This window comes from Xanthomonas sp. fls2-241-TYG-148 (genome assembly GCF_030208815.1).
GTDB lineage: Bacteria > Pseudomonadota > Gammaproteobacteria > Xanthomonadales > Xanthomonadaceae > Xanthomonas > Xanthomonas campestris.
Map to the genome: position 1 here is coordinate 795,453 of NZ_JARVTE010000001.1, position 115,343 is coordinate 910,795.

93 protein-coding genes, 1 tRNA gene, 3 other RNA genes, 1 pseudogene and 1 riboswitch (2 of these 99 cut by a window edge) are annotated in these 115,343 nt (G+C 65.5%); of the genes and pseudogenes, 45 read left to right on the plus strand and 53 right to left on the minus strand.

The features are described 5' to 3' along the window. The 12 genes from radA to murJ form a co-directional block, all read right to left on the minus strand. Positions 1 to 748, minus strand: partial view of a DNA repair protein RadA gene (gene radA / locus QRM60_RS03595; RefSeq protein WP_043922114.1) — the 5' portion only. Its footprint begins 644 nt before the window's first position; 748 of the gene's 1,392 nt are visible here — the first part of the coding sequence; the start codon lies at positions 746 to 748; the stop codon falls past the left edge of the window. Positions 749 to 1,349: 601 nt separating this feature from the next. Beyond that, a complete protein-coding gene (locus tag QRM60_RS03600; RefSeq protein WP_285445622.1) occupies positions 1,350 to 3,230 on the minus strand; it encodes a tetratricopeptide repeat protein in 1,881 nt (626 codons plus the stop codon). A gap of 156 nt (positions 3,231 to 3,386) precedes the next feature. Further along, positions 3,387 to 3,722, minus strand: a complete 336-nt coding sequence (cyoD, locus tag QRM60_RS03605) for a cytochrome o ubiquinol oxidase subunit IV (RefSeq protein WP_011036359.1) — start codon at positions 3,720 to 3,722, stop codon at positions 3,387 to 3,389. Then, on the minus strand, positions 3,722 to 4,357 hold the full coding sequence (gene cyoC / locus QRM60_RS03610; RefSeq protein WP_172666290.1) for a cytochrome o ubiquinol oxidase subunit III: 636 nt from the start codon (positions 4,355 to 4,357) through the stop codon (positions 3,722 to 3,724). Before cyoC ends, cyoD begins: the two co-directional genes overlap by 1 nt. Then, positions 4,354 to 6,354 (minus strand): cytochrome o ubiquinol oxidase subunit I, encoded by a 2,001-nt coding sequence (cyoB, locus tag QRM60_RS03615; RefSeq protein ID WP_042596792.1) that lies wholly within the window; start codon positions 6,352 to 6,354, stop codon positions 4,354 to 4,356. The genes cyoC and cyoB overlap by 4 nt, the downstream gene beginning before the upstream one ends. Beyond that, complete coding sequence (gene cyoA, locus QRM60_RS03620) at positions 6,354 to 7,289, minus strand: ubiquinol oxidase subunit II (RefSeq protein WP_103702634.1); 936 nt, start codon at positions 7,287 to 7,289, stop codon at positions 6,354 to 6,356. Before cyoA ends, cyoB begins: the two co-directional genes overlap by 1 nt. Before the next feature lie 354 nt (positions 7,290 to 7,643). After that, a tRNA-Thr gene (locus QRM60_RS03625) sits at positions 7,644 to 7,719 on the minus strand. A gap of 184 nt (positions 7,720 to 7,903) precedes the next feature. Continuing rightward, positions 7,904 to 8,854: a 4-hydroxy-3-methylbut-2-enyl diphosphate reductase gene (ispH, locus tag QRM60_RS03630; protein ID WP_103702636.1), complete on the minus strand. Its 951-nt coding sequence runs from the start codon at positions 8,852 to 8,854 to the stop codon at positions 7,904 to 7,906. A gap of 135 nt (positions 8,855 to 8,989) precedes the next feature. Further along, positions 8,990 to 9,493 (minus strand): signal peptidase II, encoded by a 504-nt coding sequence (lspA, locus tag QRM60_RS03635; protein WP_011036354.1) that lies wholly within the window; start codon positions 9,491 to 9,493, stop codon positions 8,990 to 8,992. Positions 9,494 to 9,759: 266 nt separating this feature from the next. Then, on the minus strand, positions 9,760 to 12,591 hold the full coding sequence (ileS, locus tag QRM60_RS03640; protein ID WP_285445623.1) for an isoleucine--tRNA ligase: 2,832 nt from the start codon (positions 12,589 to 12,591) through the stop codon (positions 9,760 to 9,762). Positions 12,592 to 12,597: 6 nt separating this feature from the next. Next, on the minus strand, positions 12,598 to 13,686 hold the full coding sequence (locus tag QRM60_RS03645; RefSeq protein WP_115555603.1) for a bifunctional riboflavin kinase/FAD synthetase: 1,089 nt from the start codon (positions 13,684 to 13,686) through the stop codon (positions 12,598 to 12,600). Between the two features lie 237 nt (positions 13,687 to 13,923). Next, positions 13,924 to 15,516 (minus strand): murein biosynthesis integral membrane protein MurJ, encoded by a 1,593-nt coding sequence (gene murJ, locus QRM60_RS03650; RefSeq protein ID WP_285445718.1) that lies wholly within the window; start codon positions 15,514 to 15,516, stop codon positions 13,924 to 13,926. 116 nt (positions 15,517 to 15,632) lie between these two features. Between murJ and rpsT the strand changes: the two genes are divergently transcribed. After that, the gene (gene rpsT, locus QRM60_RS03655; protein ID WP_002807888.1) at positions 15,633 to 15,902 is read left to right on the plus strand and encodes a 30S ribosomal protein S20; all 270 of its coding nucleotides are present in this window, start codon (positions 15,633 to 15,635) and stop codon (positions 15,900 to 15,902) included. 91 nt (positions 15,903 to 15,993) lie between these two features. On the opposite strand, the gene obgE is transcribed toward rpsT, so the two are convergent. The 3 genes from obgE to rplU form a co-directional block, all read right to left on the minus strand. Further along, positions 15,994 to 17,046, minus strand: coding sequence for a GTPase ObgE (gene obgE, locus QRM60_RS03660; protein ID WP_011036350.1), 1,053 nt, complete (start codon positions 17,044 to 17,046; stop codon positions 15,994 to 15,996). A gap of 250 nt (positions 17,047 to 17,296) precedes the next feature. After that, on the minus strand, positions 17,297 to 17,557 hold the full coding sequence (rpmA, locus tag QRM60_RS03665; protein ID WP_011036349.1) for a 50S ribosomal protein L27: 261 nt from the start codon (positions 17,555 to 17,557) through the stop codon (positions 17,297 to 17,299). A 12-nt stretch (positions 17,558 to 17,569) separates the two neighbouring features. Then, complete coding sequence (gene rplU, locus QRM60_RS03670) at positions 17,570 to 17,890, minus strand: 50S ribosomal protein L21 (RefSeq protein ID WP_005989959.1); 321 nt, start codon at positions 17,888 to 17,890, stop codon at positions 17,570 to 17,572. A gap of 292 nt (positions 17,891 to 18,182) precedes the next feature. Between rplU and uvrA the strand changes: the two genes are divergently transcribed. The 6 genes from uvrA to QRM60_RS03700 all read left to right on the plus strand — a co-directional run bounded on the left by uvrA (position 18,183) and on the right by QRM60_RS03700 (position 25,720). Then, the gene (gene uvrA / locus QRM60_RS03675) at positions 18,183 to 21,149 is read left to right on the plus strand and encodes an excinuclease ABC subunit UvrA (RefSeq protein WP_285445624.1); all 2,967 of its coding nucleotides are present in this window, start codon (positions 18,183 to 18,185) and stop codon (positions 21,147 to 21,149) included. After that, entirely contained in the window at positions 21,149 to 21,553 is a 405-nt protein-coding gene (locus QRM60_RS03680; protein WP_011036347.1) for a thioesterase family protein, read from the plus strand. Before uvrA ends, QRM60_RS03680 begins: the two co-directional genes overlap by 1 nt. Before the next feature lie 233 nt (positions 21,554 to 21,786). Beyond that, positions 21,787 to 22,557 carry an enoyl-CoA hydratase/isomerase family protein gene (locus QRM60_RS03685; protein WP_075286033.1) on the plus strand — a complete coding sequence of 257 codons (771 nt, stop codon included), beginning with the start codon at positions 21,787 to 21,789 and terminating at the stop codon, positions 22,555 to 22,557. A 54-nt stretch (positions 22,558 to 22,611) separates the two neighbouring features. After that, complete coding sequence (gene tesB / locus QRM60_RS03690) at positions 22,612 to 23,517, plus strand: acyl-CoA thioesterase II (RefSeq protein ID WP_011036345.1); 906 nt, start codon at positions 22,612 to 22,614, stop codon at positions 23,515 to 23,517. A gap of 263 nt (positions 23,518 to 23,780) precedes the next feature. After that, positions 23,781 to 24,287, plus strand: a complete 507-nt coding sequence (locus QRM60_RS03695; protein ID WP_103702678.1) for a DUF2007 domain-containing protein — start codon at positions 23,781 to 23,783, stop codon at positions 24,285 to 24,287. 230 nt (positions 24,288 to 24,517) lie between these two features. After that, the gene (locus QRM60_RS03700; RefSeq protein WP_285445625.1) at positions 24,518 to 25,720 is read left to right on the plus strand and encodes a sigma-70 family RNA polymerase sigma factor; all 1,203 of its coding nucleotides are present in this window, start codon (positions 24,518 to 24,520) and stop codon (positions 25,718 to 25,720) included. Between the two features lie 200 nt (positions 25,721 to 25,920). Here the strand turns inward: QRM60_RS03700 and QRM60_RS03705 are convergent, their stop codons facing one another. Continuing rightward, positions 25,921 to 26,517 carry an EF-hand domain-containing protein gene (locus QRM60_RS03705; protein ID WP_285445626.1) on the minus strand — a complete coding sequence of 199 codons (597 nt, stop codon included), beginning with the start codon at positions 26,515 to 26,517 and terminating at the stop codon, positions 25,921 to 25,923. A gap of 39 nt (positions 26,518 to 26,556) precedes the next feature. On the opposite strand from QRM60_RS03705, the gene QRM60_RS03710 reads away from it, so the two are divergent. Together QRM60_RS03710 and QRM60_RS03715 are read left to right on the plus strand one after the other, a co-directional pair. After that, complete coding sequence (locus tag QRM60_RS03710; RefSeq protein WP_274496637.1) at positions 26,557 to 27,474, plus strand: arginyltransferase; 918 nt, start codon at positions 26,557 to 26,559, stop codon at positions 27,472 to 27,474. A 47-nt stretch (positions 27,475 to 27,521) separates the two neighbouring features. Next, positions 27,522 to 28,745, plus strand: coding sequence for an endonuclease/exonuclease/phosphatase family protein (locus QRM60_RS03715; RefSeq protein ID WP_285445627.1), 1,224 nt, complete (start codon positions 27,522 to 27,524; stop codon positions 28,743 to 28,745). Between the two features lie 300 nt (positions 28,746 to 29,045). Here the strand turns inward: QRM60_RS03715 and purT are convergent, their stop codons facing one another. Further along, entirely contained in the window at positions 29,046 to 30,248 is a 1,203-nt protein-coding gene (gene purT, locus QRM60_RS03720) for a formate-dependent phosphoribosylglycinamide formyltransferase (protein ID WP_237351414.1), read from the minus strand. Between the two features lie 128 nt (positions 30,249 to 30,376). Between purT and QRM60_RS03725 the strand changes: the two genes are divergently transcribed. The 5 genes from QRM60_RS03725 to QRM60_RS03745 all read left to right on the plus strand — a co-directional run bounded on the left by QRM60_RS03725 (position 30,377) and on the right by QRM60_RS03745 (position 32,848). Next, a complete protein-coding gene (locus QRM60_RS03725) occupies positions 30,377 to 31,246 on the plus strand; it encodes an SPFH domain-containing protein (protein WP_285445719.1) in 870 nt (289 codons plus the stop codon). Between the two features lie 9 nt (positions 31,247 to 31,255). Further along, positions 31,256 to 31,540, plus strand: a complete 285-nt coding sequence (locus QRM60_RS03730) for a hypothetical protein (RefSeq protein ID WP_116903137.1) — start codon at positions 31,256 to 31,258, stop codon at positions 31,538 to 31,540. Continuing rightward, positions 31,537 to 31,716, plus strand: a complete 180-nt coding sequence (locus QRM60_RS03735; protein WP_285445628.1) for an Arc family DNA binding domain-containing protein — start codon at positions 31,537 to 31,539, stop codon at positions 31,714 to 31,716. The genes QRM60_RS03730 and QRM60_RS03735 overlap by 4 nt, the downstream gene beginning before the upstream one ends. Further along, on the plus strand, positions 31,713 to 31,916 hold the full coding sequence (locus QRM60_RS03740; protein ID WP_285445629.1) for a hypothetical protein: 204 nt from the start codon (positions 31,713 to 31,715) through the stop codon (positions 31,914 to 31,916). The genes QRM60_RS03735 and QRM60_RS03740 overlap by 4 nt, the downstream gene beginning before the upstream one ends. 134 nt (positions 31,917 to 32,050) lie before the next feature. After that, positions 32,051 to 32,848, plus strand: a complete 798-nt coding sequence (locus QRM60_RS03745) for a M15 family metallopeptidase (RefSeq protein ID WP_285445630.1) — start codon at positions 32,051 to 32,053, stop codon at positions 32,846 to 32,848. A 34-nt stretch (positions 32,849 to 32,882) separates the two neighbouring features. On the opposite strand, the gene QRM60_RS03750 is transcribed toward QRM60_RS03745, so the two are convergent. From QRM60_RS03750 to QRM60_RS03775, 6 genes and pseudogenes are all read right to left on the minus strand, one after another. Further along, complete coding sequence (locus QRM60_RS03750; RefSeq protein WP_285445631.1) at positions 32,883 to 33,557, minus strand: DNA-3-methyladenine glycosylase; 675 nt, start codon at positions 33,555 to 33,557, stop codon at positions 32,883 to 32,885. Between the two features lies 1 nt (position 33,558). Continuing rightward, positions 33,559 to 33,930 carry a DUF423 domain-containing protein gene (locus QRM60_RS03755; RefSeq protein WP_029629014.1) on the minus strand — a complete coding sequence of 124 codons (372 nt, stop codon included), beginning with the start codon at positions 33,928 to 33,930 and terminating at the stop codon, positions 33,559 to 33,561. Positions 33,931 to 34,026: 96 nt separating this feature from the next. After that, complete coding sequence (locus QRM60_RS03760; protein ID WP_285445632.1) at positions 34,027 to 35,214, minus strand: SRPBCC family protein; 1,188 nt, start codon at positions 35,212 to 35,214, stop codon at positions 34,027 to 34,029. A 366-nt stretch (positions 35,215 to 35,580) separates the two neighbouring features. Beyond that, positions 35,581 to 35,649, minus strand: a pseudogene (locus QRM60_RS03765) (DNA-binding response regulator); the annotation flags it as partial. A gap of 93 nt (positions 35,650 to 35,742) precedes the next feature. After that, entirely contained in the window at positions 35,743 to 36,384 is a 642-nt protein-coding gene (locus tag QRM60_RS03770; protein WP_011036328.1) for a response regulator transcription factor, read from the minus strand. Beyond that, a complete protein-coding gene (locus tag QRM60_RS03775; RefSeq protein WP_040941645.1) occupies positions 36,384 to 37,577 on the minus strand; it encodes a sensor histidine kinase in 1,194 nt (397 codons plus the stop codon). The genes QRM60_RS03770 and QRM60_RS03775 overlap by 1 nt, the downstream gene beginning before the upstream one ends. Before the next feature lie 153 nt (positions 37,578 to 37,730). Between QRM60_RS03775 and QRM60_RS03780 the strand changes: the two genes are divergently transcribed. From QRM60_RS03780 to QRM60_RS03800, 5 genes are all read left to right on the plus strand, one after another. Beyond that, entirely contained in the window at positions 37,731 to 38,327 is a 597-nt protein-coding gene (locus QRM60_RS03780; protein ID WP_011036326.1) for a GNAT family N-acetyltransferase, read from the plus strand. Between the two features lie 3 nt (positions 38,328 to 38,330). Then, positions 38,331 to 39,080 carry a septum site-determining protein MinC gene (minC, locus tag QRM60_RS03785; RefSeq protein WP_012438972.1) on the plus strand — a complete coding sequence of 250 codons (750 nt, stop codon included), beginning with the start codon at positions 38,331 to 38,333 and terminating at the stop codon, positions 39,078 to 39,080. Positions 39,081 to 39,116: 36 nt separating this feature from the next. Next, on the plus strand, positions 39,117 to 39,926 hold the full coding sequence (minD, locus tag QRM60_RS03790) for a septum site-determining protein MinD (protein ID WP_011036324.1): 810 nt from the start codon (positions 39,117 to 39,119) through the stop codon (positions 39,924 to 39,926). 2 nt (positions 39,927 to 39,928) lie between these two features. Beyond that, positions 39,929 to 40,186, plus strand: coding sequence for a cell division topological specificity factor MinE (minE, locus tag QRM60_RS03795; protein WP_011036323.1), 258 nt, complete (start codon positions 39,929 to 39,931; stop codon positions 40,184 to 40,186). Between the two features lie 87 nt (positions 40,187 to 40,273). Continuing rightward, positions 40,274 to 40,774: a hypothetical protein gene (locus tag QRM60_RS03800; RefSeq protein ID WP_161962687.1), complete on the plus strand. Its 501-nt coding sequence runs from the start codon at positions 40,274 to 40,276 to the stop codon at positions 40,772 to 40,774. A gap of 33 nt (positions 40,775 to 40,807) precedes the next feature. Here the strand turns inward: QRM60_RS03800 and QRM60_RS03805 are convergent, their stop codons facing one another. Both QRM60_RS03805 and QRM60_RS03810 read right to left on the minus strand, forming a co-directional pair. After that, positions 40,808 to 42,091: a HAMP domain-containing sensor histidine kinase gene (locus QRM60_RS03805; protein WP_012438974.1), complete on the minus strand. Its 1,284-nt coding sequence runs from the start codon at positions 42,089 to 42,091 to the stop codon at positions 40,808 to 40,810. Next, the gene (locus QRM60_RS03810) at positions 42,084 to 42,803 is read right to left on the minus strand and encodes a response regulator transcription factor (protein ID WP_011036320.1); all 720 of its coding nucleotides are present in this window, start codon (positions 42,801 to 42,803) and stop codon (positions 42,084 to 42,086) included. Before QRM60_RS03810 ends, QRM60_RS03805 begins: the two co-directional genes overlap by 8 nt. 218 nt (positions 42,804 to 43,021) lie before the next feature. On the opposite strand from QRM60_RS03810, the gene QRM60_RS03815 reads away from it, so the two are divergent. The 5 genes from QRM60_RS03815 to QRM60_RS03835 all read left to right on the plus strand — a co-directional run bounded on the left by QRM60_RS03815 (position 43,022) and on the right by QRM60_RS03835 (position 51,468). After that, positions 43,022 to 44,755, plus strand: a complete 1,734-nt coding sequence (locus QRM60_RS03815; protein WP_161962600.1) for a glycosyltransferase family 39 protein — start codon at positions 43,022 to 43,024, stop codon at positions 44,753 to 44,755. Positions 44,756 to 44,853: 98 nt separating this feature from the next. Next, positions 44,854 to 45,618, plus strand: coding sequence for a phosphatase PAP2 family protein (locus tag QRM60_RS03820; RefSeq protein ID WP_285445633.1), 765 nt, complete (start codon positions 44,854 to 44,856; stop codon positions 45,616 to 45,618). Further along, a complete protein-coding gene (locus tag QRM60_RS03825) occupies positions 45,615 to 47,270 on the plus strand; it encodes a phosphoethanolamine--lipid A transferase (RefSeq protein ID WP_285445634.1) in 1,656 nt (551 codons plus the stop codon). The genes QRM60_RS03820 and QRM60_RS03825 overlap by 4 nt, the downstream gene beginning before the upstream one ends. Positions 47,271 to 47,388: 118 nt before the next feature. Beyond that, complete coding sequence (locus tag QRM60_RS03830) at positions 47,389 to 49,407, plus strand: M2 family metallopeptidase (protein ID WP_285445635.1); 2,019 nt, start codon at positions 47,389 to 47,391, stop codon at positions 49,405 to 49,407. Between the two features lie 129 nt (positions 49,408 to 49,536). Then, positions 49,537 to 51,468 (plus strand): XVIPCD domain-containing protein, encoded by a 1,932-nt coding sequence (locus QRM60_RS03835; RefSeq protein WP_161962599.1) that lies wholly within the window; start codon positions 49,537 to 49,539, stop codon positions 51,466 to 51,468. 939 nt (positions 51,469 to 52,407) lie between these two features. On the opposite strand, the gene QRM60_RS03840 is transcribed toward QRM60_RS03835, so the two are convergent. Next, a complete protein-coding gene (locus QRM60_RS03840) occupies positions 52,408 to 52,809 on the minus strand; it encodes a hypothetical protein (protein WP_011269939.1) in 402 nt (133 codons plus the stop codon). Between the two features lie 16 nt (positions 52,810 to 52,825). Next, positions 52,826 to 54,079, minus strand: coding sequence for a multidrug effflux MFS transporter (locus tag QRM60_RS03845; RefSeq protein ID WP_014506999.1), 1,254 nt, complete (start codon positions 54,077 to 54,079; stop codon positions 52,826 to 52,828). A 272-nt stretch (positions 54,080 to 54,351) separates the two neighbouring features. Continuing rightward, positions 54,352 to 54,466: riboswitch (glycine riboswitch) on the plus strand. A 90-nt stretch (positions 54,467 to 54,556) separates the two neighbouring features. Here QRM60_RS03845 and gcvP point away from each other — a divergent pair. The 4 genes from gcvP (at position 54,557) to QRM60_RS03865 (ending at position 62,814) form a co-directional block, all read left to right on the plus strand. Beyond that, positions 54,557 to 57,430 (plus strand): aminomethyl-transferring glycine dehydrogenase, encoded by a 2,874-nt coding sequence (gene gcvP, locus QRM60_RS03850; RefSeq protein ID WP_285445636.1) that lies wholly within the window; start codon positions 54,557 to 54,559, stop codon positions 57,428 to 57,430. A gap of 514 nt (positions 57,431 to 57,944) precedes the next feature. Beyond that, positions 57,945 to 59,618 (plus strand): carboxylesterase/lipase family protein, encoded by a 1,674-nt coding sequence (locus QRM60_RS03855; RefSeq protein WP_285445637.1) that lies wholly within the window; start codon positions 57,945 to 57,947, stop codon positions 59,616 to 59,618. Between the two features lie 16 nt (positions 59,619 to 59,634). Then, on the plus strand, positions 59,635 to 60,489 hold the full coding sequence (locus QRM60_RS03860; RefSeq protein ID WP_115555586.1) for an aldo/keto reductase: 855 nt from the start codon (positions 59,635 to 59,637) through the stop codon (positions 60,487 to 60,489). A gap of 219 nt (positions 60,490 to 60,708) precedes the next feature. Continuing rightward, positions 60,709 to 62,814 carry a catalase gene (locus tag QRM60_RS03865; protein ID WP_014506993.1) on the plus strand — a complete coding sequence of 702 codons (2,106 nt, stop codon included), beginning with the start codon at positions 60,709 to 60,711 and terminating at the stop codon, positions 62,812 to 62,814. Between the two features lie 533 nt (positions 62,815 to 63,347). Here QRM60_RS03865 and QRM60_RS03870 read toward each other — a convergent pair. The 3 genes from QRM60_RS03870 to QRM60_RS03880 all read right to left on the minus strand — a co-directional run bounded on the left by QRM60_RS03870 (position 63,348) and on the right by QRM60_RS03880 (position 64,922). Continuing rightward, positions 63,348 to 63,421, minus strand: a non-coding RNA gene (locus tag QRM60_RS03870) — sX9 sRNA. Between the two features lie 149 nt (positions 63,422 to 63,570). Beyond that, complete coding sequence (locus QRM60_RS03875) at positions 63,571 to 64,296, minus strand: AraC family transcriptional regulator (protein ID WP_042595103.1); 726 nt, start codon at positions 64,294 to 64,296, stop codon at positions 63,571 to 63,573. A 116-nt stretch (positions 64,297 to 64,412) separates the two neighbouring features. Beyond that, positions 64,413 to 64,922 carry a hypothetical protein gene (locus tag QRM60_RS03880; RefSeq protein WP_285445638.1) on the minus strand — a complete coding sequence of 170 codons (510 nt, stop codon included), beginning with the start codon at positions 64,920 to 64,922 and terminating at the stop codon, positions 64,413 to 64,415. A gap of 254 nt (positions 64,923 to 65,176) precedes the next feature. On the opposite strand from QRM60_RS03880, the gene QRM60_RS03885 reads away from it, so the two are divergent. After that, the gene (locus tag QRM60_RS03885; protein ID WP_285445639.1) at positions 65,177 to 65,581 is read left to right on the plus strand and encodes a hypothetical protein; all 405 of its coding nucleotides are present in this window, start codon (positions 65,177 to 65,179) and stop codon (positions 65,579 to 65,581) included. Between the two features lie 61 nt (positions 65,582 to 65,642). On the opposite strand, the gene QRM60_RS03890 is transcribed toward QRM60_RS03885, so the two are convergent. From QRM60_RS03890 to QRM60_RS03945, 12 genes are all read right to left on the minus strand, one after another. Continuing rightward, positions 65,643 to 67,760 (minus strand): S9 family peptidase, encoded by a 2,118-nt coding sequence (locus QRM60_RS03890; protein ID WP_285445640.1) that lies wholly within the window; start codon positions 67,758 to 67,760, stop codon positions 65,643 to 65,645. A 472-nt stretch (positions 67,761 to 68,232) separates the two neighbouring features. After that, positions 68,233 to 69,078, minus strand: a complete 846-nt coding sequence (locus QRM60_RS03895) for a transporter (RefSeq protein WP_285445641.1) — start codon at positions 69,076 to 69,078, stop codon at positions 68,233 to 68,235. 534 nt (positions 69,079 to 69,612) lie between these two features. Then, entirely contained in the window at positions 69,613 to 71,583 is a 1,971-nt protein-coding gene (locus QRM60_RS03900) for an oligopeptide transporter, OPT family (protein ID WP_115572659.1), read from the minus strand. Between the two features lie 398 nt (positions 71,584 to 71,981). Next, entirely contained in the window at positions 71,982 to 72,800 is an 819-nt protein-coding gene (locus QRM60_RS03905) for an HDOD domain-containing protein (RefSeq protein WP_285445642.1), read from the minus strand. 230 nt (positions 72,801 to 73,030) lie between these two features. Continuing rightward, positions 73,031 to 76,279 (minus strand): error-prone DNA polymerase, encoded by a 3,249-nt coding sequence (locus QRM60_RS03910; RefSeq protein ID WP_285445643.1) that lies wholly within the window; start codon positions 76,277 to 76,279, stop codon positions 73,031 to 73,033. A gap of 298 nt (positions 76,280 to 76,577) precedes the next feature. After that, complete coding sequence (locus tag QRM60_RS03915) at positions 76,578 to 77,996, minus strand: DNA polymerase Y family protein (protein WP_016944862.1); 1,419 nt, start codon at positions 77,994 to 77,996, stop codon at positions 76,578 to 76,580. Between the two features lie 9 nt (positions 77,997 to 78,005). Continuing rightward, positions 78,006 to 78,656: a translesion DNA synthesis-associated protein ImuA gene (gene imuA, locus QRM60_RS03920; protein WP_014506979.1), complete on the minus strand. Its 651-nt coding sequence runs from the start codon at positions 78,654 to 78,656 to the stop codon at positions 78,006 to 78,008. Position 78,657: 1 nt separating this feature from the next. After that, positions 78,658 to 79,263: a transcriptional repressor LexA gene (gene lexA, locus QRM60_RS03925; protein ID WP_040941660.1), complete on the minus strand. Its 606-nt coding sequence runs from the start codon at positions 79,261 to 79,263 to the stop codon at positions 78,658 to 78,660. Between the two features lie 278 nt (positions 79,264 to 79,541). After that, on the minus strand, positions 79,542 to 80,171 hold the full coding sequence (locus QRM60_RS03930) for a DNA-binding protein (RefSeq protein WP_285445644.1): 630 nt from the start codon (positions 80,169 to 80,171) through the stop codon (positions 79,542 to 79,544). Between the two features lie 167 nt (positions 80,172 to 80,338). Then, positions 80,339 to 80,680, minus strand: a complete 342-nt coding sequence (locus QRM60_RS03935; RefSeq protein ID WP_115529990.1) for a cupin domain-containing protein — start codon at positions 80,678 to 80,680, stop codon at positions 80,339 to 80,341. A gap of 69 nt (positions 80,681 to 80,749) precedes the next feature. Further along, positions 80,750 to 81,340 (minus strand): GIY-YIG nuclease family protein, encoded by a 591-nt coding sequence (locus QRM60_RS03940; RefSeq protein WP_285445645.1) that lies wholly within the window; start codon positions 81,338 to 81,340, stop codon positions 80,750 to 80,752. After that, positions 81,337 to 82,668, minus strand: coding sequence for a DUF763 domain-containing protein (locus QRM60_RS03945; RefSeq protein WP_115555575.1), 1,332 nt, complete (start codon positions 82,666 to 82,668; stop codon positions 81,337 to 81,339). Before QRM60_RS03945 ends, QRM60_RS03940 begins: the two co-directional genes overlap by 4 nt. A gap of 61 nt (positions 82,669 to 82,729) precedes the next feature. Between QRM60_RS03945 and QRM60_RS03950 the strand changes: the two genes are divergently transcribed. From QRM60_RS03950 to QRM60_RS03965, 4 genes are read left to right on the plus strand one after another with little or no spacing between them, the layout of a single operon-like run. Then, a complete protein-coding gene (locus QRM60_RS03950) occupies positions 82,730 to 82,951 on the plus strand; it encodes a hypothetical protein (protein WP_153065420.1) in 222 nt (73 codons plus the stop codon). Next, on the plus strand, positions 82,948 to 83,526 hold the full coding sequence (locus QRM60_RS03955; protein ID WP_050911653.1) for a 2Fe-2S iron-sulfur cluster-binding protein: 579 nt from the start codon (positions 82,948 to 82,950) through the stop codon (positions 83,524 to 83,526). Before QRM60_RS03950 ends, QRM60_RS03955 begins: the two co-directional genes overlap by 4 nt. Then, positions 83,499 to 84,587, plus strand: coding sequence for a xanthine dehydrogenase family protein subunit M (locus tag QRM60_RS03960; protein ID WP_164497969.1), 1,089 nt, complete (start codon positions 83,499 to 83,501; stop codon positions 84,585 to 84,587). Before QRM60_RS03955 ends, QRM60_RS03960 begins: the two co-directional genes overlap by 28 nt. After that, positions 84,584 to 86,866, plus strand: a complete 2,283-nt coding sequence (locus QRM60_RS03965) for a xanthine dehydrogenase family protein molybdopterin-binding subunit (RefSeq protein WP_285445646.1) — start codon at positions 84,584 to 84,586, stop codon at positions 86,864 to 86,866. The genes QRM60_RS03960 and QRM60_RS03965 overlap by 4 nt, the downstream gene beginning before the upstream one ends. A gap of 461 nt (positions 86,867 to 87,327) precedes the next feature. Here the strand turns inward: QRM60_RS03965 and QRM60_RS03970 are convergent, their stop codons facing one another. Beyond that, entirely contained in the window at positions 87,328 to 89,421 is a 2,094-nt protein-coding gene (locus QRM60_RS03970) for a M13 family metallopeptidase (RefSeq protein WP_285445647.1), read from the minus strand. A 344-nt stretch (positions 89,422 to 89,765) separates the two neighbouring features. Between QRM60_RS03970 and QRM60_RS03975 the strand changes: the two genes are divergently transcribed. From QRM60_RS03975 to QRM60_RS03985, 3 genes are all read left to right on the plus strand, one after another. Then, a non-coding RNA gene (locus QRM60_RS03975) (sX9 sRNA) lies at positions 89,766 to 89,840 on the plus strand. Between the two features lie 734 nt (positions 89,841 to 90,574). Then, a complete protein-coding gene (locus QRM60_RS03980) occupies positions 90,575 to 91,453 on the plus strand; it encodes an SDR family oxidoreductase (protein WP_285445720.1) in 879 nt (292 codons plus the stop codon). 111 nt (positions 91,454 to 91,564) lie between these two features. Continuing rightward, positions 91,565 to 91,639: non-coding RNA, sX9 sRNA (locus tag QRM60_RS03985), on the plus strand. A 275-nt stretch (positions 91,640 to 91,914) separates the two neighbouring features. On the opposite strand, the gene QRM60_RS03990 is transcribed toward QRM60_RS03985, so the two are convergent. After that, the gene (locus tag QRM60_RS03990; RefSeq protein ID WP_116903114.1) at positions 91,915 to 92,412 is read right to left on the minus strand and encodes a YetF domain-containing protein; all 498 of its coding nucleotides are present in this window, start codon (positions 92,410 to 92,412) and stop codon (positions 91,915 to 91,917) included. Between the two features lie 136 nt (positions 92,413 to 92,548). Then, the gene (locus QRM60_RS03995) at positions 92,549 to 93,190 is read right to left on the minus strand and encodes a TetR/AcrR family transcriptional regulator (RefSeq protein WP_285445648.1); all 642 of its coding nucleotides are present in this window, start codon (positions 93,188 to 93,190) and stop codon (positions 92,549 to 92,551) included. 84 nt (positions 93,191 to 93,274) lie between these two features. Between QRM60_RS03995 and QRM60_RS04000 the strand changes: the two genes are divergently transcribed. The 3 genes from QRM60_RS04000 (at position 93,275) to QRM60_RS04010 (ending at position 98,484) form a co-directional block, all read left to right on the plus strand. Beyond that, positions 93,275 to 94,348, plus strand: a complete 1,074-nt coding sequence (locus tag QRM60_RS04000) for an NAD(P)-dependent alcohol dehydrogenase (protein WP_285445649.1) — start codon at positions 93,275 to 93,277, stop codon at positions 94,346 to 94,348. 92 nt (positions 94,349 to 94,440) lie between these two features. Continuing rightward, entirely contained in the window at positions 94,441 to 95,892 is a 1,452-nt protein-coding gene (locus QRM60_RS04005) for a hypothetical protein (RefSeq protein ID WP_285445650.1), read from the plus strand. 306 nt (positions 95,893 to 96,198) lie between these two features. Next, positions 96,199 to 98,484 carry a glycoside hydrolase family 3 N-terminal domain-containing protein gene (locus tag QRM60_RS04010; protein WP_285445651.1) on the plus strand — a complete coding sequence of 762 codons (2,286 nt, stop codon included), beginning with the start codon at positions 96,199 to 96,201 and terminating at the stop codon, positions 98,482 to 98,484. A 136-nt stretch (positions 98,485 to 98,620) separates the two neighbouring features. Here the strand turns inward: QRM60_RS04010 and QRM60_RS04015 are convergent, their stop codons facing one another. Together QRM60_RS04015 and QRM60_RS04020 are read right to left on the minus strand one after the other, a co-directional pair. After that, positions 98,621 to 101,170, minus strand: coding sequence for an excinuclease ABC subunit UvrA (locus QRM60_RS04015; protein WP_285445652.1), 2,550 nt, complete (start codon positions 101,168 to 101,170; stop codon positions 98,621 to 98,623). A gap of 103 nt (positions 101,171 to 101,273) precedes the next feature. After that, positions 101,274 to 101,912 carry an HD domain-containing protein gene (locus QRM60_RS04020; RefSeq protein ID WP_050911904.1) on the minus strand — a complete coding sequence of 213 codons (639 nt, stop codon included), beginning with the start codon at positions 101,910 to 101,912 and terminating at the stop codon, positions 101,274 to 101,276. A 141-nt stretch (positions 101,913 to 102,053) separates the two neighbouring features. Here QRM60_RS04020 and QRM60_RS04025 point away from each other — a divergent pair, with 141 nt between their 5' ends. Beyond that, positions 102,054 to 102,800, plus strand: coding sequence for an EAL domain-containing protein (locus tag QRM60_RS04025; RefSeq protein WP_076039390.1), 747 nt, complete (start codon positions 102,054 to 102,056; stop codon positions 102,798 to 102,800). Positions 102,801 to 103,055: 255 nt separating this feature from the next. Here the strand turns inward: QRM60_RS04025 and QRM60_RS04030 are convergent, their stop codons facing one another. From QRM60_RS04030 to QRM60_RS04040, 3 genes are all read right to left on the minus strand, one after another. After that, on the minus strand, positions 103,056 to 103,358 hold the full coding sequence (locus QRM60_RS04030) for a UBP-type zinc finger domain-containing protein (RefSeq protein ID WP_076056201.1): 303 nt from the start codon (positions 103,356 to 103,358) through the stop codon (positions 103,056 to 103,058). Further along, positions 103,355 to 105,064, minus strand: coding sequence for an FAD-dependent oxidoreductase (locus tag QRM60_RS04035; RefSeq protein ID WP_285445653.1), 1,710 nt, complete (start codon positions 105,062 to 105,064; stop codon positions 103,355 to 103,357). Before QRM60_RS04035 ends, QRM60_RS04030 begins: the two co-directional genes overlap by 4 nt. Positions 105,065 to 105,236: 172 nt before the next feature. Further along, complete coding sequence (locus QRM60_RS04040; protein ID WP_115555565.1) at positions 105,237 to 105,872, minus strand: alpha-ketoglutarate-dependent dioxygenase AlkB; 636 nt, start codon at positions 105,870 to 105,872, stop codon at positions 105,237 to 105,239. A gap of 174 nt (positions 105,873 to 106,046) precedes the next feature. Here QRM60_RS04040 and QRM60_RS04045 point away from each other — a divergent pair, with 174 nt between their 5' ends. Both QRM60_RS04045 and QRM60_RS04050 read left to right on the plus strand, forming a co-directional pair. After that, the gene (locus QRM60_RS04045) at positions 106,047 to 107,030 is read left to right on the plus strand and encodes an SDR family oxidoreductase (protein WP_285445654.1); all 984 of its coding nucleotides are present in this window, start codon (positions 106,047 to 106,049) and stop codon (positions 107,028 to 107,030) included. Between the two features lie 143 nt (positions 107,031 to 107,173). Beyond that, positions 107,174 to 109,522 carry a GH92 family glycosyl hydrolase gene (locus QRM60_RS04050; RefSeq protein WP_285445655.1) on the plus strand — a complete coding sequence of 783 codons (2,349 nt, stop codon included), beginning with the start codon at positions 107,174 to 107,176 and terminating at the stop codon, positions 109,520 to 109,522. Positions 109,523 to 109,531: 9 nt separating this feature from the next. Here QRM60_RS04050 and QRM60_RS04055 read toward each other — a convergent pair whose 3' ends face one another. Beyond that, complete coding sequence (locus QRM60_RS04055; protein ID WP_285445656.1) at positions 109,532 to 110,254, minus strand: DUF429 domain-containing protein; 723 nt, start codon at positions 110,252 to 110,254, stop codon at positions 109,532 to 109,534. 177 nt (positions 110,255 to 110,431) lie between these two features. On the opposite strand from QRM60_RS04055, the gene QRM60_RS04060 reads away from it, so the two are divergent. Beyond that, complete coding sequence (locus tag QRM60_RS04060) at positions 110,432 to 111,334, plus strand: SDR family oxidoreductase (protein WP_285445657.1); 903 nt, start codon at positions 110,432 to 110,434, stop codon at positions 111,332 to 111,334. Further along, positions 111,331 to 113,136 (plus strand): glycoside hydrolase family 15 protein, encoded by a 1,806-nt coding sequence (locus QRM60_RS04065; RefSeq protein ID WP_285445658.1) that lies wholly within the window; start codon positions 111,331 to 111,333, stop codon positions 113,134 to 113,136. Before QRM60_RS04060 ends, QRM60_RS04065 begins: the two co-directional genes overlap by 4 nt. Positions 113,137 to 113,196: 60 nt before the next feature. On the opposite strand, the gene QRM60_RS04070 is transcribed toward QRM60_RS04065, so the two are convergent. Then, on the minus strand, positions 113,197 to 114,654 hold the full coding sequence (locus QRM60_RS04070; protein WP_343237644.1) for a glycoside hydrolase family 30 protein: 1,458 nt from the start codon (positions 114,652 to 114,654) through the stop codon (positions 113,197 to 113,199). Between the two features lie 11 nt (positions 114,655 to 114,665). On the opposite strand from QRM60_RS04070, the gene QRM60_RS04075 reads away from it, so the two are divergent. Continuing rightward, on the plus strand, positions 114,666 to 114,866 hold the full coding sequence (locus QRM60_RS04075) for a hypothetical protein (RefSeq protein ID WP_285445660.1): 201 nt from the start codon (positions 114,666 to 114,668) through the stop codon (positions 114,864 to 114,866). A gap of 288 nt (positions 114,867 to 115,154) precedes the next feature. Here QRM60_RS04075 and QRM60_RS04080 read toward each other — a convergent pair whose 3' ends face one another. After that, a protein-coding gene (locus tag QRM60_RS04080) for an NAD(P)H-hydrate dehydratase (protein WP_285445661.1) crosses the window boundary here: on the minus strand, positions 115,155 to 115,343 show its 3' end. The gene runs 681 nt beyond the window's last position; the window shows 189 of its 870 coding nt (coding positions 682-870); its start codon lies off the right edge, out of view; its stop codon occupies positions 115,155 to 115,157.

Genomic DNA, 115,343 nt, shown 5'->3' on the forward strand with positions numbered 1-115,343 from the left:
TTTCGCCCTCGAAATACAGCACCGCATCCACCATGTGCTCGAGCACGCGGGGGCCGGCGATGCCGCCCTCCTTGGTGACATGCCCGACCAGGAACACCGCCGTGCCGGTTTCCTTGGCATAACGCACGAGCCGCGCGGCGCTCTCGCGCACCTGGCTGACCGAGCCGGGCGCGGCGGTCAACGACTCGGTCCACAGTGTCTGCACCGAATCGGCCACGATCAATTTGGGCCGCGCCACGCTGGCGTGCTGCAGGATGTTCTCGATCCCGGTTTCGGCCAGCGCATTCAACCCTTCCAGCGGCAGGTCCAGACGCACCGCGCGACCGGCCACCTGGGCCAGCGACTCTTCGCCGGTGACGTACAACACCGGCAGCGTGCTGGCCATGCTGGCCAGTGCCTGCAGCAACAACGTCGACTTGCCGATACCCGGGTCGCCGCCGATCAGCACCACCGCACCCTCGACCAGACCGCCGCCAAGCACACGATCGAACTCGCCGATGCCGGTGGACACCCGCGCCTGCTCGGACTGCTGCACATCCTTGAGCGCGGTGATCTTGGGCGCTTCGGTCTTGCCCGCCCAGCCGCTGCGTCGCGACGCCGCTGGCGAGGCCTTGCCGCCGGGCGTGGCGCTTTCCAGCACGATCTCGCTGAGCGTGTTCCACACCCCGCACTCGGTGCACTGCCCCTGCCACTTGGTGTACTCGGCGCCGCATTCGCCGCAGACATAGGCCGTCTTCGCCTTCGCCATCATCTTCTTGCCGTTGCTTTTGAAGCCGAAGCATAGCTGCCGCGGGTCTCACCGTGCGCGACCTGGGCCGGAGACTGGCGTCAGCCAATCGCGGTGTGATGTGTCAGCGGTTGCGGGTCCAGACGGTGCGGCATCGACCGTTGATGCACGCCATTCGATTACTCAGTCCCAATGCCGAGCGCACTGCGCGTCGCGGATTCGGGATTCGGGATTCGGGATTCGGGATTCGGGATTCGAGAATGCTGCTCGCAGCTCGCGACCAGAACTACCCGCCTGCGGCATGCATGGAATCGCTCTGGCGTCGATGCAGGAAACCCACGCAGATGGTTCCGGCATCCAGACATAAACCGGGAGGACGCCGTCACTCTGCGTAGCGACATGCGGCGGCATGCATGGCGCGAACAAAGGCCCTGACAGCAGAAAAGACGCATCTAAACCACTACGACTTCTGCAAGCAGCCCGCCCAGTGAGCAGAAAGGTGAGCGAGCGACGCCCACTCACCAGACTGCTTCAGCCGAACAAGCACCGCTCATCCATCGACGATCATCCAGCTCAACACCGGCATCCTGCACGCATGCAGGATGCCGGCGCAGCGCTACATTCAACGCGCCTTGTACAGCTCGCTCAAACGGTCCGGTTTGCCGGCAATCCGCTCAAGATGCGGATACAGCAGCCCGCCGTGGTAATCGATGCGTACTGTGTCGTAGCGGTCAAGCCGCTTGACCAGCAGCTCGATCGGCGCGGTGGTTCCCTTGGCGTCCTTGATCGCGTCCTTGATCACGTCACTACTGAAAGCGCGGCCGTTGACCGCCACGATCGTATTGCCCGTGATCAGGCCCGCATTGAAGGCCGGGCCGTCCCAGAGCACATCGCTGATATCGCCCGAGGCTTTCAACGACATGCCAAGCGAATAGGTCAGGCTGGCGTCCTTGTCGTCGCTCTCGTCGGTCTTGGTGGCCAGGTTCGGCTCGTCGTTGTAGACCAGCTTCCAGCCATTGGCTTCGATGCCGCCGATCAACGAACCATGCCCATCCATGCGACTGCGCAGGAAGCTCGCCCAGTCGAAGGCAGCCACGCCGTTGAGGGTGCTGACGATGTCATCAAACGTGTACGGATTGACGTCCCAATCGCCGTTCTTCATGCCGAAGAACGCCTTGCCGAAGTCATCGATGGAGCGCTTGTTGTTGGTCAACGCGCGCAGTTTGCTATCCACTTCCAGCCACATCATCTGGCCGCCGGAGTAATAGTCTTCCGACATTTGATAGTTGCGGTACGCCTTGGGGCGGCGCATCGACATGGTCGGGTCGTTGGTGGTGTCCTGCACTGTGCGCCACGCCATACCGGGGCGGCCACGCTCGTATTGTGCGGCTACGCCGGCCAGCATCTCGCGCGCCTGTTCCTGCGTCCACAGGCCGGAGCGCGCCGACATCACTTCGCCCCAGAACTGGGTCTGGCCTTCATACAGCCACAGCAGGCTGTCGCCCATCGGCACATTGAAATTCGGCGTCGCCAGATCCGCGCCGCGGCGGTATTTGCCGTTCCAGGAATGATTGAACTCATGCGCCAGCAAGTCGCGCCCGGTCCAGCTCTTGTCCCACTCGGTGAAGTAGTTCGGTGCACCGCTGTTCTCGCTGGAACGGTGATGCTCCAGGCCGATGCCGCCCAGCTTCTTGGTCAGCGCCAGCAAAAATTCGTAGTGGTCGAAATGCCGCGCGCCATACAGCTTGTCCATTTGCTGCACCAACGCGGCGTGCGCCTTGATCTGCTCGGGCTTGGCGTTCAGCGATTTGGCTTCGTCGGCAAAGACGTTGAGATACACCGGCTGCTTGCCGGCGCTCAATTCGACCCGCTTGTAGTACTTGCCGGCAAACATCGGCGAGTCGACCAGGTCATCGAAGTCGATCGGCTTGAAGGTCACCGTATCGCCCACCCGGCGTTCGGTTTCCATGGCCGTGGCATAGCTCCAGCCCGCCGGCAAGGTCACGCTGGCCTGCGCCTTGATGTTGCGCGCGAAGTAGCCCGCCGGATACAGCGCCGTGGTATTCCACTGCAGGTTGAGCATTTCCGGGGTCATCATCACCCGGCCCTGGCTGCTGGCCTGCGGCGAGAGGAACTTGAATTCGGCCACCAGCTCGCTGGCGCCTTGCGGCACGTCCACCTTGAAGGCGTAGACATCGAACTGGTCGCGCGTCCAGGGCACCACCTTGCCATCGACCTTGATCACCAGGCCGGCCAGTTTGTCGATCGGGCCGGTAGGCGAATGGTTGCCCGGGATCCACTGCGGATAAAGCAGGGTCATCGGGCCCGGCTTGGCCGGCATGGTGGTCTTGACCTTGAAGATGCGGTGCTGCAGATCGGTGGCATCGACGTCGATCTTCAAGGTGCCTTCGAACGGCACATCCTGCGGCGCGGCGGTCTGTGCGGCGGCAGGCAGGGACAGCGCCGCGAGCAGCGACAAGGACAAGACAGTGGGGACGTTCATCGCGATTCCGTTGGGACCTGGATCAGGCAGCCTTCGATGCTAAGCGCACGCCAGCGCTTCCCCCGTATGCCATTGGTCATGCTGCGATGGATTGCCGGGCAAAAAAAAAGCCGCCGGAGCTCCGGCGGCTTTCAGTGATCCGGCGTGGCTGCCGTCTCAATGCATCATGTTGACGTTCATGTTGTGCAGCACCCACAGCGAACCCACGATCACGATGCCGATGATCAGCAGCGAGAACAGGCCCACTTGCACGTTGGAACGCTGCTCCGGCGTACGGTCCATGTGCAGGAAGTACACCATGTGCACCAGCATCTGCACGGCAGCCATGACCGAGATCACGATGACGGTGACGCCCTTGGAGAACGCCCCACTCATCACCATCGCAAACGGGATGACGGTGAGGATCACGGCCATGACGAAGCCGATCAGGTAGGACTTCAGGCCGCCGGCATGCGCGTCGGCAGCGTTTTCGGTGTGGTGGTGATTGGCCATTACAGCGCTCCCAGCAGATAGACAACGGTGAACACACCGATCCAGATGATGTCCAGGAAGTGCCAGAACAGGCTCAGGCAGGCCAGACGCGTGCTGTTGCGCGCGGTCAGGCCGTTCTTGGAGATCTGGATCACCAGCACCGCCATCCACAACAGCCCGGACGCCACGTGCAGGCCGTGGGTGCCCACCAGGAAGAAGAAGGCCGACAGGAACGCACTACGCCCCGGGCCCGCACCTTCATGGATCAGGTGGTTGAACTCCCAGATTTCCATGCACAGGAAGCCGATACCCAGCAGCGCGGTGACCGCCAGCCAGCCGTACAGGCCGGCCATCTTGCGCTTGTGCGCGGAGATCATGGCGAAGCCGAAGCTCAAGCTACTGAACAACAGCAGGAAGGTTTCCACCAGCACGAACTTCAGGTCGAACAGCTCCTTCGCCGTCGGTCCGTCCACCGTGGCGCCGGACAGCACCGCGTAGGTGGCGAACAGGCCGGCGAACAGCAGGCAGTCGCTCATCAGGTAGACCCAGAACCCGAAGACGGTGTTGCCACCGCCGTCGTGATGCTCGTGGTCGTGATCGTGGCCGCCCGCGTGGGCGCCGTGGTGGTCAAGCGTGGTCGTGGAGGACATGGTCAGATCGCCTTCGCGGCCTGAGCCGCATGTTGCTGTTCGAGCTTGGCAAAGCGCGCGTCTTCGATGCGCTTCACTTCCTCGGCCGGCACCCAGTAATCGATGTCGTCATCGAAGGACCGGGCGATGAAGCTGCCGATCATGCCCGCCAGGCCCACGATCGCCAGCCACCAGATGTGCCAGGTCAGACCAAAGCCCAGCAGCACGCTGAAGGCGGCGATGTAGACGCCTGCACCGGTGTTGCGCGGCATGTGGATGGGCTCGTACGAGGACGGACGCACCCAGCCCTTGCCATTCTGCTTGTCGCCCCAGAACTGGTCGCGATCATCGATGTGCGGCAGCACGGCGAAGTTGTAGAACGGCGGCGGCGAGGAGGTCGCCCATTCCAGCGTACGGCCATCCCACGGATCACCGGTGTGGTCCATGTTGTCCTTGCGCTTCCAGACGCTGTAAGCGATCTGCACCAGGTTCAAGAAGATACCCAGGCCGATGATCGCTGCACCTGCGGCGGCCACGTACAGCCACGGCGCCCACTCGGGGTGGTTGTAGGTGTTCATGCGACGCGTCATGCCCATGAAGCCAAGCACGTACAGCGGCATGAAGGCCACGAAGAAGCCGATGATCCAGCACCAGAACGAGGCCTTGCCCAGCTTTTCGTTGAGCTTGAAGCCGAACGCCTTCGGGAACCAGTAGGTCAGACCTGCCAGGTAACCGAACACCACACCGCCGATGATCACGTTATGGAAGTGGGCGATCAGGAACAGGCTGTTGTGCAGCACGAAGTCCACGGCCGGGATAGCCAGCATCACGCCGGTCATGCCACCGATGGAGAAGGTGATGATGAAGCCGATCGTCCACAGCACCGGCGAGGTCATGTGCACACGACCGCGGAACATGGTGAACAGCCAGTTGAAGATCTTCACGCCGGTCGGGATCGAGATGATCATCGTCGTGATGCCGAAGAAGGCATTGACGTTTGCACCCGAGCCCATGGTGAAGAAGTGGTGCAACCACACCACGAACGACAGCACGCCGATACACGCAGTGGCATAGACCATCGAGGTGTAACCGAACAGGCGCTTGCGGCTGTAGGTGGCAATCAACTCGGAGAAGATGCCGAACGCCGGCAGGATCAGGATGTAGACCTCCGGATGACCCCAGATCCAGATCAGGTTGACGTACATCATGGCGTTGCCGCCACCGTCGTTAGTAAAGAAGTGCGTGCCCAGGTAACGGTCGGCACCCAGCAGCGCCAGCGCCACGGTCAGGATCGGGAACGCAGCGATGATCAGGATGTTGGTGATCAGCGCGGTCCAGGTGAAGATCGGCATGCGCATCAGGGTCATGCCCGGAGCGCGCATGCGCATGATCGTCACGAAGAAGTTCACGCCGGTCAGCAACGTGCCTAACCCGGAGACCTGCAACGCCCAGATGTAGTAGTCCACGCCAACGCCTGGACTGTATTCCAGCCCCGACAACGGCGGATACGCCAGCCAACCGGTCTGCGCAAACTCACCAACACCCAGCGAGATGTTGATCAGCGCCGCACCGGCCACGAACAGCCAGAAGCTCAGCGAGTTCAGGAACGGAAACGCCACGTCGCGTGCGCCGATCTGCAGCGGCACGATCAGGTTCAACAGGCCGGTCATGAACGGCATGGCCATGAAGAAGATCATGATCACGCCGTGCGCGGTAAAGATCTGGTCGTAGTGGTGCGGCGGCAGCACGCCTTCGCCACCGCCACCGGCCAGCGCCTGCTGGGTGCGCATCATGGCCGCGTCGGCAAAGCCGCGCAGCAACATGACCAGCGCCACGATGATGTACATCACACCGATGCGCTTGTGATCCACCGAGGTGAACCACTCATTCCACAAGTAGCCCCACAGCTTGTACTTGGTGATGGCACCTGCGATGAGCAGGCCAAGCAGGCCGGCGCCACCGAGGGCGATCATGATGATCGGCTCGTGGTACGGAACCGCCTCGATCGTAAGTTTGCCTAGCATCACTTGTCTCCAGAAGTGCACATGGCAACAGGCTCTGCAGCCGATGCCTGATGGTCGCCATGGCCTTTACTGTGGCCCGGACCATTCATGTATTTGTCGACCAGCGAGCGGAACATGCCGTCCTGCACCGACGAGTAGTAGGTGACCGGATACTGTTCCTTGTCGTTGCGGTTGGCGGCCAGCACCTGGTACTCGGCGGCGTCCAGCGCCTTCGGCGAGGCCTTGACCTTGGCTACCCACGCATCGAAGCCGGCCTGATCGGTGGCGTGCACGGTGAAGCTCATCTTCGAGAAGCCGTGACCGCTGTAGTTGGTGGACAGGCCGAAGTACTCACCCGGTTCGTTGGCCACCAGGTGCAGCTTGGTTTCCATGCCCGCCATCGCGTAGATCATGGTGCCCAGGTGCGGGATGAAGAACGAGTTCATCACCGTATCGGAGGTGATCTTGAAGTTCAGCGGCGTATGCACCGGCACGGCGATTTCGTTGACCGTGGCGATGTTCTGGTCGGGCATGATGAACATCCACTTCCAGTCCAGCGACACCGCCTCGATGTTGAGAGGCTTGACGTCCGAATCCAGCGGCCGGTACGGGTCCAGCGCATGCGAAGAGCGCCAGGTCAGCACCGCCAGCACCAGGATGATCACGCACGGGATCGACCAGACCACCACCTCGATCGCGGTGGAGTGCGACCAATCCGGCTCGTAGCGCGCCTTGGTGTTGGACGCGCGGTATTTCCACGCGAACGCAATCGCCATGACGATCACCGGGATCACCACGATCAGCATCAGCACCACCGAGGTGATCAGCAGTTGCTTCTCGTCGTGGCCGATCTGGCCTTTCGGATTGAGGATGGCCGAGTTGCAGCCTGCCAACAGCAGGAACGGCAACATCAGACCTGGACGAAGTACACGCCCGAGATGTTTCAACGGAATCATCGGTCGATCCAAGTGCGAAGGAACGCCAGCCTCGTTCGTCGGATCCGCCAGCGGCGTTTTGAACAGCCCGCTCCCGGTGGAGATGGCGGCCCAGATCGAAGACACGGGTTAGCTCCCTAATTTTAGTCTTTGCTGCACCTGCACGAAACCCATTGGCAATGATCCATCGCAATGAATGCGCGCAGATGTGTGCGACATGTTGTCGCAGCGCGTCAAAGTGCAGGGAATACGGCCAGTTGCGGCCGTCGTGCAGTGGGCAGAGAACCTACGCGATGCCCTTAAAATTCCAGCGTCGACGCGCACAGCGCCCAAACGCAACTGGGCCGACCAAAGGTCGACCCAGTGATGAAGCGATGGTGCCGGAAATAGGAATCGAACCTACGACCTACGCATTACGAATGCGCCGCTCTACCAACTGAGCTATTCCGGCTAGCCGTGAATTGTAGGAGCGGAGCGCCGCTGCGGTCAATCGCCTTGGGTATCGCGGCTGTGCCACGCACCTGCGTCTCAGCCGCTACGATCGTTGCGCCCTCCTCCGCAGCGCTCGGCTTTACCCGAGCCGGTGAGGCAACTGCGCGGATGTTCCGCCGATGACCTGGCGCGCGCCTCCCGCCTCAGCTGACCAGCCGCAGCCGCAGCTCCTTGGGCAGGGCGAACACCATCGACTCCGGCTCGCCCGCCAGTTCGGACACGCCATTGGCACCGAGCTCGCGCAGCCGCGCCAGCACGCCGTCGACCAGCACCTGCGGCGCCGAGGCGCCAGCCGTCAGGCCGATATGCTGCTTGCCGACGATCCAGGCCGGGTCGATCTCGCTGGCGTTGTCGATCAGGTAGGACTCCACCCCATCGCGGCGCGCCAGCTCGCTGAGCCGGTTGGAGTTGGAGCTGTTGGGCGAACCGACCACGAGCACCAAATCGCACTGCCGCGCCAGGTCGCGCACCGCGTCCTGGCGGTTCTGCGTGGCGTAGCAGATGTCGTCATGCTTTGGCCCCTGCATGGCCGGATAGCGCGCGCGCAAGGCCTCGATGATGCCCATGGTGTCGTCCACCGACAGCGTGGTCTGGGTCGTGTAGGCCAGGTTCTCCGGCTGGCGCACCTGCAAGGTGGCGACCTGCTCGATATCTTCCACCAGGTAGATCTGCCCGGGGCCGCGCTCGCGGCTCCACTGACCCATGGTGCCCTCCACTTCCGGATGCCCGGCATGGCCGATCAGCACCACGTCGCGGCCGGCACGGCAGTGGCGGGCGACTTCGAAATGCACCTTGGTCACCAGCGGGCAGGTTGCGTCGAACACCTTCAGCCCGCGCCGTTCGGCCTCCACGCGCACGGCCTGGGAGACGCCGTGGGCGCTGAAGATCACCGTGGCGTCGTCCGGCACTTCGTCCAGTTCCTCGACGAAGATGGCGCCGCGCTGCTTGAGGTCGTCGACCACGAAGCGGTTGTGCACCACCTCGTGGCGCACGTAGATCGGCGCACCCAGCGTCTCGATCGCACGCTTGACGATCTCGATCGCGCGGTCGACACCGGCGCAGAAGCCGCGGGGATTGGCGAGCAGGACGTCCATAAGCTTTTTCTCTCGACAGCCCGGCCGCGATGGCCGGACGTTTTCAACAGGGAGCGCGGCCGCCGACAACGCGGCGCCAGGCGCTTTGCTGCGGCGTGCCCGTCAAGGCAGCGTCGCAGCGGGCATGGATCGGGATTATCCCGCTTTTCGACTGCGCTTGCCGTCGAACAAACCGAACAGTGCGATGCCGATCGCGCCACCCACGATCGCCGAGTCGGCGATATTGAACGACGGCCAGGTGTGCTCGCCGACATACCACTGGATGAAATCGACCACGTGGCCGTGCATCAGGCGGTCGATCACATTGCCGATCGCCCCGCCGATGACCAGCGCGTACGGCACTGCGCTGCGCCAGTCGCCGCGCGCGGTGCGCGACAGCCAGAACGCCAGCAGGCCACTGATGCCGACCGCCAGCGCGGTGAAGAACCACAGCTGCCAGCCACCGGCATCACTCAGGAAGCTGAAGGCTGCCCCGGTGTTGTAGGTGCGGTACCAGTTCCAGAACCCGTCGATGACCGGCACCGGGGTGTATTCGGGCAGGCTGGACAGCACCCAGGCCTTGCTCCACTGATCCAGGCCGATCACGACAGCCGAAAGCAGTAACCAGATCAGGGCGGACGGGTTGGGTCGTTGACTCATGTCGAAATATCGCAAGTAGGGGGCCTCCCCCGTGGCGGAGAAGAGGCCTGGATGGCGGGAACAACACAGGATGGCACGCACGGGACAACCAACCGACCTGCCCCATGCCGGACTGCACGCCGGGCTTCAGCTGCAGGGCCCGCCGCAGGGCAAACTGAGGAACGGTGGCTGCCCACCAGAACCGCGTGGACCGTACAGCTGGCCGGCGCCGCAACCCTGCAGCGGACGCGGCGGCGCGCTCAGCACGCCGCCACGCCATAGCCGCATCAGAACCAGCGACGCTCCTCGCCCGGGCCTTCGATGTTGCTGACGCAGCGGCTGCACAACTCCGGGTGCCGCGGGTCGCTGCCCACGCTGGCCTGGTGGTGCCAGCAGCGTACGCACTTGGCCTTGGTGGTGGGCTGCGCACTGACGAAGATGTCGTCGGTGCTGGCCGCGGTCACGGTGACGTCGCCACTGATGAACAGGAAACGCAGCTCATCGCTCAACGGCTGCCAGCGCGCGGCGGTCTGCGCGTCGGCGGCCACGGTGATTTCCGCTTCCAGCGCCGCGCCGATCGCGCCATTGGCGCGCATCGGCTCCAGCACCTTGGCCACCTGCTCACGCAGCGCCAGCAACTTGTCCACGTCGGCGCTGGTCAGTGCAGCGTCGGCCGGCATCGGCGCCAGCCCCTCGTACCAGGTGGCGAACAGCACGTTGCCGGAGTGCTCTCCCGGCAGGTGCGCCCACAGTTCTTCGGCAGTGAAGCTCAGCACCGGCGCAACCCAGCGCACGAACGCCTCGGCCACGTGATACATCGCGCTCTGCGCCGAGCGGCGACCGCGCGCATCTTCGGCCATCGTGTACAGGCGGTCCTTGGTGACGTCCAGGTACAGCGAGCCCAGGTCCACGCTGCAGAAATTCAGCAGCGCCTGCACGATTTCGGCGAAGTCGTAGCGCGCGTAGGCGGCGGTGATCTTCTCCTGCAGCTCGTGCGCGCGATGCACGATCCAGCGGTCCAGCAGCACCATGTCGTCCAGCGCCACCAGATGCTGCAACGGGTCGAACCCATGCAGATTGCCGAGCAGGAAACGCGCGGTATTGCGCAGGCGACGGTAGGCATCGGCATTGCGCTTGAGGATCTCCTGCGACAGCGACATCTCGTTGCTGTAATCGGCCGAGGCGATCCACAGGCGCAGGATGTCCGCGCCCAGGGTCTTCATGATGTCCTGCGGCTCGATGCCGTTGCCCAGCGACTTGGACATCTTGCGGCCGTGCTCGTCCACGGTGAAGCCGTGGGTCAGGCACTGCTTGTACGGCGCCGCCTTGTCCATCGCCACGCCGGTCAGCAGCGAGGACTGGAACCAGCCGCGGTGCTGATCGGAGCCTTCCAGATACAGGTCGGCCGGCTTGGGCAGGCCGCGGTCCACCAGCACCGCCTCATGGGTCACGCCGGAGTCGAACCACACATCCAGGATGTCGGTGATCTTGTCGTAGTCGCCGGCTTCATCGCCCAACAGCTCGGCTGCGTCCAGCGTGTACCAGACATCCACGCCGCCCTGCTCCACCCGCTCGGCCACCTGCCGCATCAGCTCGGTGCTACGCGGATGCGGCTCGCCGGTTTCGCGGTGCACGAACAACGCGATCGGCACGCCCCAGGTGCGCTGGCGCGAGATGGTCCAGTCCGGACGCCCGTCGATCATGCCGGCGATCCGCGCCTGGCCCCACGATGGATACCAATGCACGGTTTCGATGGCCTTGAGCGCATCGGCGCGCAGGTTGGCCTGCTCCATCGAGATGAACCACTGCGGCGTGGCGCGGAAGGCAATCGGCGTCTTGTGGCGCCAGCAATGCGGATAGCTGTGCTCCATCTTGCTGGCAGCTAGCAATGCGCCGGTGTCGCGCAACGCATCGATGATGACGTCGTTGGCTTTCCAGATATGCAGCCCGGCCAGCACGGTGTCGCCCAGCGGCGGGGTGGACGGCAGATACACGCCGCGCCCGTCGATCGGGTTGATCTGCGCGGCGCTGTAGCGCTCCAGCAGACCGTACTTTTTGGAGACCTGGTAGTCCTCCTGGCCATGGCCCGGCGCGGTATGCACCGCACCGGTACCGTCGTCGTCGGAGACGTGATCGCCCAGGATCAGCGGGATGTCGCGTTCGGCATAGAACGGGTGCGCCAGCAGCAGCTGGTCCAGCGCCGCGCCCTTGGCGTGACCATGTACCACCACCGCCTCGACGCCATAGCGCGCCAGCGCCTTGCCGGCCAACGCCTCGGCGATCACCAGCCAGCGCGGCTGGCCGTGGTCGGCCGGGCCTTCCACCAACACGTAGTCCAGGGCCGCACCCAGGCTCACCGCCAGCGAGGCCGGCAGCGTCCAGGGCGTGGTGGTCCAGATCGGCACCGCCACCTGCGTACCCGCAGGCAGCGTGACGCCGAATGCCGCAGCGATCGCGGCCGGATCACGCGCCGGGTAGGCGATGTCCACCGTCGGCGAGAGCTTGTCGGCGTATTCGATTTCCGCCTCGGCCAAGGCCGAGCCGCAGTCGAAGCACCAGTGCACCGGTTTGACGCCGCGCGTGAGGTGGCCGTTGTCGATGACCTTGGCCAGCGCGCGGATTTCATTGGCTTCGAAGCGGAAGTCCAGCGTCTTGTATGGGTTGTCCCAGTCGCCGATCACGCCCAGGCGCTTGAAATCGCGCCGCTGCAGGTCGATCTGCTCGGTCGCGTACTCGCGGCACTTCTGGCGGAACTGCGCGGCGTCCAGCTTCACGCCGACCTTGCCGAACTTCTTCTCGATCGCGATTTCGATCGGCAGCCCATGGCAGTCCCAGCCCGGGATGTAAGGCGCATCGAAGCCAGCCAGGTACTTGGACTTGACGATGATGTCCTTGAGGATCTTGTTGACCGCGTGACCCAGATGGATCTGCCCGTTCGCATACGGCGGGCCGTCGTGCAGCACGAACAGCGGGCGCCCGGCGGCATTGGCACGCACTTGTGCGTACAGCCCCTCGCGCTCCCAGCGCTCCAGCATCGCCGGCTCGCGCTTGGGCAGGTCGCCGCGCATCGGAAAGTCCGTGGCGGGCAGATGGAGTGTGGCTTTGTAGTCTTGGGTCACGGGAATCTACCGTTGCGCTGCATTATGTGAACCGTCCGCACGGGCGTGCGCAGGGCTTTGCGAGGGGCTCGCAGGTGAGGTCTCTGCAGACGTGGGTGTGGCTGTCTGCGTCGAAGGTGCATCGGCGTGCTGTGGCTCGGCCTGCTGCGGCAAAGAATGCGTGCGCGCATGCGCGGCAAGCACGGCACGCGCCTGCTCGGCATCGCGATGCATCTGCACGGTCAATGCCTCCAGCCCATCAAACTTTTCTTCATCGCGCAGTTTGGCGACGAATTCGACCGCGATGTGGCGCCCGTACAAGTCGCCCTGAAAATCGAACAGGTGCGCTTCCAGCAGCGGCTCGATCCCCGCAACCGTGGGCCGCGTACCGAAGCTGGAGACCGACGGCCATGGCTGCGCGGCCACGCCATGCACCCAGGTGGCGTAGATGCCGGACAGCGCGGGGGTGCGGGAAAACCGCAGATTGGCGGTGGGATACCCCAACGTGCGGCCAAGCTGCTTGCCGCGGACCACACGTCCACCGATTGCGTACGGGCGGCCGAGCAGTTCGCCGGCATGGGCAAATTCCCCAGCCACCAGCAATTCCCGGATGCGCGTTGCCGAGATGCGCTCACCGCGCAGATGCACCGGCGCAATCTCGCCGGCAGCAAAGCCGTGCTGCTCGCCCAGGGCACGCAACAGCGCAATGTCGCCGCCACGTCGATGGCCGAAGCGGAACTCCGGGCCAATCCACACTTCGCGTGCGCACAGGCGCCCCACCAATGCCAGGCGGACGAAGTCCTGCGCGCTCATCGCCGACAGCCGGCCGTCGAAACGGATCATGCCGACGCTATCGGCACCGAAGCCGTACAAGCCTTCGATCTTGGCGCGGGCCAGGGTCAGGCGCGGCGGCGGCGTGTCGTTGGCGAAGAACTCGCGCGGCAACGGCTCGAAGCTCACCGCCACCGCCGGCACGCCCAGCGCACGCGCACGTTCGACCGCATGGCGCACCAGCGCCTGATGGCCCAGGTGCAGGCCATCGAAGGCACCGATGCAGACCACGCTTCCGTGCGGGAACAGCGTCCCGCCCTCGACGTCTCTAAACAGCCTGCTCATTCCTCGTTCCAAAGCGACGCCAGCCTGCGGGCCAGCCCTCGATCATGCATAACCGTCAAGTATAGCCGCGCGCAACAAATCGCATGGCCCCGGCGGCTGAGATGGGGACGTCCGTCCGGGTTGCCAATCGACCGGCAGCCGGCGCACGCGCCGCGTGTGCCGGGTCGCCCCGGCCGCGTGAGGAATGGCACCCATCTCCGACACGCAAGCCTCCAGCGTCCAAGCCCCTTCGCAGCGTCACTGCTCGCGCAGATGCCGCGGCCGCAGGCCCAGTGCCAACTGCGCCACCACATAGGTGAGCCCGCCACTGCCCACCAGCACCGCCAGCCAGCCGATGCGCTGCCACTTGTCCATCTCGGTGAACGACGGCAACCACCACAGCAGGCCCAACAGCACCACCACCATCGCTGCACAGGCCACCAGCAGGCGCGCCGCATAGCCTGCCCAGCCCGGCCGGCGCTGATAGACACCGGACTTGCCCAGCCAGAACCACAACAGGCCCAGGTTGAGATAACTGGACAGCGCACTGGCAATGCCCAGCGCCAGATGCAGGCCGGGCTGCTTGCCGAGCGCCTGCATCACGCCTTGCGCCTTCAATTCCGGCGGCACCATCACCTGGTAGAGCACCGCCAGGAACGCGAAGTTGAACACCATGTTGGCGATCAGCGCCGCCACGCCCGCGCGCACCGGGGTGCGGGTGTCCTGCCGCGCATAGAACGCTGGCAGCACAACTTTCAGCATCGCGTAGGCCGGCAGGCCAAAACTCAGCCCGTACACCGACAGCGCAGTCATGCGGGTGTCGAACGCGGTGAACTGGCGGTACTGGAACAAGGTGGCCACCAGTGGCTCGGCCAGCAGCAGCAGGCCCAGCATCGCCGGCATCGCGATCAGCAAGGTGGTACGGAAACCCCAATCCAGCGCCCCGGAGAACGCGGTGCGGTCGGTCTTGACATGATGCCGCGCCAACGCCGGCAGGATCACCGTGCCCAGGGCCACACCGAACACGCCCAGCGGCAACTCCAGGAAGCGGTCCGCCAGCGACAGCCACGACTGCGACCCGTCGCTCAGGCGCGCGGCAATCACCGTGTCCAGCATCAGGTTGATCTGCGCCACCGATGAGCCGAACAGCGTCGGGATCATCAAGGTCAGTACCTTGCGCACGTCCGGATGCCCCCAGCCCCAGCGCGGCAGCGTGAGCAGGTCGATGCCCTTCAACGCCGGCAGCTGGAACAGCAGCTGCAACGCACCAGCCACCAGCACTGCCCAGCCCAGCGCCAAAATCGGCACATCCAGGCGCGGCGCCAACCACAGCGCGCCGGCGATCATGCATAGATTGAGGATCACCGGGGTCAGCGCAGGGATCGCAAACCGCTGGAAGCTATTCAGCGCACCACCGGCCAGGGCCGTCAGCGAAACGAACAGCAGGAACGGAAAGGTCAGCCGCAGCAAATCCACCAGCAGGCCGTACTTGTCCGGATCGGTGGCCGCACCATCGGAGAACACCGAAGCGAGCTGCGGGGTGAAGATCAGCCCCAGCGCCGTCACCAGCAGCAACATGCCGCCCAAGGTGCCGGAGACCCGCGCCATCAATTCGCGCAGATCGGCGTGCGGCCGGGTCTCCTTGACTTCGGTGAACACCGGCACGAAGGCGGTGGCGAACGAGCCTTCGGCGAACAGGCGCCGCAGGAAGTTCGGAATCCGGAACGCCACCCAGAACGCGTCGGTCACCGCGTTGGCGCCGAAGGTGGTGGAGATCGCCTGATCGCGGATCAGGCCCAGTACCCGCGACACCATGGTCATACTGCTAAACGAGAGCAGGCCCCTCATCATGCGGGGTGTGCTCATGGGCAATCCCTCTTGACAACTGACTTGACGTACATATCTGGGTCCATCATACTTTCGCGCTTGCTTTTTCCACCATACCGATTTTTCAGGAACCCACCACCGTGGCCAATATCAAGTCCGCCAAGAAGCGCGCCAAGCAGACCGTTGTGCGCAACGAGCGCAACACGGGCCAGCGTTCGATGCTGCGCACCGCCGTCAAGAAGGTGATCAAGGCCCTTGACGCCAACGATGCTGCAGGCGCCGAAGCTGCTTTCGCCGTTGCTCAGCCCATCCTCGACCGTTTCAGCGCCCGTGGCCTGATTCACAAGAACAAGGCTGCGCGTCACAAGAGCCGCTTGACCGCTCGCATCAAGGCCATCAAGGCCGCGTAAGCGATCAGCAGGTTCGCCATCGAGAGCCCGGCTTTCGATGGCACAAGAAAACCCGGCCTTGGCCGGGTTTTTTGTGGGCGCCTGTCTGCGCTCAACCTGCATTGCGCGCCTCGAGCTCGTCCTCGCGCTGACGATCGAAGAAGGCCATCACGTCCTTCATGATCGGGAAGGTGCCATCACGGCCCAGTGCCGACACCAGGTACCACGGCGCCGTCCAGCCCAGCTCGGCCACGATGGCCTCGGCAGCGGCCTGCGCCTCCTCCGGGAACATCAGGTCGGCCTTGTTGAGTACCAGCCACCGCGGCTTTTCCAGCAGCGCCGGATCATGCCGTTCGAGTTCGCGCTCGATGGTGCGCACCTGATCGACCGGCGACACGCCATCTACGCCGCCGTCCATCGGCGAAATGTCCACCAGATGCAGCAACAGGCGGGTACGCTGCAGATGGCGCAGGAACTGCGTGCCCAGGCCGGCGCCATCGGCGGCGCCCTCGATCAGGCCCGGCACGTCGGCGATCACGAAGCTGCGATACGCCTCGACGCTGACCACGCCCAGATTCGGGTACAGCGTGGTGAACGGGTAATCGGCCACCTTCGGCGTCGCCGCCGAAACCGCGCGAATCAACGTGCTCTTGCCGGCATTGGGAAAGCCCAGCAGGCCGACGTCGGCCAGCAGCTTGAGCTCCAGCTTGAGCAGGCGCTCCTCGCCCTCCTCGCCGGTGGTGGACTGACGCGGCGCGCGGTTCACCGAGCTCTTGAAATGCATGTTGCCCAGGCCGCCCTTGCCGCCCTTGGCCACCAGCAGACGATCGCCGTGTTGGGTCATGTCGCCGATGATTTCATCGGTCTGCACGTTCATCACCACCGTGCCGACCGGCACCACGATGACGCGGTCTTCGCCACCCTTGCCATAGGCCTGCCGGCCCATGCCGTTCTCGCCGCGCTGCGCCTTGAACGCGCGCTCATGGCGGAAATCGACCAGCGTGTTGACGTTTTCGTCGGCCACGATCCAGACGCTGCCGCCGTTGCCGCCGTCACCGCCATCCGGCCCGCCAAGCGGGATGAACTTCTCGCGGCGAAAGCCGACACAGCCATTGCCGCCATTACCGGCGGTGACCAGGATTTCTGCTTCGTCGACTAACTTCATGAGCTTGCAACCGGGAATGGGGAATAGGAAATGGGGAATCGGCCAGCAAAAGCGGCGGATTCCTGCCGGCGAAAACACCCGCCAGCACGGCTGTAGAAAAACGCGATGGGACGCAGAACCGGCTTTTCCGATTCCCGACTCCCTACTCCCGATTCCCAGCCGTCAAACGAAAAACCCCGCCGAAGCGGGGCTCTCCGTCTCGCCCGCCAGGCAATACTGCCGTGCGGGCTGGTCTGCATGGAGCGGGCGATTACGCCTCGGCAACCACGCTGACGGTGCGACGCTTCTTCGGGCCCTTGGTGGTGAATTCCACCTTGCCGTTGACCAGCGCGAACAGCGTGTGGTCACGACCCAGGCCGACGCCGGCGCCCGGATGGAACTGGGTGCCACGCTGACGCACGATGATGTTGCCGGCATCGATGGCCTGGCCACCGAAGATCTTGACGCCGAGGTACTTCGGGTTGGAATCGCGACCGTTGCGCGAGGAACCTACGCCCTTTTTATGTGCCATGACTGGTTCTCCTTACTTCTTGTCGCCACCGGCGATGCCGGTGATCTCGATTTCGGTGTAGTACTGACGGTGTCCCTGACGCTTCATGTGGTGCTTGCGGCGGCGGAACTTGATGATGCGCACCTTGTCGGCGCGGCCATGGGCCACAACCTTGGCGGTGACCGAAGCGCCCTTCAGCGCGTCGCCCAGCTTGATGCCATCGCTATCACCCAACATCAGGATGGTGTCGAACTTGATCTCGTTGCCGGCTTCGACTTCGAGTTTTTCCACGCGGAGCGTTTCGCCCTGCGCGACGCGGTATTGCTTACCGCCCGTTACCAGAACTGCGTACATGACCAGGTTTTCCTCTGTAGTTATTATGGTCGCCTGACTTGCCCATGGGGCAGACAGGAGCGGGATTGTACTGCCCTAGCCGGTTTCGGGTCAACCCGCAAGCAGGTCTGCCGCCGCAGGCCAAAATCACCCCCGTGAAACGGATCATCCGGCCGCCACAGGCGCTCGGTCACACTGGCATTTGGGGCAATTGCCCTCACCTAGGTCGGCGGGTAGGCTGATCGACTGCCACTCATTCCTGCTGAGCACGCTCGCACCACTGCCGGTTCGCCGGCCCGACATCGGATCCCCCATGGCGATGGATTTCATCCGCATCCGCGGCGCGCGGACGCACAACCTCAAGAACATCGACCTCGACCTGCCTCGCGACAAATTGATCGTGATCACCGGCCTGTCCGGCTCGGGCAAGTCGTCGTTGGCGTTCGACACCATCTATGCAGAAGGCCAGCGCCGCTACGTCGAGTCGCTGTCGGCGTATGCGCGCCAGTTCCTCAGCGTGATGGAAAAGCCGGACCTGGACCATATCGAAGGGCTGTCGCCGGCCATCTCGATCGAGCAGAAGTCCACCTCGCACAACCCGCGCTCCACGGTCGGCACGATCACCGAGATCTACGACTACCTGCGCTTGCTGTACGCACGCGTGGGCCAGCCGCGCTGCCCGGACCACGGCTTCCCGTTGGAGGCGCAGACCGTCAGCCAGATGGTCGACCACATGCTCACGCTGGACCCGGAGCAGCGCTACATGCTGCTGGCACCGGTGATCCGCGACCGCAAGGGCGAGCACGCGCAGGTGTTCGAACAACTGCGTGCGCAGGGCTTCGTGCGTGTGCGCGTGGATGGCGAGTTGTACGAGATCGACGCGGTGCCGCCGCTGGCGCTGCGCCAGAAGCACACCATCGAAGCGGTGATCGACCGCTTCCGCCCGCGTGAAGACATCAAGCAGCGGCTGGCGGAAAGCTTCGAAACCGCGCTCAAGCTCGGCGAAGGCATGGTCGCAGTGCAGTCGCTGGACGATGCCACTGCTGCGCCGCATCTGTTTTCGTCCAAGTACAGCTGCCCGGTCTGCGATTACTCACTGCCGGAGCTGGAACCGCGCCTGTTCTCGTTCAACGCGCCGGTCGGCGCCTGCCCGAGCTGCGATGGCCTGGGCGTGGCCGAATTCTTCGACCCGGACCGCGTGGTGGTGCATCCGGAGCTATCGTTGTCGGCCGGCGCGGTGCGTGGCTGGGATCGGCGCAATGCCTATTATTTCCAGCTGATTGCCTCGCTGGCCAAGCACTACAAGTTCGACGTGGATGCGCTGTGGAACACGTTGCCGGCCAAGGTGCGCCAGGCGGTCCTGTTCGGCAGCGGCGATGAGGTGATCAGCTTCACCTACTTCACCGATGCGGGCGGGCGCACCACGCGCAAGCATCGCTTCGAAGGCATCCTGCCGAACCTGGAACGCCGCTACCGCGAGACCGAATCGCCGGCCGTGCGCGAAGAGTTGACCAAGTACGTCAGCCAGCAGCCCTGCCCTGCCTGCAACGGCACACGTCTGAACCGTGCCGCGCGTAATGTGTTCGTGGCCGACCGCCCGCTGCCGGAACTGGTGGTGCTGCCGGTCAACGAAGCGCTGAACTTTTTCCGCGGATTGTCGCTGCCGGGTTGGCGCGGCGAGATTGCCAGCAAGATCGTCAAGGAAATCGGCGAGCGACTCGGCTTCCTGGTCGACGTGGGCCTGGATTACCTCACCCTGGAACGCAAGGCTGACACGTTGTCCGGTGGCGAAGCACAGCGCATCCGTCTGGCCAGCCAGATCGGTGCCGGCCTGGTCGGCGTGATGTACGTGCTCGACGAACCCTCGATCGGCCTGCATCAGCGCGACAACGAGCGCCTGCTCGGCACGCTGACGCGACTGCGCGACCTGGGTAACACGGTGATCGTGGTCGAACATGATGAAGACGCCATTCGCCTGGCCGATCACGTGCTGGACATCGGCCCTGGCGCGGGCGTGCACGGCGGTGAAATCTGCGCGCAGGGCACGCTGCAAGACATCCTGGAGTCGCCACGTTCGCTGACCGGCCAATACCTGTCGGGTAAGCGCCGCATCGAGATTCCCAAGCAGCGCCACAAGCCCAACCCGAAGATGATGCTGCATCTGCGTGGGGCCACCGGCAACAACCTGAAAAATGTGGACCTGGAGATTCCGGCCGGCCTGCTGACCTGCATCACCGGCGTGTCCGGTTCGGGCAAGTCGACGTTGATCAACGATACCTTGTTCACGCTGGCGGCCAACGAGATCAACGGTGCATCGCACACGGTGGCACCGCATCGCGAAGTCGAAAATCTGGACCTGTTCGACAAGGTGGTGGACATCGACCAGTCGCCGATCGGGCGCACACCGCGTTCCAACCCGGCGACCTACACCGGCATGTTCACTCCGCTGCGCGAGCTGTTCGCGCAGGTGCCGGAATCGCGTGCACGTGGGTATTCGCCGGGCCGCTTCAGCTTCAATGTGCGCGGCGGCCGCTGCGAGGCCTGCCAGGGCGACGGCATGATCAAGGTGGAGATGCACTTCCTGCCCGACGTGTACGTGCCGTGCGATGTCTGCCATGGCAAACGCTATAACCGCGAGACACTGGAGATCCGTTACAAGGGCTTCAACATCAGCGACGTGTTGCAGATGACGGTGGAAGACGCGCTGCGGCTGTTCGAGCCGGTGCCGTCGATCGCGCGCAAGCTGGAAACCTTGGTGGACGTGGGCCTGAGCTACATCAAGCTGGGCCAGAGCGCGACCACGTTGTCCGGCGGTGAAGCACAGCGCGTGAAGCTGTCCAAGGAGCTGTCGCGGCGTGATACCGGGCGCACCTTGTACATCCTGGACGAGCCGACCACCGGCCTGCATTTCCACGATATCGAAGCGCTGCTCGGCGTGCTGCACAAGCTGCGCGACGAAGGCAACACGGTGGTGGTGATCGAACACAATCTGGACGTGATCAAGACCGCCGACTGGATCGTGGATCTTGGGCCGGAAGGCGGCCACCGCGGCGGCACCATCCTGGTCTCCGGCACGCCGGAAGATGTGGCCGCACATAAAGCCTCCTACACCGGGCAGTTCCTGGCCAAGATGCTGCCGTCGGTGAAGGCACGCGAAACCCGCCCGGCCGCGATGGCCAACAAGCCTGATGCGCGGCCACCGCGCAAGGTCAAGCCGGAGAAGGTGGCCAAGGCTGCCAAGACCGCCACCAAGAAGACTGCAAAGAAGAAGGCAAGCTGATGAGCGAACACAAGATCCTGGCACGCGTTCCGATCAGCGTGCGCTGGCGCGACATGGACAGCATGGGCCACGTCAACAACGCCAAATACATTTCCTACCTGGAAGAAGCGCGCGTGCGCTGGATGCTGGGCGTGGAAGGCGTGGCGATGACCGATCGCATCGCACCGGTGGTCGCGGCCACCAACGTCAACTACAAGCGGCCGTTGGTTTGGCCCAATGACATCCTGGTGGAATTGTTCGTCGAACGCCTGGGCAGCAGCAGCGTGACCATCGGGCATCGCATCCTCGACCAGAAAGACGAGGGCGTGCTGTATTCGGACGGGAACGTGGTGGTGGTGTGGATCGACACCCAGACCGGCAAGAGCGCGTCGTTGCCGGATGCGGTGCGTGCCGCGAGCAGCTGATCGCGCGCAACATAGACGCGGGTGAATGACGCACGGCGGCTTCTTTATGAAGCCGCCGTTTTTAGTTGCGCGTTTCTCGCCCCCGGTGAAACAGCTGGCGCCCACGTGCGCTGATGCTGCACTGCGCCTGCGCGCGCGCACCAGCGGCAGCACTGCATCCAGCAGCGCGCTTGCATGCACGCACCGCGTGCAGCGACGGCCGTCTATCATGAGCCGACTTTCAGGAGCCCCACATGAGCATCCAGATCCTTGACCACGGCCGTCTTCGCGAAATCCGTCTGGCGCGCCCGCCGGTCAATGCGCTGGATACCGCGCTATGCCAGGCACTGACTGCCGCCGTGCAGCAGGTGGGAAGCGAGGTCGACGGCGTGGTGTTGTCGGGCAGCGAACGTATTTTTTCCGGTGGCATGGACGTGCCGCACCTGCTCTCGCATGGCACCAACCGCGGCGCGCTGCTGGAGAGCTGGACAGCGTTTTTCGATGCGGCTAACGCGCTGGCCCACTGCCCGGTGCCAGTGGTCGCGGCAATCGGCGGGCACGCGCCGGCCGGCGGTTGCGTGCTGGCGTTGTGCTGCGATTACCGGGTGATGGCGCGCAGCGCCGATACCGCGCGGCCTTACGTGATTGGTCTGAATGAAGTGCAGGTCGGCCTGGCGGCGCCGGAAGGCATCCAGCGCCTGTTGCGCCGCGTGGTCGGTGCGCACCGCGCCGAACGCCTGCTGATCGCCGGGCAGCTGGTGCCGGCCGAAGAGGCAGTCAAGATCGGGCTGGTCGACGAGCTGGTGGATGGCGAGCTGGTCACCGCGCGCGCCGTGGCCTGGCTGCAGGACCTGCAGCAGTTGCCGCGCCAACCGATGCTGGCCACCCGCGCGGTGGCGCGTGCCGACCTGCGCGCGGCGCTGGCGCCAGAGTTGATCCAGCTGGAGCGCTTCATCGACGGCTGGTATGCGCCGGACGCGCAGGCCGCACTGCATGGGCTGGTGGCGCGCCTGCAAAAGGCATAGCACGCACAGGCGGGCCGCTATAATTGCGCTCCGTCGCACGCTCAGGCCAGCCTCTTGTCCGCCAACGCCGAACCCGTGGTCTCCGAACTGATCAGCCTGCTCTCGCTGGAGCGGCTGGAAGACAACCTGTTCCGTGGCCAGAGCCGCGACATCGGTACCAAATACGTGTTCGGCGGCCAGGTGCTGGGCCAGGCCCTGTCCGCGGCCCAGGCCACGGTGGAGAACGGCCGCCAGGCGCACTCGCTGCACGCCTATTTTTTGCGCGCCGGCGATATCGACCACCCCATCGTCTATGACGTGGACCGCACCCGCGATGGCGGCAGTTTTTCGGTGCGGCGCGTTACCGCGATTCAGCACGGCAAGGTGATCTTCTTCTGCGCGGCCTCGTTCCAGGAACGCGAAGACGGCGCCGAGCATCAGTCGGCCATGCCGGTGGTGCCGCCGCCGGAGGACATCGAACCCACCGCGCCGCTGGCACCGGAGGTGCTGGCGCGGCTGCCGGCGAAGGTGCAGCGCTGGCTCTCGCGCGGCGGCCCGTTCGAGTTCCGCCACGTGTTCCCGCGCGACGAGCTCAAGCCGCCCAAACGGCCGCCCTTCCAGCAGATGTGGCTGCGCCTGAGCGACCCGGTGGGCGATGACGTCGGCCTGCACCAGGCACTGCTGGCGTACGCATCGGATTTCCAGCTGCTTGGCACCTCGACGTTTCCGCACGGCATCAGCTATTACACGCCCAACGTGCAGATGGCTTCGCTCGATCACGCGCTGTGGTTCCATCGCCCGTTCCGCACTGACGACTGGCTGCTGTACTCGCTGGATAGCCCCACCGCGCAGGGCTCGCGCGGCCTGGCGCGCGGGCAGTTCTTCACCCGCGACGGCGTGCTGGTGGCCAGCACCACCCAGGAAGGGTTGATCCGGGTAGTGCGTGACGGCAGTGCCACCGCCGTGCCGGCCAAGGACTGACACGTGCGCTCGCGGCAACCGGCCATGACCACTGCCCGGGCGAGACATCCGCGCTACGCAGCGCGCGGCGCAGTGATCTTGCACGGCAGGCCGGTCAGTGCCGCATTCGGCGCCACGGCCACCGTGGCTGGTGGCTGCATGCTGCTGCGGATTCGCCTATCCGCAGACGTGGCACGCAATGCACCGCCGGCCCCTTTTCTTTCTCCCGTTCGAAGCAATTGCGCGCCCAGCGCAGTGGCGACAGACATCGATGGCACGCCCTAATGCGCAAGATTTTCAGCAGTCAACGGATCGAAACCGCCGAGGGCGTGGCCAACCTGCTGCGCAATGCCGGAATCGAGATCCGTATCAGTAATGGCCGTTCGTACCAGAGCAAGCGCAGCGGCCAGTTCAGCTATCTCGAACAAGGCAATGCGCAGGCGCATCCAACCGTGTGGATCGTGCACGCCAACGACCAACCACGTGCGCGCGAACTGTTGCGCGATGCGCGCCTGCTAGACACCACGCGCCGTGACATGCCCAACGTGGAATACACCTTTCGCGAGGGCGAGACCGGCTCAAGCACCAGCGCGCGCAGCTGGGCTTGGCGGATCCGGTTGGTGCTGTTGCTGGTGATCGGCGCCGTGGCCATGGTGGTGGTGATGCGTCACCGCGCCGCGCCCGAGGCACCGGCGGCCACGCCGGCAGCGCAACCGGCACCAGCAAAAATACCGCAAGCGCCCGCCGCGGAAGAAGACCAGACACGGGTCCGCATCCAGCCGGCCAGCTGATTGGCGCGTGGCCAATCGGCCGCGCAGGTGCCAATGCGCTTCGCCCGGCATCGTGGTGAGCGTTGGTCATCGCATGACGTGGCAACGATGCCGCGATCGATCTGGCGACCATAGCTAAGTAATGCAACGGCTCTAGGGAACCAGTCCAGCACGCTTACGCGCTGACGCAGCGAGCGGTCACATTCGCCAGGCAACTGCTTCATGCTGGTACCTGGACACGGATTCCGACGATGCACGCCGACACTCTGGACGCGATGCTCCACCACGAACTGCCGCACGCTGCGGCGGGTTGCCAGCAGGCATACGGCCGTATCGTCACTGCCTGCCAGAACACGGTCACCGCCATCGCCCTGGCGATCACGCGCGATGTGGCGGCCAGCGAAGACATCGCGCAGGAAGCATTCCTGCGTGCGTGGCAGCGGCTGGCGCAGTTGCATCAACCGGCCAGCTTCCTGCCCTGGCTGCGACAAATTACCCGCAACCTGGCGCGCGACTGGCTACGCAGCCACCGGCATCGCCCACTGAGCGGTGAGGCGGCGGATCTGGCCATTGCAATGGCCGCCGACCCTTCGCCCTCGCCGGCCGAACAGGCCCTACAAGTGGAAGAAGAGCGCGCCGCGCTGGAGATCATGTCCGCGCTACCGAACGACAGCCGCGAGATCCTGCTGCTGTACTACCGCGAGGGCCAGCGCTCGCAGCAGGTGGCCAGCCTGCTCGGGCTCAGCGATGCGGCGGTGCGCAAGCGCCTGTCGCGCGCCCGTGCCACCGTGCGTAACGAACTGCTGCAGCGCTTTGGCACCTTCGCACGCGGCAGTGCGCCGGGTGTAGCCTTCGCCACCACGGTGACCGCTGCCACGATGCTCGCCGCGCCCGGAACGGCAAGCGCGGCGATTGCGCTGGGCGGGATTGGCAGTCTCGGCGGCGTCGGCAAACTGGGTGCCAGCGGCCTGAGCGGATCGGCGTTGACCAGTGGCAGTGCCGCCGGTGCGCTGAGCGTCCTGCTCGGCATGCCGATGGCAATCGCCTTGCTCGCAATCACGGTCGTGACGCTGACAACCTACATGTCTGGCGCGTATCTGTTGCGCTTTGCGACCACCGCGCGGGAAGCCGCTGCGATTCGTGGTTTCACTCGCCTGAGCACCCTGACCGCTGCACTGACCTGTGGAGCACCCTTGTTGCTGCGGGTGTTCGGTGCGCCCACGTGGCTGGCGCTCTGCGTGCTGGCAGTTGGCATGTCGGTGGTCTGTTACCACACCTTGGGCACCCTGCCGCGCATCATGCAGCCGATGCTGGAGCGCGACGCGCGTCGACGCGGCACCACCCGCCCGCCGTTACTGTACTGCTGCATGTTCAGCCGCAGCGCAATTGCAGTCAGCCTGGCTGCGGTCATCGTGCCCATCGCCTACCGCTATGGCGTGCTGGGACTGGTGTGATGCGGGCATGGCTACGTTGTCGCTGAGAATGCGCGCTGCAAAAAAAACGGCCTCCTGCAGTTGCAGAAGGCCGTCGGTCGATCGGCGCCTTGTTACGGTGTTGCTGAGTTGCGACTACGTGTGTTGTCCGTGTTGCCAGTCATCGCCACACGCCCTGGCTGAGCCCCTCTCGCCAGGGCATGCGTGGACTTCCCTATCGATCAGTTACCGGCCGCCGGCTTGGCCGGCATCGGGCGCTTGCCATGCTCGCCACGCTCGCCGTGTTCACCACCCCGCGGGCCATGTTCGCCGCGCAACTTGGAGGCCGCATCGAACTCGGCCTTGCTCAACTTGCCGTCCTTGTCGGTATCGGCCTTGGCGAACCAGGCATCACGGTGCTGCTGCATGCGCAGCTCCCGATCGGCGCGGTCGACAAACCCGTCCTTGTTGATGTCCATCTGGTCGAAGCGCGCCGCGAACTTGGGGTCGGCCTTGGCTTCGTCACGGCTGATGCGTCCGTCCTTGTTGGCATCGAGCTTGGCCCACATTTCGTCGCGGCCATCACGGCCCGGTCCGCGACGGTGTGGACGTTCGTCGCGCGACAGCTTGCCGTCCTTGTTGGTGTCCAGGCTGTCGAACTTGGCGGCCAGGCGTGGGTCGGCGGCCGCTTCGCTGCGGTCGATCACGCCATCGCCGTTGGTGTCGAGCTTGGCCGGGCGCGGTGCGTCGCCTGCGGCAGGCGGGGTGGCAGCGAAGGCGCTGGCGGTGGACAGCGCGGCCAGTACGGCCAGGGCGAGAAACGGTTTGCGGGACGTCATGAGAAACTCCTTGGATGTGAAAACCACACGCGGCACTGCATGGGCCGCATCGCGTGGGTGGTGCGTCCGGACGCGCCGTGCGCTGCCACCAACATCCACATCAACGGGCGATTGCCGCCGCCGTTGACGCGCCAACCGGGCGCATTCATCCAGCGGACAGTCGCCGCCGTTGCGACGCACAGGCGCTATCCTGCGCGCATGGCCATCCATGCCGACACCCACGACGACCTGCGCCTGTTCCAGACCGGCGAGCATGCCTGCGGGTATTGGTCCGATCGCCAGGCGCGCGACCTGGTGCTGGACCCGCACGATCCACGCCTGGGCGCGCTCTATCCGCAGGCGCTGGCGTGGGGATTTCGTCGTTCTGGCGATCTGGTGTACCGCCCGCATTGCGAACGCTGCCGCGCCTGCGTGCCGGTGCGCATTGCCGTGGATGCGTTTCACCCCGACCGCAGCCAGCGCCGCTGCCTGGCGCGCAACCAGGATCTGGTGGTGCGTGTGGTCGCCGCCGAACGCACCGAAGAGCAGCTGGCGCTGTATCGCCAGTATCTGCAGCACCGGCATCCGGGCGGCGGCATGGACACGCACGGCGCTGCCGAGTTCGATCAGTTCCTGATCGGTGGCTGGTCGCACGGGCGCTTTCTGGAAATCCGCGAACCGGCCGTCGACCATGTGCCCGGCCGGCTGCTGGCGGTGGCGGTGACCGATGTCACCGAGCACGCCTTGTCGGCGGTGTACACGTTCTACGCACCAGATGCGGCTGCACGCAGCCTCGGCACCTTTGCCATCCTCGAACAGATCCAGTGGGCCAGACGCGAACGCCGCGCGCACCTGTATCTGGGCTACTGGATCGAAGGCCACGCCAAGATGAATTACAAGCGCCGCTTCAACGCGCTGGAAGCCTACGACGGCCGTCATTGGCGCGGCCTGCCCGCGGCCCAGGGCTCGGCCCGATAGCGCCACGCGACATCGGTCTGTCGCATGCTGCATGCGAGAATAGCGCCATGATCAGACCTGTCTTATTGCTTGCACTGGCCGCGCTTTGCACCGCCTGTGCCCACCGTGCCGCCCCGACCGGGCAGAGCGCTGCATCCACCACGGCCGCCCCCTTGCGCATCGCCACCTACAACACCTCGCTGTACTCCGATGAGGCCGGCGGGCTGGTACGTGAACTGCAGGGCGACAGTGCGCATGCGCGCAAGATCGCCGCCGTGCTGCAGCGCGTGCGCCCGGACCTGGTGCTGCTCAACGAGTTCGATTTCGACCCTGCGCATCGTGCGGCCGATCTATTCCAGCAACGCTATCTGCAAGTGGCCCAGCCCGGCGGTGGCGACGCATTGTCGTATCCATATCGCTACCTGGCACCGGTCAATACCGGCGTGCCCAGCGGCCTGGACCTGGACAACAACGGCAGCGTTGGCGGCGATGGCCGCAGCCGTGGCAACGATGCCTGGGGCTACGGGCTGCACCCTGGCCAGTACGGCATGCTGGTGCTGTCGCGCTATCCGATCGATGCACAGGGGGTGCGCAGTTTCCAGTTGCTGAAGTGGAGCGCGCTGCCGGGTGCACTGCGCCCGGTCGATCCGGCCCCCCGGCGCCCGTTCTACAACGATGCGATCTGGGCCCAGCTGCGGCTGTCGTCGAAATCGCATTGGGACGTGCCGGTGCGCACGCCGCTGGGTGTGGTGCACGCATTGGTCTCGCACCCCACGCCGCCGGTATTCGACGGCGCGGAAAAGCGTAATGCCGCGCGCAACCACGACGAGCTGCAGCTGTGGCGCGCTTATCTGGACAACGCCGCCGACACCACGCGTTGGCTGTGCGACGACCAGGGCCGCTGTGGCGGCCTGGAACGCGACGCGCACTTCGTGATCCTGGGCGATCTCAACAACGACCCCATCGATGGCGCCGGCCGGCATGAAGCGATCCGTGCGCTGATCAATCACCCGCGCGTGCTGCAGTACCCCGCACCCGTCAGCGCCGGTGGCCCGGGAAAAACCGCCGAATACGCCGCACAAGACATTGCGCATACCGGCGACCCGCACCAGGTCACCGGCGACTTCGGACCGCAGGCGGGCACGATGCGGCTGGACTACGTACTGCCATCGCATCAGTTCACCCTGGCCGGCAGTGGCATCTTCTGGCCCGCCAGCAGCTCGCCGGATGCCGCAATCGCCGATGGCAGCGATCACCATGCGGTGTGGGTGGATGTGGCTGGGAAGCCGTGATTGGGGAGTCGGGATTGGGGATTTGCAACTGATCGCGATACCCAGGCCTGCGACGCGCTTGATGGCTGTCCTGCGCTCACGTATCCCTTTGCGTGAGCGCTTTCTACAACAGAGATCGCTGATGCAGGAGTAGCGCGTGTGCATGTGCGCTTTGCTCGCGGCATGTGCTTAAAACACGTTGGAGATCGGGAGTTGCAGCGTGCACTCACACGCGACGGTCATCCCGCTCGCATCAGCTGCGCTGCACGAGGACAGGGCGCAGCGGCATGACCGCAGGCGCCCTGCCCGTGACTCACAGCATCATGCGTCCAGCCGGATGACCAGCGCGGCGGCAGCCACGCGCGCTTTCTCGCGTGCTGCATCGATGCTGTCGGCGCGCGCCAGCGTCACGCCAACCCGGCGATGACCATCCACGCGTGGCTTGCCGAACAAGCGCAGCGCGGTGTCCGGGTCGCGCAAGGCCTCGGCCACGTTGTCGAACACCGGCACGCCGTTGCCATGCGCCAGTAGCGCGCACGATGCGGAGGGACCGCTCTGACGGATCACGCCACCGTTCTCCGCCCCGACCGGCAGACCCAGAATCGCGCGCGCGTGCAGCGCGAACTCGCTCAGTTCCTGCGACACCAGCGTCACCAGGCCGGTGTCGTGCGGGCGCGGCGAGACTTCGCTGAACCACACCTCGTCGCCCTTGACGAACAGCTCCACGCCAAACAACCCCCAGCCGCCCAACTCATCGGTGATCGCCTGTGCAATCTCCTGCGAGCGGCGCAGCGCCGCGGCCGACATCGGCTGCGGCTGCCAGCTTTCGCGGTAGTCGCCATCTTTCTGCCAATGGCCGATCGGGTCGCAAAACGAGGTGCCGCCGGCATGGCGCACGGTCAGCAGGGTGATCTCGTAATCGAAATCGATGAAGCCTTCGACGATGCAGCGGCCGGCGCCGGCGCGTCCGCCCGTTTGCGCGTAGTCCCAGGCTGCGTCGATGTCCGCCTCGCTGCGCAGCGTGCTCTGGCCTTTGCCCGAGGACGACATCACCGGCTTGACCACGCACGGCAGCCCGACTGTGGCGATCGCCTCGCGGTACTCGGCGGCGGTGTCGACAAAGCGATACGGCGAGGTCGGCAGGCCCAGGGTTTCGGCAGCCAGGCGACGGATGCCTTCGCGGTCCATGGTCAGACGCGCGGCACGCGCGGTGGGGATCACCTTCTGCCCCTGCTCGTGCTCCAGCGCTACCAGGGTCTCGGTGTGGATGGCTTCGATCTCCGGCACGATCAGGTGCGGCTGCTCCTGCGCGATCAGCGCCCGCAAGGCTTGCGGGTCGAGCATGTCCAGCACGTGCGAACGATGCGCCACCTGCATGGCCGGTGCGTTGGCATACCGATCGGCGGCAATCACTTCCACCCCAAAGCGCTGCAGCTCGATGGCGACCTCCTTGCCCAGTTCGCCCGAGCCCAGCAACAGCACACGGGTGGCGGAAGGCGACAACGGCGTGCCGAGAGTGGTCATGAGCGCGGTCCAGATCGGGAGGGGCCGCCATTCTAACGAACGCGCGATTGCCGCAGATGGCGGCAGCCCTTTAACAATCTGATATCACTTTGATATCTTTCCAACGAACCCACATGGACTCCCTCCTCATGAAAGAGAAGCCGATCGGCTCGCTGGCAGGCATCCCCATCATCCTTGCCGTGGGCGCCGCGTTCGCGGGCATGGCCTGGTATTTGCTCAGTGCAATTTCCGCCGCGAGCATCACGCCAGCCGGCTTCATCGCGGCGCTCGCAGTCGTGGTGGTCGGGATCTTTTTCTTCGCCGGCCTGTACACCCTGGAACCCAATCAGGCCGCGGTGCTGAGCCTGTTCGGCAAGTACGTCGGCACCGTGAAGGACCCGGGCCTGCGCTGGAACAGCCCCTTCTATGCAAAGAAGCGGATCAGCCAGCGCGTGCGTAATTTCGAAAGCGGCCGGCTCAAGGTCAATGAACTCGACGGCAGCCCGATCGAGATCGCGGCCGTGATCGTGTGGCAGGTGATGGATGCTTCCGAGGCGGTGTACAACGTGGACGACTACGAAAGCTTCGTGCACATTCAGTCCGAAGCCGCGCTACGCGCGATGGCCACCAGCTATCCGTACGACCAGCACGAAGACGACCAGATTTCGCTGCGCAGCCACCCGGCCGAGATCAGCGAACAACTCAAGCGCCATCTGGACGAGCGCCTGACCCAGGCCGGCGTGGACGTGATCGAGGCGCGCATCAGCCACCTCGCCTACGCGCCGGAAATCGCCCAGGCCATGCTGCAGCGTCAGCAGGCCAATGCGGTGATTGCCGCACGCTCGCGCATCGTGGCCGGCGCCGTGGGAATGGTTGAAATGGCGCTGGCCGAGTTGCAGAAAAACCGCGTGGTGCAGTTGGACGAAGAGCGCAAGGCGCATATGGTCAGCAACCTGCTCACCGTGTTGTGTTCTGATCGCGGCACCCAACCGGTGGTCAACGCTGGCTCGCTTTATTGAGGTGAAACAATGAATGTCATGGTGCCGTTGGTGGTCGCGCTGTCCGGCTTGCCCGCACTGGCGATCGCCGCCTCCATCGGTGCGGACGACGACGACCGCGCACGCGGCCTGGGCCTACGCTGGGCCTTGATCAGCCTGGTGATCCTGATCGGTGCCGCCTGCCTGTACTGGGCCGGCGACAACCGCGCAGGAATCTATGCAGTGGTGATCGGCATGATCATCGGCGTCAACGTCTTGATCATCTCGATGGTCATGCACCTGCGCCGCCACAGCGGCCGCGGTGAGCGCGAGTGAGCGAAAAAAAGGCCTACCCGCTGCGCATCAACGCCGATGTACTGGCAGCCGTGCAGCGCTGGTCCGATGACGAACTGCGCAGCCTCAACGCGCAGATCGAATATGTATTGCGCGATGCCTTGCGCAAGGCAGGGCGGCTGCCAAAGCCGCCCGCCGAGAAGGAACCACACGCATGAGCAAGCGCTGGACTGACCTGACGCTCGAGTTGAAGCCTTCGTTCATCGGTGGCATCAAGCACGACGACATCCACGCCGAACTGATCAAACCGGGCAACCTCGGCTGGGAGCTGGTCAACAGCATCATGCCGGCACCGCTGAGTGCGGCGCTGCTGGTGTTCAAGGGCGCTGCTGGTGTTCAAGAAGGAGCTCTGAGGTGACGAGGCCATCGCGCCAGCGGCTCGACGGTACTGCGTTGCCCCCATCACGCAACGGGCAACGCCGGCCGCCGTTCCAGCTACTGCAGGATCTGCTGCAGCTGGCCGCGCAACGCGCTTAGCCCTACCCTGTTGCGATGCGCCAGACACAGTCCCTGCTGCTCAACACCACCGCGATCGAACTGCTTCCTGCTGCCCTGCTGCGTGCACGCAGCAATGCCGACGCACGCGTATTGGCGCAGGCCGATTGGCTGCTGCGGCGCAAACGCGATGGCAAGTACCTCGCCGCGCAGCTGCCGCATGGGTTGATGCCACTGATCCCACGCCTGGCCCGCGAGCCGGGCCTGGACGAGGCGCTGGATCTGCTCCACACCAGCGCGCGCCGCACCACGCAGGCGCTGGATGCCGTGCTGCCGATCGATGGGCTGCAGCGCCGCCTGACACAGCTGGGCATTGGCGCCGACGCGTATGTGGCGCAGACCGGGCTGGACCTGATCGCCGAACCGGCAGCGCTGCACCTGGCCGGGCACGATCGCTTTGCCCGCCCGCTGTGGCTCAGCGCCGGTGCTGCGCGTGCGTGGCGGCAGCTGCATGCGGCCGCGCTGCGCGAAGACGTGGTCCTCGATGCCATTTCCGGCTACCGCAGCCACGACTATCAACTGGGTATTTTCGAACGCAAGTTTGCGCGTGGCCTGACGCTTGCGCAGATCCTGGCGGTCAACGCGGCACCTGGTTTCAGCGAACATCACAGCGGCGATGCAGTGGATATCGGCACGCCTGGCGAACCGCCAGCCGAAGAACGTTTCGAGTCAACCGCGGCATTCGCATGGCTGCAGACGCATGCCGGGCGCTTTGGTTTTCGGCTGAGCTATCCGCGCGACAACCCGCACGGCATCGTCTACGAGCCCTGGCATTGGCGCTGGTGGCCGGCCTGATGGCGCGTGCACAGGTAATGCGCAGCGTGGCCGCTCATTCCTGCGAACGCGGCGTCGGCACCTTTGCGGCAATGCTGAAGTCGGCGATCTTCCACAGGTAGAACGCGGCGTAAGTGCGGTACGGCCCCCAGCGCTCGCCGCGCTCGGCGAGTTCCTTCGGCGTTGGCATCTGCGCTTGATTGTCCACGCGCTGGGCGCCCTTGCGCACGCCCAGGTCGTCGATGGGCAACAGGTCCGGGCGGCCCAGGCGGAACATCAACATCATCTCCACCGTCCACCGTCCGATGCCACGGACTGGCACCAAGGCCTCGACGATGGCGTCGTCTTCCATGAAGGCGAGTTTGCGCAGCGAAGGGATCTCGCCCAGTGCCTCCCGCCGCGCCAGGTCGCGCAGTGCCAGCGCCTTGTTGCCGGAAACGCCGCAGGCGCGCAGCGCCGCATCGTCCACGCGCCCCAATGTGTCGGCATGCAGCCGGATGGCACCGATCGCCACTTCCACGCGCCCAACAATGGTGGCCGCGGCCTTGCCACTCAGTTGCTGAAACAAGATGGCGCGCGCCAGTGCGTCCACCGGATCGAACGGCTTGCGCCATCCCGGCTGCGGGGCGATCGGGCCGATGCGTCTCATCCAGGCCCCCAGCGCGCGATCACGGCGTGCCAGATGGGCGAAGGCCACCTCCACATCGAAGCCGCGGGCGTGACGTGGCATCTCAGCGCCTCAACGCACCGATCGCCAGCACCACCCAGCCCAGCATCAGGCTGACCCCGCCGATCGGCGCCAGGCTGGTGGGCCAGTGCAGCAACGCGCCGCCGACCAGGCTGCCTGCGAACAGCAGGGTGCCGAGCAACAGCAGGTATAGGCCGATGCGGCCCAGCGCGCGGGTCTCAGCGCCGCCCAGCACCACCAGCACGGCGCCATGGCCGAAGGCGTACAGCGCGGCCAGTTGCAGGCGCGATTGCACCAGCGCATCGGCCACACCATGCGAGGCGTAGGCCGATAGCCCCACTGCGGCGGCGGCCAGCAGCGCTCCCACAAAGGCCAGCAGCGAAGGATGTTTCTTGCGACGATCAGGCAACGACATGGTGGCAGTTCCAAAGGCAGCGCCGCAGCGCAAAAAAAAACGCGCCGCAAGGATGCGGCGCGTTTTCGTCTGGATCACATCATCGTGGTGAAACGATTACTTGATGGCCCAGTAGACGTCGTAGGTACCGTCCTGCGTGAACGACTTGTCCACCCCACCCTTCCACGACTCGTACGGACGCTCGGTCACGTCGTTGCCGCTGGTGGCAGCCCAGGCGCGCAGCGAGTTACGCACTGCATCCAGGCCGGCCATGTGGCCTGCGTAGGTTGCGAACGCGGAACGGTGCGCCTTGGTGCGCTCGTACTTCACCGGTGCTTCGGTCGGGATGTTGACCTTCAACTCTTCACCCGTTGCGGCAACCGGAGTTGCGTCGACAGGTGCAGCCGCAGCGGCGTCGTCCTTGTCCTTTTTGTCATCAGCCTTGGCGGTGTCGGCCTTGGCATCGGTCTTGGCAGCGCCGCCGGCCTTCTTGCGCACCGGCTGCACGACGTCGAACGCGTACTTGTCGGTGGCGAAGTCGGTGGTGACGATACGCACCGGACCCGACGGCTCAAGGCCATTGGAATCCATGACACGCTTGATCCACTCCTGGTTGTCCTTGATCGACTTCTTGATCGTCTCGTTGTCACGATCGATGTTGCCGGCGGTGACGACCAGCAGGTCCTCGGCAGGCACATCGACGAGCTTGAGATCGCTCAACACCGGCTTGCCTTCCAGCTCGGCGCGGTAGTCGAAGTTCGGCACGGTGGCCAGCGCGGTGGTCAGGCGCGACAGACCCAGCTTCAGGTCATCGCCGACATGCCGGCTGACGTACAAGCCCGCGTAGCGACCAAACAGGTTCCAGCCGTACTTGACGCTGTAGTCCTGGGTGATGCGCACGTTCTTGTTGTTCTTGCCGGTCGGCTTCAACGTGAAGTTGGTGACCTTGTCGTAGCCCTTGGTGGGATCTTCGATCGAGATCTCAACGCGCTCGTTCTTGACGCTGTTGGTGATCTCCCAGCTGCCCTGACCGATGTAGCCTTCAGTGGAGCTGTATTCAACGCGTGCACCCTTGCCCTCTTCCGGGCCGGCCAGCTTCAGCTGGATCTTGGGATCACGCAGCACAAGCGGGTTCCAATCCTTGAAACGACGGAAGCTGTTCACGGTGTCGTAAACAATCGTCATCCTGCGGTTGGTCTCGACACTCTCGGACATCTGCCGCTCCGAGGGCAACACCAAGCCCACCACGACAAACAAGCCAGCCACGATCCCCAAGGCGATCAGGAACTCGATAATACGGGTCATTCAGGAGGTCTCCGGGGCCGATCCCACGGCCGGGTTGAGTGAAGCGAAGCCGCCATCCTAGCAGGCTTCGAGAAAGATGTTCAGTTGTGCGACGGGTAGCGCGGTCCTGCGGTGTCATCCGCGCGCTCGCGCCGCGTGGTGCAATGGCGCAATCGCAACCTGGACAAGGGTTTGCAGCGATTGCGCGCGGACATCATGCACGCGATGACGCGAACGCGTGTGATGCACAGGACGCACTCCCTCGCCATTGCGGGTAGGCAGCCTGTTCCATTCACTTGTAGACGACTGCGCAGCGATGAACAAGCGCATCGGCCAGACGCGGTGAGGGCATACGCCGACGCACCGCTCGCCCAAAGCGCCTGACCATCAGACCAGCTGCAGCTCGAACGCCTTCAGCACCGCCCGAGTACGGTCGCGCACGCCCAGCTTGGACAGGGTGAGCGGGCGCTGCTTGCAAGCCACTGGCTTGCGCGCCCGCAAACGCACGGCGCGCTGCGCCGGGCCGGGCCGGGCCGGGCATCCTGTGGCTCAGACCAGCTGCAGCTCAAACGCCTTCAGCACCGCCCGGGTGCGGTCGCGCACGCCCAGCTTGGACAGAATGTTGGACACGTGATTCTTGATCGTCCCCTCCGCCACGCCCAGCGAATTGGCAATCTCCTTGTTGGAAAAGCCGCTGGCCATCAGGCGCAGGATCTCGGTCTCGCGGTCGGTGAGCGGGTCAGGCCGGTCCAGGCTGACGAACTCGTTGCGCATGTGCTCCAGGCCCGACAGCAGGCGCTGGGTCACCGCCGGCTGCACCAGCGAGCCGCCGTCGGCCACGGTGCGGATCGCGCCGACCAATTGCTCCAGCGAGACGTCCTTGAGCAGGTAGCCCTTGGCGCCGGCCTTGAGCCCGGCCAGCACCAGCTGGTCGTCGTCGAAGGTGGTCAGGATGATGGTCGGCGGCAAGGTGCCGTTGCGCGAGAGCATCTGCAGCGCTTCCAGGCCGGACATCACCGGCATGCGCATGTCCATCAGCACCACGTCCGGCTGGATCTGCGGAATCTGCTCCACCGCCTGCCGGCCATCGGCCGCCTCGGCCACCACCTCGATCCCGGCGTCCAGGGCCAGCAGCGAGCGGATGCCCTGCCGTACCAAGGTTTGGTCATCGACCAGGCACACACGGATCATCACGACACTCCTTGAGTAATGGCCGCGGGCATCAGTGCCGGCGCGCCTGGAACGGAGATGCGCAGGCAAAAGCCGTCACCCCGCCGGGTTTGAATCTCGAGCTGCCCACCATACTGGTTCAGGCGTTCGCGCATGCCGCGCAGGCCGTTGCCGGGCGCGACCGCATCGGCGCCCTGGCCGTCGTCGCGCGCATCGATCAACACGGTGTCCGCATCGCGGCGCACCTGGATCCACAGATTGCGCGCGCCGGCGTGGCGCACCGCGTTGGTGATGATTTCCTGGGTACAGCGCAGCAGCACATGCGCGCGTTCGGGGTCGTCCAGGGTCAATGGCTGGCCGATGTCCAGATGGATATCCAGCGACGGCACCTGGGTCACCAATGGGCGCAGCGCCGCTTCTAGATCGATGGCGCCGCTGTCGCGCAGTTGGCTGACCGCTTCGCGCACGTCGGTGAGCAGCAGCTTGGCCAGGGTATGGGCCTGGCGTACGTGTTCCTGGGCCTGGCCTTCGGTGATGTGGCCGGCCACTTCCAGATTGAGGCTCAGCGCGGTGAGGTGATGACCGAGCAGGTCGTGCAGCTCGCGCGAGATGCGGGTGCGCTCATTGATGCGCGCGCTCTCGGCCAGCAGCGCCCGGGTGGCGCGCAGTTCCGCATTGAGCCGGCGCTGTTCTTCGCGGGCCTCGGTCTGCTGGCGCGCGACCAGGCTGGTCACGAAGATGAACATCGAAAACCCGCCGTACAACAGCGATTGCATCAGTGCGCCGGAAATCGGAAAGCCGAGCAGCAGGTGGTAGACCGGCAACACTGCCAGCTGGCTCAGCACCAGCCACACCACGCCCACGCGCAGCGGCAGCAACCAGGGGATCACCCCGGCCGCGACCATCATCAGGATGCTGCCGAGCCCGGTTCCGGTGAGATAGCTCACCGCCAGTGCGCAGATGGTTAGCAGCAACAGGATCAGGCGGTCGTACCAGTGCGCGTGGCCGCCACTGTTCAAGCCACGCGTCAACCAGAAGTAGCTCGCACCGAAGCCGACGAAGAACGCCGACATCATGATCGCCTCGGCCATGCCGCGGTGGCGGTCCTCCTCTGCTGGTGCCCAGTAGATGAACACCAACGGCATGGCGATCATCGCCCAGGTGAACAGGCCGGCGAAGCGCAGGACGCGCGTATGACTGAGGTATCCCAACATGCACGCATCTTAGGCGTAACGCCTGCGGCTGCCCTCTTGCCGGAAGTCATGCATGCCGATGGTCGTCACGTCAGGTCGCCGCTTCAGGCCTGCCATGTAATAATCCGACGCAGATCCGATTTCGGGTCGATAGCGTTACCCCACGGAGTCCCAATGTCGATCGTCATCCGCGACGTGCGCGAGCACGAGCTCGATTCCGTCCTGGCCCTGAACAACAATGCCGGACTGGCGATCCTGCCGCTGGATTCAACCAAACTGCAGCGTTTCTACGAGCAGGCCGAATACTTCCGCGTCGCCGAGCGCGACGGCAACCTGGCCGGTTTCCTGGTCGGTTTTGGCAGTGGCAGTGCTCATGACAGCAGCAATTTCGCCTGGTTCCGGGACCGTCACCCGGAGTTCTTCTATATCGACCGCATCGTGGTGGCCAGCCGCCGCCGTGGCGGTGGTGTTGGCCGTGCGTTCTATGCGGACGTGCAGAGCTACACCGAACTGCGCTACCCGCAGCTGGCCTGCGAGGTGTTCCTGGACCATGGCGCCGATGCGGCGCTTCTGTTCCATGGCAGCTTCGGCTTTCGCGAAGTGGGCCAGAACACCATGGCCGACGTGGAAGTGCGCGCCAGCATGCTCATGAAAGACATGTGCAGCTACCCGTGGGTCAAGGAGACCTATGCCGGCAAGCTGCCCGAAGAGCTGCCCTGGGTGGGACGGCCGCGGCATGCCGCCGCCGACAACCGTTCGACGGGGACCTGAGGCGTGTCGAGTGTGAATGTGGATTTTGAACAGGCCGGCGAACTGAAGATCGGCCAGGTGGGCATTGCCAACCTGCGCATCCGCACCCTGGATGTGCCGCGCCTGGTGCGCGAGATGCAGGACCGGGTGACCCGCGCGCCGAAGCTGTTCGGCCGCGCGGCGGTGATCCTGGACTTCGGCGGCCTGGCACAGACCCCGGACCTGGCCACCGCCAAGGCCTTGCTCGATGGCTTGCGCAGCGCCGGCGTGCTGCCGGTGGCCCTGGCCTATGGCACCAGCGAGATCGACCTGCTCTCGCAGCAGCTCGGCATCCCGCTGCTGGCCAAGTTCCGCGCCCAGTACGAGACCGCCGCGGTCAGCCCACCGCCGCCTCCCCCGCCACCGCCTGCACGCGCCGAACCGGCTGCCCCCGTGGCGCGGCCGGCGCCGGGCCGCATGCAACGCAACGCGGTGCGCTCGGGCCAGCAGCTGTACGCGGAGAACTGCGACCTGACCGTACTCAGTACGGTGGGGGCCGGCGCCGAGGTCATCGCCGACGGCAGCATCCATATCTACGGTACCCTGCGTGGCCGCGCGTTGGCCGGCGCTCAGGGCAACCCTGACGCGCGCATCTTCTGCCGCGACTTCCACGCCGAACTGGTCGCCATCGCTGGCCACTACAAGGTGCTGGACGATGTTCCCATGGACCTGCGTGGCAAGGCCGTCCAGGTCTGGCTGGAGCAGGATCAGATCAAGATCGCTGCGCTGGATTGACGCAGCCCAACCACAGAAATATTTCGGAGAAATCCTTTGGCTGAAATCATCGTAGTCACCTCCGGCAAGGGCGGCGTTGGCAAGACCACCACCAGCGCGAGCCTGGCCTGCGGGCTGGCACGGCGCGGCAAGAAGGTCGCCGTCATCGACTTCGACGTCGGTCTGCGCAACCTGGACCTGATCATGGGCTGCGAGCGGCGCGTGGTGTACGACTTCGTCAACGTCGTGCATGGCGAAGCCACGCTCAAGCAGTCGCTGATCAAGGACAAGCGCTTTGACAACCTGTACGTGCTGGCTGCCTCGCAGACCCGCGACAAGGACGCGCTGACCCAGGAAGGCGTGGAGAAGGTGCTCAAGGACCTGGCCGCCGACGGCTTCGAATACATCGTCTGCGATTCGCCGGCAGGTATCGAGAAAGGCGCGTTCCTGGCAATGTATTTCGCCGACCGCGCGGTGGTGGTGGTGAACCCGGAAGTGTCTTCGGTGCGCGACTCCGACCGCATCATCGGCCTGCTCGATTCCAAGACCCGCAAGGCCGAGGAAGGCAAGAACGTGCCGGCCTTCCTGCTGCTGACCCGCTACAGCCCGGGCCGCGTGGAAGGCGGCGAGATGCTCAGCATCACCGACGTGGAAGAAGTGCTGGGGCTCAAAGCCATCGGCGTGATTCCCGAATCCGGCGACGTGCTCAATGCCTCCAACAAGGGCGAGCCGGTGATCCTGGATGGCGAGTCCCCGGCAGGCCAGGCGTATGACGACGCAGTCGCCCGCATCATGGGCGAAGAGCGCCCGATGCGATTCATTTCCGTGGAGAAGAAAGGCTTCTTCAGCAAGCTGTTCGGAGGGTAAGCATGGGCCTGCTCGATTTTCTCAAGAGCAAGAAGAACACCGCCGAGACGGCCAAGAACCGTTTGCAGATCATCATCGCGCAGGAACGTAACCATCGCGGTGGGCCGGATTATCTGCCGCTGATGCAGCGCGAACTGCTGGAAGTGATCAAGAAGTACGTCAACATCGATGCCGATGCGGTACGGGTGGATCTGGTCAAGGATGGCGAGCACGATGTGCTCGACATCACCGTCGCCCTGCCGGAAGACGGCGACAAGTAAGCTGCACGGCACCGTGTGCGCACGGTGCCGTGTTGTTGTGGTCCACCCGCCGCCGCGCCCTGCCGCGGCCTGCATCTACCGCGAGCCCTGCGCGTGAGCATCTCCCCCTCTTCTTCCCTGCCTGCCGCCGATGCCGTGTTGTGCGTGGGCGATATCGGCCTGGACGCGCCCGCTGCCCTGCTGGCCCGGTACGGATTACGCCTGCAGCATGTGGACGCGGATGCGCCGATTCCCGGCAGTTTCTGGGGTGAGCCGGAAGCGGGCATCATCGGTTGCGATGTGTATGTGCGCGACGACACGCCGGTGCATTCGATGCTGCACGAGGCCGGGCACTTGATCGTGCTGCCGCCGGACAAGCGTGCCGCCGTGCATACCGATGCCACCGATTCGGTGGATGAAGAAGACGCCACTTGTTATCTGCAGATCCTGCTGGCGGCGCAGTTGCCCGGCGTGGGCAGCGCGCGCCTGATGGCCGACATGGACAGCTGGGGCTACACCTACCGGCTGGGATCGACCCGCGCCTGGTTCGAGCAGGATGCGGAGAATGCGCGCAGCTGGCTGCTTGCGCGCGGCCTGTTGCCGGGGTGATGGGTGTGCCGCGTTCGAACGCGGCGGTGCGCGCTAGGTCAGTGTCGCGCCACTGAGATCCAGCGTGGCCACCGTGCCCTGCCCCGCACTGGAATCCAGGCGCAGGTGCCAGCCCAGGTGCTCGCAGAGGCGGCCAATCAATTCCAGGCCGATCCCGTTGCCCTGACGCGCGTTGCCGCGTGCCAGCCGCGCGTAGATCGCACTGATTTCTTCAGGCGTCATGCCGTGGCCGGGGTCGGTGATCTGCACCACGCCCGGTGACGCCAGCGCGATATGGATGATGCCGCGATCGCTGTTCTCGATCGCGTTGCGCAACAGGTTGCCAATGGCGGTCTGCACGATCGCCACCGGCGCCACCAGGCTGCACGGTGGCAGCGGTGCGACCTGCAGTTGCAGGTCCTTGTCGGCGCACAGGTGCGCATGGTCGGCCACGATCTCCGGCAGCAATTGATCCAGGCGCAGCGTGTCGCTGCTGCGCACCAGCCGGCCCGGGTCCTTGGCCAGCACCAGCAGCAAGGTGATCAGCTGTTCCACCGCGCCGCTGGTCTGCGCAATGCGTTGCAGTTGATGGCGCACCACGGCGGGCGTGTCCGGTTGCTCCAGCGCCAGCTCGGCGGCGTTGCCGATCACCGCGATCGGCGTGCGCAGTTCGTGGCTGGCGCTGTCGATGAAGGCGCGCTCGCGCTCGACGAACTGGCCGTTGCGTTCGAGATAGTCATTGAGGGCATCGGCGATCACGTACAACTCGGTGCTGCCTTGCGGGCCCACCGCAATGCGCTGGTCGCGCCGCTCCGGTCGCAATGCGCCGATATCGCGCGCAAGATCCACCAGCGGACGCACCAGCCGCGCCATCGCATAGGTGCCCATCAACACGGTGATGGCGATCAAGGCGATGCCGGCGGCCAGCATCCAGCGGGTGAGGAAGTGTTCCAGTGCTTCGAAGTCGGTGATGTCCAGCACCAGCGCCAGGCGGCCGGCATGCGTGGTGTCGCGCACCATCACCGCGCTCTGGCGGCCGGCGATCTCCAGATCGTCATGCAGACCGGGATGCAAGCTGCGCAGCGCCGGCGGCACCTGCGCACTGCCGTCCACGCGAAACAACCGCAAGGTGTCCGAATCCTGCCAGCGATAGCCCGGATCCTGCGCGCTGCGGTCCAGGATGCTGTCCAGTTCCGAATTGAGCAGCGAGCGCCACACGCCATGCTCGGCGCGTTCGTGCAGGTACTGCGCGGTGCCGAACACGGCTAGCACCATCAGGAAGGTGTAGCCGAACAGCCAGACCAGCACGCGCCGGCCCAGCGGGCGATGCTTAGCCATCGGTGCACTCGATGGCAGTGGCGGCGTCATCGGCGGCTTCCAGCGCGGCCACCCGGTAGCCCAGCCGCGGCAAGGTGTGGATGAGCTTTTGCGCGAACGGGCCATCCACGCTGCGGCGCAGTTCGTAGATGTGGGAGCGCAGCATGTCGCCGTCGGGCGGATCGTCGCCCCACAGCGCCTGCTCCAGACGCTGGCGGGTGACCACGGCGGGGCTGGCCTGCATCAGGATCTCCAGCAACTTGCGGCAGGCCGGGTACAAATGCAGCGCCTGACCGGCGCGGGTGGCGTCCAGCGTGGCCAGATCCAGCCGCAGGTCGGCCACCTGCAGCAGCTTGCCGCGGCGGCGCCCCTGCGCGCGCGCCAGCAGCGCCTCCAGACGCACTTCGAGCTCGGGCAGGGCGAAGGGTTTGGTCAGATAGTCGTCGGCGCCGGCGCGGAAGCCGGCGATCTTGTCGGGCAGTTCGTCGCGCGCGGTGAGCATGATCACCGGCAGCTCGGACTGGTGCTGCTCGCGCAGCCGGCGCAGCACTTCCGGCCCGTCCATGCGCGGCATCATCCAGTCCAGCACCAGCGCGTCGTAGTGCTGGGTGGTGGCCAGATGCAAGCCGGTGATGCCATCGGGCGCCGCGTCCAGGGTGTGCCCGCGCGCTTCGAAATAGTCGAACAGGTTGGCGACCATGTTGCGGTTGTCTTCGATGACCAGTAGCCGCATGAGCGGGGTTCCAGGGCGGCCCGGCAGGCACAGTGTGCGCATCCTAACCGAGGCCAGCCAAACACAAGCGGTATCGCCGGTGCGGTCTTCCAATCGGTTGCGCTCCAATCTCCCGCACAACTGCGACGCCTGCGCTGCCTCCTTCGATGCGGCACACTTTGTTCCGACAAATTTCCGACCCCCTTGCCAGATAGTGTCTGCCCGCATTTACTCAGGGCGTGCGCGTGTCGCCTGCCATCTCTGCTTCCCCATCCCGCCAGCGCGCGCTGCTGGCCGCAGTGCTGTTGATTCTCGTCAGCCTGCTGGCCGGTCTGGGCATGCGCCAGCCCAATCCGCCGGACGAACCGCGCTTCGTGCTGGCTGCGCGCGCCATGGTCGAGACCGGTCAGTGGCTGTTGCCGCACCGTGGCAGCGAGCTGTACGCCGAAAAACCACCGGTGTTCATGTGGTTGCAGGCGGCGACCTACGAGGCGATACCGCACTGGCCGGTGGCCTTCCTGCTGCCGTCGCTGCTGGCCGCGCTGGCCACGTTGTGGCTGACCTGGGATATCGCACGCCGGCTGTGGAATCGGCGCGTGGCGGCCTATGCGGTGCTGGCCTTGTTCACGGTGCTGCAGTTCGGCCTGATGGCCAAGCGTGCGCAGATCGATATGGTGCTGGTGGCGCTGACCACGCTGGCGTTGTGGGGAATGTTGCGACACCTGCTGCGCGGGCCGGACTGGCGCGCCTGGACGCTGGGGTTGTTTGCCGCCGGTGTCGGCACGGTGACCAAAGGCGTCGGCTTTCTGCCGCTGCTGCTGTTGCTGCCGTGGATGGCGCTGCGACGCACGCATTGGAGCGTGTTGCCGGCACGTGCGCAGGCAGGACGTAGCTGGTTGCTGGTGCTGCCGGCCTTCGTGGCGGGCACCGCGGTGTGGTTGGGGCCGCTGTGCATTGCACTGCTGCACAGCGACAACCCGCAGTTGCATGCCTATGCGCATGAGCTGTTGTTCAAGCAGACCGGCACGCGCTATGCGCACGCATGGCATCACGTCAAACCGTTCTGGTACTACCTGCAGGTGATCGCCACGCTGTGGTTGCCGGGTTGCCTGCTGCTGCCGTGGCTGGTGCCGGCGTGGTGGCGCCGGCTGCGCCGCGGCGACCCACGCCTGCTGTTGCTGCTGGCGTGGAGCCTGCTGGTGCTGGTGTTTTTCAGTGCCAGCCCTGGCAAGCGCGAGGTCTACATCTTCCCGATGCTGCCGGCGCTGTGCATTGCCGCGGCGCCGTTGCTGGCCGGGCTGTTGCGCCGGCGCGGCGTGCGAATGCTGCTGACCGGGTATGTGCTGCTGCTTGCCGTCGCCGGTTTGGTGCTGGGCGGCGGCATTGCGCTGCATCTGCACTGGGCCGAAAACACCGCAGTGAAGCGCGGCATGGAGCTCGCCTCGCTGCAGTCGGTGGGCTTCTGGTTGATCGGCCTGGGCGTGGTCGGCTTGGCCGCCACTGCATGGTCGCGCGGCAAACGCGCGGGCACCGCGTTGGTCGTGATGACCGCCGCGTTGTGGACGGTGTATGGCCTGGGCTTGATGCCGGCGCTGGATCCGTACAGTTCGTCCGCACGATTGATGCAGCGGGTGGGCCAGCGCATCGGCCCGGATGCCGAGTTGGGCATGCTGGCTTGGCGCGAGCAGAACCTGCTGCAGGCCGACCGCGCAGTGACCGACTTCGGCTTCAAGGCGAGTTGGCAACAGCAATGGGACAAGGCAGGCCCGTGGCTTGCGCAGGCGCCGGAAAAACGCTGGTTATTCGTGCTCAAGCAGGCTGTACCGCCATGCATCGATCCAGCGCAACGCATCGATATCGGCGAGTCCAATCGCAATCAATGGCAATTGGTGCCAGGCACGGCGTGGCACGCCGGTTGCATTGCTACTGCATCCGACACCGAACAAACCGGTAGCGACGGCGATACAGACTGAATGCTCGATGTCGATTAACGACTGAGCAACTCCGGTCCGACCGCTCTCCGACATCCGGGTTTCGAAGATGCCGGTCAATGACACAGGCCGACATCCCGATGAGTACGCTTCCCGTCCATGCGCCCGTCCTGGCGCACACCGTCTCTGATGCGCGGGAGCGCTTTTTTGTGCGCCATCTGTGGATGCCGCTGACGGGTGTGCTGTTGCTCAGCGCGTTGTTGATGGGCGCCGGCGGCGACCAGTGGATTGCCGATGCGCTGTACCGGATGGAAGGCGGGCACTGGCTGCTCAAGGACCATTGGTTCACCAGTGGCGTGATTCATCGCGTTGGTAAATGGTTGAGCACGGCTGCAGGTGTCAGCGTCATCATTCTGGCGGTGGCGGCCTGGTGCAGGCCGCGTCTGCGCGTACTGCGTTGGCCGCTCACCTATCTGGCCGCATCGGTTGCCTTGTCGACCTCGCTGGTGTCGTTGTTCAAGTCGTGGACGGCGATGGATTGCCCCTGGGATTTGAGCCGGTATGGCGGCACGCAGGCAATGATCGGGCTATTCGAATCGCGCCAGGGCGTTGCCGCGTCCGGTTGTTTTCCGGCAGGCCATGCCAGTGCCGGATACGCCTGGGTTGCGCTGTATTTCTGCGCGCTGTCGCTGCGTCCTGCGTGGCGCGTTCCAGGTTTGTGCGTAGGCTTGGTTGCAGGTCTCATTTTCGGCGTTGCGCAGCAACTGCGCGGCGCGCATTTTCTCTCCCACGATGTATGGTCGTTGGCAGTGTGCTGGCTGACGGCACTGGCGTTGTACTGCGTGATGCTGGCACGGCCGCATCGCGCGTCTGATTCGATGTTGTCATCGGGGGATGCAGCATGAGCACTTGGTTGCCGGAACCGCGCGGGCGCACCAGCACGCGTGCGCTGACATGGAGTACCCGGCCGACCGTGTCGACCGAAGCGCTGGTGTTGCTGTCGAGCCTGTTTTTCGCATTGGTGTGCAATCAGTTGTTCTGGCGCACGGCAATGGCCACGCACCCGGGCAGTATCGGGTTTGCGATTTCGTTGATGGCGCTGCTGGTCGCCGTGCACGCGCTGTTGTTGGGCCTGCTGGTGTGGCGCTGGAACGCCAAGCCGCTGCTGACCCTGCTGCTGTTCACCACCGCGCTAGCTGCGCACTACATGGACAGCTACAACGTCTATCTGGATGCGGACATGCTGCGCAACGTGCTGCATACCGACCACAAGGAATCGCGCGAGCTGCTTACGCCGGGGCTGATCTTTCCGCTGCTGTGCTACTTCCTGGTTCCCACCGTGCTGCTGTGGCGTACGCGCCTGCGTGCGCGCAGTGCCGGCAAGTCGCTGCTGGTCCGGCTGGGATTCCTGCTGGCCGTGGCGGTGGTGGGTGCCGCCGGCACCATGTTGTCGTCGCAGGACATTTCGGCACTGATGCGCAATCACCGCGAAGTGCGCTACCTGGCCACGCCGATCAACTACATCGTCGCATTGCGCCAGAACCTCAAATCCGATTCGCCGATCAAGCATGCGCCCAAGCAGCCGGTCGAGCATGATGCGATGGCCACGCCGCGCGCGGCCGGCAGCCGCCCGCGCCTGTTGCTGGTGGTGCTGGGCGAAACCGCACGTGCGCAGAACTGGGGCCTCAGCGGCTACGCGCGCCAGACCACGCCGGAGCTGGCGCAGGCCGGGGTGATCAACTTCCCGGACATGCATTCGTGCGGCACCAGTACCGAGGTCTCGGTGCCGTGCATGTTCTCGCCGTTCGGCCGGCGCGATTACAACGAAGACATGATCCGCGGCCATCAGTCGCTGCTGCATGTGCTCGAGCACGCCGGCATCTCCACGCTGTGGCGCGACAACCAGTCCGGCTGCAAGGGCGTGTGCGACGGCTTGCAGATCGAACAACTGGACAACGCCACCACCCCGGGCCTGTGCGCCGATGGGCGCTGCATGGACGAGATCCTGCTCGGCGATCTGGCCGCGCAGGTGCGTGCCAGGCCAGGCGATCGCGTGGTGGTGCTGCACCAGTTGGGCAGCCATGGGCCGAGCTATTTCGAACGCTACCCGGCTGCGTTCGAACGCTTCAAACCGGTGTGCAAGACCGCCGACCTGGGCAGTTGCAGCCGCCAGCAGATCGTCAACGCCTACGACAACTCCATCACCTACACCGATCACTTCCTCGCCCAGGCCATCCACGCGCTGCGTGGGATGCCGGACTACGACACCGCGATGATCTACCTCTCCGACCACGGTGAATCGCTGGGCGAAAAAGGCCTGTATCTGCATGGTGTGCCGTATGCGATTGCGCCCAAGGAGCAGACCCACGTGCCGATGGTGATGTGGTTCTCGCCGGAGTTCGCCCGCGACCGTGGCCTGGACGAAGCCTGCCTGCGCCATCGCGCCGGCCAATACACCGATCAGGACGCGCTGTTTCCCTCGGTGCTCGGCCTGCTGCAGGTCAAGACCAGCGTCTACGCCCGCGAGCGCGACGTGTTCGCCAGCTGCACCGGCTGAGCCCGGCGCCGCGTACGCTTGCCGCTTCACCGGCGCCATGCAGCACGCATGGCGCTTTTGCTTGCCCTGAACCCCGGCGCGCTCTAGCCTTCGCCGGACTTCACCGCAAGGACCACCCGTGAATCCTCGTCTGCTGTTGCTGGCGCTCGCCGTTGCCGCCGGTACGTTGTCGCTGTCGTCATGCCGCCAGGATGCGGCGCCGACGCCCAAGCCCGCCACCACCAAGGCCGCACCCAGCGAAAGCGCCGACCAGTTCGTGGCGCGCATCAGTGCCGAATACAAGGCGGCGTATCCGGAAATGACTGCCGCGCAGTGGCTGTCGTCGACCTACATCAACGGCGACTCGCAATTGCTGGCGGCCAAGGCCAACGAGCGCGCGCTGAGCCAGCTGGATCGCTGGATCGACCAATCCAAGCAGTACGCCGGCACGCCGATGTCCGCCGACAGCGCGCGTGCGCTGCAATTACTCAAACTGATGAGCGCCCTGCCCGCTCCGCGCGACCCGGCCAAGCTGGCCGAACTCACACGTATCGCCGCGAAGATGGAAGGCGACTACGGCGCGGGCAGCGCCTGCACCGGTGACGACGAGCAACGCCGTTGCCGCCAGCTGGGCGAGCTCGAACAAGTGCTGGCACGCAGCCGCGACTACGACGAACAACTGCAAGCCTGGCAAGGCTGGCACGCCACCGCGCAACCAATGCGCAAGGACTACCAGCGCTTTGTCGAGCTCGCCAACGACGGTGCACGCGGCATGGGCTTTGCCGATGTCGGTGCGATGTGGCGCAGCGGCTACGACATGCCGCCGGCGCAACTGGCCAGCGAAACCGACCGCCTGTGGGAACAGCTCAAACCGCTGTACACACAGCTGCAGTGCTACGCGCGCGGCAAGCTGGACACGCAGTACGGCAAGGACAAGGGCGAGGTGGCCGGCGGCATGCTGCCCGCGCACCTGATGGGCAACATGTGGCAGCAGGACTGGAGCAACCTGTGGGATCTGCTGCAGCCCTATCCCGGTGCGGGCGACCTGGACATCACCTCGGCACTGGAAAAACAGTACCAGGGCAACCTGAGCGCCGCGCTGGCGCGCAATACCGGTGGCGATGGCGGCGCAGCTGCACGCTTCCTCGCCGAGCGCGACGCGCAACTGCGCACTGCCCAGCAGATGACCGAACGCGCGCAGGATTTCTATACGTCGCTGGGCATGCCGAAGTTGCCGGACACCTATTGGCAACGCTCGCAGTTCATCAAGCCACTGGACCGCGACGTGGTCTGCCACGCCAGCGCGTGGGACATGAACATGGGTGGCGAGCCGAACGCGGGCATCGGCCCGGACGTGCGCACCAAGATGTGCATCCGCCCCACTGAAGAAGACTTCACCACCATCTACCATGAGCTTGGCCACATCTATTACGACATGGCCTACAACCCGTTGCCGCCGTTGTTCCAGAATGGCGCCAACGACGGCTTCCACGAAGCCATCGGCGACACCATCGTGCTGGCGATGACCCCCAAGTACCTGCAGTCGATCGGCATGGTTGGCGAGCAGCAGAGCGGGCGCGAGGCACTGATCAATTCGCAGATGCGCATGGCGCTGAGCAAGGTGGCCTTTCTGCCGTTCGGGTTGATGATCGACCGCTGGCGCTGGGGCGTATTCGACGGCTCGATCCCGCCGGAGCGCTACAACCAGGCCTGGTGGGAGTTGAAGGCCACCTACCAGGGCGTGGCACCGGTGAGCCCGCGCGGCGAAGACTTCTTCGATGCCGGCGCCAAATACCACGTGCCCGGCAACACGCCCTACACCCGCTATTTTCTCGCGCACATCCTGCAGTTCCAGTTCTACAAGGGCCTGTGCGATGCCGCCGGCCACCAGGGCCCGTTGTACGAATGCAGCTTCTACGGCAACAAGGAAGCCGGCCAGAAATTCTGGTCGATGCTGCAACGCGGCTCCAGCCAGCCCTGGCAGACCACGCTGAAGGAAGTCACCGGCAAGGACACGCTCGATGCCGGCCCGATGCTGGAATATTTCGCACCGATGCAGGAATGGCTCAAACAGCAGAACCAGGGCCAGATGTGCGGGTGGCAGGCCAAGGGCACTACTGCAACGCCGCCGGCAACGCCGGCGCCTTCGACGCGCTGATCCACGTGCGTGACGTCATGCGGTTGCCGGATCCCGGCAGCCGCATAACGACCTGTTGATAATCGCGAAAAACCTCGGCGATATACTTCGCCCCCCGCTGCGTCAGCGCAGCATGCAAGGAGCAATCCGATGAACCAGGCCTCCACTGGCCCGGGTCCGCACGATGCGGATCGCGATGCACAGATCATTGCAGACGCGCAGCAGGGCGCGTTTGATCCAACCTACGGCAGCACCGGTAGCGAATTTGCGGCCAACGGGCCGGGTGGCCGCAGCCTGGGTCTCAACCCGGGCGAACAGTCGGTCAAGCACACGCAGAGCATCCAGCAGAGCAGCGGCAATGCGACGCAGCCGCTGGGCGAAACCAGCCTGCGCAGCGCCAGCTCGCAGAGCCTGGGCGTGGTCAGCGATGCCGATGCAAAGACCACCACCTTCAGCCTGGAAGCAGACGCGCAGACCGGCTTGCAGCAAAGCCGGCAGACCAAACTCGGCAGCGGCACGTTGAACCTGGAAGCCGGCGTGGCCGCGGGCCAGCGCATGCGCTACACGCTGACGCTGCCTGGCGCCGATCAATCACTGGACGCAGCCACGCAGGTGAACCCGCTGCAACCGGAGAGCTTGCCGGTGGGCGCTCGTGCAGTGCTCGATAGCCAGGCCTTCGCACAACGCGAGGTCAAGGCAGACCTGCAACAGGTTGCGATGCAGAGCAAGATCACCGAAGCCAGCGGCCGCAGCTATCTGATCGAACGCGTGGACGAGCGCCACGTGCGCGTGGCCACCGGCCCCAATGACGCCATCGAAGCGGCCAACGCGATCGGACTCAAGGCCGGCCCCGCGCAGGCCCTGGTTGGCCGCACCGACCGCCTTGGCACTTCACGTGTGCAGAGCGCTCAGTTCGACCTGGGCGATCCACGCGCCGTCGAAGCCATGACTGCGTTCGCGCGCACGGGCGAGGTTGCGCCCGGCACGCCCGGCGTGGATCAGATTCAGACGCTGGAGCGGATCGGTTTCAGTTCGCAGCAGCGCATGCAGTTGCAACTGGGCCCGCTCGACGCCGATCTGGGGGGCACCCGCAATGAAGGCAGCCAGATCCGCATCAGTGAACCCGGCCAGGACGGCTACGCCGTGGTGCAGCAGCTGAAATACGGCGATAACGTGCCACTGACAGTGCTGCGCCACTACGACGGCAACAATGTCGAACGCGTGCAGGAGCGCAGCTACCGTTTCGAAATCGACGGCGACGTTGCCACCCCCGGGCTGATGCAACGCCTGGGCGGCCGCAACGAGGCCAGCGAAGAAAAAGCCATGGCGCAATCGCTCAATAGCGCGATCAGCGGCGACATGGCGGGCACTGGTGCGATTCAAGCCGGGCAGAAAACCACGCTGGTGTTCAGCGAGCAGCAGATGCAGGCGTTGCTGCAGCAGACCCAGACCGCCGCCACGGCCAACAAGATCGGCGCAAGCCCGTTGGCATTACTGGTCGGCAACGGCCAGCCATCCGACACCGAGCAATTCGCCATCGCGATGGCGCGCAATGTGGGCGGGCAGCCTGCGGCCTTTGCCGAGCGCCTGCAACGCATCGCAGACGGCGCCGACGGCCAGTTCGACGGCCGGCTGCAACGCATCGACGCCGATGTGGCACCGCGCCCGGCGGCCGCAACCGCGGCAGTGCCTGATCCGCGCGACCCTGCGCATCCGGACCATGGGCTGCTGCAGCAATGCACCGCCGCCGTGGGGCGACTGGAAGGCGCGCATGGCCCCACGCCGGGCATGGACAGCGAGCGTCTGGCACTGGGATCGCTGGTGGCCGCGCGTGAGCATGGGTTACAGCGCGTCGACCACGTGCTGCTCGGGAACGACCCGGCCCGCGGCTTCGTGGTCCAGGGCGCGCTCGATTCACCGGCGCACCTGCGCGGCAGCTTCGACGCCAAGGCGGCGCAGGAAGCGCCGGTGGAAGCCAGCCTGCAGCGCTTGCAGGCATTGGGACCGTCGCCCGAGCGCGATGCTGCCGCATTAGAGCAGGCAACGCAGCAGGAGTCGGTGCGGCATTCGCAAGCGCGTTGACTGCGTTAGCCGGTTCAGTGGCAGCGTCGTGGCCATGCCTGCGACGCTGCCTTTGCTGATCGCAAAGGCAGCGATATAGCAACCAAGCGGGCAGTTGCTGGGCTGTCGTAGGAGCGCGCTTGCGCGCGATGGGGCGTTCCCGGGAAGGCCCTCGCGCGCAAGCGCGCTCCTACAACAGCGGTGTTGCTTAGGTTGCCGTGTTCACGCTGATCAACTCACGCGATGCGACGCAAGCTCGCTCACCGCACTGTCGCGAGCGCGAAAGGCGCGGACGCAACGTGACTCAATCAAGCTGTACGCCCCAGCAATCACAAACGATCTAGACAAATCATTGCCGCAGCCATCGTAGGAGCGCGCTCGCGCGCGATGGGGCGTTACCGGGAAAGCCCTCGCGCGCAAGCGCGCTCCTACAACAGCGTTCTTGCTTGGGTTGCCGTGTTCACGCTGATCAACGCAGCCCATTGCGACGCAAGCACGCTCACTGCGCTGTCGCGCTGTTGCCGGAGCGAAAGGCGCGCACGCAACGTGACTCAATCGAGCTCCACGCCCCAGCAATCGCAAACGCTCTAGACAAACCATCGCCCGACCATCGTAGGAGCGCGCTCGCGCGCGATGGGGCGTTCCCGGGAAGGCCCTCGCGCGCAAGCGCGCTCCTACAACAGCGCTGTTGTTCGGGCTGCCGTGTTCATGCCGATCAACGCAGGCGATGCGACGCAAGCAACCTCACTGCGCTGTCGCGCTGGCGCAAGGCGCGACGCAACGTGACTCAATCGAGCTCTACGCCCCAGCAAACGCAAACGCCAGACCAATCATCGCCCCGACCATCGTAGGAGCGCGCTTGCGCGCGATGGAGCGTACCGGGAAAGCCCTCGCGCGCAAGCGCGCTCCTACAACAGCGCCCGAAACAAAAGTGCCCGCAACGCGCACTTGTACCGCAGGTCAGTTGAGCTTCGCGCCCTGCAAGCGTTCGCTTAGCTTGGTCTTGAACTGCTCGAATTCCATGCCGTCCGCAGCGGCCTCGGCGTGCGCGGCATCCTTAAGGGCGTCCGAATAGGTCAGCCGCACGGGGGTGCCCTGGCGTTCGTGCAGTTCGGCCGCGCGCATGATCAGGGCCAGCACCTGCGCCGCGCTGGTGCTTTCGCCGGCGATGCGGCCATCCATGCCCAGCACCCACTCACCGTCGCGGCGCACGATGCCGGCCAGCAGCGTGCGTTGCTGGTCGCGTAGTTCGGCATGCGGCTCGATCGGCGAGACCGGCGCGGGGTTGGCAGCGGCCTGGTTGCGCGCGCGCTCGGTGGCCCGCTTGCGGGCATCGCGGCGCAGCTTGGAATCGGTGGACATGCAGGCTCCTGTGGGGTCAAAGGTGGTCGGCCGGCTCCAGAGGCAGTGCCTCGGCAGCCTGGCGGCGCCGCAAGCGGCGGCCGCTGCGGCGCTCCCAGCGCCAGAATAGCCAGCCCAGCAAGAAAAAGCCGGTCATGCCGAACGCCAGATGCCGCGGGTGTTCACTCAGCAGCGGCGACAGCACCCCGGCCACCACGGTATTGGTCATCAGTTGGGTGAAGGCCTGCAGCGAGGAGGCCAGGCCGCGCTGCTGCGGGTACATGTCCAGCACCGCCAGCGCCAGGATCGGGAAGATCAGCGCCATGCCCAGCCCGGCCAGGAAGATCGGCAGCACCGCCCACGGCAGGCTGATCTGCGCCACCGCCAGCGTGTAGCCAAGGTTGACCAGCGCCGCCACGCCGCAGCAGATGAAGCCGATGCGCACCTGCCGCACCGGATCCATCCGGCCGGCCATGCGCCCGGACAGGAACGAGCCCAGGGTCATGCCGCCGATGGTGGGAATGAACAACCAGGCGAAATCGCCCTCGCCCAGGTGCAGGTGGCGCATCACCAGCACCGGCGCCGAGGCGATGTACAAAAAGATGCCGGCGAAGTTGAACGCACCGGCCGCGGCCAGGCGCTGGAAGCGTGGGTTGAAGCCGATCCGCACGTAGTCATGCAGCAGGCGGCGCAGTTGCAGCGGCGTGCGCGCTTCCACCGGGTGGGTTTCCGGCAGCCAGGTCACCGTGGCGATCAGCAGCACCAGCCCGAACACCGCCAGGAACCAGAAGATCAGCGGCCAGCCAGCGCCGCTGAGCAGGATCCAGCCGCCGATGATCGGCGCGATGGCCGGGGCGATGCCAAAGATCATCGACACCTGGCTCATCAAGCGCTGCGCGTCGTGGCCCTGGAACAGGTCGCGGATCACCGCACGCCCCACGATCATGCCCACGCCCGCCGACAACCCCTGCAGCGCGCGGAATGCCAGCAGCGTCGGCAGATCGCGCGACAACGCACAGCCAATGGTGCCGGCGATGAACAGCACCAGCCCGCCCAGGATCACCCGCTTGCGGCCCCAGGCGTCGGAGAGCGGCCCGTGCGCGATGCTCATCAGCCCGTAGGCCAGCAGATACACGCTGATGGTCTGCTGGATCGCCACCTCGTCCACCGCCAGGCTGCGGCTGAGCTGGGAGAACGCCGGAAAGATGGTGTCGATGGAAAACGGGCCGAACATCGCCAGGCCGGCGAGCAGCAGCGCCATGCGACGGGTGGAGGGCGTGGTCGGGGTCATGCCGGGATCCGGAAAGCGGGTACAGCGGAGTGTGCACGTCAGGGGCCGCGTCGGCGGCGGGGACTGGATGCGCACACAGGGCCGCAGATGATAGGTGTTCGCCCCGGCAAGGTTAAGCAAACCCGAGCGCAGCCCCCGTGCCGCGGCGGCGTGGTGCGGCGCGCCGGCGGCTTGGGCGCAGGCTATAATCGGCCGGCAACACGGTGGGAGAAGCGGCACTGCCGCTGCCGAAGGCGCAACAGCCCGTAATCGCTCAGGCCCGATACCATCTTCAACACAACTCTGGAGAGACCGGTTCACTCCGGCGCCGAAGGGGCACGGAACGCAGGCAGGCCACAGGCCAGGCCGCGTTCTTAAACTCTCAGGCAAAAGGACAGAGGGGCGCGAGGAAGACCGCCAGTGCGGCAGGTCGTGGTGCGCGTATGCGCGTCATGCCGGTCGTGGTGCTTCCGACCTTTCGCATGCCCACTGCCCCGGATGCCCGCCATGTCCCAGACTCCGTCTTCCCTGCGCGACCTCGAACACCACAGCGCGTTCGTCGAACGCCACATCGGCCCCAACGACGCGGAAATCGCGCAGATGCTGGGCGTGGTCGGCCACGACTCGCTGGATGCGATGACCGACGCCATCGTGCCGTCCAACATCAAGTCGCCGGCCGCATTGGCGCTGCCCGATGCGATCACCGAAGAAGAAGCGCTGGCCAAGATCCGCGCCATTGCCAGCAAGAACCAGGTGCAGCGCACGTTCATCGGCCAGGGGTATTACGGCACGCATACGCCGAAGGTGATCCTGCGCAACATCCTGGAAAACCCGGCCTGGTACACCGCCTACACGCCCTACCAGGCCGAGATTTCGCAGGGCCGCATGGAAGCGCTGATCAACTTCCAGACCATGTGCGCCGACCTCACCGGCATGCAGATCGCCAATGCCTCGCTGCTGGACGAAGCCACCGCCGCAGCCGAAGCGATGACGCTGGCCAAGCGCTCGGCCAAGTCCAAGTCCGACACGTTCTTCGTGCACGACTCAGTGCACCCGCAGACCCAGGAGCTGCTGCGCACGCGTGCCGAGCCGCTGGGCATCGTGCTGCGTGTCGGCACGCCGGACGAAGCGCTGCAGGCCGAGTGCTTCGGCGTGCTGCTGCAGTACCCGGACAGCTTCGGCCACATCGGCGATCACGCCGCGCTGGCCGATGCCGTGCACGCGCAAGGCGGCCTGGTCGCCGTGGCCACCGATCTGCTGGCGCTCACGCTGATCGCCGCGCCGGGCGAATGGGGCGCTGACATCGTGGTGGGCAACTCGCAGCGCTTCGGCGTGCCGTTCGGCTTCGGTGGCCCGCATGCGGCCTTTATGGCCTGCCGCGATGCCTACAAGCGCTCGATGCCGGGCCGCTTGATCGGGGTGTCGATCGATGCTGCCGGCAACCCGGCCTATCGCCTCACGCTGCAGACGCGTGAGCAACACATTCGTCGCGAAAAGGCCACCTCCAACATCTGCACCGCGCAGGTGCTGCTGGCGGTGATGGCCTCGATGTACGCGGTCTACCACGGCCCCGATGGCCTCACCCGCATTGCCCGCCGCACCCATCGCCTGGCGGCGATCCTGGCGGCTGCATTGCGCAGCGTAGGCGTCACCGTGGGCGAGCATTTCTTCGACACCCTTCACGTCAAGGCGATCGATGCCGATGCCATCCACGCCAAGGCGCGTGCGGCCGGCATCAACCTGCGCGCGATCGATAGCGAAGCGGTCGGCATCAGCCTGGACGAAACCAGCACGCGCGCCGATGTGGTGGCACTGGCGCAGCTGTTCGGTGCCCAGGCGGATATCGATGCGCTGGATGCGGCCACCGCCGACGCGCTGCCGCAGGGCCTGCGCCGCACCAGCGCATTCCTGCAGCACCCGGTGTTCAACACCCATCACAGCGAGCACGAACTGCTGCGCTACATGCGCTCGCTGGCCGACAAGGACCTGGCCATGGATCGCACCATGATCCCGCTGGGCAGCTGCACGATGAAGCTCAACGCCACCGCCGAGATGATCCCGGTGACCTGGCCGGAGTTCGGCGCGATCCATCCGCTGGCACCACCGGAGCAGTCGGCCGGTTATGCGCAGCTGATCGAAGAACTGGAAGCGATGCTGGTCGAATGCACCGGCTACGACGCGGTGAGCCTGCAGCCCAATTCCGGCGCGCAGGGCGAATACGCCGGCCTGCTGGCAATCCGCGCCTATCACCGCTCGCGCAACGAAGCCCACCGCGACATCTGCCTGATTCCCGAATCCGCACACGGCACCAATCCGGCCTCCGCGCAGATGTGCGGCATGACCGTGGTGGTGACCAAGTGCGATGCCAACGGCAATGTCGATGTCGATGACATCCGCGCCAAGGCCGAGAAGTATTCCGACCGCCTGGCCGCGCTGATGATCACCTACCCGTCCACGCACGGCGTGTTCGAAGAAGACGTGGTGGCGATCTGCGAAGCGGTGCACGCGCACGGCGGCCAGGTGTATACCGACGGCGCCAACATGAACGCCCTGGTCGGCGTGGCCAAGCCCGGCAAGTGGGGCTCGGACGTGTCGCACCTCAATCTGCACAAGACCTTCTGCATTCCGCACGGCGGCGGCGGGCCGGGCGTGGGCCCGTGCGCGGTGAAGTCGCACCTCGCACCCTTTTTGCCGCGCACGCTGGGCGGCGAAGGCGATGTCGGCATGGTCAGCGCGGCCAGCTACGGCTCGGCCTCGATCCTGCCGATCAGCTGGATGTACGTGACCATGATGGGCAGTGCCGGCCTGCGCAAGGCGACCCAGGTCGCCCTGCTCAACGCCAACTACATCGCCAAGCGTTTGAGCGCGCACTACAAGACGCTGTACACCGGCCGCAACGGGCTGGTGGCGCACGAGTGCATCCTGGACATCCGCCCGCTGGAAAAGACCAGCGGCATCGGTGCCGAGGACATCGCCAAGCGCCTGATCGATTTCGGCTTCCATGCGCCGACGCTGAGCTTCCCGGTGGCCGGCACCTTGATGGTGGAGCCGACCGAAAGCGAATCGCAGCACGAGCTGGACCGCTTCATCAACGCGATGATCCAGATCCGCGAAGAAATCCGCGCGATCGAAGACGGCCGCCTGGACCGCGAGGACAACCCGCTCAAGCACGCCCCGCACACCGCCACGCAGGTCTCGGCCAGTGAGTGGACGCATGCCTATCCGCGCGAGCTGGCCGCCTTCCCGCTGCCCTCGCTCAAGCAGCAGAAGTACTGGCCGCCAGTGGGCCGCGTGGACAATGTCTACGGCGACAAGAACGTGATGTGTGCCTGCATCCCGGTGGATGCGTACAAGGACGACGTGGTGGCGTAAGCGCCGCAACGCTGCCCTTCGCTGAACTCAAACCCGGCCGCGTTTAACGTGGCCGGGTTTTTTAGTGTCTTGAACGTGGGATGCAGCAGCATGCGCTGCAGACGCCGCGGCATAGTCTCGCTGTCTTGCACAAGTACGGAAGAGAAAAATCCTGCGCGCTGGCCTGTCACCACGGTCCGCGCATGGCATCCGAACCACGGAGCGCCACGATCGCCCAACAGTCGCCAGTCGCGCGCCTGCAACGGCATCCCAGACACTACGTCAGTGGCCCGCAGCGCCGTCGCTCACCGCGCATCGCAGCTTTGAATGTGCTTCTGCCATTGCGGGCGTCATCCTGTTGCGTGTCTCTGCAATGCAACGCACGCATGGCGCCAGTGGTCGCGCGACTGCACCAGCAGTGCGTTGCGATACACGCAATCACGCTCCCACAGCCTCGCTGTCAGCAGCACGTTTGCCTTCCCTACACGTGCGTTCGCGATGATGTGCCAAACAACCAAGGCGAAGCGCGGCAACCGTGATCGAATCCAACAAGACGCAATGGGCACCAATCGTGAGCAGCCTGCTGCTCGCAACCTGCCTGCTAAGCGGCTGCGCGCCACGCCGGCCCGGCACGGTGCCGGCACTGATCCAGGCCGCGGATGCGCAGCCGGTCGTGGTGCAAACCGATGCCGGCGCAGTGCGCGGTGTTGCCAGTGCGCAGGGGCGCGCATTTCTGGGCGTGCCGTTCGCCGCGCCACCGGTCGGCGCGCTGCGCTTTCATGCTCCGCAGCCGGCCACGCCCTGGCCCGGCGTGCGTGATGCCACGCAGGCCGGGCCGGCCTGCATGCCGCGCTATCGCGTCGGCCAGAAACACATCTCCGAGGACTGCCTCACACTCAACATCTATGCCCCGCCTGGCCCCGCACCCGCAACGCCGCGTGCGGTAATGGTGTGGATCTATGGCGGCGCGCTGGAGCTGGGCAGCAATGTGGACTACGACCTGAGCGCGTTGGCCGCACGCCAGAACGTGGTGGTGGTGGCGCCCAACTACCGGCTGGGCGTGTTCGGTTTTCTTGCGCATCCACAGGTGCAAGGCGATGGCGAAGGTGCCTACGCCCTGCTCGACCAGCAACTGGCGCTGCGCTGGGTGCAGCGCAATATCGGCGCGTTTGGCGGCGACCCGGGCAATGTCACCGTATTCGGCGAATCCGCCGGCGCCTGGAGCATCTGTTACCAGCTGGCCTCACCGGGCGCGGCCGGCTTGTTCCAGCGCGCGATCCTGCAAAGCGGCAGCTGCCTGGCCGGCGACTCCACCGTTGCACGCAGCGATGCCGAGCGCGGTGGCGCGCAGATGGCGGAGGCACTGGGCTGCGCACGTGCACCTGATGTTGCCGCGTGCCTGCGCCAGCTGCCCGCCGAGACCCTGGCCGATGCCAAACCGCAGCGCCGCGGACTGACCGGCCTGGATGCCTGGGCGCCGATGCACGGCGGCGATGTGCTGCCCGCACCGCCAAGCGTCGCAATCGAACAGGCGCAGCAGCCGCAGGTGCCGTTGTTGATCGGCAGCAATCGCAATGAAGGCCGCCTGTTTGCGCAATTGCTCTCCTATGCCGGCAAGTTGAACCTGCAAAGCAGCTATGAGGCGCGCGTACACCGCATGTACGCCGCGCCGGCACCGGTGCTGGCGCAGTATGCGCAGGTGGCCGCGCAGTCGCGCTGGCATGCATTTGCAAATCTTGTCACCGATGGCGGATTCGCCTGCCCCACCCGCCGCCTGGGCCAGATGCTGCGCACCCGCGTACCGGTGTACGCCTACGAATTCGACGACCCGGATGCGCCATTCGGGCTGTTGCGGTTGCCGTTTTCGCACGCGCTGGGCGCGTATCACGCCTCCGAGCTGGTGTATCTGTTCCAGCGCCCGTGGGTGCTCAGCGGCACGCCGGACTTCACCCCTGCGCAGCACGCACTTGCCAACACGTTGCAGGATTACTGGGGCGCCTTCGCGCGCAGCGGCGATCCCAATGGCGGCGGGCGTCCAGCCTGGCCACGCTTCGATGGCGACACGCCGTTGACACTATCGCCCGGCAGGATCGGGCCCACGCCGGACTTCGCCGCACAGCATCGCTGCGCGTTCTGGGATGCACAGGCCAACGCTGCAACGCGCCCGCTACCCACTGCCGTGCCGGTGCCTGCACCACCCTCTCACTGATCGCTGGAGCCCTGCCATGTCCGAATCCGCCACCACCCACTGCCCGCAGGTGACCTTGCGCAACGGACGCAGCGTGCCTGCACTCGGCATGGGCTCCTGGAACCTGGGCCAGGGACGGCATGCGCCGCAGCAGGAGATCGAAGCACTGCAGACTGGCCAGGCGCTGGGCATGCGCTTGATCGATACCGCCGAGATGTACGGCAATGGCCGCTCGGAACAGTTGATCAGCCAGGTGATCGCACGCGGGCAGCCGCCGTATCTGGTGTCCAAGGTGCTGCCCAGCAACGCCAGCGCGCGCGGCATTGCGCGCGCCTGCGAAGCCAGTCTGCAACGCCTGGGCGTGCGCACGCTGGATCTGTATCTGCTGCATTGGCGCGGCGGCAGCGATTTGGCGGAGGTGGTCGCTGCATTCGAAACACTGCGCGATGCGGGCAAGATCCGTGACTGGGGCGTGTCCAATTTCGATGTCGACGACATGCAGGAGCTCTGGCAGATCGATGGCGGGCAGCACTGCCTGGTGAATCAGGTGCTGTATCACGCCGGCAGCCGCGGCATCGAGTTCGATCTGTTGCCGTGGTGCGCGCAACATGCGGTGACGGTGATGGCGTATTCGCCGCTAGGCAGCCGTGCGTTGCTCGATCACCCGGTGCTGCATGCCATCGGTGCGCGACGCGGCGTGGCGGCCACCGCGGTGGCGCTGGCGTGGGCCATCCGCAGTGGGCAGGTGATCGCCATTCCCGAATCCGGTACGCCAGCGCATGTCCGCGCCAATGCAGATGCATGCACGCTGCAACTCGATGCGCAGGATCTGGCAGACCTGGACAGCGCATTTCCACCGCCCACGCGCAAGCAGCCACTGGATTTGCTGTAGACCTCGCTCACGGTCGCGCTTGCAGCATGCCGTGCGTCACAGTGTTGTCGTTGCACTAAACAGCTATTTTTGCGTGTAATTGTTCGCTACACGCTGACCTGCAACGCGCTCGCATGCGCATGTGAGTGTTCGTTCGCATGCAGACACATCCATTTAACAGCGCCACTCCCAGGCTCGACTGGATAGCTCGCATCCCAGCCCGCCAACGTGGAGTCCCCCATGGCCAAGTCCCCCAGCAAGCCCGCACAGATTCCTTCTGTCGGCAGTTCCGCAAGCGCGCATGAGTTGCGCGGCACCGGCGACGAACTGCATCAGAAGGCCGGCGGCTCGCATCCGCAACTGACCACCAACCAGGGCATTCCCGTTGGCGACAACCAGAACTCGCTCCGCGCCACACCGCGCGGCCCGACGTTGCTGGAAGATTTCATCCTGCGCGAAAAGATCACGCACTTCGACCATGAGCGCATTCCCGAGCGCATCGTGCATGCACGCGGTAGCGCGGCGCACGGCTACTTCGAGCTGACCAAGTCGCTGAGCCAGTACACCACGGCCAAGTTGCTCACCGAAGTGGGCGAAAAAACCCCACTATTCACGCGTTTTTCCACCGTGGCCGGCGGCGCCGGTTCGGTCGATACACCTCGCGATGTGCGCGGCTTCGCGGTGAAGTTCTATACCAAGGAAGGCAACTGGGATCTGGTCGGCAACAACATCCCGGTGTTCTTCATCCAGGATGCAATGAAGTTTCCAGACCTCATCCACGCGGTGAAGATGGAACCGGACCGCGGCTTTCCGCAGGCCGCCAGCGCACACGACACGTTCTGGGATTTCATCTCGCTCACCCCCGAATCGATGCACATGATCATGTGGGCAATGAGCGATCGCACCATTCCGCGTTCGTTGCGCATGATCGAAGGCTTCGGCATCCACAGCTTCCGCCTGCTCAATGAAAACGGCGACAGCACCTTCGTCAAATTCCATTGGCGCCCCAAGCTGGGCCTGCAGTCCACCATCTGGGACGAGGCAGTCAAACTTGCCGGTGCGGACCCAGACTTCCAGCGTCGCGATCTGTTCGAGGCGATTCAGAAGGGCGACTTCCCCGAGTGGGAATTGGGCGTGCAGCTGTTCACCGAAGCCGAGGCCGAGGCATTCCCGTTCGACCACCTGGATTCGACCAAGGTCATTCCGGAAGAGCTGGTGCCCTTGCAGATCGTCGGGCGCATGGTGCTGGACCGCTGGCCGGACAACTTTTTTGCAGAGACCGAGCAGGTGGCCTATTGCCCGGCCAACATCGTGCCGGGGATCGACTTCAGCAACGACCCGCTGCTGCAAGGCCGGCTGTTCTCCTACCTGGACACGCAGCTGAGCCGCCTGGGCGGGCCCAACTTCCATCAGATTCCGATCAACGCACCGAAGTGCCCGTTCGCCAACAACCAGCGCGATGGCCACATGCAGATGGGCGTGCCGAAGGGCCGCGTGGCGTACGAACCCAGCTCCTTGCAGGCTGACGCACCACGCGAGGCGCTGCGCGGTTTCCCCAGCCATGCCACACCGGCCGAGGATGGCGCCAAGGGCCGAGTGCGTGCGGAAAGTTTTGCCGACCATTACAGCCAAGCACGCATGTTCTTCCGCAGCCAGACCGCACCGGAGCAAGCGCATCTGGCGTCTGCACTGGTGTTCGAACTCTCCAAGGTGGAAACCGCGCACGTGCGCGAGGCCATCGTGGGACATCTGCGGCATATCGATGAAGCGCTGGCCAAGCGCGTGGCCGATGGCATGGGCATGACAAGCCTGCCGCCGGCACCGCCGGCCGCCGTTGCACCGACCGACATGCCGTTGTCGCCGGCGCTGCAGTTGATCGGCAAGATGAAGGACACGCTGCAGGGCCGCACGGTAGGCATCCTGATCCACGACGGCTCCGACGCCGCGGCGATCAAGGCTGTGCGCAAGGCGGCCGAAGCGGCCGGTGCAACGGTCAAGATCGTGGCCCCCAAGCTGGGCGGCGCCAAGCTCAGCGACGGCAAGCAACTGGCTGCCGATGGCCAGCTAGCCGGCACGCCGTCGATCGTGTTCGACGCGGTGGCGGTGCTGCTGTCTTCGGAAGCGGCCAAGGCGTTGACGCGCGAATCGGCGGCGCTGGATTTTGTCAGCAATGCCTGGGCGCATCTGAAGGCGATCGCTTTCGACGACGGCGCGCAACTGCTGCTCAAGGCCGGCAATGTCGGCAAGGATCCGGGCGTGGTCGATGCGGCCGACACCAAGGCCTTCATTACCGCCGCCAAGACCCGCCAGTGGGCACGCGAGCCGAAGGTGCGCATGCTGGCGTAACCCACCAGCGCCACCGAAAGCTGCCTTGGGCGCGAGCGACTTTCCATGTCGTTTCCCGCCCATTGCATTTGAAGCACGCTAGGTTTCGAAATCTCGGGTGTTTTGGAGTTTGTTGGACAGGGGTGTTGATTGCTTGGAGAGCAGATGATCTGCCGCTTGGCTGCAGGGCCCTTGCCCGCCCACCATCGCGGGACACGCTGCAAGTACGTCCTTGTAAGCTCTTACGCGGCATCCATGCCGCGTAAGGTCCCGCGATGATGCGCGGGCAAGGACCAGTCGAGAGTGGCGGTTTGCATGGTGCAAGCCGTGCATGGCGTGCGCTGTTCGGATAACGGCGCGTCCGATCAGTGTCCCAAGGCAAGCCGAGTAACAAGCAGGCTTTCAACACAGCAACCGACTCACTTTCTGGTGCGGTGTCCTCGCCGCTTGCGGGACCGTGTGGCGGCATGGATGCCGACACCGAGCCTCCACGGACGGATTCACGGCGTGTCCCGCAAGCGGTGAGGGCGCCGCGCACTCGACTAACTCAGAGCGGCTTACAAAACGTAGCGAGCAGCCGTCAGGTGGGTGCGGACGGCGCGGAGGAACCGGAGTGTCCGGGGTACATGCCGATTCCCAGCACCGGCCGCGCCCGCCTGGCGGCTGCGCAGTCGTTTTGATAAGTGCTCTAAGCTGTTGACTCAATGCTCTGCTGCAGTGAGTGCACCACACACGCAACTCACTTCGCTGCTGCGAATTCGTCTTAATCAGGCCGTCCTAAGAAGTTCCGGCAGGAAACTGCCCTGCAGTTGCCAGCGTACGGTACTCACGTGGGGTCATGCCGACGGCCAGCTTGAACTGCCGCGTAAACGCGCTTTGATCGCTGAAACCACAGGCATGGCCAATCTCGGTCACGCTCTTGGTTCCATGCAATAAATGCATCGCCATCTGCAGACGCAGCTTGGCCAGTACCTGTTGTGGAGTGAGCTGGAACACCTTGCGGAACGAGCGCTGCAGCTTGGACATCGAGAACCCGGTGATATCCACCAGCGCCTGCATGCGCACGTTTTGCGCGTAGTTGGCGTTGAGGTAGGCCAGCGCGAGACGCAGTTTTTCGTACTGCGATTCCTGGCCATCCTGCGGCCCCAGATCGCGCGAGATGCCGATGATGCCCTGCACCTTGCCGTCCACCAGCAGCGGACGCTTGCAGGTGAGGCACCAGCCAGGTTCGCGGTTGGCAAACAGATGTAACTCGAGCAGGTTGTCGATCACCGCACCGGCCAGCACCTGTTCGTCTTGGTTGGCATAGTTGGCGCCCAGCCCGCTCGGGTAGACCTCGGCGACACGTTTGCCGATCAAGTCCTTGCGCGACTTCAGGCCCAACCGCCGCAGCATGGTCTGGTTGACGTGGGTATAGCGGCCTTCGCGGTCCTTGACGAAGAACAGCACGTCCGGCACGGCGTCGAACAACGCTTCCAGATCGGCAGGATCAACGCTCTTCATGCAGGACGATGGGCTCAGGGCAAGGAATGACGGCGCTGCGGGCACTGCAGTTCGCAACCGCCGCGCATGCAGGCCACGTCATGATACGCCGCGGCGCGATTCCTTCTGAATGCCGATCAGCGCGGATCTTTCGCCGCGCTGGCAGCGCCGGACGTTGCAGCCGCTGCAGTCGGCGCGGGCGTGGTACCGGCCGCGGCCGACGCCGTCCCGGCAGCAATCCGGTCAGCCGTCACCGGGCGCGTGGCCCAGCGCTGCACCACCGCAGCACCGGCTTGCGAGCCGATCTGCACACGCAGGCGAGTGCCGGGCGTTGGCGCGACGAATTCGATCTCGCAATCACCGGCGGCCATGCAGCTGTCGGCCGCCAACGGATCTACCGGCTGCCAGCCCTGCTCCATCACCGTCTGCGCAAACGCGCGGTAGCTCATGCCGGACTGGAGCGTGGCCGGCAACGGCAGTGCCAGCGCATCACCCACTGCATCGGCTGCGGCAGACGCGGCAGGCGGCGTCTCGGCCGCTGCGGTTGCACGCACGGGCGCACCGGAAACCGGCCGCGGCACGGCGCTCCAGGCGGGAGAGGAAAGAACAACGAGACCCAACATCAATGGGCGGACAAACGTGCGCATGCAAACGATCCTTGCGATCCTGCAGGGAACTGGGAAAGGTGGAGACGCGTCATTTTGCCATGTCGGCATGACGCTGAAGCGATGACGCACGTGCGCGATTAGCTGCCGTTACGCGACCAAACCCGCCAAGAGCGTACTCATCTGCACCCCTTAGCGGCAGCACGTCGGATGACTTGAGCAACGTGGTGGTATCCGCAGGTCGCCTTGTCGCGCGCCTGCCGGCATCATGCGCGTTTGTACTTTCGGAGATGCCCATGACCCTGCCCACTTCCACGCCTTACGCCGTCGGGCAACTGTGGCGCTGCCGCGGGCGGCATGCAGGCGAAAACCCGCTCCTGCTGATCAACCGGATCGATGAGCATCCGCAGGGCGGGCAGATCCTGCACGCCACGCTACGCGAGCTGCAGATCCAGCATCCGGGTGCACCCGGTGGTCTGCTGGAGACGCTGCCGCATGTGCCGGTGATCGCACAGACGCTGGACCGCAGTGATGCGGCGCTGGTTGGCAGCAGCGCGCCCGACCCGGCCTATCTACCCGGTTACAGCGAATGGAAAGCCGCATTCGATGCCGGCCAGGCTGGCTCGTACGGCATCGCGGTGGCCGAGATCCTGCAGATTGTGGAAGGCCACCTGGCCAAACGCGCGCTCGCTGCGCAATAAGCCATAAACATGACCGGCACGCCGCATTGCACGGCGTGCCGGTCAGTGCTTCAACGGGCGATCACTGCCCGATGTGCTGCTTCAACCAGCTGTTGACGGTGTCGTGCCACAGCACGCTGTTGTCCGGCTTGAGCACCCAGTGGTTCTCGTCTGGGAAATACAGGAACTTGGAGTCGATACCCTTGCGCTGCAGCGCGGTGAACGCGGCCAGGCCCTGCTCGACCGGGATGCGGAAATCCTGCTGGCCATGGATCACCAGCATCGGCACCTTCCACTTGTCCACGTGCAGCACCGGGTTGAACTTCTCGTAGCCTGCGGGGTTCTGCCACGGCGTGCCGCCGTTTTCCCACTCGCTGAACCACAATTCCTCGGTGGCATAGCCCATGGTGCGGTTGTCGAACACGCCGTCGTGGTCGACGAGGCACTTCCACGGTTGGTTCCAGTTGCCTGCCATCCAATAGACCATGTAGCCGCCGTAACTGGCACCCAGCGCGCAGGCCTTGTCGCCGTTGAGGAAGCCGTACTGCTTCTGCGCAGCGGCCCAACCCTTTTGCAGGTCTTCCAGCGGGCGGTCGCCCCAATGCTGGCTGATCGCGTCGGTGAATTCCTGGCCGTAACCGGTGGAGCCATGGAAGTCGATCATCACCACCGCATAGCCCTGGCCGGCGTACGTCTGCGGATTCCAGCGGTTGCTCCAGCCATTGCCGAAACTGCCCTGCGGGCCGCCGTGGATCAGGAACGCCACCGGATAGGTCTTGCCTTCCTGATAGTTGTACGGCTTGACCACGTAGCCATGCACGGTGTCGTTGTTCCAGCCCTTGAACTGGAACTGCTCGTAGTCGCCGAACTGCACGTCGGGCAGCAATTCGCCGGCGCTCTGGGTGATCGCACGCAGCCCCTGCCCCTGCACATCGCTGACAACTATCTGGTCGCCGCTCTTGAGCGAGTTACGCGTGAATGCCAGCGTGGTACCGGCCAGCACAGGTGCATGCACGCTGCCCTCGCCCACCACCTTGGTGGCGTCACCGCTGGCAATGTCGACCTTGAACAAGGGGTGCTCGCCCAGATCGTCGGCGCTGGTGTAGAGGCTGCTGCCATCGTCGCTCAGCACGATCTCGCCCGCCGAGCGGTCCCACTTTGGCGCGATCTCGCGGGTCTTGCCGCTGGCCAGATCCATCGCCATCAGGCCGAAACGGTCGGCTTCGAAACCGGGACGCTTCATGGCGCGGTAGTACAGCGTCTTGCCGTCGGCACTGAACACCGGGCCCGCATCCCACGCCGGGTTGGCGGCGGTGAGATTGACCGGCGCGGATTTGCCGGCCGCATCCAGGCGATACAGGTCGAAGTTGGTCTGCCACGCTTCGTCGTTGCCGGTGGCCTTGCCTTGCGCAGCCGCCTTGCCGGCACCCGGGCCATGCGGCTGCGGGATGCGCACGCTGACCACCACGCTGGCGCCATCGGGCGACCAGGCGTAATCGTCATTGCCGCCGAACGGCTTGGACGGTGCATCGCCGGCCAGCGTGGCGCTGATCGCCGAGGCACCTGCCACGGCCTTCGCACCGGCCGCAGGCAGCTCGGCGACGAACAACGTGTTGCGACGGCCATCGTTCCAGGTGTCCCAATGGCGCACGAACAACTGGTCGTACACCACACCGCTGGCCTTGGCGTTCTTGAGGTCGGCCAGCTTCTTCTTGGTGCAGCCCAGGTCCGAGCCGCAGTCCTGGAACACGCCCGCACTGAAGGCAATGCGCTTGCCATCCGGCGAGAGCTTGTAGCTGTCCAGGTCCACCGCAAAGGCGGTGAGTTGTTGCGGGGTGCCGCCGGCCAGCGGCTGCGCGTACAGCTGCTGGGTGCCGGACTTGCTACTGAGGAAGTACACCGTCTTGCCATCCGGCGACAGCGCCGGGCTGTTGACGTTCCAGCCTTCCGGTGTAAGCCGCTTGGGCGGCGCCAGATCGCGAGTGCGCAGATTGCGCATCCACAGGCTGGTGGCGGCCTTGCCATTGGCGGTCTTGGCCTGGCGCTTGGCGAATACCACCACGCTGCCATCGGGCGTGAGCGTGGGCGAGGACACGCGGTCCAGCGCCACCATGTCGCGCACATCGAAACCGCGCGCGGCGGCCAGCATGGGCAAGGCAGTCAACAGGCACAGGGGCAATACGGCAGTACGAAGCTTCATGGGAGTTCCGGCAACGGCAAAACGTCGATGGTAGGCGTTGCTGCGGCGCACGCGCAAAGACTTGCGCTTGCGCCTGCCTGCATGGTCGCGTGGGTGTCGCCTCGTGCATGGAATTGCGCGTCTCAGCGCAGCGACCAGAGGCCCCAGGCGCGTGTTGTCGAACGCGCACGGCTGTCGCGCGTGGCGGTGCATGGCGGCTGGGTCATGCGGCCAGCAAGCTGATGGCAGCAGCCAGGCACGCTTGACGCGTGCACGCTGCGTTGGATAGGTGATTGCAACAGCCGCCGCTGCGTCCAAAAGGGCATCCCCTGCGGCAGCACCCGCTCAGCGTTGTTCAAGCATCAGCGGTGACCGGCATGCCACGTACGGATGTTGCGAGGCGCCAGTCAACCTGGCGCCTCGCAACTTTGACCATGCTTGGCAGCGCGGTGGCATGTCCGCCAACTCACCCTGCCCTGGCCCATCACATGCATCAGAAGCGGTGCGCCAACCCCACATACACCTGCGCATCCGGGGTGCGGTCGTTGAGGCCGAAGTTGGCGCCCACGTCCAGTTGCAGCAGCGGGTTGATCAGATACGCAGCGGCGATGTCGGCCGAATACTGCTCGATGGTTTCGGTCGGGTCGCGATTGATCGAGGACCACACTTCCACCGCCATCGACAGCTTCGGCGTCAGTGGGCGGGCCAGGTTGATCGCATTGATCACCGCGATGTGATTGCCGCTGCCATCGCTGTCGGCCAGCCAGTCGACCTCCGGGCCGAAGGTCAACGAGAAGCTGTTGGGCAAGGCGAAATTGATCGGCAGCGCGATGCCGCCTTCCCACTCGTCGTTGCCCAGACCGGTGCGCGCGGTGGGCGCCTTGACGAACGGCAGCACCGCGACGGTGGCGGTATCGCTCTCGTAAAAGCGCGCCTTCATGCGCAGATAGATGTCGCCACCGCCGCTCAGGCTGCTGCGTGCGCCGGTGGCACGATCGGTGGTCTTGACCTGCAGCTGCGGCGCCCAGTTGAGCTGCAGATCGATGCGGTCGCTGACGCCGTACTTGAGCGTGGGATTGGTGAACACCGAGGTTTCGGTGCGCGTGCCGGGCTGGCTGTCGCGGGTGTAGCTGCCGATGTCGGTTTCCAGCTGCCAGGCGCCGGTCGGCACGGTACAGGTGGAATTGGCCTTGGTCGGCCGATCGGTGCACAGCGGTGCTTCGGTGGCATCTTGCGCCTGCGCTTGCCAGGCCAGGCCGCACAGCACGCCGGCCAGGGCGATGGCCAGCACAGGGGTGCGCGCTGCGCGGGACGAGGAACGGGAAATCACAGTCAGCATTGCAGTACTCCATGGCAGAGCGCTGGATCGATGACACGACAAACCAGCAGTGAGTGGGCGGGGGTGCGCGTGGAGAGGTGGATCGACTGCACGACGCCGGAGTCGCGGCGTCTGCTCGATCCTATCGAACTGTCGAGCTCGTCAGGCAAAAAGCGACCGCAACCGCACATTGGAAGAGGCGCAGTGTGATTGGGCTAACGTTTTTGTCGGCAACAGTGGCGGCGCGATGGCCTATGGCGCGAAGATCAGCGGGGTCGATCGAGGCATGCGGCAGCCGTAACGCATCATTCGTGCGGGAGACGGCACGATACGGAGCGGCGGCATAAAGGCGCTATGCATGCGCGCTGGGCCTGGCATAAAGTCGGCGCAAAGACAGGCCGCAGACGACGACGCGCCGTCAGGGACGTCGATGCGGTCTGCGGCGGCGGTGCGTTGGGATGGTGCAGAGGGCAGCGGCATGCGCTGCAGGCAGGTCGCCTTGCGCGCCTGCCAGGACGGCGCATGCATCGCATGCGCCGTGTGTGTGTCGCTGACTCAGGCGGCTTTTTCGCCGCGCTTGCCGACGCGATAGAGCAGCCAGCCCACCAGGGCCAGGATCGCCAGGCCAACCCACTGATTGAGTTGCAAAGCAGCCGGCAGTGCCAGCACATCGGCGCGGCTGGACAGCACGATCGGCACCGCAATGGCGATGCCCATCAAGGCTTCGCCGGTGATCAGGCCGGCGGCAAACAGCACGCCCGGACGATGCACGCGGTCGCGGCCGTCTTCGTCGTCGGCGCGGATATTGTGGAAGCGCTCCACCAGATGCGCGATCAGGCCGCCGAGGAAGATCGGCACCATCAGTTCCAGCGGCAGGTAGATACCGATCGCCGCGGCCAGGACCGGCACGCGGAAGCGCTTGCCGGTTTTCTTCAACCATTCGTCGAGCGCAATGATGGCCGCGCCGACGCCGGCACCGATGGCGATCATGCTCCACGGCAACTGGCCGCCAAACAGGCCTTTGGCCACCGAGGCCATCAAGGTGGCCTGCGGCGCACCCAGCGAGTTGGGATGCTGCGGCGTGGCCGGGCCGATGCCGTAGGCCTGGGCAAGCAGGTTCAGCACCGGCGCCATGATCAATGCGCACGAGAACGCACCGATGCCCAGCATCAGCTGCTGCTTCCACGGCGTCGCGCCAACCAGATAACCGGCCTTGAGATCCTGCAGGTTGTCGCCGCCCACCGCCGCCGCGCAGCACACCACCGCGCCGATCATGATCGCGGCCACCGCGCCCAACGGTGCGGCGCCGATGCCTACCGGCACCAGCCCGCTCTTGCCCAGCAGCAACACCAGCACCGCCGAGGCGAACAGGATGGTGGAAATGGTGATGCCCGACACCGGGTTGTTGGACGAGCCGATCAGGCCGGCCAGGTAGCCGGACACCGACACGAACAGGAAGCCGGCCACGATCATGATGATGGTCATCGGGATCGACACGTGCCACTGCTGCACGATGGCCTGGTACAGGCCCAGCAGCGGCAAGGTGCACAGCACCAGCGCCACCAGCATCCACTTCATCGGCAGATCGCGCTCGGTTTCGGCAACTACGCCGCCACCGCTTTTACGCGCAGCGGCAAAACCGCTCTTGATGCCGGAGAACAGCGACTTGCGCAGCGAGAACAGCGTCCACACGCCGCCGATCAGCATCGCACCCACGCCCAGGTAGCGGATCTTCGCGCCCCAGATACCGAACGCGGCATCGGCTGCCGGCGCATCCACCAGGCTCTGTGCCAGCGCCGGGTCGCTGCCCATGAAGAACTGCTGGTACAGCGGGATGGCGATATGCCAGGACAGGATCGAGCCGGACAGCACCACGATGCCGACGTTCAAGCCGACGATGTAGCCCACGCCGAGCAAGGCCGGCGACAGGTTGGTGCCCAGATAGCCGACCAGGCGGCTGCTGCCCAGGTAGGTGGCCTGCGCCCAGGTATCGGGGATCACGCGCAGGCCGCTGGCCGCGCCCAGTTTGACCAGTGCGCCGATGGCACCGGAGATGGCCAGGATCTTCAGGCCCGGGCCGGGGTTCTCGCCGGCCTTGAGCACTTCGGCGGCGGCCTTGCCTTCGGGGAACGGCAGCGGGTCTTCGACGATCATCGAGCGCCGCAACGGCACCGAGAACAGCACGCCGAGCAGGCCGCCCATGCCGGCGATGCCGAGCACCCACCAGTACTTGAAGTCCGGCCAGTAGCCCATGATCACCAGCGCCGGGATGGTGAAGATCACCCCCGCCGCGATCGACGAGCCTGCCGAAGCGCCGGTCTGGACGATGTTGTTTTCCAGGATGGTGCCGCCGCCGAGCAGGCGCAGCACGCCCATCGAGACAACCGCCGCCGGAATGGCGGTGGCAATGGTCAACCCGGCGAACAGACCGAGATAGGCATTGGCGGCCGACAACACCACCGCCAGCACGATGGCCAGCACGACGGCACGGAAGGTGAGCTGGCGCGGCTGCGCGTCATGGCGCATTGGGCATTCCCCTGAGGCAAAAAATCCGCATCACGCTAGCGCCTGCAGCGGTTTCCGTCCAGCTGCGGCGCGGCGTGACAGTGTGCGATCTGTGGCGGGTGGGAATGCAGGTGTGGGCGCAGCAAGCGTCCGGTGGGATGGCCAAAGGCGATGCAGGCCATTGAGACTGAGTCGCTCCGAGCCTGCCGCACACGACCGGCGGCGCACTTTCGCGCCGCTGCCATCTGCGGGAAAGCGGATGTGGACCATTCCAGACTCAGGCGGCGGTGCGTCATGCATCTGCGCGTGGGCTGGCAAAGTACCGGCTCGTCGGGAGATGCAGATCGCAAGCAGCTGCGCAATGAACCGCTGCAGTTGCAAGCACGCAGCGGTTCACGCGGCAGCATCACCGGCGCGTGTCAGTGCAGCAATTCGGCAAACGCGCGGTCGGCTTCGATCACATCCGGCAAGGTGGCGAACAAGGCATCCAGATCGATGCTGTCCATCAACGGGCCGCGCGCGGCGGCAAGCGCGGCGGGAGTCGCTCCGCCGTGCGCGTGCAACGCATCGGAGACATGCACCGCCTGGGCAACCACCAAGGGCATCAGCGCACCATCAGGCGCAGCGGCCGGGCGCACCTGATACGCGATGGCATCCTGGATCACGACAGGCAAGTGCCAGCGGCGCACCAGTTCGGCGCCGACTTCCGGGTAGCCGAATCCCAAGTGCAGGGTTTCGTCCGCGGCATGGCCTGCCGACGATGCGTCATGATTGATGCGGTTAGCGTATTCCGGCGCGCCGGACTGGATCAGCAATTCGCCGATGTTATGCATCATGCCGCAGGTGAATGCGGTTTCCGGGTCAACACGGTGCTGCCGCGCCAGCAGACGGCAAATGCCTGCCACCTCGAAAGTGCGGCGCCAGAAGGCCTTCAGATCGAAACCCGGACCCGCGCGAAATACCCCGGTCATCGCCGAGGCCAGTACCAAGGTGCGCAGCGTGTTGAAGCCGAGCCGCATCGCAGCATCCCCAACGCTGGTGGAATCGTTCAGCCCGTGGAAGCGCGCGGAATTGGCCAGACGCAGCACCTTGCCGGCAATCACCGGATCACGTTCGATGGTGTGCGCCAAGGTGTCGATGTTGGTGTCTGGATTATCGAACTGGCGAATCAGGTCCTGCGCCAACTTGGGCACAGTGGGCAAGGTGTGTAACTGGTCGAACAGAACCTCCAACTTCATGGTCGCCTCATTGATAGGAAGTGGAACGGCTACAGACCTCACCAGCGCGCAGCAGCAAGGCGGCGGGCACGACTTGAGTGTACGTCGCCGTGGATGTCAATTCCGAGCAGCAGTCGCCGGCCTGGTGCCGTCATTGCCACAAGCAGGCGCGGCCGCACGCGGGGTTGATGTGCCTGATGCGAACCACATGCCAGCGGCGCAGCGCATGCCCAACAATCACACCGCTGCCGTCAATGGAAATCCCGCGACGGCAGCTGCATCTCGCCGAGCAGGTCGCTGAGGTCGTAGAGGTCGCCGGCGATGAGGTGCTCCACACCGTCCACGCGTTCCCAGCGGCCGCGCACCGCCAGCAGGCGCGATTCCAGCAAGGCGCGGCGGCGGCGCATGGCCAGGTGCGACCACACGATGACGTTGATCATGCCGTGCTCGTCTTCGAGGGTGACGAAGATGGTGCCCTTGGCGGTGGCCGGGCGTTGCCGCTGTGTGACCAGCCCGGCCACATGCACGCCGCTGCCATGCCGGCGCGCCTGCAACTCGCGCAGGCCCAGGATGCGCCGCTGCAGCATCTGCGGGCGCAGCAGTGCCATCGGATGCTGGCGCAAGCTCAGGCCCACCGCGCGGTAGTCGGCCAGGATCTCTTCGCCGGCGCGCGGCGCAGGCAGTTCCACCGCGCGTTCGGCCGGGCTGCCGGGCAGCAGCGGCCGGCGCGCCTCCACGCCGGCCATGGCCCAGCGCGCGGCATTGCGATTGCCCACCATCGACTGCAACGCGCCGGCTTCGGCCAGGGCCAGGCGCGCCTTTTCATCGAGCGCCGCGCGCAGGCACAGGTCGCCGATGTCGGCAAATGGCCGCTGCGCGCGTGCGGCAACGATGCGCTCGACCACCTTCTCGGACAGGCCGCTCACCTGGCGCAATCCCAGCCGGATCGCCGGCTGCTCGCCGGGGTCGGCATCGCTGTGCCACGGCCGGCCGCCGACCAGGATGTTGTCCCAGTCGCTGTGCAACACATCCACCGGCAACACCTCCACACGCTGGCGCTCCGGGCTGCCGCGGCGCGCGTCCTGCACGATCTGGCTGACCGAATAGAACCCCATCGGCTGCGCGTTGAGTAGCCCGCAGGCAAAGGCCGCCGGTTCGTGCCGCTTGAGCCAGCAACTGGCGTACACCAGTTTGGCGAACGAGGCGGCGTGGCTTTGCGGGAATCCGTAGGAACCGAAGCCTTTGATCTGCTCGAAGATCTGGTCGATGAATTCCGGCGCGTAGCCGCGCCCGGCCATCAGTTCGCGGATGCGTACACGGTGCGGCTCCATGTCGCCGCCGCGCCGCCAGGCCGCCATCGACCGCCGCAGCTGGTCGGCCTCGCTGTCGGTATAGCCGGCATGGATCACCAGCTCCATCACCTGCTCCTGAAACAGTGGAATGCCCAGCGTGCGGCCCAGGATTTCCTCAACGCCTGGCGAGGGGAAACTGACCGGCTCATAGCCCTGCCGCCGGCGCAGATACGGGTGCACCATGTCGCCCTGGATCGGGCCGGGCCGCACGATCGCCACTTCGATCACCAGGTCGTAGAACTCCCGTGGCTTGAGCCGCGGCAGCATCGCCATCTGCGCACGTGATTCGATCTGGAACACGCCCACCGTATCGGCACGCTGGATCATCTTGTAGGTTGCGGCATCCTCGCCCGGCAGCGTGGCAATGGTGTAGTCGCGCCCGCGATGGCCGCGCACCAGATCCAGCGTCTTGCGGATGCAGGTCAGCATGCCCAAGGCCAGGCAATCAACCTTGAGCAGCTTCATGGTTTCCAGATCGTCCTTGTCCCACTGGATGATGGTGCGATCGGCCATCGCCGCGTTTTCCACCGGCACCAGCATCGACAGCGGTTCGTCGGAGATCACGAATCCGCCTACGTGTTGCGACAGATGACGCGGGTGATCGCGCAGGTGCTCGGTGACTGCAAGAATCTTGTTGATCAGTGGGTTGGCCAAATCGAACCCGGCTTCTGCGATGCGCTGTTCCATCGGCGTGTCGCCATTACCCCACCCGTAGCAATTGGCCAGCAACGCGATCTGGTCCGGCGGCAGGCCGAACGCCTTGGCGACATCACGCACCGCGCTCTTGCCGCGGTAGCAGATCACCGTGGCTGCCAGTGCAGCGCGTTCGCGGCCATATTTGGTGTAGACGTATTGCAGCACTTCTTCGCGCCGCTCGTGCTCGAAGTCCACGTCGATATCCGGCGGCTCGTCGCGCTCCTTGGACAGGAACCGCGCCATCAGCAACCGGGTCTCGCTCGGGTTGACCGCGGTGATGCCCAGCGCATAGCACACCGCCGAATTGGCCGAAGATCCACGCCCCTGGCACAGGATGTGCTGCGCCCGCGCGAAGCGCACCACATCCTGCACGGTGAGGAAAAACGCCTCATACCCTTTGTAGGCGATCAGCTCAAGCTCGCTGTCGATCTGCGCCAGCACATTGGCCGGCGCGCCCTCGGGCCAGCGCTCGCGCATGCCGGCTTCGGTGAGTTGGCGCAAATAGCTGGCCGGCGTATGGCCCTGCGGCACCAACTCGCGCGGATAGGTGTACTGCACCTTTGAAAGATCGAAGGTGCAGCGTTGCGCCAATTCCACCGACGCCTGCAACAACGCATGCGGATAGATGTTGCCCAGCGCACGCCGGGGACGCAGGTGCCGTTCGCCATTGCGAAACAGATGCGCGCCGCAGTCGGCCAATGGCAGCGTGTGGCGGATGGCGGTCAGGGTGTCCTGCACGATGCGGTCGCGCCGCTGCGCCATGTGCACATCGCCGCTGGCCAGCGCGCTCATACCCAGCTGCTGGGCCAGCGCCTGCAGGGCCTGCAGGCGTGCGGCATCGTCCTGCTCACGATGCAGTTCCACCGCCAGGAATGCGCGCTCTGCAAACACGCGCTGCAGCCAGGCGCCCTGTTCGGCCTGCGGTTGATCACCAGGCAACCACAGCGCAAAGACGCCCGGGACCACATCGCGAAAGTGCGCTTCCACCTCGGCACGCCCCAACCGGTATGCGCCCTTGCCTGCCGCACGCCGGCCGGTGGTGATCACACTGCACAGCTGCGGATAGCCGCGCGCATTCTCCACCAGCAGCACGAAGCGCGTGCCATCGACCAGGGTGAACTCGCTGCCGACAATCAGCTGCACGCCGGTGGCGCGCGAAGCTTCCAGCCCACGCACGATGCCGGCCAATGAGCATTCGTCGGTGATGGCCAATGCGCTGTAGCCGCAGTGGTGCGCACGCGCAAACAGCTGCTCGGCACTGGAGGCCCCACGCAGGAACGAAAAATCCGACAGGCAGTGCAGCTCGGCATACGCCGGCAGCGTATCGGCCACTGCGGCATGGGTGATGTCGTCGTTGGCCGCACGCAGCCGCGCGGCAACCGTCCAGCCGCGCGGCATGCGCCCGCCGGGCGTGTCGCGATCCACGCCATCGATGGCATCGTCCCAACTCATGGTTGGCTGCACGTGGCGCCACGCTGCCACCACACAGGCCGACACTGTGGCAGACGATCACCAGGCAGCATCGATGGCGCAGTGGCGTGGCCGCGACCACGCTGCGGACGCTGTTCGGGATGTGCATGCGCAGGTGCGCTGCTGGGTGCCGCCGGCCGTTGGACAAGCGTTTGCGGCGCAGTAGCCGCCGTTGGCTGCGGGGAGATAGCGCAGGCTGGCGTGATGCGCGCGAATCGGCCTGCAATGCCTTCCAGCCTGCCGACGCATCTACGCACACGCCGTCTGGGCGCAGGCCATCTCATGCGAACCACCCGTGCAGCATCCAGCCATCGGTGCGGCCGGGCGATGCGAACACCCAGGCGCGCCGGCCACGCGAGGTTTCCACCACGTAATAATCGCGGCGCGCTTCGGCATCGTCCCACCAGCCGCTTTCCAGCCGTTCTGGGCCGGAAACGATGCGCAGATGCGGGTCGTGCAGCGGCACCGGGAGCGGCATCAACCAGGTCGGCCGCGGTGGGCGCGGTGGTGCGGCGGCTTCGCGCATGTCATCGCCGATGGCCTTCTGCCAGGCGCGCTCCGGGCGCGGGTCATCTGCCGGCAGCACGCGGTACACCGCGTCGTCGCCCAGGCGTGCGCGCAGGCGTTCGCGCAGCTGCGGCCAGTCCACCGACTGCTGCGCACGTTGATCGAACAGGTCGCGCATGGCCGGCACGAACGGCGGCAACTGTTTGGCCAGCAGGCGCATCGCCACCACCGGCCGTGGGATCTCCACGCGCTCCAGGCGGTTGCGCGCCAACTCGAACAGCAGTGCCGGCGCGCGCTCGGGCGTGAGCAGGCCCACGTCGACATCGGTGGCGCCTTCTTCGTGTTCCAGCCGCAACAGGAAACGCTGCACCCCGCCATCGCGGATCGACAGATACGTGCACAGGTCACCGATCAGGCGGCGCAGCGGGAACAGCAGCGCCGGGTGTGTTTCCACCTCGTAGCCAAGCTCCACGCGCTGGTCGAAATGGTCTGGTGGTGCGTAGCACTCCAGCGGGTCGTCGGCCTGGCCGTAAAGGCGATCCAGATGGTCGAGCAAGGCGCCGCCGAAGCGCCGCCGCACCCCTTCGCTGGGCAGCGCACGCAACGCCGCCAATGTGCGCACGCCCATGTGCTGTAGGCGCTCGCCGGCATCGCCCGGCAACGCGGCACGGCGCACCGGCACCTTGTCGAGCAAGGCCTGCAGTGCGGGCAGCTGGGTCACTGCCATGCCGTCGCGCAAGCCGGCCAGTACGCGCGCGGCGCGCGGCGTTGGCGCCAAGGCCAGCCGGTGCTGAAAACCCAATGCCTGCAGTTCCTCACGCAGGCGGCGCTCGAAGCGCGGCCATGGCCCGAACAGGCGGAAGCTGGCGCCCGCCTCCAGCACGATGGCACGCCCCCATTGCTGACTCACCAGCGAACTATGCCGGTAGGCCCAGGACGCGAGAAAGCGCTGGCAGCGCGCTTCGGCCTGCGGGTCGTAATCGCAGGTCTGCACCTCGGCCATCAACGCGTGCGCGGCCGACAGGCGCATGCCCGGCTTCAGGCCGGCCGCTGCCGCTGCGGCGTTGACCGCATGCAGGCTGCGCAGCTGCGCCGGCCCTTCCACCAGCGCCAACGGTGCCTGGGTGTCTTCGCGACGCCGCAGCACATCGTCCAGTGCCAGCTGCGGCAACAGAATGCAGGCCCACAACATGCGCGGCCCTCAATGCGCCAGCCGCAACGGCTGCGACGGCACCTGGCCGCCGCGGCATTTGCGCACCTGCCAGGCATCGCGCTCGGGCAGAAATTCCAGCCGCAACGCCGCCGGCGATGCATTCACCGCATGGCGACGATCACGCAGCGCGAACGCGCAGCAGTTGCCGCTGTCCGCAGCCACCTGCAGGCGCCGCAGTGCGCGCGCATCGCCGGTCTGTGGCCAGCCCAGCACCGCCGCGCAAGCGCCGCTACGCAGGCATTGTTCGAAGGCCCATAGCGCGTCGCGCGGTTCTGCCTGCACGATCTCCAGCTGCTGCAAGGCCACCCCACCCGCCTGCCAGGCAGGCGCATACGGCACGTACGGCGGCGCCACCAGCACCACCCGGCTGCCGGCGCCGGTCATGCGCGCCAGCGTGGGCAGCAGCAATGCGATTTCGCCGATGCCGTGGGCGGGCAACAGCAGTTCGGTCAATGCGCGGCGCGGCCAGCCGCCATCGGGGAGTACCGCATCCAGCGCGGCATGCCCGGTGGATTCGCCACCATTGGCGGTGGCCGTGCCGTGCCCGGCGCGCCAGACCGTGCGCGCCGCCAGCAAGGCATCCAACGGCATGGCCAGGGCGGCATTGCCGTGTTGCCGCAGCGGGACAGGTTCGCTCATCTCAGCCCTGCCGGATCAGGCCGCAGTACACGCCTTCAATCGCGAAGTCGGCATCGTCGGCCACCACGATCGGCGCATGCGCCGGATTGCGCGGCAGCAGGCGGATGGCATCGGCGCTGCGCTCCAGCCGCTTGATGGTGATCTCGCCATCCACGCGCGCCACCACGATCTGGCCATTGCGCGCGTCGCTGCTGCGCTGCACGCCGACCAGGTCGCCCTCCAGGATGCCGTCGTCGATCATCGAATCGCCCTGCACCTGCAGCAGGTAGTCCGGCCGCAGCGCGAACAGGCTGCGGTCCAGCCAGAGCTGCCGGTCCAGGCCGATGTCCGCACCGATCGGCACACCGGCCGCCACCCGGCCCAGCACGGGCAGCGCCAGCAGCGCATCCGGCCCGGCCCCGCCCGGTACGCGGATGCCGCGCTTGCGGTTGGGCACCAGCTCGATCAACCCCGCCTCGGCCAGGGCCTGCACATGCTTTTGCGCCGCATTGCGCGAGGCGAACCCGAACGCCTGCGCGATCTCGGCCAGACTGGGTGCCAGGCCGGCCTGGGCCTGCTGCTGCAGGAACGCCAGCACGGCGGCGCGCTTGGGAGAGAGACCATCCATCGGGAAGACCAGCCACGGAACAAGGTGTACATTTGTACACCCAACCGTCGCAGCAGGCGAGATCGCCGACCTGAGCCGCTCAGCTGCCGGACTGGTGTTGTGGCACGAGGGAGTTGTAACGCCTGTACTGGCACCAGGAGCGGGCCACGACCCTGCGCCGGACGACCGCTAAGGGTACGGCGCAGGTTCACCATCAAGAAGCTTGGGCCGCGGGACAGTGCGCGTGACCACGGCGCCCCGCCCTCTCGTCGGGGCGCACAAAGTGGCAGCAGAACCGATCAGCTCTCGCGTTTGCTCGCCGACCGCTTCCGCGTCGCCGCCGCTTTCTTGGCGGCAGCCTTGCGCACGCCAGGGCCCTTGGTCTTGGCGGCCTTTTTGGCCGCTGCCGAGCGGCTGCTGGAACTGCGCTTGGCCGCTGCACTCTTGGCCTGGCGCGACAATGCCTGGGTGCCGGCAACCTGCTGGGCGGTGGTCTTCTTGCTGGCGGTCTTCAAGGCCTTCTTGGCGCCTGCCGACCGCGTGGGCGAGGTCTTCTTGGTGGCTTTCTTGGCCGCCTGTTTCGTCGTCTTCTTGGTCGCTTTCTTGGTGGCCTTTTTCGCCGTCTTCTTGGTCGTTTTGCTGGTGGTCTTCTTTGCCGTCTTGGCGGTGGTCTTCTTGGCCGCCTTGGTGTCCTGCGCCGCCTTCTTCTTTGTGTTCTTGGACGCGCTCTTGGACGGTTTGGCATCCACGCCATCGCGGCGTGCCTTTGAAAGGCCAATCGCAATCGCCTGCTTGGTGCTCTTGGCACCATGCTTGCCTTCGCGCACGTGTTCGATTTCTTCTTTGACGTATTCGCCGGCCTGGGTACTGGCCGACTTGCCCTCGCGCTTGTCCTGGGCGGCCGCGCGACGCGTCTTGGCTTCTGGCATGGGGTGCTCCCGGTGCGTTGTGACGTGCCGATGTAAACAACCGCCACGTCAACGCATGGTCGACAACCCACTCACTTGCTGTTGAACAACGTGCTGTCGACCAACGGGCCATTGAACAGCAGGCCGTTGAACAACACGCTACCGGTCTGCATGCGTCGCGCTGCGCATCAGCCTTCGCCTGCCGGCAATGGTTCGCCCTGCGCATCGTAGGCAGGCGGGTGATAGAAGTTGACCGTCTTCAGCGGCGTGTCGCCGGTATTGCGAATCTCGTGCGCCTGGCCACGCTCGATCGCGATCAGGCTGCCGGCCTGCAATGCCTGCGTGTGGCCATCCACGATGGCCTCGCCCGCGCCGTCCACCACGAACAGCCATTGATCGGCGCCGCGATGGCGATTGTCCGGGCCACCTTCGCGATCGCCCGGCGCAATCACCATTTCTGCCGCCTGCACCTGGCGCAGCGAAAACAGCACCTTGAATGCGTTGCTCAATTCCAGCGTTGCGTACTGCATGGGCGCGTCTCCTCATCGGTTGCGCCGATGCTGTCGCTGCACACGTCAAGGCGGTGGCAATGCGCTTCGCTATGCGCAGCGGCAGTACCAGTCCCAGATCACGCCGGGCAGATGCGCCTGCAGTGGCAGCTCCAATGCGCGGTAGCCATCCAGCACGTCGCGCAGCATCTGTTGCGTTGCGGTGGGCCCGGTGACGCCGTCGAGTTCGTTCTGGCTCAACTGCAACAGCGACCAGTCGTACAGGCGATCGATCCGCTGGGCCATTGCCGCCTGCAGCCACGCCTGTAGTGCGAACACGCGATACCCCTGCTGTTCCAGCTGCGCCACTGCCACATCGAGTGCCTGCCCCACACCGCGAAACCATTCGGTGTGCCCGCCCGCTGCGCTGCGAATCGCCATCGGCGCCGGTGCGTTGTGCTCACCTAAGGGCCGGCGCAGTTGCAGCTCCAGATCCCGCGCATCGCGTTCGCGCTCGGCTTCCACCAACACGCCGCGCTCCAGGTCGAAGAACGCAAACCAGCGCGGATGCAGGCTACTGATGCGGCCCAGCGGGTCGCGCGAAAAGCCGATCTTGCAATGGTCTTCCCACTGGCAAGGGAACACATAGGTGAAGCAGCGGCCGTCGATGGCCACCTTGCCACGACGCAGTTGCGCGCTCATTGGCCTGCCTTGCGCTGCGCCTGCGACGCAAGCGATTGATGATCCTCAACCGGCGGCTCCCAACCGAACACGCTGCGCCCGCCATAGCGGTGCGCATCCACGCGTTCCTGCGCGATATACGCCTCTACCGAGGGACCGCGTGCGCTGGCTTCCAGCCGACGTGCCTGCACATCCAGACGCGCAATCGCCTGCAGCCGCTCCTCGTTGCCAAGCCGGGCCTGCTGCATCGCCTGCTTGAGCACGCCGATGGTGTGATCGAACACACGCGTGGGCACCGGAAACGGATGCCGGTCCTTGCCGCCGTGGGCAAGCGAAAACCGCGCCGGGTCACTGAAACGGCACGCTGTGCCATGCAACACCTCGGCCACCATCGCCAGCGAGCGCACAGTGCGCGCCCCCACGCCCGGCACCTGCAACAGCGCGGTGAAATCGGTGGGGCCGCACTCGGCCGCAGCCGCCAGGCTGGCATGCAACCGGCGGGTGATCACGTTCTCGCTGCGTACGTCGTGATGGTCGGGCATGCTCAGATGCGGTTGCTGCGCAGGATCCCAGCCCTGGCCTGCAAACAGGTCACCGGTGACCGGCGTCTGCGCCACAGCAGGCGCAACCGGCGCCTGCGCGGCGTCGATGCGCTGCCATTCGCGGGCAAGGCGATCCGGCGCCAGCGCCTGCAACAACGCCACCTGCGCCTCACGCGCGGCAGCGGCGCGATGGTCGGCCAGGTTGACGATGTTGCCCTGCTGCGGCCCATCGATCGCCGCGTGCGGCGCATCCACAAAACTGCTCAGCCCTTCCGACAACCAGTGATAGCGGCGCGCCTGCTTGCGTTGCCCGTTCATGCCTTGCTGCACCACCACCCAGCGCCCCTCGTCGCTGACGACAAAACTGTGCAGATACAGATCAAAGCCATCCTGCACCGCGGCGCTGTCCACCTTGGCGACCAGGCGGCTGGCACGTGCCAGCGCAGCGCCATCCAGCCCCACGCCATCGCCCACTGCCAGCAACTCGGCAGGCGTTGCGCGCGAATGCCGACCACGCCCACCGCAGACATGAATGCCCAGCTCGCCAGACAACGGCGTCAGCCCACGCTTGAGTGCGCCCATCACGCTGGTGGTGATGCCGGAGGAATGCCAGTCCATCCCCATCACCGCGCCGAAGGACTGAAACCAGAACGGATGCGCAAGCCGCCGCAACAATTCATCGCGCCCATACGTGTGCACGATGGCCTCGCACATCACAGTGCCCAGCCGCGTCATCCGCTCGCCCAACCAGCGCGGCACACACCCACCATGCAGCGGAAGATCGGCACTGCCGCCGCGCCGGCTCATTGCAACCTCGTCATCATCTGCACAGGATACCGAGACCGCTGTCGCACGCCCTGCGATTGGCGTGGAGCGCAACACCGCACAGCTGACGAATTCAGTTCCAGTCTCTTTCATGTGCAACGCAAACGGCGAGCTCGGCCTGCCGCCCGTTGCACGTTGCGTTGCACAGTTCAGCGTCAAACATCGCATCGATGTGAACACCATCACCGCATTGCGTACACCCTGCGTTGACCGCCGCGCGGTCAAGGTGAAGACCCTCTCAGCCATCGCCACGGGGCTCGCATGAATGCCACTCCCGCCGCAGCCCGTGACACGGCACCGGCCACCGCCACCACTGTTGCGCCCACCTACCCGGTAGCGCTGCGCATCAATGGTCAGCCTTATCAACTGCAGCTCGAAGCCTGGGTGAGCCTGCTCGACCTGCTGCGCGATCGTCTCGATCTCACCGGCACCAAGAAGGGCTGCGACCACGGTCAATGCGGCGCCTGCACGGTCTTGGTCGATGGCCGTCGCATCAATAGCTGCCTCACCCTGGCGGTGATGCAGGACGGTGCGGACATCACCACCGTCGAAGGCCTGGCCGAAGGCGAACAGCTGCATCCGCTGCAACGCGCCTTCATTGCCCACGATGCCTTCCAGTGCGGCTATTGCACACCCGGGCAGTTGTGTTCGGCGGTGGGCCTGATCAACGAAGGCCAGGCGCACGATCGTGATCAGGTGCGCGAATTGATGAGCGGCAACATCTGCCGCTGCGGCGCCTATCCGCAGATAACCGATGCGGTGATGGAAGTACTGGGCACACCCTCGGACAGCAGCGAATCGGCCGACACCCCGTGGACCCCAGGGACGGTGCCAGCATGATTCCGCTCAGCTATGCACGCCCGGAGAGCATGGAAGCGGCAGTCGGGGCGATCGCCACGCGCGGTACTGATCCGCAGCCAGTCCCGTCCGAAGCGCCGGTACGCCTGATCGCCGGCGGCACCAACCTCACTGACTTGATGAAGCTGCAGCTGATGCGGCCCAGCCAGCTGGTGGACATCAACCGCCTGCCATTGGGCGAGATCACCACCAACGAGGCGGGCGGTCTGCGTCTGGGCGCGCTCGCACGCAATGCCGACACCGCCTATCACCCCGAAGTTGAGGCACGCTACCCGCTGCTGAGCGCGGCGATTTTGGCCGGTGCCTCGCCGCAGATCCGCAACATGGCCAGCAATGGCGGCAACCTGCTGCAGCGCACCCGCTGCGTGTATTTCTACGACCGCGCCACGCCGTGCAACAAGCGCGCGCCCGGCACCGGCTGCTCGGCGATTGGCGGCCTGACCAAATACCACGCCATCCTGGGCGCCAGTGCGCACTGCATTGCCACGCATCCTTCCGACATGTGCGTGGCGCTGGCGGCGCTGGATGCGGTGGTACACGTGCAAGGCCCCAATGGCGCGCGCGACATCGCCTTTGCCGATTTCCATCGCCTGCCTGGCGAGCACCCGGAGCTCGACAGCACGCTGCAGCCGGACGAGCTCATCGTGCATATCGATCTGCCGGATGCACAGCGCTTCGTGGCGCATAGTGCCTACCTCAAGATCCGCGAGCGGCTGTCCTATGCCTTTGCGCTGGCATCGGTCGCCGCGGCGCTGGATCTTGCCGACGATGGCAGCATCCGCGCCGTGCGCGTGGCGCTGGGCGGCGTGGCGCACAAGCCCTGGCGCCTGCCGGAGGCAGAAGCGCACGTGGTTGGCATGCCGGCGACGCCGCACACCTTTGCGCAACTGGCCGATGCACTGCTGCAGGGCGCGCAATCGCAAGGCGAGAACGCCTTCAAGATTCCGCTGGCACACCGCACCATCGTGCGCGCACTCGACGTCGCGCGCGAAGGCACCATCGACAACCGCGGACGCACCAGCGCGCTGGAGGACTCCCCATGAATGCACGCCCCGACGAGCTCATTGCACCGGTCGCCGACCCTGGCACCGGGCACCGCCCCACCGGCACCGGCATGCCGCGCATCGATGGGCGCGCCAAGGTCACCGGCCAGGCGCGCTACGCCGCCGAATGGCCGGTGCCCGACCTGGCGTATGGGGTGGTGGTCAACAGCAGCATTGCCAAGGGCCGCATCGTTGCCTTCGACCTGGAGGCCGCACGCGCGGTGCCCGGCGTTCTGGAAATCGTGACCCACGAAAACCGCCCGCACATGCGCGGCATGGACCTGTTCTACAAGGACATGACCGCACCGGCCGGCTCGCCGTTCCGGCCGCTGTACGACAACGCCATTCTGTACAGCGGCCAGCCAATCGCGCTGGTGGTGGCAGAAACCTTCGAGGCCGCGCGCCATGCCGCGCATCTGGTCCAGGTGGAGTACGCCAGCGAGCCGCACGACACCAACCTGATGGCCAACCTGGGCCGCATGCACAAGCCCAAGCCGCTCAAGGCCGGCTTTTCGCCGCCGCCCAAGGACAAGGGCGAGCCGGACACGGCCTTCGTCAATGCCGCGCACCAGATCCAGGCCGACTATTACAGCGCGGTGGAACACCACAACCCGATGGAGCTTTTCGCCTCCACGGTGATCCGCGATGCAGAGGGCCACTTCACCATCTACGACAAGACCCAGGGCTCGCAGAACAGCCGCTGGTATGTCTCGCACGTGTTCGGGCTGAGCAAGCAGAAGGTCACCGTGCGCAATCCGTATGTGGGTGGTGCGTTCGGCTCCGGCCTGCGCCCGCAATACCAGTTGGCGCTGGCGGTGATGGCCTCGATCCTGCTGGATCGCTCGGTGCGTGTGGTGCTGACGCGGCAACAGATGTTCACCTTCGGCCACCGCCCGGAAACGGTGCAACGGCTCAAGCTCGGTGCCGATCGCGACGGCACGCTGCGCGCGATCTGGCATGAAGCCATCGCCGAAACGTCGCGCATCGAGGATTACGTGGAGGTGGTGGTCAACTGGAGCGGCCAGCTGTACGCCTGCGACAACGTGCACCTGGGCTACAACCTGGTGAGCCTGGATCAGTACACCCCCATCGATATGCGCGCGCCCGGCGCTGCGCACGGCGTGCATGCGCTGGAAGTGGCGATGGACGAGCTGTCCTACGAGATCGGCATGGATCCGCTTGCGTTGCGCTTGAAGAACTACGCCGAGGTCAATCCCGCCGACGACAAGCCCTATTCCAGCAAGGCGTTGCGCGAGTGTTACGAACAAGGCGCAGAGCGCTTCGGCTGGGCGCAGCGGCCGCTGCAGCCGCGGGCACGCAAGGAGGGGCGCGAATGGGTCGGCTGGGGCATGGCCACCGGGCAATGGGATGCGATGCAGATGTTTGCGCGTGCCCACGCGGTGCTGCATGCCGACGGCCGCCTGGTGGTGAGCAGCGCCGCCAGCGATATCGGCACGGGCACCTACACGGTGATGGCGATGATTGCCGCCGAAGCGCTGGGCCTGCCGATGGAGCAGGTCACCTTTCAGTTGGGCGATTCCACCTTGCCGGTCGCACCGATCGAAGGCGGCTCTTCGCATGTCACCACGATCGGCTCGGCGGTGGATGGCGCATGCGCCAAGCTGCGCAAGCGGCTGTTGCGGCTTGCCCAGGCAATGCCGGATTCGCGCTTTGCCAAGGCCAAGCCGGACGATGTGGTGTTCGCCAATGGCACGCTCGCACTGCGCGCCGACAGCAGCAGCGCCATTGCCCTCACCCAGGTGTTGGCAGAGGCCAAGCTCGATCACATTGAAGACAAGTTCCTGCTGTTGCCCAACGTGCTCAAGCAGCGCAAATACACCCGTGCCACGCATAGCGCGGTGTTTGTGGAAGTGCGCGTGGACGAGGAGCTGGGCACGGTGCGCGTTGCCCGCGTGGTGAGCGCCATTGCGGCCGGGCGCATCCTCAACCCCACCACCGCACGCAGCCAGATTATCGGCGGCGTGGTGTGGGGCATCGGCGAGGCCCTGCACGAGCAGACCCAGTCCGACCACCGCTTCGGCCGCTTCATGAACCATGATCTGGCCATGTACCACGTCTCCGCCAACGCAGACATCCACGACATCGAGGTGATCTTCGCCGACGAGGATGACCGCGTGGTCAGCAGCCTGGGCGCGAAAGGCGTCGGCGAGATTGGCCTGGTGGGCGTGTCCGCGGCAGTGTGCAACGCCATCTTCCATGCCACCGGCAAGCGCGTGCGCAGCACCCCGATGACGCCGGATAAGGTGATGGCAGATTGACGCAGCCGCTTGCCGGCAGCAGCTTGTTGTCAGTAGCTGAGTTGTAGTGGGAGGGCTCTGCAGAAATGCGAGCCCTTCTTGCATGCCCTGCAGGCTCAAGGCATCACTAGAGATGGCTTAGCCTCGTCATCCAGCTACGTCCGCGCACCGATGCGTCTGCGCCGCATAAGGGCGGCCCGGCACCACCAAGCTGAGCACACCGCTTCGGCAGCCCACACGGCAGTGAGCTAACCGGCAGTTGGTGAGTGCTGAGTGCTGAGTGCTATCTACCCCAAGCACGCCCAGGCGTAGCGCGCTGGACGTGACCACGACCCACGACCGGGACGTCGATCCAGGACCGCGAGCGTGGGCAGTCATGGATCAGCCACGGAGCCCAGCGCGCCATTCGAACCTGGCCGTACCGCCAAGCAGCTCGTCCTTCGCCTACCCTGGCACCCACGCCTGAAGGCAACAGCAAGCCCTTACCAGATCACCACGCGGTCTTTCTCGCCGCGCACCATTGGGTCACCTGCCTTGCACGCGAAAGCGCTAGCGAATTGCGGCATGTTCGAAGGAGCTGCAATGGCCCTCACTTTGGCTGGGGCATGCGGGTCGGCAGCCAATTGAACCAGCTGCCGTTCCTCACGCGTGAGCCAGCGCCAATTCCGGGCGAAGGCAAGGAAGAAGCGCTGATCCGGGGTGTAGCCATCTACTGTGACTGCATGCTCCGGATGCTTGCGCAGGTTGGCTTGCAATGCATCGTAGGCAACGTTGAGTCCGCCAAGATCCGCGATGTTCTCGCCCAGGGTCAGCTTGCCGTTGACGTGCAACTCGGGATGGTCCGCTAGCGGCACATAGGCATTGAACTGCTTGACCAAACCTTCAGCGCGCTGCTCGAACGCAGTGCGATCTACCGGTGTCCACCAATTGGCATTGTTGCCCGCCCCGTCAAATTGACTGCCTTGGTCATCGAAGCCATGCGTCGCCTCGTGGCCCATGAGCGAACCGATCGCTCCATAGTTCAGCGCATCATCCGCTGTGGCATCGAAAAACGGAGGTTGCAGAACGGCTGCAGGAAAATTGATGGAATTGTCACTTGGGGAGTAGAACGCATTGACTGTCTGCGGCGTCGTGATCCAGCGCTTGCGATCGGTTGGCTTGCCGACCTGATCGATGTTGTAGCGGTAGTTGAACTTGGCCGCTGCTTGCACATTCCGGTAGTAAGCGCCCGGCGTGAGATCGAGCCCGGACCAATCACGCCACGTGTCCGGGTACCCGATGCGCGGGAGGAAGGTGTCCCATTTCGCCAGCGCCTTCGCCCTGGTCTGCTCACTCATCCATGCGACATGCGTGATACGCACCTTGAGCGCGGCACGAATGTTGTCGACCAGCTCAGCTGCGTGTTGCTTCGCCTCCGGCGTGAAGACCTTTGCGACATACAGTTGGCCCAGGCCCTCCCCCATGGCATCGTTCACCACGCCCAGCACGCTTTTCCAGCGGGGATCCGGTTGTGGCTGCCCAGTCAGGACCTTTCCATAAAACGCGAAGTTGTTGTCGACAAACGCCTTGCTGAGCTGCTTGGATGCGTCATCAATCGCATGAAAGCTCAGATAGGCCTGCCACTGGGCCACCGGCGCCGTGGCCAATTCATGGTCGAATGCAGCAAAAAATTTCGGCTGCGATAAAGAGAAGCCGGGTCCCACGTCCACGTCTTGGGTTCGAAAGAACGTGGTCCAAGAAAAATGTGGGGTTGCTTTATCCGCCTCAGCCAGGCTGACGAAGTGATACCCCTTCTTGGGGTCCCGCTGCTCAACCGGCGCTAACGACGCAGCAGCCAAGCGGGTCTCAAGTGCAAGAACAGCTTTCGCCTGTGCCTCTGCGACATCCGCAGACACGCCAGTGAGTTCGAAGGACTTGGCGATATAGGCCAGATACGCTTTGCGCACAGCGGCGTGGTCTGGGGCGCTGTAGTAATCCTTGCTCGGGAGCGCCAAGCCGCCCTCATCTGCGAACGCAATCTGCATGTTTGCATTGCGGAAGTCGGATTGCGCGCTGAACTTGAATACCTGCGCGTCCCCCTCGGCGTGGCGTTGCATGATGTAAGAGGCGACATCCTTCGCGGAAGAAAGCGCGGCAATGGCCTCCAGCTGCGGACGAATCGGTTGCGCGCCAGCGGCCTCGATGGCTGCCTCGTCCATTCCGGAGGCATAGAGAAGCCCAAGCTTACGGGCGACCACGTCCCCCTGACCATCAGTCTGCTTGGCAGCTTGTTCGACGATGTCGCGCTGGGTCGAGAGAGTTTTCTCCATCAACCCAGGAACCACGCCCCAACTGCTTCGGTCTGGCGGAATAGAATTCGCCTTCTCCCAACTGCCATTCACGAACCCATAGAAGTTCTGGCATGCCTCGACTGCGGAACCGAGTTCGCTGATATCGAAAGTGGATTTCGGAACGACAGGAGGCGTCGAAGACACCGCCGTCGGTGCATGACCAGACGCACTGTCATCAGATACACGCTTACACCCTGATAACGCTGCAACCACGGCAAAAGCCACTAGTGAAGTCTTGGCCAGCATCGTTAATTCCATCGGAATGTATGAAGAAATATCTTAGGTGCACACGGCAGGGCGTGCCCCCGCGCTGAGCTTTATTGAGGATCTAGTTCAGCTATCTCGATATACAGACACTGCGATCCTGGCGCGCGAAAGCAAGGCACAAAGCGTTCTGTTCGGGAATCAGACCACACCGCTTACAGGCCCAGAGACGTTGGGCTACGTTCGCGCAGCGATGTCGCCCAAAACGTTGACTGGCTGCCAGCAGGTCAAAAAGTCCAGCGATTTGTTACACACACGCGCATTAAGAGCAGCTATCAAAACCACTGCGCAGCCGCCATACGGCGCGGCCGGTGCTCGGAATCGGCATGTACCCACGTACATTCCGGTTCCTCCGCGCCGTCCGCACCCACCTGACGACTGCTCGCTACGTTTTGTTAGCCGCTCTAAGCATGCGGTCGCGCCGGGCAGTTGTCCTCGGTGCTACAGACACCTGCGTCGGAAGGATTCGGCGGGCAATGCGTGGTGATGGCCCCGTTTCTTTCATGCGGCGGCTGCTGGCATTGCGAGCGCAAGGAAGCTATGGGCATACGAGTTGCGAAATGAATATAGGCGCGCGGAACCGCTTTGCTTTAAATTCGCGGATCGTTCGGAGCACTTAGCACGTATGCAAAAAGAATCGCGCCCTCCGCCTAGCGCAGCATTTGCACGACTCCCGCGCTACGCCTGACGCGAAGCAAAGTATGGTCATGTCGATGTTTCGCTGCGCACCTTCCAGGGTGTCTACTTCGGCCCGACTGCCAAGCGCCACAGCGCCGCACGTGATTGCGCTGCCATGCGGAGTGGCTGTGCTCGCACGGCTTCACATCCACGGCACCTGACACTCACGCATCGCTGCCGGCACGCGCGGTGAGATAGCTCCATGCCGTGTGCTCCCGCAGCCATCGCGTCGTCTTACGGCACGCAGCTGACGCATTCGCAACGCAGCACCGGCCTTCGTTCCCCCACCCGGAGCCGCACCATGACCGATCACGACGACCCCACCCATTCCCCCGCCCGCCGCCGCGCCATTGGCGCGCTCGGTACCGGGCTTGCCGCTGGCGGCGGCGCGCTGCTCTCCGCAGGTGCGTCGGCACAAACGGGCACAGCGGCTGCCGGCGGTGCGAGCCGCCCACCGATGCAGGACCCGCGCACGCAGTATCCGCAGCCACCGTTCGCGACCCCGCAACAGGAGTGGCCGGGGTTGGCCTCCAAGATGGTGCCGCGCCCGGACCATGGCGAAACCAGCTATGTCGGTTCGGGCCGGCTCACCGGGCGCAAGGCGTTGATCACCGGCGGCGACTCGGGCATCGGCCGCGCTGCAGCCATCGCCTACGCACGCGAGGGTGCCGATGTTGCCATCAACTATCTGCCGCAGGAAGAATCCGATGCGCGCGAAGTCGTCGCGCTGATTCGTGCCGCCGGGCGCAAGGCGGTGGCTATTCCCGGCGACCTGCGCAGCGGCGCGTTTTGCAAGCAACTGGTGGACACCGCCGTGCAGCAACTGGGCGGGCTGGACATCCTGGTCAACAACGCCGCGCGCCAGACCGCGCAGAAATCCATCCTGGACATCGACGACCAGCAGTTCGACGACACGCTCAAGACCAATCTGTACGCCCTATTCTGGGTAACGCGCGCGGCGGTGCCGCACCTCAAGCCGGGCGCGGCCATTATCAGCACCAGCTCGATCGTGGCCGACGACCCGCCCGAAGCCCTGCTCGACTACGGCATCACCAAGGGCGGCATCGTCACTTTCACCAAGGCCTTGGCCAAGCAGCTCGCGCCGAAGGGCATCCGCGTCAACGCGGTTGCGCCCGGCCCGTACTGGACCCCGCTGCAGCCCAGCGGCGGCCAGTTCCCCGACAAGCTCAAGACCTTCGGCAGCGACGGCCCGACCGGCCGCCCCGGCCAACCGGCAGAGATCGCGCCGATCTATGTGCTGCTCGCCTCCCAGGAATCCAGCTTCACCACCGGCAGCATCTTCAGCAGTGTGGGCGGGCGCGGCAACGTGGGCTGACGTCGGTTGCACGGCCATGCACCGTTCGCGTTGTGCAGGTGCATGGCTAAGAGCAGCGATCCAAACGACTGCGCAGCCGCCAGGCGGGCGCGGCCGGTGCTCGGAATCGGCATGCACCCACGTACACTCCGGTTCCTCCGCGCCGTCCGCATCCACCTGACGACTGCTCGCTACGTATTGTTAACCGCTCTAAAGCCGTCGGCCATGACGCACGGAGTGGCTGGCGCGTGCGCGCACGCGACCAGTCGACGACTGCAAGCAATTCGTAGGAGCGCGCCTGAGCGCGACGTGGCGTTACCGAGTGTGCAGTAGCGATGGCCATCCGGCGATCAGACCACCAAGCTCATGACGGCCCAGTATCAAAACTGTTGCCAGCAACCAAAAAAAGCGGCACATCACCAGCGCACACCACGCAACGCCATACACCAACGCCGCGCGGCTGGCCTACATCACCCCATCCACTAGCGCGTCTTCAAAATACTGATCTCGCCCGAGGTCTCCAGGATCGCCAGTTCAATGTTGGCATCGTCGCGGCAATCGGCCTTGCGCTTGGCCACTTCGAAATCGGCGTAGCTGACGTTGCGGTGCACCAGCTCCTTCCAGAAAACTTCGCCGTTGCGCGCCAGCACGGCGGGGGTGCCCTGCACCCAGGTATCCAGCCGGCGGCTGCGTGCGGTGACCACGCCTACCAGCCAATTGAGCAGCAGCAATGTGGCGGCCAGGATCAGCCCACCCAGCAGCGAGACGTCTTCGCCAATCAATGAGTTCTGCACCGCGGTACCCAGCAGCACGATCACCAGCACGTCGAATGGCGTGGACTGGCCAACCGCGCGCTTGCCGGTGATGCGCGTGAGCAGCAACACCACCGTGTACACCGCCACCGCGCGCAGGATGAACTCCCACCACGGCATGCCCAGATGCATCATTTCGTAGAACCGCACGCGTGTTTCGGTGTCCATCTCACTGCGCCCATGGCTGTTGCAATCAGGCACGCACGCTAGAGCCAAGGTGGTGAAAACACCGTGCTGTGCGGTTGCGCCAACGGCCGCGTTGCAACCGGCGCACGCGCGGCAACGAACACAACCGCAGCCGCACTCAACTGCGCGCGGCGGGCTTCTTGCGCACCGGGCGCCGTGGCGTTGCCGGGGCTTGCGGTGTGCGCACACCAGCCGTGGCCAGCGCCATGGTGATGAGTCCGGCAATGAGGCGCCGCAGCACCGCTGCGTTATCGGTTGAAGCCTTCAGGCTGGTGGTGGCCAGGCGCAGGATGTACGCCAGGTCGGCCGCGGGCATCGCGCTGTCGGCACCCATCTGCGGGCGCAGCACCTGCACCAGTTTCGCTTCCATGTGGCTGTAGAGATCGTCCAGTGCACCGGGCGCATACACGCCGCAATTGCTGATCAGATCGATGCCGTTCGCCGAGTCGATCACCGCGGCCACCGGCTCCAGTACCCAGATATCGAACAGGTGCTGCAGCTGCGTGCGCAGGTCCTGGTCGCTGCGCACGCGGCGTTCGGTCTCGGCCACGCACAGCATGCGCTGGCGCTGCACCTGCGCGGCAAAGACCGATTCCTTGTTGGCGAACGCGGCATACAGCGACGGCCGTGACATCTGCGCCGCTTCGGCGATGTCGCTCATGCTCACCTTGCGGTAGCCATGGCGCAGGAACAGCTGCAGCGCCGCGTCCATGATGCGCGTCTGCTTGCCGTCCAACGCGGCGTCGGCCTGAACAGGCACGGGGGCGGATGACTTTACACTTGACATTATCTGTAAATAGGTAAACCTTACACGTTCCGAAGATTGTAAAGCACCCAGCCCGCCATGACCTCCACTGCCGATCCCCTCGCCCCCACGCCCCGCACCACGCGTGCCTATGCCGCCCTCGAAAAAGAAGGCGCAATGGTGCCGTGGCAGTTCGAACGCCGCGCCGTGCGCCCCAACGACATCGCCGTCAAGGTGCAGTACTGCGGCGTGTGCCATTCGGATCTGCACTCGGTCAATCACTGGGCCAGCGAATACCCGCTGGTGCCGGGCCACGAAATCGTCGGCGAGGTGATCGAGCTGGGGGCCGAGGTCACCGGCTTTTCGATCGGGCAGCAGGTGATGATCGGCACCATCGTCGATTCATGCCGGCAATGCCCGCCCTGCGAAGCGCACATGGAGGTGTACTGCCGCGAGTTCCCCACCCTGACCTTCGATGGCGTGGACCGCGTCGATGGCAGCCGCACCCGCGGCGGCTACTCCGAGCACTACGTGTCCGATGCGCGCTTTGTGTACCCGTTGCCCGACGGCCTGGACCCGGCCGCGGCAGCACCGCTGCTGTGCGCAGGCATCACTACGTTCTCGCCGCTGCACCACTACCGCATCGGCCCCGGCCACACGGTGGGTGTGGTGGGCATCGGCGGCCTGGGCCATCTCGGCATCAAGTTCGCCCGCGCGATGGGCGCGCATGTGGTGGCGTTCACCACCTCGCCGAAGAAGGCCGCCGAAGCGCAGCGCCTGGGCGCGCACGAAGTGGTGCTTTCCACCGACGCGGCGCAAATGCAGGCGCAGGCCTTCCGCTTCGATTTCATCCTGGACACCGTCTCGCAACGCTACCCGATGGACGACATGCTCAAGGCGCTGAACCTGGATGGCACGCTGTGCGCGCTGGGCCTGCCCGACCAACTGGATTTCCGCCCGGTCATGCTGGCGATGGGCCGGCGCAAGATCACCAGCTCCGGCACCGGCGGCACGGCCGACACCGCCACCATGCTGGCGTTCTGCCAGCAGCACGGCATCGTGGCCGATGTGGAAGTGATCCGCATGCAGGACATCAACGACGCCTTCGCCCGCCTGCAGAAAAACGACGTGCATTACCGCTTCGTGGTGGATATGGCGGCATCGGCGTTGTAGCGCACTACACCCATCGCAGTGACCGTCTGGCGAGCCATCGGCGGCGAAGCTAGACTGGGCGACACGAACCGCAAAGAACGGACTCTTCGCACATGACGCTGCACCTGCTCAGCTGTGCTCTTTCGAGCACCCTTCATACTGCCGTTGATGCGGATGCATGCACTGAGGTGCTGAACACGCTGCGCGGCAGGCACTTCCCCGCGCTGGATCAGTACTTACGCCTGCATCAACGGCTGTATCAGGCAGATTCCCGCGGGCCGGTTGCCCGGGCAATGGGTGCCACGGACTTATTCATCAGGGCATGTAGCCCGGATGGATTTGTGCGGGAAAAAGCGCTACGCGACTTCGTGCAATATCCCGGTCGCTTGGCACTGGCAGCAGCACTCTTACGCTGCGACGATTGGGTACCACAGGTGCAGGCCCGAGCGATCGACCTGGTCACTAGTCTGATAGTGGCAGATGACAGTAGCCTGTTCGACTTTCTCGAACTGCTGCTGGCGCTCCAGGAACGCGAGCGGTTCTCCGAGGCGGTATGGCAGCCGCTGATCATGCCGCGCATGCGGCAACTTTCCTCCACAGCCGTCAATGCCTGCTGGAGCGCCACGACTCACGCAAGCGCCCCTGCGCGTCTGTTTGCTTACCAAACACTTAGTGGCGCCGAGCCAGAGATCGCCATACGTGCAGCGCAAAAGGCGATCACTGATGTTGCACCGTCGGTTGCCAGATGGGGCTTGGCTCAAGCAATGAAGTTTCCATCCAGGACAATCACACTGACCGCGCTTGCCCAGGGCCTGCGCCACCCGATCGCAGTCATACGCGCTCATGCGCTGCGTCTACTTGCTCAGCTGGACGCAAACGGCGCAAGAAGGGCAGTCGAAGAAGCACTGTTCTCCGACACTTACGTCTTACGCAATGCAGCCATTCATCTGCTCAAAACCTGCTACGGCGAGTCGCCAATCAACTATTACCGTGATGTGATCGACACGCGTGATCCCATGAAAGAAGACAATGCACTGATCGCACTCGCGGACATGGCAACACCCGAAGATGCAGTGCGCATGCGCCCCTGGATCAACCATCGCAGGCGCGAGCTACGTGCCGCTGCACTGCGTATCGCTGAACGCGCAAAGCCTGATGATCTTCGCCAACTGGTCGAGCAGGCATTGACAGACAGCGCGAGCAAGGTGGTCCGTGAGGCGCTCACGCTTGCGGAGAATAACGGCTGGCTGTCCCGCCAGTTGCTCGAAGAGCACTTTGCTATCACCACGGCGCCAAACACACAGCGTTGTCTGATAAGCACAGCGCATCGGCTGGACAAGTGGAACGGCATTGCAGTGCTATTGCAGTGGTATCGCACATCGGTCGGCGAAACGCGGAACCACGCGGCTCGCGAGATCAGTCACTGGACACACAGCGAGCCCAACAAGTTTGCTCCGCTACGTGCCGGCCTGCGTCTGGAGATCACCTCGGCGCTGGACGCCCTTAAGCAAAGTGACCCGTCCATCTACTGGGACGCAATCGCGTTTGCTGTTCGTTCAAGCTGATCGGCCGGGCAACGCATGTCAATATCGTCTACATCGCATCACGGTTTTCCACCCGAATCCGTCAGCGTCATTACAGGGTCGAGGGGGAAACCTGACATCTGGGTTAAGACCACAAGGCGCGGGATGTCGCTTTGCGCCAGCGCGGCAGCGCTGTTGAAGCAAATGTCGTTCAACGCCGCACGACCACAGCCAGCACAGAACGAATATTCGGATGGCCCGAAGCCCGCGGTGCAAATGCGAACGCGGCACGTGCGCCCGGGCTTGGCGATCCTGTAGCGTGGGCTGACACCGCCGAACACCGCCTCCATGCCCGCACGCACCACTCGACGTCAGCTCCTGCAAGGCGCCGCCAGCCTGGCCCTGCTCGCGCGCATTCCCGCTGGCTGGGCAGTGCCTGCGTCTTCGTCACACACGCCTGGCTTTATCGATGCATTGATTGCCCGCATGAGCGTGGAGGAGAAAGCCGGCCAGCTCAGCCTGTTTAGCTCGGCGCAGCAGGACAGCAAGGCGGTCGTCGCCAACCCGCTGGACCGCACTGCCGATGGCAGCGCGCAACTGGCCGCGGCCCGGGCCGGGCGGCTGACCGGTGTGTTCAACGGCTCCAACGTGCGCTGGCATCGGCAACTGCAGCAGGCGGCCATGCAAAGCCGGTTGCGGATTCCGCTGTTGTTCGCCGCCGACGTGATCCACGGCTACACCACCGTGTTTCCGGTGCCGCTGGCCGAAGCGGCCAGCTTCGAGCCGGAGCTGGCACGGCGCACCGCGCGTGCCGCCGCCATGGAGGCTACCGCTGTGGGCATCGACTGGACCTTTGCGCCCATGGTGGATATCGCCCGCGATGCGCGTTGGGGACGTGGCGTGGAAGGCGCGGGCGAAGACGTGCTGCTGGCGCGGCAGTTTGCGCAGGCACGCGTGCGCGGCTTCCAGGGCGATGCGGGGCTGGCGCATGCCGAGGCGATGGCGGCCTGCCCGAAACACTTCGCCGCGTACGGCGCGGCCGAGGGCGGGCTGGATTACAACCGCGTGGATGTCTCCGAACGCACGCTGCGCGAGGTGTATTTCCCGCCGTTCCAGGCCGCATTCGCTGCCGGCGCGGTCACCACCATGGCCGCCTTCAACGAACTGTCCGGCATTCCGGCCACCGCCAATGCATGGCTACTGGACACGCTGCTGCGCCGGGAGTGGGACTACCCCGGCCTGGTGGTGTCCGACTTCCAGGCCGACGAAGAACTGATCGCGCACGGCGTTGCGGCCGATGAGCGCGACGCGGCCCGGCTGGCCTTTCTGGCCGGGGTGGACATCAGCATGGAAAGCGGCCTGTATCTGCAGCACCTGCCAGCACTGGTGGCCGCAGGCGATGTGTCGATGGCGCGGCTGGATGCCTCGGTGCGCCGCGTGTTGGCGTTCAAGGCCGCGTTGGGATTGTTCGACGACCCGTTCCGCCGGCTTGGCGCCGCCGGTGCGCAATCACGGCAACGCCGCAGCGACACCCTGGCACTGGCGCACGAAGCCGCCTGCAAATCGGTGGTGCTGCTGAAGAACGATGGCGCGCTGCTGCCGTTGCGGCGCAGCGGCCAGCGCATTGCGCTGATTGGGCCCATGGCGCGCGACTGGATCAATCACGCCGGGCCGTGGAGCCTGTTCGACGAAGAGGACAAGGGCAACACACTGGCCGCCGCACTGGCCACTGCGTTGCAGGATCCGCAGGCGCTGCAGGTGGTGGACGGCTGCGACTTCGACCAGGCAGTGCAGGGCGGTGTGCAAGCCGCGGTGGCGGCCGCCAGTCGCGCCGATGTGGCGGTGCTGGCGATCGGTGAACCGATGACATATTCGGGCGAAGCGCAATCACGCAGCGAGATCAGCATCCCCGAGGCGCAGCAGCAATTGGTGGCGGCAGTGGTCGCCACCGGCACGCCGGTCGTGGTGGTGTTGAGCACCGGTCGCGCGCTTGCGCTGGAAGGCGCGCTACTCGCCTGCCCGGCGATCCTGGTCACCTGGTTCCTGGGCTCGGCGGCGGGCGTGGCCATGGCCGATATCCTGTTGGGCACACAGGCACCCTCTGGCCGGTTGCCGGTGAGTTTCCCGCATGCGCCCGGGCAGGTGCCCTACACCTATGCCCACCCGCCCACCGGCCGCCCCAACCCGCAGCCGGATGTCCTGGAGCCGTACACCACCCACTACCGTACTGCGCCCAACAGCGCGCTGTTTGCCTTTGGCCACGGGCTCACCTATGGCCGCATCGAGTACACCGCATTGGCGTTGAGCGATGCACGCCTTGCCGCCAACGGCAGCCTGCGCATCAGCGCGCGTATCCACAACCGTGGCCGCCGCGATGCGGAGGAAGTGGTGCAGCTGTATGTGCGCGACCGCGTGGCCAGCGTGACCCGGCCGGTGCGCGAGCTGAAGAACTTCCGCAAGGTTGCCGTGCCTGCCGGTGGCAGCACGCCGGTGGAGTTCGTACTGCGCCGGGACGATTTGCGGTTCATTGGCCAGGCGATGACGCCAACGGTGGAGCCTGGCATGTTCGATCTCTGGCTGGCGCCCTCTGCCGAAGCGGCAGGCGTCACGGCGAGCTTCGAACTACTGGCGTGAGGTGGCGTGCGATTGCGCGTGCCCCGCCCTGTTCCATCGGCTAGTTCCAAAACTCAAAAACTGCGCCGTGCAACCGGGCACTGCGCGCCCTGATGCACGGCACCACGCGCATCAGTAATCCTCGCAACGCCTGCAGTCACCCCTTCAACACCTCGGCCAGGAACAGCGCGGTGCGGCTGCCGCGATGCGCCGCCACCTGCGCCGGTGTGCCGGCCACCACCACGTTGCCGCCGTTGCCGCCCGCGCCCGGGCCCATGTCCAGCACCCAATCGCTGCTGGCAGCCACGCGCATGTCGTGCTCCACCACGATCACCGTATTGCCCGCATCCACCAGGCCCTGCAACTGCAGCATCAAGGTGTCCACATCGGCCGGATGCAGCCCGGTGGTGGGTTCGTCCAGCACATAGACGGTGTCGCGGCGCTGCGCACGTTGCAACTCGGTAGCCAGCTTGATGCGCTGCGCCTCACCACCGGACAACTCGGTGGCCGGCTGGCCCAGGCGCAGATAACCCAGCCCCACTTCGCGCAACACCTGCAGCGGCCGCAACACGCTCGCATCATCTGCGAAGAACGCAGCGGCCTGGTCCACCGTCATCGCCAGCACCTGCGCGATGGTGTGCTCGCGCAGCGTGATTTCCAGGGTTTTGGCGTTGTAGCGTGCACCGTGGCAGGTGGGGCACGGCGCATAGACACTCGGCATGAACAGCAGTTCCACGTACACCGAGCCCTCGCCCTCGCAGGTGGCGCAGCGCCCCTTGGCCACGTTGAACGAAAACTGCCCCGGGTCGTACCGGCGGCGGCGTGCTCCGGGCGTGGCGGCAAACAGTTTGCGCACCGAATCGAACAGGCCGGTGTAGGTGGCCAGGTTGGAGCGCGGCGTGCGGCCAATCGGCTTCTGGTCCACGCGCACCAGCCGGCGCACATGCTCCAGCCCGGCCACGATCGCGCCGCCCAACGAAATCTGCGCATCGCGCTCGAGTGGGTCCAGCGCGTCGTCGTCATCGGCGTGCAGCTGGCCCAGGTGCGCAGCCAGCAATTCCACCAGCGCCTGACTCACCAGCGACGACTTGCCGGAGCCGGACACGCCGGTCACGGTGGTGAACACGCCCAGCGGCAGGTCCACGTCCAGCGCCTGCACGTTGTTGCGGGTGATGCGGCGCAGCTGCAGCCAGGCGGTGGGCGTGCGTGCGTGGCTGTGCACCGGTGGCGGCGTGCCGAACAAATAGCGCCGCGTGGAAGAGGCCTGCACCTGCGCCAATCCGTCTGGCGGGCCGCTGTAAAGCACCTGCCCGCCATGCACGCCTGCGGCCGGGCCCACGTCCACGATCCAGTCCGCATGACGGATCACATCCACCTCGTGTTCCACCACGAATACCGAATTACCCGCCGCCTTGAGCTGATCCAGTGCGCCGAGCAAAGCCTGCGCATCGGCCGGATGCAGGCCGGCCGAGGGCTCGTCCATCACGTACACCACGCCGAACAATTGCGAACGGATCTGCGTGGCCAGGCGCAGGCGCTGCAATTCGCCCGGCGACAGCGTGGGCGTGCTGCGCTCCAGCGTGAGATACCCCAGGCCCAGCGCCTGCACCACCGCGATGCGCGCGCGCAGATCTTCGGCGATGCGCTGCGCAGCGATTACCTGTTCGGGATGTTCGGCTGCCGCCTCGCGCTTGCGTTTGCCCTGCGCAGCCTGCGTGGCGGGTGTGGCTTCGGCGGCAGGGCGCAGCAGCTCGGCCACCTCATCCAGCGGGCGCTGCGACAACGCGCCGATATCCAGCCCGGCAAAGGTCACCGACAACGCCTCGCGGCGTAGCCGCTTGCCATCGCACTGCGGGCACTGCGTGCTGATCAGATACTGCGCCACGCGCTTTTTCATCTGCGCGCTCTGCGTGGTGGCAAAGGTGTGCAGCACGTAGCGCCGCGCACTGGTGAAGGTGCCCATGTAGCTGGGCTCTTCCTTGCGCTTGAGCGCGCGCCTGACCTCGTCCAGGTCGTAGCCGGCATACACCGGCACCACCGGCTGCTCGTCGGTGTAGAGAATCCAGTCGCGCGTTTTCTTCGGCAACTTGGCCCATGGCACGTCCACATCAATACCGAGCGTGGTGAGGATGTCGCGCTGGTTCTGCCCATGCCACGCGCCCGGCCAGGCAGCCACCGCGCGCTCGCGGATGCTCAGGCTGCGGTCCTGCACCATGCTGGCCTCGGTGGCGTCGTAGATACGCCCCAGGCCGTGGCAGGTGGGGCAGGCACCGGCCGGCGTATTCGGCGAAAACCTATCCGCATAGATGATCTCCTGCCCCGGTGGGTACTGGCCGGCGCGCGAATACAGCATGCGCAGCGAGTTGGAGATGGTGGTCACGCTGCCCACCGAGGAGCGTGCACTGGGCGCGCCGCGCGCCTGCTGCAGTGCCACCGCCGGCGGCAGGCCGTCGATGGCGTCCACCTCGGGCACGCCGACCTGGTCGATCAGACGCCGCGCATATGGCGAGATCGAATCCAGATAGCGCCGCTGCGCTTCGGCAAACAAGGTGCCGAAGGCCAGCGACGACTTGCCCGAGCCGGACACGCCGGTGAACACCACCAGCGCATCGCGCGGGATATCCACGTCCACGTTCTTGAGGTTGTGCTCGCGCGCACCGCGCACACGCACCAGGCCGGGGACAGGAGAAGACGCTGAGCTGGACATGACACCAAACCGACAACTGGACAGTGCGCCAGCCTAGCGCGCCGTGCATGCAGCGCGCGTCAGCGCTTGTGCCCGATCCACCGTGATTGCACCGCTGCGCCGGTCAGGCCACCGCGTGCGCAGGCACGGTGTCGATGGAGCTGTCGGCCAGTGCCTGCATGCGCGCCACCACGCCGCTGAACAGGCGCGCAGTGGCCGCCTCGCGGGTGCGGAAGATCTCTTCCAGCGCAGCGTAGTACCACAGCGTGCCATCGCGCCCGGCGGTGAACACGTTGAAGATGTCCTGGCCCACATCGGGGTTTTCCAGATCCTGCACGATGGTGCGGGCGTTGTAGAGCTTGTCGCAGCCGGACACCAGCAGCGCGCGCTCGGGCGTCTTGCGCAGATGCGCCAGGTAGGATTGCTTGCGCTCGCGCCAGTCGCGCTTGCGGGCGCTGGCGGTGTTGTCCACGTCGGCCTTGTCCTCGGCGGTGGCGTCGGTGCAGGCCATCACGATATCGGCCACCGCATCGCCGAACTGCGCGCGAATCGAGCCCTCATGGCCGCCGCCGCAGTCTTCCACCACATCGTGCAGCAGGCCGGCGATGGCCTGGTCCTCGTCACCGCCGCATTCCAGCACCAGCGTGGACACGCCAAGTAAATGGCTCAGGTACGGGATCTGCGTGCCCTTGCGCAGCTGCCCGGCGTGGGCGATGCGGGCGTAATCCACGGCCTGGGCATAACGTTCGGTGAGCGCGGTCATGGGGCGTCCAATCCTGAAGATGGCCGCAGTATCGCCGAGCGCGACGGCAGCGGTGGTGATGGCCTGCAACATCGTCCCTCAAAGACACCGCCGTGCGGCCGATAGGACTAGGGTTGTCTGTCACCGCACGATTGCTCGCCGATGCCTACTCTCCCCGTTTGCCGCGCCTGCCGCGATGGCCAGGACTTTCCCACCGCCATTACCATGGCCTTTCAACCCATTGTCGATGTGGCCACGCGCCGCATCTACGCCGGTGAAGCGCTGGTGCGCGGCGTCGACGGCGCCTCGGCCGCGAGCATTCTCGGCGCGGTGGACGAGCGCAACCGCTACGCGTTCGACCAGGCCTGCCGGATCAAGGCGATCGAATGCGCCGCGGCGATCGCGTTGCCGGCGCTGCTGTCGATCAACTTCATGCCCAACGCGGTGTACAACCCAGAACACTGCCTGCGCGCCACGCTGGAGGCCACCGAGCACTACCAGTGGCCGCTGCACAGCATCATCTTCGAGGTGAGCGAGCAGGAGCACATGGCCGACCCGGCGCATCTGCTCGGCATCCTGCGCGCCTACCAGGCACGCGGCCTGAAGACCGCCATCGACGATTTCGGTGCGGGCTATGCCGGGCTCGGCCTGCTGGCCGATTTCCAGCCAGACCTGCTCAAGCTCGACATCGCCCTGGTCCGCGGCATCCACACCGACCGCAGCCGCCAGGCGATCGTGCGGCACGTCACCCGCATGTGCGAAGAACTCGGCATCGCCGTCATCGCCGAAGGCATTGAAGAAGCCGACGAATACCGCACACTGCGCGATTTAGGCATCCACCTGCAGCAAGGCTATTTGTTCGCCCGCCCGCAACTGCGCGCCCTGCCCCCGGTGCATTGGCCGGACTGAGGTGCAAGCGCGGGTGACGCTGCCCGCGCATGCGGCGCATGAGTCACTCGGGCGGCCACATTCAACGGCGCGTATCTGCGCGCACGCAGCGCGTCAATCAATGCGGCTAGGAAAGCCGCACGTACCCGGCGAGAGAAGACGCGGCGCAATCAACACGACTCCGTCAGCACGCAGCAGTGAAACGCGGAGACACCCCACCGCAAGCCACGCCCTTCCGATTTCCCACTCCCAATTCCCAGCGGCGCAACGCGCCGCTCACACATACCGCGGAATCGGCCCCAGCTGCGGCGTCTGCTCCGGCAGCTCCACTTCCAGCTCATCCTCGTAGCACCAGCCCCAGCCTTCTGGCGGGTCGTAGCCTTCGATGATGGGGTGGCCGGTGGCGTGGAAGTGCGCGCTGGCGTGGCGGTTGGGCGAATCGTCGCAGCAGCCCACATGCCCGCACTCGCGGCACAGGCGCAGATGCACCCACACACTGCCGCTGGCCAGGCACTCTTCGCAGCCGCGGGCGCTGGGGGTGACGTGGTGGATGTGGTTGAGGTGCGTGCACTGGCTCATGAGGTCGCGGACTCCTGCGTGGCGTTGGCAAGTTCGGAGACGGCCACCGGCGTGGCCTGGTGTGCCAAGAATTGATGGATCTGCGCAACCACCGCAGCACCCTCGCCCACGGCGGCAGCCACGCGCTTGACCGAACCGGCGCGCACATCGCCAATGGCGAACACGCCGCGACGGTTGGTCTCCAGCGGCAGGCACGGTGGCAGCCCTTCGGCGCGCACGCTGCCGGTCACCACGAAGCCATGCGCATCGGTTTCCACGCACTGCTGCAGCCACCCGGTGTTGGGGTCAGCGCCCACAAACAGGAACAGGTGGCGCAGCTCCAGCCGCTGGGTCTGGCCATCGGCACGCGTGCGCAGCACCGCTGCCTGCAGACCGCGCTCGGGGTCGCCTTCCAGCGCGGCCACTTCGGTGCCGGTGTGCAACGTCACGTTGGGCAGCGCGGCGATGCGTTCGATCAGGTATTGCGACATCGACGCTTCCAGGCCCTCACCGCGAATGATCAGGTGCAATTCCTTCACCCGCGGCGCCAGGAACGCCACTGCCTGCCCGGCGGAATTGCCGCCGCCCACCAAGGCCACCACGCCGCCCTCGCACAGGCGTGCTTCCACCGGCGAGGCCCAGTACGAGACGCCGTGGCCTTCGAAACGGTCCAGCTGGTCGATCTGCGGCCGCCGGTAGCGCGCACCGGAGGCGATCACCACTGTGCTGGCCTGCAGCTGCTTGCCATCGGCCAGATCCAGCCGCAATGCCCCGTCTTCGCGCCCGCATTCCAGCGTGGCCGCTTCCAGCGGAATGGCCAGCTCTGCACCGAATTTGAGCGCCTGGTTGTAGGCGCGCCCAGCCAGCGCCTGGCCAGAGATGCCGGTGGGAAAGCCCAGGTAATTTTCGATCCGTGTCGACGCACCGGCCTGCCCGCCAATGGCGCGCTGGTCCAGCACGATCACCGACAGGCCTTCGGAGGCCGCATACACCGCGGTGGCCAGGCCCGCCGGGCCGGCGCCGACAATCGCCACGTCGTAGCGGTGATCCGGGTCGATGTCGGGCGTCATGCCCAGGCAATGCGCGGCTTCGGCATCGCTGGGCTGGCGCAGCACGCGCCCGCTGGGGCACACCATCACCGGCAGGTCCTGTTCCTGGATGCCCAGCCGCTCCACCAGCGCGCGGCCGTCCTCATCGGACACATCCATCACCGTGTTGGGATAGCCGTTGCGGGTGAGAAAGCCCTGCAGCCGGGTCAGGTGCGGGTCGTCGGGTTCGCCGATCAGCACCGAGCCGGAGGCATCGCCTTCGATCAGCCCCACGCGGCGCAGGATCAGCGCGCGCATCACCACCTCGCCCACTTCGGCCGAGCTGATCATCAGCGCGCGCAGATGCGCGGTGTCGAACGGCAATGCCAGGCAGCCGTGTTCGCCCGCGCGCCCCGCAGCGAGCGACGCGCGCCCGGCCAGCTGGCTCACTTCGCCGGTGAACTGCCCGGGCGTGTGCAAGGTGATGGGTTTTTCGTTGCCCAGGCCATCGCGGCGCACCACCTCGATGGCGCCTTCCAGCACCACCCAGACCGGCGCGTGCGCATCGCCCACGTCGAACACCATTTCGCCGGCGTCGAAGCGCCGCGGCGGGCCGCTGGCAAAGCGCCGGGTGATGGCGAGTTGCGCCGTGTCCAGCTCGGGAAACATCTGATGGTGACGGGTGTCAGCCAGGCTCATGGAGCGGCGGTATCGGGTGGGGGAAGTGCATGCAAGCATGGCCAGACGTGATGGCGATGGCAATCACCCGAAATGGGCAGCGTGCGGGCGCAGGCATCCAGTGCAACTACGCGGTGTTCGCGGCCGCTGCGCAGTGCCTTGCGAGGTGTGCACGCACGTGCCGCACCTGTGTTCAGTCCGTTTGCGTGGGTGCTTCCCAGTGCGGCCCGTGCTGACCGGCGGCCATACGCGCGGGCGGGCGCACCCGGAACACCACGCTGATGCGCTCGCCGAGCGCGCGCGTGGTCTTGGGAATACCGTGCTCATGCGTCAGCTGCGAGGCATGGCTCATCGCCAACAGGCTGCCGGGCGCCAGCGCCAGCGTGATCGCGCGCGTGGCGCCCTGCTTGGCCCGCAACTGCATCCGCCGCGGCGTGCCCAGCGACAGCAGCGCAATCGGGTGCGGCGCCAGCAGCGTGTGCAGCTTGTCGTGGTGCATGGCCACGCTGTCGCGACCGTCGCGGTACAGATTCAAGCCCAATGCGTTGTACGGTGCCGGCAGCTGTGCCTGCACCGCGGCCAGCAAGGCCTGCAGCGGCAGGCCCGGCGGCAGTGGCGCGTCCAGCCGGTACGAGGCCAGCAGGCGCGGCACATCCACCACGCGGTCGTACATCGTGCGCTGGTGGCGTTGCCAGTCCGCGCCGTCGCGCAGTGCCGCAAACGCGGCCTGCGCCACCGCGGGCGCCAGCAGCTGCGGCCAATAGCGCACGCCGCCTTCGGCATCGTCCAGCACCTGCAGCGGCGCGAGCGGTGTATCGAACAAATCCATTGCGCTCAGATGGGGATGGTGGCGGTGATTTTCAGCACTGAATGCTGATGACGTCGTGCAACTCTTGCCACGGTTGCGGTGCCGGTTGGCTTCACGCAGCGGTACGCAAATGGCCGCGTGCCATTCACAGCCTAGCATCAAGCATGGACGCTTCTACGACCCAGGAGCCTCCGCATGCATCGCACACATCCTGCCCACGTGGTGATTTCCGGCGCATCCAGCGGCATTGGCCAGGCCACCGCCGAAGCGTTTGCCGAACGCGGCGCGCGCCTGGTGGTGGCCGCGCGTGGCGAAGAGGCATTGCAGCACGTCGCCGAGCGCTGCCGTGCACACGGCGCCGAGGTGCTGGTGGTGCCCACCGACGTCAAACAGGCCGATCAGGTGCAGGCGCTTGCCACCAGCGCGCGCAGTTTTCTGGGCCGCATCGACCTATGGTTTGGCAATGTCGGCGTAGGCACGGTGGGCAACTTCCACGAGGTGCCCATCGAAGCGAGCACGGCGGTGGTGCAGGCCAACCTGATCGGGCGCATGCACGATGCGCACGCCGCCATTCCCATCTTTGTCGAACAAGGCCATGGCGTGTTCGTCAACATGATTTCGCTGGGCGGATTTGCCGCCACGCCCTACGCCGCCGCCTACAGCGCCAGCAAGTTCGGCCAGCGCGGGTTTTCCGAAGCATTACGCGCGGAATTGATCGATCACCCCAAGGTGCATGTCTGCGATGTGTACCCGTACTTCGTCGACACGCCGGGGCTGTCGCACGGGGCCAACTACGTGGGCCGCCGCGTCACCGGCCCGCCGATGATGCTGGACACGCGCACCGTGGCGCAGGCGGTGGTGCGGCTGCTCGATCGCCCGCGCAACACCGTGGTGATCGGCCCGGCCGTGCAGGCCATGCGGGTTGGCCATGCGTTGGCACCCAATCTGTTCGCACGTGCGATGAGCCGGTTCTTTCAGCGTTACTTCGCGCAAGCACCGCGCGTGGGCCGCTCCAGCGGCAACGTGTTTGGCCCACCTGCCATCGCCGGCGGTATCGATGGCGGCTTCCGCCGTCGCCCGGCCGTGCGTGCACATGCGGGGCGCAACACCTTGGCCATCGGCGCGGCGCTAGCTGCGCTGGCAACCGTGGCGGTGCTGGCCGCGAAGCGCGCGCGTTGATGCACGTCCACGTGGCCGGCGGGCGTGCAGGTGCGCAGTGGCGGACACAAGCGCGGCAGCATGCACGGCGTTGTGCGGCGCCGTCGATCCAGTGAAGGGCCTGTGCTACGGTCCGGCGCTGCACTTGCCCGGAGTCGTCCCGCATGCAGCATCGGTTGATCGCATTGTCCCGTATCCGCTGGCTGGCGCTGCTGGCCGGCCTTGCCGTCTTCGCCAGCCCTGCCGCGCCACGCGCCGCCGACTCGGCCTATCGCGCGGTTGATCCCTTCATCGGCACCGGTGGCGAAGGCCACACCTACCCCGGCGCCACGGTGCCGTTCGGCATGGTGCAGTTGAGTCCGGATACGCAGATCAAACCGCGCAAGGAGGCCTACGGCTGGGCGGCCGGCTACCGGCATAGCGACAGCACGATTGTCGGCTTCTCGCATACGCATTTCTCCGGCTCCGGGCATTCGGACCTGGGCGATGTGTTGCTGATGCCGATCGCCGGTGCGGTGAAGCTAGAACGCGGCGATGCCAACACACCCGGCAGCGGCTACACCGCGCAGTTCGATCACGCCAGCGAGCAGGCGCAGCCCGGCTATTACGCGGTGACCTTGAAAGACCGCAACATCCGCGCCGAACTCACCGCCAGCGCGCGCGTGGGCGTGCACCGCTACCAGTTCCCCAAGGGCGTGCCCGCGCATGTGCTGGTGGATCTGCGCACCAGCCTCTATGACTACCCAGGCAAGGTGCAGTGGTCGCGCCTGCGCGTGCGCAGCGATGGCACGATCACCGGATTCCGCGAAACGCGTGGCTGGGCGCCGGGCCGGCAACTGTATTTCGCCATGCGCTTTTCGCGCCCGCTCACCGCCACGCAACTGCACGACACCGAGCAGGACATCCCGTACAAGGGCTTCCCGCCGCCGGGTGACAAGAACCCCGCGCAACGTGCGCAGATCGAAGGCCGGCAGCTGGTGGGCGTGTTCGATGTTGCCAATGACGGCACACCATTGGTGGTCACCGTAGCGCTGTCGCCGGTCAGCGAAGACAGTGCCATTGCGAACCTGGCCGCCGAAGTGCCCGGCTTCGACTTCGACCGCGTGCGCGCCGATGCACGCGCGCAATGGACACAGGCGTTGTCGGCGATCGATGCACACGGCACGCCGCAGCAGCGCACCCAGCTGTACACCGCGCTGTACCACACGCTGCTCGGGCCCACGTTGTTCATGGACAGCGACGGCCGCTACCGCGGGCCGGACAACGCCGTGCATCAGGCCACCGGCTGGAGCCACTATTCCACCTTCTCGCTGTGGGACACCTACCGCGCCCTGCACCCCCTGCTCACCCTGGTGCAACCGCCGCAGCGCACCAGCGACGTGGTCAACTCCCTGCTCGCCTCACGCCGGGAAAGCGCCTACGGCATCCTGCCCGTGTGGGCGTTTCATGGCCTGGAAACCTGGTGCATGATCGGTTACCACGCCGTGCCGGTGATTGCCGATGCCTACATGAAAGGCATCGGCGGCTTCGATGCCAACGAAGCACTCGATGCCATGGTGGCCAGCGCCAACTACGGCCCCTACGACGGCATCGCGCAGTACCGCGAACTGGGCTATGTGCCGATCGACGAAGAAGGCGAAGCCGCCTCCAAAACCCTGGAATACGCATTCGACGACTGGACCATCGCACAGATGGCCGACAAGTTAGGCAAGCCCGCCATCGCCGCAGAATTCAGCAAGCGCGCTGCCAACTGGAAGCACGCCTTCGACCCGGCCACTGGCTACATGCGCGCGCGCACCCGCGCCGGCACTTTCCGCGAACCGTTCGACCCCTCTGCCAGCGGCTATGGCAGCGACTACACCGAAGGCAACGCCTGGCAATACTCCTGGTACGTGCCGCAGGACGTCGCCGGCCTGGCGGCCGCGCATGGCGGCGAAGACAAGCTACTGGCGCGGCTGGATGCGGTGTTCGACGCCAAGGTGGACCCGAAGGTGTTCGAGCACATGGAAGACATCACCGGGCTGATCGGCTGGTATGCGCATGGCAACGAGCCCAGCCATCACGTCGCGTATCTGTACGCCTATGCCGGCCAGCCGTGGCGCACGCAGGCACGCCTGACCCAGATCATGGACACCCAATACCACGCCGGCCCCGAAGGCCTGGCCGGCAACGACGACCTCGGCCAGATGTCGGCCTGGTACGTGTTCACCACGCTGGGCTTCTACCCGGTGGCGCCGGGCAGCAATCAGTACATCATCGGCCGCCCGTTCCTGCCGCGCGCCACGCTCAACCTGCCCAACGGCAAGCGCTTCAGCGTGATCGCCGAAGGCGTGAGCGATGCACGCCCGTACATCGGCAGCGCCACCCTCAACGGCCAGCCGCTGACGCGCGCCTATCTGACGCACGCGCAGATCCAGGCCGGCGGCGAGTTGCGCTTCCGCATGCAGGCCACGCCGAATCAGCAATGGGCCACCGACCCCGCGCAGCGGCCGTATTCGATGTCGGCGCGCTAACGCGGTGCGTCAGTAGCGGATCGCCATGCGCAAGCCATGGCGGTCATGCTCCACCACCGCAGGCAAGCTGCCGGCGGTGCCTGCCGCAATCCGCTGCGCACTCCAGCACGCCACCAGCGCATCGAGCACATCATCCGGCGCAGCCAAGCGCCGCGGCACGGCCGCCAGCAGCGCCTGCACCCGCGCGTGGCCGACGTGTTCGCCGAGCAACGCGATGCGCTGTGCATGGCCGGCCGGCGTCTTCTTGCCAGCGGCGAGTCCCTGGCCGCCGTTGAGCACGGCGAACGAGACTTCCGGGTGCACCTCATGCACGCGCACAGCCCAGGCCGCATCGCTGCGCAGGGCGGCATCCCAATGGCGGATCTTGTCCAACAACCCGAAGGACTGCACACCGAAGCCGCGCTGCTTGTCGTGATCCAGCGCACGATGCAGGCGCGATGCTTCCGGCTGCGACTGCGCATGCAACATGCCGCGCAGAGGCGCAGCAAAGATGCTGCAGGCGCGGCGGCCGCCCACGAAACGGCGCGCCTGCACGTCGGCCGCGCGCGGGGTGTGCTCACTCAGGCCAATGGGAATATCCACGCCGATCACCTCGGCCGCACGCAGTGCATGCGCCACGTCCTGCACCGTTGCGTAATACGCAAATGCCAACGCGTCCTCGGTGTCCCACACCGCCAGCCAACCGCTGCGCGCGCCATCGATTCCCACCCACCGCATCGTGTACCTCGTCATTGCGCCCACCGTCGTGGTGGTGATTGACGCATATCTGCACGGTTTGCGTGCGGTCACGCATTCACACCATGCACAACATTCGTTCACTGCTGCACAGCGCATCGCTTTCCACACTGGGCGCCGCTCGGTGCGCAGCCGTCTGCGTGCCCCCACTCCCCCTCGACAGGAGACCCGTGCATGTCCAGCACGAAGAACCAATACGCAATGCAGAACCCGCTCACCCAGTTCCCGCAGCCCACCTTTCCGGAGCAGACCCAGGAAGCGCCCGGCACCATTCATGCGCTGCAACCCAAGGCCGACCATGGCGAGCAGAGCTACCAGGGCTTCGGCCGCCTGCAGGGCCGCAAGGCGCTGATCACCGGTGCGGACTCGGGCATTGGCCGCGCCACCGCCATCGCCTATGCGCGCGAAGGTGCAGACATCGTGCTCAATTACCTGCCCGAAGAAGAGCGGGATGCCGCCGAGGTGGTGCAGCTCATCCAGGCCGAAGGCCGCAAGGCCATCGCCGTACCGGGTGACCTCAAGGACGAAGCCTTCTGCAACCAGTTGGTGGAACGTGCGGTGAAAGAACTCGGCGGCCTGGATCTGCTGATCAACATCGCCGGCAAGCAGACCGCCATCAAGGACATCGCCGACATCACCACCGAGCAGTTCGACGCCACCTTCAAGACCAACGTCTACGCGATGTTCTGGCTGTGCAAGGCGGCCATCCCGCATCTGCCGCCGGGCGCATCCATCATCAACACCGGCTCGATCCAGTCTTACCAGCCCTCGCCCACCCTGCTCGACTACGCCTCCACCAAGGCGGCCATCGTCAACTTCACCAAGGGGCTGGCGCAGCAGGTGGCCGAGAAAGGCATCCGCGTCAACGCCGTGGCGCCGGGCCCGGTGTGGACGCCGCTGCAGCCCAGCGGTGGCCAGCCGCCGGAAAAGATCCCGGAATTTGGCTCGGAAACGCCGATGAAGCGCGCCGGCCAGCCGGTGGAGATGGCACCGCTGTACGTGCTGCTCGCCTCGCAGGAATCGAGCTATGTCACCGGCGAAGTGTTCGGCGCCACCGGCGGCCTGCTGCTGTCTTGAGTCGCCCCAGCGCCCAGTTCCGCCGCGATGCCAGCGGCACGTTACCGATTGCCGGCTATGCCGCCATCGGTGACGGCCGCTCGGTGGCGCTGTGCGGTGCCGATGGCGGCATCGACTGGTGGTGCGTGCCGAAGATGGACGCGCCACCGTTGTTCGATCGCCTGCTCGATGCCGGCAATGGCGGTTTCTTTTCGCTGTGCCCGCATGACCTGCAGCAAGTGGAGCGCCGCTACCGCGACGGCAGCAATGTGCTGGAAACCACCTACATCACCGCCAGTGGCCGCGCGCGCCTCACCGAATCGGTCAACAGTGGCGAGGCCGGCCGGCTGCCGTGGTCGGAGCTGGCCCGGCGCATCGACGGGCTGGAAGGCGAGGTGGTGTTCGAGCTCATCTATCAGCCAGGCACACGCGCAGGCGAAGCGACGCCGTGGCAGAGCGACACGCCCAACGGCCGCGTGCACCACGTTGGCCCGTTGATGACCATGCTGCGCTTCGACGCGGAGGCGGTGCAGATCGCACACTGCGACGACCGCAGCGTGCGCGGCACCTTGCGCATTGCCGCCGGCGATCGCCAGCTCGTGGCACTGCTCGCATCCGAGCGCGAGGCCTTGCCGGTGCCGCCACTGGCGGATATCGACGGCCGCATCGACCGCAGCGATCAGGAATGGCGCGAATGGAGCGGCAACCTGAGCTACGACAACGGTTACCACGACACCGTGGTGCGCTCGGCGCTTGCGCTGAAATTCCTGTGGTTTTCGCCCACCGGCGCCATTGCCGCGGCGGTCACTACCTCGCTGCCGGAGCAGATCGGTGGCAATGGCAATTGGGACTACCGCTACGCCTGGGTGCGCGATGCCGCGTACACCACCAAGGCGTTCCTGCGCGTGGGCGCACTGGCCGATGCCAAGGCTGCCTTCAGCTGGCTGATGCACACCATTCGCCGCCACCGCCCCTGGATTCGCCCGTGCTACACGCTCGATGGCGAGCTGGTACCGGATGAGCGCGAGATCGACATTGCCGGTTACCGCGACACCCGCCCGGTCCGCGTTGGCAACACCGCGAATGACCAATTGCAGTTGTGCCTGTACGGCGATGTGTTCGAGATGACCGCGCGCTTTGTCGATGCCGGCCACATCCTGGACCCGGAAACGGCACGTCAGTTGTTCGAGCTGGGCAACGAATGTGCCGATGCCTGGATGCGCAAGGACGCAGGCTTCTGGGAGCTGGAGCAGGACGAGCACTACACCATGTCCAAGATCGAATGCTGGATGGCGCTGCGCCGTGCCAGCGAGCTGGCCAAGGCCGGCCACCTGTCGTCGGCCATGCTGCCGCGCTGGGAGCGCGAGCAGGCGCGCATCCTGGCCTGGATCGACGAGCACTGCTGGTCCGAGTCCAAGCAGGCCTACACCTTCTACGCCGGCACCGACGACCTGGATGCCAGCCTGATGCTGGCCTCGCGCTTCGGCCTGGCCGAGGTGCGCCACGCCCGCATGGTCTCCACCCGCGACGCCATCCGCCGAGAACTGGGCTGCGACGAGTTGCTATACCGCTACAGCGGCATGCAGCAGCGCGAAGGCACATTCACCGCCTGCGCGTTCTGGATGGTGGAAGCCTACGGCTTGCTGGGCGAACGCGACGAAGCCAGGCGCCTGTTCGAGCGGCTGCTGGAGCGCCTGGGCAACGATGTGGACCTGATGCCGGAAATGGTGGACGCCCACACTGGCGATGCCCTGGGCAATCTGCCGCAGGGGTTGAGCCATCTCGCCTTGATCCATGCCGCGTTGGCGGTGCACGGGGAATAACGCTGCACGGGCCGCATGTGCGCGCTAGTGGCACGCACATGCGCGTAGCGCCCAGCATCATCACTGCGCCAGCACCACCGTCTGGATCGCATGCGCGGGAATCTCCAGCACGCTGGAGGCATCGCCCACATACAGGTTGTAGCGGATCGCCACATCCGTGGCATTCATCACCACCGTCGCCAGGCTGCCATCGCTGTTGACGAACGCAGTGGTGGCCAGGTTACTGCGGCTGCTCGCCGCACTCACCCGCTGCGTGCCAGGCCGGATGAACTTGGAAAAGTGGCCGATATACCAATAGCTCGGCGTGTAGATCACCTCGCCGGTGCGCGTGTTGGCATGCACCGGTGCAAAGCAATAGTTGCCCACGTGATTGGGGCCGCCGTGCTCGTCCAGCAGGATGTTCCAGTCCGTCCAACCCACCGCACCGTGATTGAGGTCGTTGATGATGGCGGTGCCATAGCGCTCGCCATTGGGCCAGTGCTGCAGCTTGGCCGGGTCGAATTTTTCCACCGCCGCCTCGGTGAGCAGCAGGTGCTTGTCCGGGTACGCCTGCGCCACCGCCGCCACGTTCTCCACCATCGGCGCGAACCCGGCCCAGGTTTCGTACCAGTGGAAGCCCATGCCCCACGCATATTTGGAAGCCTCCGGATCGTCGAAGATCACATGCGCGCGGTGCACCATCATGTCGCGGTTATGGTCCCACACGATGATCTTGCGATCGCCATAGCCGGCCTTGGCCATGGTCGGGCCCAGATGATTCTTGAGGAAGTCGCGCTCCTCTTGTGCAGAAAACAGCATCGACTCCCAGGTCTGCACTGCCATCGGCTCATTCTGCAGGCTGATGCCCCAGATCGGGATGCCGGCCTTTTCATACGCGGCAATGAAGCGCGTGTAGTACGTGGCCCAGGCCTGCGCATACGCGGGCAACAGCTTGCCGCCCTTGAGCATGGTGTTGCTGTCTTTCATGAAGGCCGGCGCGCTCCACGGGCTGGCAAACGTGGTGAGCGTGCCACCGGCCGCAGCAATGGCCTGACGCAGCATCGGAATGCGGTATTTCGCATCGTGCTGCACCGAAAAGGTCTTCAGCGCCGCATCGCCTTCCTTGATGTAGGTGTAGCTGCCGCTGCTGAAATCCGAGCTATGGATGGTGGTCCGCGCCAGCGTGTAGCCGATGCCCTTGTCCGGGTCGTAGTAGGCGGTGAGCAGTTGCCGCTGCGCCTGCTTGGGCAGTTTGGCGAAGGTTTCTGCGCTGGAATCGGTGATCGCCCCGCCAATGCCCAGCAACGCCTGAAACCGCCGCTGTGGATTGACGAAGATGGAGTTCTCTTTCTCCGTCAGCGCATGCCCTGCCGTGGGCGCATCGACAGTGCTGACACGCATCTGCTGCGTTGCGCCTTGGGCAGAGGTGTAAACGCGTAGTGCGCCGGCAGGTGCTGCTGGCGGAACAGCAGCATCCGCAACCGCAGCCTCTACCGCCTTCGATGCGGGCGTGGATGCAGATGCCGTCGATGCCGGCACCGGAATAGGCGTTGCTGTTGCTGTTGCTGTTGCTGTTGCTGTTGCTGTTGCTGTTGCTGTTGCTGCTGTTGTTGCTGTTGCTGTTGCTGTTGCAGATGCAGATGCAGATGCAGATGCCAACACCGTTTCAGTCGCAGCACCCCAAACTCCCAGAACCCCCACCATCGACCACGCAATCGCTCGCTTCACCGTGCACCCTCCCAGGTTGGTGACCAAGCCTAACCGACCAACGCGGCGCAACATCGCGCCACAAACGAGCGCAACCATGCATCCATCCACCATCGGACACTCCCTTCTCCCCTCGGGAGAAGGTGGCCCGAAGGGCCGGATGAGGGTACGTCTGCTAAGAGTGCGACCCGCCCCCTGCAATCAAGGCAACAACATAAACCCCAACTGGAAAGACAGCTCCACGACTTCAGCAAACGTACCCTCACCCCAACCCCTCTCCCGCTGGAGAGGGGCTTTTGGTCTGCGCACGGCATCAACTCAACGAGCGTCGATCATCCCCTCGGCAACCGGTCCAGAATCCCCGGCACTTCCAGCGGAATTTCGCGCGCCAGAAATCCCACCGTGCCAATACGCTTGGCCAACTGTTTGCCCGCCGTTGCATGCACAAACACGCCCCACAGCGCGGCGGTCAGCGCATCGCATCCACGCGCAGCAAAACCGGCAATCAGGCCAGCCAAGGT

What these genes read in the sequence shown, in the direction of transcription:
- cyoD (WP_011036359.1), bottom strand. Translation starts at nt 3,722, where the DNA reads ATGGCCAATCACCACCACACCGAAAACGCTGCCGACGCGCATGCCGGC.
- QRM60_RS04025 (WP_076039390.1), top strand. Translation starts at nt 102,054, where the DNA reads ATGCCTACTCTCCCCGTTTGCCGCGCCTGCCGCGATGGCCAGGACTTT.
- QRM60_RS03775 (WP_040941645.1), bottom strand. Translation starts at nt 37,577, where the DNA reads ATGTTGGGATACCTCAGTCATACGCGCGTCCTGCGCTTCGCCGGCCTG.
- QRM60_RS03645 (WP_115555603.1), bottom strand. Translation starts at nt 13,686, where the DNA reads ATGAGCAGGCTGTTTAGAGACGTCGAGGGCGGGACGCTGTTCCCGCAC.
- QRM60_RS03845 (WP_014506999.1), bottom strand. Translation starts at nt 54,079, where the DNA reads ATGACCCCGACCACGCCCTCCACCCGTCGCATGGCGCTGCTGCTCGCC.
- QRM60_RS03880 (WP_285445638.1), bottom strand. Translation starts at nt 64,922, where the DNA reads ATGCGCACGTTTGTCCGCCCATTGATGTTGGGTCTCGTTGTTCTTTCC.
- uvrA (WP_285445624.1), top strand. Translation starts at nt 18,183, where the DNA reads ATGGCGATGGATTTCATCCGCATCCGCGGCGCGCGGACGCACAACCTC.
- QRM60_RS03700 (WP_285445625.1), top strand. Translation starts at nt 24,518, where the DNA reads ATGCACGCCGACACTCTGGACGCGATGCTCCACCACGAACTGCCGCAC.
- QRM60_RS04000 (WP_285445649.1), top strand. Translation starts at nt 93,275, where the DNA reads ATGACCTCCACTGCCGATCCCCTCGCCCCCACGCCCCGCACCACGCGT.
- QRM60_RS03760 (WP_285445632.1), bottom strand. Translation starts at nt 35,214, where the DNA reads ATGACCCGTATTATCGAGTTCCTGATCGCCTTGGGGATCGTGGCTGGC.
- QRM60_RS03915 (WP_016944862.1), bottom strand. Translation starts at nt 77,996, where the DNA reads ATGTTGTGGGCCTGCATTCTGTTGCCGCAGCTGGCACTGGACGATGTG.
- QRM60_RS03910 (WP_285445643.1), bottom strand. Translation starts at nt 76,279, where the DNA reads ATGAGTTGGGACGATGCCATCGATGGCGTGGATCGCGACACGCCCGGC.
- QRM60_RS03935 (WP_115529990.1), bottom strand. Translation starts at nt 80,680, where the DNA reads ATGCAGTACGCAACGCTGGAATTGAGCAACGCATTCAAGGTGCTGTTT.
- minE (WP_011036323.1), top strand. Translation starts at nt 39,929, where the DNA reads ATGGGCCTGCTCGATTTTCTCAAGAGCAAGAAGAACACCGCCGAGACG.
- QRM60_RS03875 (WP_042595103.1), bottom strand. Translation starts at nt 64,296, where the DNA reads ATGAAGAGCGTTGATCCTGCCGATCTGGAAGCGTTGTTCGACGCCGTG.
- QRM60_RS03965 (WP_285445646.1), top strand. Translation starts at nt 84,584, where the DNA reads ATGAATGCACGCCCCGACGAGCTCATTGCACCGGTCGCCGACCCTGGC.
- QRM60_RS04020 (WP_050911904.1), bottom strand. Translation starts at nt 101,912, where the DNA reads ATGACCGCGCTCACCGAACGTTATGCCCAGGCCGTGGATTACGCCCGC.
- QRM60_RS03955 (WP_050911653.1), top strand. Translation starts at nt 82,948, where the DNA reads ATGAATGCCACTCCCGCCGCAGCCCGTGACACGGCACCGGCCACCGCC.
- QRM60_RS03730 (WP_116903137.1), top strand. Translation starts at nt 31,256, where the DNA reads ATGAATGTCATGGTGCCGTTGGTGGTCGCGCTGTCCGGCTTGCCCGCA.
- QRM60_RS03600 (WP_285445622.1), bottom strand. Translation starts at nt 3,230, where the DNA reads ATGAACGTCCCCACTGTCTTGTCCTTGTCGCTGCTCGCGGCGCTGTCC.
- QRM60_RS04015 (WP_285445652.1), bottom strand. Translation starts at nt 101,170, where the DNA reads ATGTCCAGCTCAGCGTCTTCTCCTGTCCCCGGCCTGGTGCGTGTGCGC.
- QRM60_RS04035 (WP_285445653.1), bottom strand. Translation starts at nt 105,064, where the DNA reads ATGAGCCTGGCTGACACCCGTCACCATCAGATGTTTCCCGAGCTGGAC.
- QRM60_RS03715 (WP_285445627.1), top strand. Translation starts at nt 27,522, where the DNA reads ATGATCAGACCTGTCTTATTGCTTGCACTGGCCGCGCTTTGCACCGCC.
- QRM60_RS03895 (WP_285445641.1), bottom strand. Translation starts at nt 69,078, where the DNA reads ATGCTGACTGTGATTTCCCGTTCCTCGTCCCGCGCAGCGCGCACCCCT.
- QRM60_RS03705 (WP_285445626.1), bottom strand. Translation starts at nt 26,517, where the DNA reads ATGACGTCCCGCAAACCGTTTCTCGCCCTGGCCGTACTGGCCGCGCTG.
- QRM60_RS03905 (WP_285445642.1), bottom strand. Translation starts at nt 72,800, where the DNA reads ATGAAGTTGGAGGTTCTGTTCGACCAGTTACACACCTTGCCCACTGTG.
- QRM60_RS03930 (WP_285445644.1), bottom strand. Translation starts at nt 80,171, where the DNA reads ATGCCAGAAGCCAAGACGCGTCGCGCGGCCGCCCAGGACAAGCGCGAG.
- QRM60_RS03695 (WP_103702678.1), top strand. Translation starts at nt 23,781, where the DNA reads ATGCGCAAGATTTTCAGCAGTCAACGGATCGAAACCGCCGAGGGCGTG.
- QRM60_RS03770 (WP_011036328.1), bottom strand. Translation starts at nt 36,384, where the DNA reads ATGATCCGTGTGTGCCTGGTCGATGACCAAACCTTGGTACGGCAGGGC.
- QRM60_RS04060 (WP_285445657.1), top strand. Translation starts at nt 110,432, where the DNA reads ATGTCCAGCACGAAGAACCAATACGCAATGCAGAACCCGCTCACCCAG.
- QRM60_RS03725 (WP_285445719.1), top strand. Translation starts at nt 30,377, where the DNA reads ATGAAAGAGAAGCCGATCGGCTCGCTGGCAGGCATCCCCATCATCCTT.
- QRM60_RS03710 (WP_274496637.1), top strand. Translation starts at nt 26,557, where the DNA reads ATGGGCCGCATCGCGTGGGTGGTGCGTCCGGACGCGCCGTGCGCTGCC.
- imuA (WP_014506979.1), bottom strand. Translation starts at nt 78,656, where the DNA reads ATGAGCGAACCTGTCCCGCTGCGGCAACACGGCAATGCCGCCCTGGCC.
- QRM60_RS03755 (WP_029629014.1), bottom strand. Translation starts at nt 33,930, where the DNA reads ATGTCGTTGCCTGATCGTCGCAAGAAACATCCTTCGCTGCTGGCCTTT.
- lspA (WP_011036354.1), bottom strand. Translation starts at nt 9,493, where the DNA reads ATGAGTCAACGACCCAACCCGTCCGCCCTGATCTGGTTACTGCTTTCG.
- QRM60_RS03825 (WP_285445634.1), top strand. Translation starts at nt 45,615, where the DNA reads ATGAGCACTTGGTTGCCGGAACCGCGCGGGCGCACCAGCACGCGTGCG.
- QRM60_RS03885 (WP_285445639.1), top strand. Translation starts at nt 65,177, where the DNA reads ATGACCCTGCCCACTTCCACGCCTTACGCCGTCGGGCAACTGTGGCGC.
- QRM60_RS04010 (WP_285445651.1), top strand. Translation starts at nt 96,199, where the DNA reads ATGCCCGCACGCACCACTCGACGTCAGCTCCTGCAAGGCGCCGCCAGC.
- ispH (WP_103702636.1), bottom strand. Translation starts at nt 8,854, where the DNA reads ATGGACGTCCTGCTCGCCAATCCCCGCGGCTTCTGCGCCGGTGTCGAC.
- QRM60_RS04040 (WP_115555565.1), bottom strand. Translation starts at nt 105,872, where the DNA reads ATGGATTTGTTCGATACACCGCTCGCGCCGCTGCAGGTGCTGGACGAT.
- QRM60_RS03780 (WP_011036326.1), top strand. Translation starts at nt 37,731, where the DNA reads ATGTCGATCGTCATCCGCGACGTGCGCGAGCACGAGCTCGATTCCGTC.
- QRM60_RS03890 (WP_285445640.1), bottom strand. Translation starts at nt 67,760, where the DNA reads ATGAAGCTTCGTACTGCCGTATTGCCCCTGTGCCTGTTGACTGCCTTG.
- QRM60_RS04045 (WP_285445654.1), top strand. Translation starts at nt 106,047, where the DNA reads ATGCATCGCACACATCCTGCCCACGTGGTGATTTCCGGCGCATCCAGC.
- QRM60_RS03865 (WP_014506993.1), top strand. Translation starts at nt 60,709, where the DNA reads ATGGCCAAGTCCCCCAGCAAGCCCGCACAGATTCCTTCTGTCGGCAGT.
- cyoA (WP_103702634.1), bottom strand. Translation starts at nt 7,289, where the DNA reads ATGATTCCGTTGAAACATCTCGGGCGTGTACTTCGTCCAGGTCTGATG.
- QRM60_RS03685 (WP_075286033.1), top strand. Translation starts at nt 21,787, where the DNA reads ATGAGCATCCAGATCCTTGACCACGGCCGTCTTCGCGAAATCCGTCTG.
- QRM60_RS03810 (WP_011036320.1), bottom strand. Translation starts at nt 42,803, where the DNA reads ATGCGGCTACTGGTCATCGAAGACAACCGCAACATGGTCGCCAACCTG.
- QRM60_RS03750 (WP_285445631.1), bottom strand. Translation starts at nt 33,557, where the DNA reads ATGCCACGTCACGCCCGCGGCTTCGATGTGGAGGTGGCCTTCGCCCAT.
- QRM60_RS03805 (WP_012438974.1), bottom strand. Translation starts at nt 42,091, where the DNA reads ATGGCTAAGCATCGCCCGCTGGGCCGGCGCGTGCTGGTCTGGCTGTTC.
- QRM60_RS03680 (WP_011036347.1), top strand. Translation starts at nt 21,149, where the DNA reads ATGAGCGAACACAAGATCCTGGCACGCGTTCCGATCAGCGTGCGCTGG.
- rplU (WP_005989959.1), bottom strand. Translation starts at nt 17,890, where the DNA reads ATGTACGCAGTTCTGGTAACGGGCGGTAAGCAATACCGCGTCGCGCAG.
- obgE (WP_011036350.1), bottom strand. Translation starts at nt 17,046, where the DNA reads ATGAAGTTAGTCGACGAAGCAGAAATCCTGGTCACCGCCGGTAATGGC.
- QRM60_RS03990 (WP_116903114.1), bottom strand. Translation starts at nt 92,412, where the DNA reads ATGGACACCGAAACACGCGTGCGGTTCTACGAAATGATGCATCTGGGC.
- gcvP (WP_285445636.1), top strand. Translation starts at nt 54,557, where the DNA reads ATGCCCGCCATGTCCCAGACTCCGTCTTCCCTGCGCGACCTCGAACAC.
- QRM60_RS04030 (WP_076056201.1), bottom strand. Translation starts at nt 103,358, where the DNA reads ATGAGCCAGTGCACGCACCTCAACCACATCCACCACGTCACCCCCAGC.
- murJ (WP_285445718.1), bottom strand. Translation starts at nt 15,516, where the DNA reads ATGATGAGGGGCCTGCTCTCGTTTAGCAGTATGACCATGGTGTCGCGG.
- cyoB (WP_042596792.1), bottom strand. Translation starts at nt 6,354, where the DNA reads ATGCTAGGCAAACTTACGATCGAGGCGGTTCCGTACCACGAGCCGATC.
- QRM60_RS03740 (WP_285445629.1), top strand. Translation starts at nt 31,713, where the DNA reads ATGAGCAAGCGCTGGACTGACCTGACGCTCGAGTTGAAGCCTTCGTTC.
- QRM60_RS03945 (WP_115555575.1), bottom strand. Translation starts at nt 82,668, where the DNA reads ATGAGCCGGCGCGGCGGCAGTGCCGATCTTCCGCTGCATGGTGGGTGT.
- QRM60_RS03840 (WP_011269939.1), bottom strand. Translation starts at nt 52,809, where the DNA reads ATGTCCACCGATTCCAAGCTGCGCCGCGATGCCCGCAAGCGGGCCACC.
- QRM60_RS03980 (WP_285445720.1), top strand. Translation starts at nt 90,575, where the DNA reads ATGCAGGACCCGCGCACGCAGTATCCGCAGCCACCGTTCGCGACCCCG.
- purT (WP_237351414.1), bottom strand. Translation starts at nt 30,248, where the DNA reads ATGACCACTCTCGGCACGCCGTTGTCGCCTTCCGCCACCCGTGTGCTG.
- QRM60_RS04055 (WP_285445656.1), bottom strand. Translation starts at nt 110,254, where the DNA reads ATGACGAGGTACACGATGCGGTGGGTGGGAATCGATGGCGCGCGCAGC.
- rpmA (WP_011036349.1), bottom strand. Translation starts at nt 17,557, where the DNA reads ATGGCACATAAAAAGGGCGTAGGTTCCTCGCGCAACGGTCGCGATTCC.
- QRM60_RS03820 (WP_285445633.1), top strand. Translation starts at nt 44,854, where the DNA reads ATGAGTACGCTTCCCGTCCATGCGCCCGTCCTGGCGCACACCGTCTCT.
- lexA (WP_040941660.1), bottom strand. Translation starts at nt 79,263, where the DNA reads ATGGATGGTCTCTCTCCCAAGCGCGCCGCCGTGCTGGCGTTCCTGCAG.
- QRM60_RS04005 (WP_285445650.1), top strand. Translation starts at nt 94,441, where the DNA reads ATGACGCTGCACCTGCTCAGCTGTGCTCTTTCGAGCACCCTTCATACT.
- QRM60_RS03900 (WP_115572659.1), bottom strand. Translation starts at nt 71,583, where the DNA reads ATGCGCCATGACGCGCAGCCGCGCCAGCTCACCTTCCGTGCCGTCGTG.
- QRM60_RS04050 (WP_285445655.1), top strand. Translation starts at nt 107,174, where the DNA reads ATGCAGCATCGGTTGATCGCATTGTCCCGTATCCGCTGGCTGGCGCTG.
- QRM60_RS03970 (WP_285445647.1), bottom strand. Translation starts at nt 89,421, where the DNA reads ATGCTGGCCAAGACTTCACTAGTGGCTTTTGCCGTGGTTGCAGCGTTA.
- QRM60_RS03940 (WP_285445645.1), bottom strand. Translation starts at nt 81,340, where the DNA reads ATGAGCGCGCAACTGCGTCGTGGCAAGGTGGCCATCGACGGCCGCTGC.
- QRM60_RS03745 (WP_285445630.1), top strand. Translation starts at nt 32,051, where the DNA reads ATGCGCCAGACACAGTCCCTGCTGCTCAACACCACCGCGATCGAACTG.
- QRM60_RS03860 (WP_115555586.1), top strand. Translation starts at nt 59,635, where the DNA reads ATGTCCGAATCCGCCACCACCCACTGCCCGCAGGTGACCTTGCGCAAC.
- QRM60_RS03835 (WP_161962599.1), top strand. Translation starts at nt 49,537, where the DNA reads ATGAACCAGGCCTCCACTGGCCCGGGTCCGCACGATGCGGATCGCGAT.